The 115,343-nt window shown below is 65.6% G+C and carries 87 protein-coding genes, 1 tRNA gene and 2 pseudogenes (2 of these 90 cut by a window edge); 55 read left to right on the top strand and 35 right to left on the bottom strand.

Annotated features, from left to right (window positions below; genetic code table 11):
* Both A3OK_RS0100715 and A3OK_RS0100710 read right to left on the bottom strand, forming a co-directional pair.
* On the bottom strand, positions 1-124 hold the 5' portion of the coding sequence (locus A3OK_RS0100715) for a DUF1489 domain-containing protein (RefSeq protein ID WP_019903016.1). 317 nt of this gene lie to the left of the window's left edge; the window shows 124 of its 441 coding nt (coding positions 1-124); the start codon lies at positions 122-124; its stop codon lies off the left edge, out of view.
* A 53-nt stretch (positions 125-177) separates the two neighbouring features.
* The gene (locus A3OK_RS0100710; RefSeq protein ID WP_026596795.1) at positions 178-1,155 is read right to left on the bottom strand and encodes a hypothetical protein; all 978 of its coding nucleotides are present in this window, start codon (positions 1,153-1,155) and stop codon (positions 178-180) included.
* Between the two features lie 182 nt (positions 1,156-1,337).
* Here A3OK_RS0100710 and A3OK_RS0100705 point away from each other — a divergent pair, with 182 nt between their 5' ends.
* From A3OK_RS0100705 to A3OK_RS0100685, 5 genes are all read left to right on the top strand, one after another.
* Complete coding sequence (locus tag A3OK_RS0100705; protein WP_019903014.1) at positions 1,338-2,519, top strand: MFS transporter; 1,182 nt, start codon at positions 1,338-1,340, stop codon at positions 2,517-2,519.
* Between the two features lie 65 nt (positions 2,520-2,584).
* The gene (locus A3OK_RS0100700; RefSeq protein ID WP_019903013.1) at positions 2,585-3,754 is read left to right on the top strand and encodes an MlaE family lipid ABC transporter permease subunit; all 1,170 of its coding nucleotides are present in this window, start codon (positions 2,585-2,587) and stop codon (positions 3,752-3,754) included.
* Positions 3,755-3,768: 14 nt separating this feature from the next.
* Positions 3,769-4,584, top strand: a complete 816-nt coding sequence (locus tag A3OK_RS0100695) for an ABC transporter ATP-binding protein (RefSeq protein WP_019903012.1) — start codon at positions 3,769-3,771, stop codon at positions 4,582-4,584.
* A gap of 83 nt (positions 4,585-4,667) precedes the next feature.
* Complete coding sequence (locus A3OK_RS0100690; protein ID WP_026596792.1) at positions 4,668-5,750, top strand: MlaD family protein; 1,083 nt, start codon at positions 4,668-4,670, stop codon at positions 5,748-5,750.
* Between the two features lie 109 nt (positions 5,751-5,859).
* On the top strand, positions 5,860-6,438 hold the full coding sequence (locus tag A3OK_RS0100685) for an ABC-type transport auxiliary lipoprotein family protein (protein WP_026596791.1): 579 nt from the start codon (positions 5,860-5,862) through the stop codon (positions 6,436-6,438).
* Between the two features lie 57 nt (positions 6,439-6,495).
* Here A3OK_RS0100685 and A3OK_RS0100680 read toward each other — a convergent pair whose 3' ends face one another.
* From A3OK_RS0100680 to thiE, 4 genes are all read right to left on the bottom strand, one after another.
* Complete coding sequence (locus A3OK_RS0100680) at positions 6,496-8,433, bottom strand: calcium-binding protein (RefSeq protein WP_019903009.1); 1,938 nt, start codon at positions 8,431-8,433, stop codon at positions 6,496-6,498.
* A gap of 131 nt (positions 8,434-8,564) precedes the next feature.
* On the bottom strand, positions 8,565-9,194 hold the full coding sequence (locus A3OK_RS0100675; RefSeq protein WP_019903008.1) for an XRE family transcriptional regulator: 630 nt from the start codon (positions 9,192-9,194) through the stop codon (positions 8,565-8,567).
* A gap of 106 nt (positions 9,195-9,300) precedes the next feature.
* Positions 9,301-10,107: a bifunctional hydroxymethylpyrimidine kinase/phosphomethylpyrimidine kinase gene (gene thiD / locus A3OK_RS0100670; RefSeq protein WP_019903007.1), complete on the bottom strand. Its 807-nt coding sequence runs from the start codon at positions 10,105-10,107 to the stop codon at positions 9,301-9,303.
* Positions 10,108-10,235: 128 nt separating this feature from the next.
* The gene (thiE, locus tag A3OK_RS0100665; protein WP_019903006.1) at positions 10,236-10,946 is read right to left on the bottom strand and encodes a thiamine phosphate synthase; all 711 of its coding nucleotides are present in this window, start codon (positions 10,944-10,946) and stop codon (positions 10,236-10,238) included.
* 139 nt (positions 10,947-11,085) lie between these two features.
* Between thiE and A3OK_RS0100660 the strand changes: the two genes are divergently transcribed.
* The 6 genes from A3OK_RS0100660 to A3OK_RS0100635 all read left to right on the top strand — a co-directional run bounded on the left by A3OK_RS0100660 (position 11,086) and on the right by A3OK_RS0100635 (position 17,597).
* Positions 11,086-11,658 carry a sugar O-acetyltransferase gene (locus A3OK_RS0100660; RefSeq protein ID WP_019903005.1) on the top strand — a complete coding sequence of 191 codons (573 nt, stop codon included), beginning with the start codon at positions 11,086-11,088 and terminating at the stop codon, positions 11,656-11,658.
* Between the two features lie 83 nt (positions 11,659-11,741).
* Positions 11,742-12,743 carry a hypothetical protein gene (locus A3OK_RS0100655; protein ID WP_051092945.1) on the top strand — a complete coding sequence of 334 codons (1,002 nt, stop codon included), beginning with the start codon at positions 11,742-11,744 and terminating at the stop codon, positions 12,741-12,743.
* 291 nt (positions 12,744-13,034) lie between these two features.
* Positions 13,035-14,045, top strand: a complete 1,011-nt coding sequence (gene nadA / locus A3OK_RS0100650) for a quinolinate synthase NadA (protein ID WP_019903003.1) — start codon at positions 13,035-13,037, stop codon at positions 14,043-14,045.
* The gene (locus A3OK_RS0100645) at positions 14,042-15,583 is read left to right on the top strand and encodes an L-aspartate oxidase (RefSeq protein WP_019903002.1); all 1,542 of its coding nucleotides are present in this window, start codon (positions 14,042-14,044) and stop codon (positions 15,581-15,583) included. Before nadA ends, A3OK_RS0100645 begins: the two co-directional genes overlap by 4 nt.
* A 189-nt stretch (positions 15,584-15,772) precedes the next feature.
* The gene (nadC, locus tag A3OK_RS0100640; RefSeq protein ID WP_019903001.1) at positions 15,773-16,633 is read left to right on the top strand and encodes a carboxylating nicotinate-nucleotide diphosphorylase; all 861 of its coding nucleotides are present in this window, start codon (positions 15,773-15,775) and stop codon (positions 16,631-16,633) included.
* 289 nt (positions 16,634-16,922) lie between these two features.
* On the top strand, positions 16,923-17,597 hold the full coding sequence (locus A3OK_RS0100635; protein ID WP_019903000.1) for a L,D-transpeptidase: 675 nt from the start codon (positions 16,923-16,925) through the stop codon (positions 17,595-17,597).
* Positions 17,598-17,808: 211 nt separating this feature from the next.
* Here the strand turns inward: A3OK_RS0100635 and A3OK_RS0100630 are convergent, their stop codons facing one another.
* Positions 17,809-18,156, bottom strand: a complete 348-nt coding sequence (locus A3OK_RS0100630; RefSeq protein ID WP_019902999.1) for a DUF6460 domain-containing protein — start codon at positions 18,154-18,156, stop codon at positions 17,809-17,811.
* Positions 18,157-18,408: 252 nt separating this feature from the next.
* On the opposite strand from A3OK_RS0100630, the gene A3OK_RS0100625 reads away from it, so the two are divergent.
* The 4 genes from A3OK_RS0100625 to A3OK_RS0100610 all read left to right on the top strand — a co-directional run bounded on the left by A3OK_RS0100625 (position 18,409) and on the right by A3OK_RS0100610 (position 24,871).
* Complete coding sequence (locus A3OK_RS0100625) at positions 18,409-19,371, top strand: alpha/beta hydrolase (protein WP_019902998.1); 963 nt, start codon at positions 18,409-18,411, stop codon at positions 19,369-19,371.
* 6 nt (positions 19,372-19,377) lie between these two features.
* The gene (locus A3OK_RS0100620; RefSeq protein WP_019902997.1) at positions 19,378-21,978 is read left to right on the top strand and encodes a ligase-associated DNA damage response DEXH box helicase; all 2,601 of its coding nucleotides are present in this window, start codon (positions 19,378-19,380) and stop codon (positions 21,976-21,978) included.
* A gap of 142 nt (positions 21,979-22,120) precedes the next feature.
* Positions 22,121-22,834, top strand: a complete 714-nt coding sequence (pdeM, locus tag A3OK_RS0100615) for a ligase-associated DNA damage response endonuclease PdeM (RefSeq protein WP_026596790.1) — start codon at positions 22,121-22,123, stop codon at positions 22,832-22,834.
* Positions 22,835-23,401: 567 nt separating this feature from the next.
* The gene (locus A3OK_RS0100610) at positions 23,402-24,871 is read left to right on the top strand and encodes an FAD-dependent monooxygenase (protein ID WP_019902995.1); all 1,470 of its coding nucleotides are present in this window, start codon (positions 23,402-23,404) and stop codon (positions 24,869-24,871) included.
* A 4-nt stretch (positions 24,872-24,875) separates the two neighbouring features.
* On the opposite strand, the gene A3OK_RS0100605 is transcribed toward A3OK_RS0100610, so the two are convergent.
* Both A3OK_RS0100605 and A3OK_RS0100600 read right to left on the bottom strand, forming a co-directional pair.
* The gene (locus A3OK_RS0100605) at positions 24,876-25,313 is read right to left on the bottom strand and encodes a DUF3429 domain-containing protein (protein ID WP_019902994.1); all 438 of its coding nucleotides are present in this window, start codon (positions 25,311-25,313) and stop codon (positions 24,876-24,878) included.
* A 213-nt stretch (positions 25,314-25,526) separates the two neighbouring features.
* Positions 25,527-28,904, bottom strand: a complete 3,378-nt coding sequence (locus A3OK_RS0100600) for a tetratricopeptide repeat protein (protein ID WP_036302450.1) — start codon at positions 28,902-28,904, stop codon at positions 25,527-25,529.
* A gap of 285 nt (positions 28,905-29,189) precedes the next feature.
* Here A3OK_RS0100600 and A3OK_RS0100595 point away from each other — a divergent pair, with 285 nt between their 5' ends.
* From A3OK_RS0100595 to A3OK_RS0100585, 3 genes are all read left to right on the top strand, one after another.
* Entirely contained in the window at positions 29,190-30,977 is a 1,788-nt protein-coding gene (locus A3OK_RS0100595; RefSeq protein ID WP_019902992.1) for an acyl-CoA dehydrogenase C-terminal domain-containing protein, read from the top strand.
* 132 nt (positions 30,978-31,109) lie between these two features.
* The gene (locus tag A3OK_RS0100590) at positions 31,110-32,318 is read left to right on the top strand and encodes an acetyl-CoA C-acetyltransferase (RefSeq protein ID WP_019902991.1); all 1,209 of its coding nucleotides are present in this window, start codon (positions 31,110-31,112) and stop codon (positions 32,316-32,318) included.
* Positions 32,319-32,521: 203 nt separating this feature from the next.
* Positions 32,522-33,004 (top strand): hypothetical protein, encoded by a 483-nt coding sequence (locus A3OK_RS0100585; RefSeq protein WP_019902990.1) that lies wholly within the window; start codon positions 32,522-32,524, stop codon positions 33,002-33,004.
* A gap of 46 nt (positions 33,005-33,050) precedes the next feature.
* Here A3OK_RS0100585 and A3OK_RS0100580 read toward each other — a convergent pair whose 3' ends face one another.
* Complete coding sequence (locus tag A3OK_RS0100580) at positions 33,051-33,836, bottom strand: EAL domain-containing protein (RefSeq protein WP_019902989.1); 786 nt, start codon at positions 33,834-33,836, stop codon at positions 33,051-33,053.
* A 111-nt stretch (positions 33,837-33,947) separates the two neighbouring features.
* On the opposite strand from A3OK_RS0100580, the gene A3OK_RS0100575 reads away from it, so the two are divergent.
* Positions 33,948-36,152 carry a 3-hydroxyacyl-CoA dehydrogenase NAD-binding domain-containing protein gene (locus A3OK_RS0100575; RefSeq protein ID WP_019902988.1) on the top strand — a complete coding sequence of 735 codons (2,205 nt, stop codon included), beginning with the start codon at positions 33,948-33,950 and terminating at the stop codon, positions 36,150-36,152.
* Positions 36,153-36,210: 58 nt separating this feature from the next.
* Positions 36,211-36,627: a DUF779 domain-containing protein gene (locus A3OK_RS0100570; protein WP_019902987.1), complete on the top strand. Its 417-nt coding sequence runs from the start codon at positions 36,211-36,213 to the stop codon at positions 36,625-36,627.
* A gap of 52 nt (positions 36,628-36,679) precedes the next feature.
* Here A3OK_RS0100570 and A3OK_RS0100565 read toward each other — a convergent pair whose 3' ends face one another.
* Complete coding sequence (locus tag A3OK_RS0100565) at positions 36,680-39,160, bottom strand: glycogen/starch/alpha-glucan phosphorylase (RefSeq protein WP_019902986.1); 2,481 nt, start codon at positions 39,158-39,160, stop codon at positions 36,680-36,682.
* 383 nt (positions 39,161-39,543) lie between these two features.
* On the opposite strand from A3OK_RS0100565, the gene A3OK_RS0100560 reads away from it, so the two are divergent.
* Both A3OK_RS0100560 and glgA read left to right on the top strand, forming a co-directional pair.
* Complete coding sequence (locus A3OK_RS0100560; protein WP_019902985.1) at positions 39,544-41,169, top strand: alpha-amylase family glycosyl hydrolase; 1,626 nt, start codon at positions 39,544-39,546, stop codon at positions 41,167-41,169.
* Between the two features lie 144 nt (positions 41,170-41,313).
* The gene (gene glgA, locus A3OK_RS0100555; RefSeq protein WP_019902984.1) at positions 41,314-42,846 is read left to right on the top strand and encodes a glycogen synthase GlgA; all 1,533 of its coding nucleotides are present in this window, start codon (positions 41,314-41,316) and stop codon (positions 42,844-42,846) included.
* A 115-nt stretch (positions 42,847-42,961) separates the two neighbouring features.
* Here glgA and glgB read toward each other — a convergent pair whose 3' ends face one another.
* The 5 genes from glgB to treZ form a co-directional block, all read right to left on the bottom strand.
* The gene (gene glgB / locus A3OK_RS0100550; protein ID WP_019902983.1) at positions 42,962-45,274 is read right to left on the bottom strand and encodes a 1,4-alpha-glucan branching protein GlgB; all 2,313 of its coding nucleotides are present in this window, start codon (positions 45,272-45,274) and stop codon (positions 42,962-42,964) included.
* Positions 45,275-48,532, bottom strand: coding sequence for a maltose alpha-D-glucosyltransferase (gene treS / locus A3OK_RS0100545; protein WP_019902982.1), 3,258 nt, complete (start codon positions 48,530-48,532; stop codon positions 45,275-45,277).
* 169 nt (positions 48,533-48,701) lie between these two features.
* Positions 48,702-52,085 (bottom strand): maltotransferase domain-containing protein, encoded by a 3,384-nt coding sequence (locus tag A3OK_RS0100540; RefSeq protein ID WP_019902981.1) that lies wholly within the window; start codon positions 52,083-52,085, stop codon positions 48,702-48,704.
* Between the two features lie 160 nt (positions 52,086-52,245).
* The gene (locus A3OK_RS0100535; RefSeq protein WP_019902980.1) at positions 52,246-57,156 is read right to left on the bottom strand and encodes a malto-oligosyltrehalose synthase; all 4,911 of its coding nucleotides are present in this window, start codon (positions 57,154-57,156) and stop codon (positions 52,246-52,248) included.
* The gene (gene treZ / locus A3OK_RS0100530) at positions 57,153-58,958 is read right to left on the bottom strand and encodes a malto-oligosyltrehalose trehalohydrolase (RefSeq protein ID WP_019902979.1); all 1,806 of its coding nucleotides are present in this window, start codon (positions 58,956-58,958) and stop codon (positions 57,153-57,155) included. The genes A3OK_RS0100535 and treZ overlap by 4 nt, the downstream gene beginning before the upstream one ends.
* 316 nt (positions 58,959-59,274) lie before the next feature.
* Here treZ and A3OK_RS0100525 point away from each other — a divergent pair, with 316 nt between their 5' ends.
* Positions 59,275-59,745 (top strand): YidB family protein, encoded by a 471-nt coding sequence (locus tag A3OK_RS0100525; RefSeq protein ID WP_019902978.1) that lies wholly within the window; start codon positions 59,275-59,277, stop codon positions 59,743-59,745.
* A gap of 55 nt (positions 59,746-59,800) precedes the next feature.
* On the opposite strand, the gene mgtE is transcribed toward A3OK_RS0100525, so the two are convergent.
* Positions 59,801-61,171 carry a magnesium transporter gene (gene mgtE / locus A3OK_RS0100520; protein WP_019902977.1) on the bottom strand — a complete coding sequence of 457 codons (1,371 nt, stop codon included), beginning with the start codon at positions 61,169-61,171 and terminating at the stop codon, positions 59,801-59,803.
* A gap of 528 nt (positions 61,172-61,699) precedes the next feature.
* Between mgtE and pqqA (A3OK_RS22175) the strand changes: the two genes are divergently transcribed.
* Entirely contained in the window at positions 61,700-61,789 is a 90-nt protein-coding gene (gene pqqA, locus A3OK_RS22175; RefSeq protein ID WP_019902976.1) for a pyrroloquinoline quinone precursor peptide PqqA, read from the top strand.
* Positions 61,790-61,852: 63 nt separating this feature from the next.
* Positions 61,853-61,942 carry a pyrroloquinoline quinone precursor peptide PqqA gene (pqqA, locus tag A3OK_RS22170; protein ID WP_018042171.1) on the top strand — a complete coding sequence of 30 codons (90 nt, stop codon included), beginning with the start codon at positions 61,853-61,855 and terminating at the stop codon, positions 61,940-61,942.
* A gap of 156 nt (positions 61,943-62,098) precedes the next feature.
* Here the strand turns inward: pqqA (A3OK_RS22170) and A3OK_RS0100505 are convergent, their stop codons facing one another.
* The 3 genes from A3OK_RS0100505 to A3OK_RS0100495 form a co-directional block, all read right to left on the bottom strand.
* Positions 62,099-62,611: a winged helix DNA-binding protein gene (locus tag A3OK_RS0100505; protein ID WP_019902975.1), complete on the bottom strand. Its 513-nt coding sequence runs from the start codon at positions 62,609-62,611 to the stop codon at positions 62,099-62,101.
* Positions 62,612-62,774: 163 nt separating this feature from the next.
* A complete protein-coding gene (locus A3OK_RS0100500; protein ID WP_019902974.1) occupies positions 62,775-63,242 on the bottom strand; it encodes a DUF6163 family protein in 468 nt (155 codons plus the stop codon).
* Entirely contained in the window at positions 63,239-64,315 is a 1,077-nt protein-coding gene (locus A3OK_RS0100495; protein ID WP_019902973.1) for an enoyl-CoA hydratase/isomerase family protein, read from the bottom strand. The genes A3OK_RS0100500 and A3OK_RS0100495 overlap by 4 nt, the downstream gene beginning before the upstream one ends.
* A 236-nt stretch (positions 64,316-64,551) precedes the next feature.
* Here A3OK_RS0100495 and hemB point away from each other — a divergent pair, with 236 nt between their 5' ends.
* From hemB to A3OK_RS0100470, 5 genes are all read left to right on the top strand, one after another.
* Positions 64,552-65,607 carry a porphobilinogen synthase gene (gene hemB, locus A3OK_RS0100490; RefSeq protein WP_019902972.1) on the top strand — a complete coding sequence of 352 codons (1,056 nt, stop codon included), beginning with the start codon at positions 64,552-64,554 and terminating at the stop codon, positions 65,605-65,607.
* Position 65,608: 1 nt separating this feature from the next.
* Positions 65,609-65,965 (top strand): hypothetical protein, encoded by a 357-nt coding sequence (locus A3OK_RS0100485; RefSeq protein ID WP_019902971.1) that lies wholly within the window; start codon positions 65,609-65,611, stop codon positions 65,963-65,965.
* Positions 65,966-66,141: 176 nt separating this feature from the next.
* Entirely contained in the window at positions 66,142-67,200 is a 1,059-nt protein-coding gene (locus A3OK_RS24665) for a methyl-accepting chemotaxis protein (protein ID WP_019902970.1), read from the top strand.
* 100 nt (positions 67,201-67,300) lie between these two features.
* Positions 67,301-67,801 (top strand): RDD family protein, encoded by a 501-nt coding sequence (locus A3OK_RS0100475; protein WP_019902969.1) that lies wholly within the window; start codon positions 67,301-67,303, stop codon positions 67,799-67,801.
* A gap of 109 nt (positions 67,802-67,910) precedes the next feature.
* Positions 67,911-68,657: an arginyltransferase gene (locus A3OK_RS0100470; protein ID WP_019902968.1), complete on the top strand. Its 747-nt coding sequence runs from the start codon at positions 67,911-67,913 to the stop codon at positions 68,655-68,657.
* A gap of 28 nt (positions 68,658-68,685) precedes the next feature.
* Here A3OK_RS0100470 and A3OK_RS0100465 read toward each other — a convergent pair whose 3' ends face one another.
* Positions 68,686-70,788 carry a TonB-dependent siderophore receptor gene (locus A3OK_RS0100465; protein ID WP_245259286.1) on the bottom strand — a complete coding sequence of 701 codons (2,103 nt, stop codon included), beginning with the start codon at positions 70,786-70,788 and terminating at the stop codon, positions 68,686-68,688.
* A gap of 430 nt (positions 70,789-71,218) precedes the next feature.
* Between A3OK_RS0100465 and purB the strand changes: the two genes are divergently transcribed.
* The 5 genes from purB (at position 71,219) to A3OK_RS0100440 (ending at position 77,106) form a co-directional block, all read left to right on the top strand.
* A complete protein-coding gene (gene purB / locus A3OK_RS0100460; RefSeq protein ID WP_019902966.1) occupies positions 71,219-72,526 on the top strand; it encodes an adenylosuccinate lyase in 1,308 nt (435 codons plus the stop codon).
* 101 nt (positions 72,527-72,627) lie between these two features.
* Complete coding sequence (locus A3OK_RS0100455) at positions 72,628-73,473, top strand: D-amino-acid transaminase (RefSeq protein WP_019902965.1); 846 nt, start codon at positions 72,628-72,630, stop codon at positions 73,471-73,473.
* Between the two features lie 91 nt (positions 73,474-73,564).
* On the top strand, positions 73,565-73,903 hold the full coding sequence (locus A3OK_RS0100450; RefSeq protein ID WP_019902964.1) for a hypothetical protein: 339 nt from the start codon (positions 73,565-73,567) through the stop codon (positions 73,901-73,903).
* A gap of 136 nt (positions 73,904-74,039) precedes the next feature.
* The gene (locus A3OK_RS0100445) at positions 74,040-75,332 is read left to right on the top strand and encodes an adenylosuccinate synthase (RefSeq protein WP_019902963.1); all 1,293 of its coding nucleotides are present in this window, start codon (positions 74,040-74,042) and stop codon (positions 75,330-75,332) included.
* A 208-nt stretch (positions 75,333-75,540) separates the two neighbouring features.
* Positions 75,541-77,106: a hypothetical protein gene (locus A3OK_RS0100440; protein ID WP_019902962.1), complete on the top strand. Its 1,566-nt coding sequence runs from the start codon at positions 75,541-75,543 to the stop codon at positions 77,104-77,106.
* A 103-nt stretch (positions 77,107-77,209) separates the two neighbouring features.
* Here the strand turns inward: A3OK_RS0100440 and rpoH are convergent, their stop codons facing one another.
* The gene (rpoH, locus tag A3OK_RS0100435; RefSeq protein ID WP_026596786.1) at positions 77,210-78,100 is read right to left on the bottom strand and encodes an RNA polymerase sigma factor RpoH; all 891 of its coding nucleotides are present in this window, start codon (positions 78,098-78,100) and stop codon (positions 77,210-77,212) included.
* A gap of 311 nt (positions 78,101-78,411) precedes the next feature.
* Positions 78,412-79,413 carry an RluA family pseudouridine synthase gene (locus A3OK_RS0100430; RefSeq protein WP_026596785.1) on the bottom strand — a complete coding sequence of 334 codons (1,002 nt, stop codon included), beginning with the start codon at positions 79,411-79,413 and terminating at the stop codon, positions 78,412-78,414.
* Between the two features lie 95 nt (positions 79,414-79,508).
* On the opposite strand from A3OK_RS0100430, the gene A3OK_RS0100425 reads away from it, so the two are divergent.
* From A3OK_RS0100425 to A3OK_RS0100405, 5 genes and pseudogenes are all read left to right on the top strand, one after another.
* Positions 79,509-79,584 (top strand) — tRNA-Glu (locus tag A3OK_RS0100425).
* A 381-nt stretch (positions 79,585-79,965) separates the two neighbouring features.
* Positions 79,966-80,064 (top strand): annotated as a pseudogene (locus A3OK_RS24445) (IS481 family transposase); the annotation flags it as partial.
* Positions 80,065-80,301: 237 nt separating this feature from the next.
* The gene (locus A3OK_RS0100415; RefSeq protein ID WP_026596784.1) at positions 80,302-81,387 is read left to right on the top strand and encodes an efflux RND transporter periplasmic adaptor subunit; all 1,086 of its coding nucleotides are present in this window, start codon (positions 80,302-80,304) and stop codon (positions 81,385-81,387) included.
* The gene (locus A3OK_RS0100410; protein ID WP_019902957.1) at positions 81,384-84,491 is read left to right on the top strand and encodes an efflux RND transporter permease subunit; all 3,108 of its coding nucleotides are present in this window, start codon (positions 81,384-81,386) and stop codon (positions 84,489-84,491) included. Before A3OK_RS0100415 ends, A3OK_RS0100410 begins: the two co-directional genes overlap by 4 nt.
* A gap of 420 nt (positions 84,492-84,911) precedes the next feature.
* Positions 84,912-85,664 carry a GDSL-type esterase/lipase family protein gene (locus A3OK_RS0100405; RefSeq protein ID WP_196805413.1) on the top strand — a complete coding sequence of 251 codons (753 nt, stop codon included), beginning with the start codon at positions 84,912-84,914 and terminating at the stop codon, positions 85,662-85,664.
* 127 nt (positions 85,665-85,791) lie between these two features.
* On the opposite strand, the gene A3OK_RS0100400 is transcribed toward A3OK_RS0100405, so the two are convergent.
* Positions 85,792-86,958, bottom strand: a complete 1,167-nt coding sequence (locus A3OK_RS0100400) for an acyltransferase (protein WP_081631138.1) — start codon at positions 86,956-86,958, stop codon at positions 85,792-85,794.
* A gap of 772 nt (positions 86,959-87,730) precedes the next feature.
* Between A3OK_RS0100400 and A3OK_RS24240 the strand changes: the two genes are divergently transcribed.
* A complete protein-coding gene (locus A3OK_RS24240) occupies positions 87,731-87,892 on the top strand; it encodes a hypothetical protein (RefSeq protein ID WP_019902954.1) in 162 nt (53 codons plus the stop codon).
* Positions 87,893-87,921: 29 nt separating this feature from the next.
* Here the strand turns inward: A3OK_RS24240 and A3OK_RS0100390 are convergent, their stop codons facing one another.
* Both A3OK_RS0100390 and A3OK_RS0100385 read right to left on the bottom strand, forming a co-directional pair.
* Entirely contained in the window at positions 87,922-88,827 is a 906-nt protein-coding gene (locus tag A3OK_RS0100390; RefSeq protein ID WP_019902953.1) for a metallophosphoesterase, read from the bottom strand.
* Between the two features lie 79 nt (positions 88,828-88,906).
* Positions 88,907-89,386, bottom strand: a pseudogene (locus A3OK_RS0100385) (VIT family protein); the annotation flags it as partial.
* Positions 89,387-89,744: 358 nt separating this feature from the next.
* Between A3OK_RS0100385 and A3OK_RS0100380 the strand changes: the two are divergent.
* The 3 genes from A3OK_RS0100380 to lpxK are packed head-to-tail and all read left to right on the top strand — an operon-like array spanning position 89,745 to position 92,829.
* Positions 89,745-90,497 carry a lysophospholipid acyltransferase family protein gene (locus A3OK_RS0100380; RefSeq protein ID WP_019902951.1) on the top strand — a complete coding sequence of 251 codons (753 nt, stop codon included), beginning with the start codon at positions 89,745-89,747 and terminating at the stop codon, positions 90,495-90,497.
* A complete protein-coding gene (locus tag A3OK_RS0100375) occupies positions 90,494-91,798 on the top strand; it encodes a 3-deoxy-D-manno-octulosonic acid transferase (RefSeq protein WP_019902950.1) in 1,305 nt (434 codons plus the stop codon). The genes A3OK_RS0100380 and A3OK_RS0100375 overlap by 4 nt, the downstream gene beginning before the upstream one ends.
* The gene (gene lpxK, locus A3OK_RS0100370) at positions 91,798-92,829 is read left to right on the top strand and encodes a tetraacyldisaccharide 4'-kinase (RefSeq protein WP_019902949.1); all 1,032 of its coding nucleotides are present in this window, start codon (positions 91,798-91,800) and stop codon (positions 92,827-92,829) included. Before A3OK_RS0100375 ends, lpxK begins: the two co-directional genes overlap by 1 nt.
* Here the strand turns inward: lpxK and A3OK_RS0100365 are convergent.
* Positions 92,774-92,998, bottom strand: a complete 225-nt coding sequence (locus tag A3OK_RS0100365) for a DUF2093 domain-containing protein (protein ID WP_019902948.1) — start codon at positions 92,996-92,998, stop codon at positions 92,774-92,776. The two genes, lpxK and A3OK_RS0100365, sit on opposite strands and share 56 nt — an antisense overlap.
* A gap of 144 nt (positions 92,999-93,142) precedes the next feature.
* On the opposite strand from A3OK_RS0100365, the gene A3OK_RS0100360 reads away from it, so the two are divergent.
* The 6 genes from A3OK_RS0100360 to A3OK_RS23830 all read left to right on the top strand — a co-directional run bounded on the left by A3OK_RS0100360 (position 93,143) and on the right by A3OK_RS23830 (position 98,816).
* The gene (locus A3OK_RS0100360) at positions 93,143-93,580 is read left to right on the top strand and encodes a cytidine deaminase (protein ID WP_019902947.1); all 438 of its coding nucleotides are present in this window, start codon (positions 93,143-93,145) and stop codon (positions 93,578-93,580) included.
* Positions 93,573-94,382 carry a purine-nucleoside phosphorylase gene (locus tag A3OK_RS0100355; RefSeq protein ID WP_019902946.1) on the top strand — a complete coding sequence of 270 codons (810 nt, stop codon included), beginning with the start codon at positions 93,573-93,575 and terminating at the stop codon, positions 94,380-94,382. The genes A3OK_RS0100360 and A3OK_RS0100355 overlap by 8 nt, the downstream gene beginning before the upstream one ends.
* 9 nt (positions 94,383-94,391) lie before the next feature.
* The gene (gene deoC, locus A3OK_RS0100350) at positions 94,392-95,138 is read left to right on the top strand and encodes a deoxyribose-phosphate aldolase (protein WP_019902945.1); all 747 of its coding nucleotides are present in this window, start codon (positions 94,392-94,394) and stop codon (positions 95,136-95,138) included.
* Positions 95,135-96,436, top strand: a complete 1,302-nt coding sequence (deoA, locus tag A3OK_RS0100345; protein WP_036302062.1) for a thymidine phosphorylase — start codon at positions 95,135-95,137, stop codon at positions 96,434-96,436. Before deoC ends, deoA begins: the two co-directional genes overlap by 4 nt.
* 311 nt (positions 96,437-96,747) lie before the next feature.
* Positions 96,748-98,373, top strand: coding sequence for a calcium-binding protein (locus A3OK_RS22165; RefSeq protein ID WP_019902943.1), 1,626 nt, complete (start codon positions 96,748-96,750; stop codon positions 98,371-98,373).
* Between the two features lie 266 nt (positions 98,374-98,639).
* On the top strand, positions 98,640-98,816 hold the full coding sequence (locus tag A3OK_RS23830) for a hypothetical protein (RefSeq protein ID WP_155911914.1): 177 nt from the start codon (positions 98,640-98,642) through the stop codon (positions 98,814-98,816).
* Between the two features lie 243 nt (positions 98,817-99,059).
* Here the strand turns inward: A3OK_RS23830 and A3OK_RS0100325 are convergent, their stop codons facing one another.
* The 3 genes from A3OK_RS0100325 to dnaK form a co-directional block, all read right to left on the bottom strand.
* A complete protein-coding gene (locus A3OK_RS0100325; protein WP_019902941.1) occupies positions 99,060-99,695 on the bottom strand; it encodes an rRNA adenine N-6-methyltransferase family protein in 636 nt (211 codons plus the stop codon).
* A 185-nt stretch (positions 99,696-99,880) separates the two neighbouring features.
* Complete coding sequence (dnaJ, locus tag A3OK_RS0100320) at positions 99,881-101,047, bottom strand: molecular chaperone DnaJ (RefSeq protein WP_019902940.1); 1,167 nt, start codon at positions 101,045-101,047, stop codon at positions 99,881-99,883.
* A 118-nt stretch (positions 101,048-101,165) separates the two neighbouring features.
* Positions 101,166-103,082 carry a molecular chaperone DnaK gene (gene dnaK, locus A3OK_RS0100315; RefSeq protein ID WP_019902939.1) on the bottom strand — a complete coding sequence of 639 codons (1,917 nt, stop codon included), beginning with the start codon at positions 103,080-103,082 and terminating at the stop codon, positions 101,166-101,168.
* A gap of 506 nt (positions 103,083-103,588) precedes the next feature.
* Here dnaK and A3OK_RS0100310 point away from each other — a divergent pair.
* A complete protein-coding gene (locus tag A3OK_RS0100310; protein WP_019902938.1) occupies positions 103,589-104,575 on the top strand; it encodes a hypothetical protein in 987 nt (328 codons plus the stop codon).
* Between the two features lie 21 nt (positions 104,576-104,596).
* Here A3OK_RS0100310 and A3OK_RS0100305 read toward each other — a convergent pair whose 3' ends face one another.
* Complete coding sequence (locus tag A3OK_RS0100305) at positions 104,597-105,193, bottom strand: YqgE/AlgH family protein (protein WP_019902937.1); 597 nt, start codon at positions 105,191-105,193, stop codon at positions 104,597-104,599.
* A gap of 255 nt (positions 105,194-105,448) precedes the next feature.
* Between A3OK_RS0100305 and A3OK_RS0100300 the strand changes: the two genes are divergently transcribed.
* Positions 105,449-105,931, top strand: a complete 483-nt coding sequence (locus A3OK_RS0100300) for a peroxiredoxin (protein WP_019902936.1) — start codon at positions 105,449-105,451, stop codon at positions 105,929-105,931.
* On the opposite strand, the gene A3OK_RS0100295 is transcribed toward A3OK_RS0100300, so the two are convergent.
* Positions 105,918-106,787: a 3'-5' exonuclease gene (locus tag A3OK_RS0100295; RefSeq protein ID WP_019902935.1), complete on the bottom strand. Its 870-nt coding sequence runs from the start codon at positions 106,785-106,787 to the stop codon at positions 105,918-105,920. The two genes, A3OK_RS0100300 and A3OK_RS0100295, sit on opposite strands and share 14 nt — an antisense overlap.
* Positions 106,784-109,210, bottom strand: coding sequence for an NAD-dependent DNA ligase LigA (gene ligA, locus A3OK_RS0100290; RefSeq protein ID WP_019902934.1), 2,427 nt, complete (start codon positions 109,208-109,210; stop codon positions 106,784-106,786). Before ligA ends, A3OK_RS0100295 begins: the two co-directional genes overlap by 4 nt.
* 237 nt (positions 109,211-109,447) lie before the next feature.
* Between ligA and A3OK_RS0100285 the strand changes: the two genes are divergently transcribed.
* The 3 genes from A3OK_RS0100285 (at position 109,448) to A3OK_RS0100275 (ending at position 111,902) form a co-directional block, all read left to right on the top strand.
* Positions 109,448-110,341, top strand: coding sequence for a protein-methionine-sulfoxide reductase heme-binding subunit MsrQ (locus tag A3OK_RS0100285; protein WP_019902933.1), 894 nt, complete (start codon positions 109,448-109,450; stop codon positions 110,339-110,341).
* Positions 110,342-110,408: 67 nt separating this feature from the next.
* Positions 110,409-110,729 carry a hypothetical protein gene (locus A3OK_RS0100280; protein ID WP_019902932.1) on the top strand — a complete coding sequence of 107 codons (321 nt, stop codon included), beginning with the start codon at positions 110,409-110,411 and terminating at the stop codon, positions 110,727-110,729.
* A 159-nt stretch (positions 110,730-110,888) separates the two neighbouring features.
* Positions 110,889-111,902 carry an adenosine kinase gene (locus A3OK_RS0100275; RefSeq protein WP_019902931.1) on the top strand — a complete coding sequence of 338 codons (1,014 nt, stop codon included), beginning with the start codon at positions 110,889-110,891 and terminating at the stop codon, positions 111,900-111,902.
* A gap of 11 nt (positions 111,903-111,913) precedes the next feature.
* On the opposite strand, the gene A3OK_RS0100270 is transcribed toward A3OK_RS0100275, so the two are convergent.
* Positions 111,914-114,823: a bifunctional [glutamine synthetase] adenylyltransferase/[glutamine synthetase]-adenylyl-L-tyrosine phosphorylase gene (locus tag A3OK_RS0100270; RefSeq protein ID WP_026596781.1), complete on the bottom strand. Its 2,910-nt coding sequence runs from the start codon at positions 114,821-114,823 to the stop codon at positions 111,914-111,916.
* Positions 114,820-115,343 carry the final stretch of a HAMP domain-containing sensor histidine kinase gene (locus A3OK_RS0100265; protein WP_019902929.1) on the bottom strand. It continues 886 nt past the right edge of the window, so the window shows 524 of its 1,410 coding nt (coding positions 887-1,410); its start codon lies beyond the right edge, outside the window; the stop codon is at positions 114,820-114,822. The genes A3OK_RS0100270 and A3OK_RS0100265 overlap by 4 nt, the downstream gene beginning before the upstream one ends.

Here is a 115,343-nt window from a genome sequence, read left to right as displayed (position 1 = left end):
TCACATGGAATGTGGAAGGATCGCGCCCCGCCTCCGACGCGTCGGCCCGATTGCGGGCGATGCGCTGTTCTAGCTCCTCGATCGTCGCGGGACCGACGCAGAGCTTCAGGAGATGAAGGGCCATGGCGGCCCTTTTATCAGCGCCGGAGACGCTGCGCGCGGTTGAATTCTTCAGGTTCAGGAGAACAGGGCGAGTTTTTCTTCCTCGCTCAAGCCGTCGATATCGGCGAAGGCCGTGGCGATGTCGGTCTTCTCCGCTGCGATTGCCGTCGGCTCGGCCTCGTCGTCCTGAACCTCGACAGGGGCGGCCTCGTCGTCCGAAACCTCGGCATCGGGCACTTCGTGAATAGGCCCTTCAGACATGGCCCCTTCGTCGGGCGATGACGTGTCCACGAACAGCACTTCGTCGTGCATGCTCTCCGAGACAGGCAAAGGAGGCAGCACGGGCTTGGTCTCTACCCGGTCGACGTCCATGTCGATGAAGCGATCCACGTCACTCTGGTCGAGGTCCGCGGCGACGTTCGGCAGGGTGGAGCCCGGTGCCGGCGGAATCGAGTCGACCTCGCCACCCCAGATCGCGATCATCGCCGCGAGGCGCTCTTCGAGATAGCGCAGGGTATGGATGATGCGGGCAGTGCGCTGCGCCGTCAGGTCCTGGAACGAGCAGGCAGTGTAGATCTCCGTGGCCCGGCGATCGAGCACGTCGCAGATCGACGGATCGGTGCCGGATTCGCGCAAGGTCCAGGCGGTCTCCTGGACCTCCTCCGCGGCGCCGAGAATGTCGGACGTTGCGCGCTCGGTGGAGCGGATGATCGCGTCGAGGGCGACGGAGGCGATGCCGAGCCGGCTCTGATCCTGGTCCACCGTGCTGATCGCCGCGATCTCGGCCTTGGTGCGGGCAATGGCGTGAGCCATGTCCATCAGGTCGCCGCGCATGCGCCCGACCCGCTCGCTCTCCTGGTCGGAGGGGCGGTCGGCCGTCACCGCGTGCTCGAGGCGCGAGATGGCGCCGAGCAGCATGTCGGTGTCGGCGGTCCGGTTGCGGCGGCCATATTCGGCGAGGAACCAGCGGCCGCGCTCGCTCTCGCTCATGGCGGCTTCGATCCGGTCGTATTCCGACGCATCGACCGATGTGAGCGAACGCATAACCGACATGAAACTCGTGTCCTTGATGGTGCCTCGCGCCATTGCGCGAAGTCGCGGGGACCAGCGGCGGCAGATTGACATGACGGCTTTAACGCCGGCTTTACGGGTCGGGTCTTCGTCAGCGGCCAGCAGCGCTTCGCCCTTCTGTCGCTTCGCATCTCAACCGAGCGGTCTTCTCCGTGTCACAACCCATGCCGGCGGAGCCGAAGGCGGCGCGTCTGTCGCTGCTCTATGCTGTGGTCTTCGTCGAGATCGGCATCGCCATGCCGTTCATGCCGGTCTGGCTGAAGGCGCTCGGCCTCGATGCGCGGATCATCGGAGCCCTGCTGGCGCTTCCCATCGCGATGAAGATCATCGCGACGACGCCACTCGTCGGGCTGATCGACCGAGGCGTGGCCGCGCGGCGCCTCCTCCTCGTCGGCAGCCTCGTGGTTGCGGCCACCTACGCGTTGATGCCGGCCGGTGCCGCGGTCGGATGGCCGATCCTCGCGCTGCTCGTCGCCGTCAATGCCGCCGCCGGCGCACCGCTCGTACCGACGATCGATTACCTGACCCTTGCCGCCGTCCGACATAGCAAGAGGCTCGACTACGCCCGCATCCGCATGGCCGGGTCCGTCGGCTTTCTCATCGCGAGCTTGCTCGGCGGGGCCGCCTTGAGCGGCATGGGAGAGCGCCTTGCCGTGCCGGTTCTTCTCACCGGCCTCGCGCTCGTCGCAGCGACCACCATCTTCGCGAGCCCAGTGGAGGCGCAGGTGCCTCGATCGCCGATGAAGACGGGCGAGCGCCCGCGCCTGCCCCGCGTGCTCTGGCTCTGCATCGGCGCGCAGGCGACGATCCAGGCGAGTCATGCGGCGACCTATGCGTTCGGCAGCATCCATTGGCAGGCCAACGGCATCTCTTCCTCGTGGATCGGCCTTCTCTGGGCGACGGGCGTCGCAGCCGAGATCGTGTTCTTTGCGACGGTCAGCCGCTGGCCCACTCGTTGGCGGACACCGTTCCGGCTAATCGGCCTCGGAGCCGTCGCCTCGCTCGTGCGAGTGATTGGGCTGTCCCAGTTCGGCAGCGACCTCGTGCCGGCCCTGTTCCTGCAACTGCTTCACGCGTTCAGCTTCGGCGCGACGCAGCTCGGCGCGATGACGGCGATCTCGGCCTTCGCGCCGGACGGCGCACGGGGTCGCGCCCAGGGCATGTCGAGCGCCGTCAATGCCTTCGCTTCGGCGAGCGCCACGATTCTCTGCGGTGTCGCTTATCAGGCCGGTGGAGGTAGCCTCGCCTTCGCACTGATGGCGCCGCTGGCCCTGTCCGGCCTGTGCCTGGTGACACTTTCCGCGCGCGTCGCAGCGAGAGGGCCCTTCACACGGCCACGTTTGTGAGTCAGCACTCAGCCGCAGATCACCAACCTTGACCAATCCGTAACCTTGATCTGCGTTTTTCACGCATGAACCGGGAGTTGCGCTTCGTGCGCCACGCTGAAGCCAGACAGAATCCAGATGTCGCCGAAGCCGTGATCCTCGGCGAGGGTGGACGCGTCGCCTTGAGCGGCCGATGGACTGCGGATCAGGGCTCGTCCGTGGAGAAGGCCGCCGCCCATATCGCCGGCCATGCCGACGGTACTCCGATCCTCCTCGATCTCTCCGACGTCAAACGCCTCGATACACTCGGCGCCTGGGTGCTGGAACGGACCCGCGGCGAGATCGAAGCCGCCGGCGGCCGCCTCGCCTATGCCGGCACCACGCCCGAGCACCGCATTCTCCTCGGCGAGATGAAGCTGCCGGACGATGGCTACATCGGCAAGCCGCAGCGCGGGCGTTTCATCGGCTTCCTGCACGATCTCGGAATGCGCGTCGTCGGGGCGAAATCCGATCTGGTGAGCGGCCTGGCCTTCCTCGGAGAGGTGGTGACGGCGTGTATCCGAGTCGCCTCGCGCCCCAGCACCTTCCGCGGCACGGCACTGGTCAACCAGCTCGAACAGGTCGCCTTCCGCGGCGTGCCGATCATCATGCTGATCTCGTTCCTGGTGGGCGGCATCGTCGCGCAGCAAGGCATCTTCCAGCTTCAGCGCTTCGGCGCGCAGAGTTTCGTCGTCAACCTGATCGGCCTGCTCATCCTGCGCGAACTCGGCGTCCTACTCACCTCGATCATGGTGGCTGGACGTTCGGGCTCGGCCTTCACCGCCGAGATCGGGTCCATGCGCATGCGCGAGGAGGTCGATGCCCTGCGGGTGATGGGCCTCGACCCGATCGAGATCCTCATCGTGCCGCGCATTCTCGCGCTGGTGATCGGCCTGCCGATCCTCGCCTTCCTCGCCTCACTGGCGGCTCTGGCCGGCGGCGGCCTCACCGCATCGCTCTACGGCGGCATGACCGTCGACGCGTTCCTGGCCAGGCTCCAGGCCGCAGTCTCGTTCCACCACGTGGCGGTCGGTCTGATCAAAGCGCCGTTCATGGCACTCATCATCGGAATCATCGCCACGATCGAAGGTTTCGCGGTCGAAGGATCGGCTGAATCGCTCGGGCGCCACGTCACGGCCTCAGTCGTGAAGTCTATTTTCATGGTCATCGTGCTTGATGGACTTTTCGCCGTGTTCTTCGCGGCCATCGATTTCTGACCGCCGTGAATCACATGTCCTCGCCCCCCGCGCAGTTCGACAGCGCCCCACCTCGCGACGTCATCATCGGCGTCCGCGATCTCGTGGTCGGCTTTGGCGATAAGATCGTGATGAAGGGGCTCAACCTCGACATCTATCGGGGCGAAATCCTCGGCTTCGTCGGCCCTTCCGGGCAGGGCAAGTCGGTGTTGACTCGGACCATCCTCGGCCTCGTGCCGAAGCGTTCGGGCACGATCGAGGTGTTCGGCGAGGATGTCGACGGAATGACCATGGCCCGCCGCCGGCAGATCGAGCAGCGCTGGGGCGTCCTGTTCCAACAGGGCGCGCTGTTCTCGGCCCTGACCGTCAAGCAGAATATCCAGATGCCCATGCGCGAGCACCTGAACCTGTCCGAGCGCCTGCTCGACGAGTTCGCGCGCCTCAAGATCGAGATGGTGGGCCTGAAGCCCGATGCCGCCGACAAGCTGCCTTCCGAACTCTCGGGCGGCATGATCAAGCGCGCCGCGCTCGCCCGCTCCCTCGCCCTCGACCCGGAAATCCTCTTCCTCGACGAGCCGACCTCCGGTCTCGACCCGATCGGCGCCGGCGAGTTCGACGAATTGGTGGCCACGCTGAAACAGACGCTGGGTCTCACCGTCTTCATGGTGACGCACGATCTCGACAGCCTCTACACGGCCTGCGATCGCATCGCGGCCCTCGGCGACGGCCAGATCATCGCGCAGGGCCCGATCGACGCCATGCTGGCGAGCGACCATCCCTGGCTGCGCTCTTATTTCCACGGCAAGCGGGCCCGCGCCATCGTGACCGGCGGGGTGCACGCCCATGCTTGAACACAGGAACCTGCGGACGGTCCACGCCTTGCGTGCCGTGGCGCACCGCACGGGCGATGCCCATCCGGAGTATGGCTGATCCGATGGAGACCCGTGCGAACTACGCCCTTGTCGGCGCCTTCACCCTTGCGGTCCTCGTGGCCGCCTTCGGCTTCGTTTTCTGGCTGCAGGGCGGATCGCGGAGCCAGGTCCGCCAGGGCGTGCGCATCGTCTTTTCCGGCAGCGTCGGCGGGCTCGCCAAGGGTTCGACCGTCGCTTTCAACGGCATCAAGGTCGGCGAGGTGATGGATGTGCGCCTGCTGCCGCAGGACCCGCGCCGCGTCGTCGCCATGGTGGAAGTGGACCGGACCACGCCTCTGCGCGCCGACACCCGCGCCCGCCTCGATTCCGCGATGCTGACTGGCGTGTCGACGATCTCACTCTCGGGCGGCAACGCGGATTCGCCGCCGCTCACACCGGGTTCGGGCGACCAGACCCCGACGATCTTCGCCGACAGTTCCGACATTCAGGACATGATGGCGGCGGCCAAGCAGATCGCGCAGCGCGCCGACGACATGCTGCAGCGCCTCGACAAACTCGTCGCCGGCAACGAAGGCGCGATCACCAGGACGCTCGCCAACGTCGAAGCCTTTTCCAAGACCCTGAACGATGCCGGGCCGGCGGTGAGCTCGCTGGTGAAGGCCATCGACGGACAGAAGCTCAACCGGGTCATCGACAACGCCGAGCGCTTCTCCGCCGCACTCAACACCACGACGCCCGATATCGAGGGCGCGGTGAAGGATGCACGATCGCTCGCCGGCAAGCTCAACGCCTCGGCCGACCGGGTCGACAACGTGTTGAAGGGCGCTGAAGGCTTCCTCGGCTCGGCATCCGGTCAGGCCGGCAGCAGCACCTTCGCCGAGGTTCGCGACGCCGCCATCTCGGTGCGCGACGCCGGCAAGGCCTTCCGCACCCTGTCCGAGAATCTCGATAAGCGGACCTCCACCATCGCGTCGAGCTTCAGCCGGCTCAGCGGCACTGGACGGCGCGAGGTCGAGGCCCTGTCCTCGGATGGGCAGCGCACGCTGAATACGCTCAACCGCACGGTGAAAAGCCTCGAGCGGGACCCCTCCCAGGTGATCTTCGGTGGCAAGCCGTCGTTGCCGGAATACAACGGTGGTCGCTGAACCTCGGTGGATCAGGCCGCAGGTGTCCGACGACACGGCACGAAAACGGCTTTGCCGTAGTTTACGGTTGCGCTTCGTGTCGCACTGCAAAGGTTCCCAGGCCCGCCGGATGACGTTTCGCTCGAATGCTCTCGTGCTCGCCTGTCTTGCCACCGTCCTCGGCGGTTGCGGCGGCGGGGCGCCCCTCACCTTCGATCTCGCCGCCCTGCCGAGTTCCGGCCGGCCGAGCGTGGCGGCACGGTCGATCTCGGTGGCCGAGCCGGTCGGACTCCAGCCTTTTGAGCAGGACCGCATCATCGTTCGCCAGACTGGTGGGGAGCTTTCGTTCCTCGGCGGCGGCCAATGGGCCGATCGCCTGCCCCGCCTCGTCCAGACGCGGTTGATCCAGAGCCTGGAGAATTCAGGCCGCCTGAAATCCGTGAGCCGCCCCGGAGACAAGATCGTCGCCGATTATGCGCTGATCAGCGAAATCCGCGCCTTCGACATCGCGACAGGCTCCGGCGAGGCGGTGGTGGACATCTCGGCCAAGCTGATCACCGACGGCACCGGCAAGGTGGTCGCCGCGCGCATCTTCACTGCAAGGGTGCCGGTGGCGAAGGTGGAGGCCGGCAATGCCGCGGTAGGTCTCGATGCCGCGCTGAGCATCGTCCTCGCCGACGTCGTCCGCTGGGTGAATTCCGGACACTGACGCACGAAGGTTCGGTCCCAGGCTCCCGCGTTGCGATCTCTGGAGGCGGTCGTCGTGTCAGAACACGACGAAGTCGCTGGCCGTCAAAGCGGGATGGGCTTTGAGGACGGCGAAGAGAATGCCGGCATCGCCGCCAGACCCGTCATGGTCGTAATACAAGTTGCCCGTATCGGTCTCGTAGACGATCCGGTCATCGCTCTGGGTCGCGGTCCCGGTGGTGTTGGCGGCGAAGAGGGCCGTGGCCAGGGTTCCGGTCTTGATCAGCGCGGTGAAAATAGCGTTGTCGAGCCTGATCGTGTCGTTGTTGCCGGACACGTTGGCGAAGTCGTTGATCACGTCGACATTGGCTGACGAGAGCTTGGTGGAGAAGGCGAAGCTATCGTTGCCTGTTCCGCCGAACAGCGAGTCCTTGCCGAGGCCACCATTCAACGTGTCGGCGCCATCACCGCCCACCAGTTTGTTAGCTCCCGTATTGCCGTTGAGCACGTTGTTCAGACTGTTGCCGGTCGCGTTGATCGCTGCGGAGCCGGTGAGATACAGGCGCTCCGCGTATTGTCCGGCCAAGGAGTAGGTCACGCTGGAATAGACAGTGTCGGTTCCGGTCTCGTTGCGCTCGATGATCCGGTCATCGATCGTGTCGACGAAGTAGGTGTCGTTACCGGTTCCGCCGACCATCATGTCGGCACCGTGTCCGCCATCCAGACGGTCGTTATTGTCTCCGCCGTAGAGTGCGTCCGCTCCATCGAGGCCGTAGAGCTTGTCGTTGCCGTCGCCACCGTTCATCTCGTCGTTGACGAAGTCGTGGCCGTAAAGGACGTCGTCGCCACCGGCGCCGAAGATCAGTCCATCGCGCGGATCGACGATCTGCATCTTGATGGACGTGCCCGATGCATCCCCACCCGTTCCGCTGTAATCGGTCCAGGTCACCACGACGCGGTCGTCCATCAGCGCCGTCACCGACGGGTTGAGCTGCGAGTTCGTCGTCGTCGTGTTGACGATGGTCTCGCCCCCCATCTTCGCACCCGAACCGTCGAATGCCTGAAGGTGGATCGATGACCCGGACGTGTCCGGTCCGGTGCCGGCGCCAAAGAAATTGGATTCGGACCACGAGACCACGAAGCCGCCATTGTGCAGCGGCGTGATCGTGGAATCGCCGCCCTCCGTGGTCGCGTTGACGAAGATCTCGCTCGCGATCGGATGCGCGATCCCACCATAGACCCCGAACAGGCGTGCGTGGATGCCGCCGCCGCTGCCCTGATTGAACGATGTCCAGGTCACCACGAAGCGGCCGGCGCCGATATAGGCCACATCCGGTTCCATCGGGATATCGCCGGTGGGAACGTTGACCTGGAACTCGGACCCGATGATTCCATCAGGGCCCAGGAGCGAGCCCTTGATGCTGTTGCCGCTGCTCCAGACGGCGACGGGGAGGATGCTCAGAGGCCCCGCCGTGATCGCGGCGTGGGATTGCTCCCCCTCGACGACGCTGTTGACGACGAAAGACGGCTTCAGCGTTCCGTCGGCGGCATATGCAGCGGCACGGATATCGCCATTGTTCGACCCGAGATCTTCCCAGACCAGGATCGATTCCGCCCCGTTGCCGAGTTGAGCCACGTCGGGACTGAACTGGTGGGAGAACGATGTCGATACGATCCGGTTCTGATAGACGCCCGCCGCGTCGAAGACCGAGACGTAGAGGTCCTGATTCTCGGGCGAGGCATAATGTTGATAGGAGACGATGAAGCCGCCATTCGCCAGCGGCGCGATGGTCGGCAGCGTGTCGCCGATCGTGGTCTTGTCGACCAGAAACTCGCGCCCGATCGGCTGTCCGGTGGTGTCGAACATCTGTCCGCGCAGGACCGCGACCGAACCGCTGCCATCCTGCCAGACAGAGACGAAGTTACCGTTGTTCAGAACCGTGACCGCCGCCGAGGTCTGGTCTCCGGTGACCGTGGTGTTGACGCGCTGCTCCTCACCCCACTTGCGAACAGGCATGGCACCACCGTCAATCGATTACTGATAATGACCCATCGGTAATTTCGATTCGGCTTTTTCGCAAGGGACGCTGGACGACCGCGCACAGTCTGCGGAGCGAGCCCGACATCCGACCGGGCTAGTGCTCCGGCTCACTCCATGACGGCGGCCTTCATGATCACGACCATGATCGCCTTGGCCGGCTCCGTGCCGACGCAGCGGACCGTGTGCGGCCGGTCGCACCGGTAGCGCAGGGTCTCGCCGATCCGCGCCCGCTGGAACGTGCCGGCCACTTCGACTTCGAGCGTCCCCTCGGTGACCGTGAGGGATTCCACCGAGCCGCGCTGGTGCGGATCGGAATCGAGGACACCGCCCGGATCGGCCGTGACCTCGTACCATTGCAGCCATTCCACCGTCTTGATCCAACCGACGATGGCGAGGCGCACCTTGCCGTCGTCGGAGAGCAGGATCGGCGTATCGGCGCGGGACGTCTTCTCGATGAAGGGCTCCTCGTCGCTGGTGGCGAGAACCCGCTCGATCGAGACGTCGAGGGCCTGGCTCAGGCGCCAGATCGTCGCCAGCGTCGGGTTGGTCTCGTTGCGCTCGATCTGGCTGATGATCGACTTGGCGACGCCGGATTGCTCCGCGAGTTCGGAGAGCGAAAGATTATAGGCCTTGCGCAGGCGTTGAATGGTCTTGCCGAGCTGGCCCGACAGAACCTGTGCCCCGTTCAGGATATCCCGCTGCCGTCCCCGTTCGGGCGTCGTCGCCTGATCTTGCATTGTCCCAAAACCTATCGCGCCGTTCCGTACATCGAACGATCGTGCGGTACTTCAAACGCAATCGCGCATCGGATGCAAGGCGAGCGGGGCCAACTTCTCCCCCGCATCAATGCCAAAGGGCATGGAAATGATGGACGGGACCGTGCCCGTTTCCGACTGCAACAGCCCTGGCGGCGGCGATGGCGGCGGTGACGTAGCGCTTGGCCTGGGCCACCGCCTCCGTGAGGGACAAACCACGCGCGAGCCCCGCGGCCACGGCCGAGGACAGGGTACAGCCGGTACCATGGGTGTTTCGGGTATCGATGCGTGGCGATGCGAAGCGCCGCATCGTCCCGTCGGCGCTCATCAGGTGGTCGACGCTCTCGTTCCCCTCCGCATGGCCACCCTTGATGAGGACGGCGCGGGCTCCCATCGCCAAAAGCTTCCGTCCCTGGACCACGGCATCGTTCTCGCTCTTCGCGACGGCGGCATCGATCAGGGTCGCGGCCTCGGGGAGGTTCGGCGTCACCAGATCGGCGAGGGGAAGGAGATGTCGGCGCAGGGCCTCGACCGCATCGTCCGAAATGAGCCGGTCTCCGCTCGTCGCCACCATGACCGGGTCGAGCACGATCGGGATGCGGGAGGCATGGCGGGCGAGGCCGGCGGCCACCGCCTCGATCACGGCGGGCTGAGACAGCATCCCGATCTTCACCGCCTTCACCGTGAGGTCCGAGAAGACGCTGTCGATCTGCGCGGCGATGAAATCGGCCGGAACGTCGTGGATGGCCTGCACGCCGAGGGTGTTCTGCGCCGTGAGCGCCGTGATGACGCTGGCGCCATAGACCTTGAGTGCCGCGAAGGTCTTCAGGTCGGCCTGGATTCCGGCGCCCCCGCTGGAATCGGAGCCCGCTATGGTCACGGCGATGGGTATCATGGCGGTCCTCGTCCTTCTCGTTACGCCAACCCTAGACCATTGGCCGAAACGGGGAAATCCGGCTCCTTTGAAAATGATTTTAGAACAGAGACTTAGAGAATTTTGTCGGCGGAGAGCCGGTTCGCCCGCTAACGGGTGACGCCCCTTGCCGCGAGAGCCGAATCCACCCGGTGGCGAAGATCGCTCGCTCTCGCCTCCACGTCATGGTCGGAGAAGAGCGCGGAAATCACGGCGATTCCGTCGGCGCCCGCCACGATGACGGCAGCGGCATTACTGCCATCGATGCCGGCGATCGCGCCCACGGGGAAACCGGTCCCGCGGGCGAGACGCGCCCGGAAGGCGATGCGGGAGAACCCGTCGAGCCCGACCGGCGGATCGGGGTTATCCTTGCTCGTGGTCGCGAACACGCCACCGATGCAGGCATAATCCACGGGCAGGCGATAGAGTTCGTCCGCTTGAGGGCCCGACTTCAAGGTCAGCCCGATAATCGAGCGTGGCCCGAGGATGTGTCGCGCTTCCACCGGGTGCAGGTCGGATTGGCCGAGATGGACGCCCTCCGTCTCCGCCGCAAGCGCGAGGTCACAGCGATCGTTGACGAGAAGCGGCACTCCGGTGCCGGTGATCGCCTCCTTGATGGCGCGTATGCGCGCCAGCGACTCGCGCGCATTCCCGATCGCCTTCTCGCGGTACTGCAGGAGGGTGCAGCCGCCGGACACGGCCTCGGCTGCCATCTCGGCGAGGTCCGCCCCATCATCGCCGCAGACATCCACGTCGAGGATGCCGTAAAGCCTCAGATCGACCGGTACGGTCGAGCCCAGGGCGGTGTCGCGTCCAATCACGTTTGTCCTCCAATACGCCGCACAGGAAGCATCCTAGGCGGGAGCCGGTGCCGCGGGAAGCCGATCCTCTCTGCATACCTTGCCGCCATCCGCCGGTCGGCCTACTCCCCGCATCCACCGAGGAGGGAGGGAGACCGGCATGACGACGAAGGCGGAGCGGAGCCCGAAGCAGAAGATGATCGCGGGTGAACTCTATCACCCTGACGACGCCGAACTGGCCTCCGACCTGCGCGCCTGCCAAGTCTGGCTCGCGCGCTACAACGCCATGCTCGGGCGCCCGGCCGACGAGCGCCGCGTGCTCTTGCGCGAGATCTTCGCACAGGTCGGCGAGGCGGCGGTGATCCGGCCGCCCTTCCATTGCGATTACGGTTTCAACATCAGCATCGGCGCCAACGTCTTCCTGAACTTCAACTGCGTCATCCTCGATTGCACCACGGTGACGATCGGAGACAGGACGCAGATCGGGCCGGGCGTGCAGATCCTCACGGCAGATCATCCTCGCGATGCTGAGGCGCGTGAGGCCGGACTGGAATTCGCACGGCCCATCGCCATCGGCCGCAATGTCTGGATCGGCGGCGGCGCGATGATTCTGCCCGGCGTGACGGTCGGGGATCACGCGATCATCGGTGCCGGAGCCGTCGTCACCCGCGACGTGGCTCCCGGAGCGACAGTGGTCGGCAACCCGGCGCGGCCGGTACCCAGCAAGGCGTGAGGCGATGCGTGGCACCGGCCGCGCGTTGATTCCCACGCGCAATCTGCCATGACGACCAAAGCGCGGACCGGGGGGTGGCACAGGTGACGAGGAGGCAGGACGGGCTTGCGGCGGAAGCGGCGAATGCGCTTCCCAATCCGTCGGCGGTCGGCCTCGTCGCCGTCATCGTCGCGGCGACGGACGGCGAACCGCGTGCCCTCACTGTACAGGTCGCGGGTCAAGCGACCGGGCGCGAAACCGGTTTGCCCGCCGGCCCTCTGGTGCCCGAACATCCGACCCTGGAGCGCGGCCTGCGCGCCTGGGTCGAGCGCCAGACACAGCAGCGCCTTGGCTACGTCGAACAACTCTACACCTTCGGGGATCGCGACAGGCAGGGCGACGATTCGGGTGGTCTCCACTCCCTATCGGTCGCCTATCTCGCTCTGGTGCGCGAGATGCGCTCGACAGCTTCCGCCGAAGCGTCGTGGCGCAACTGGTACGCGTTTCTTCCTTGGGAAGATTGGCGTGCGGGCCGGCCGGCCGCGTTGGATGAGATCGAGGCCAAACTCCTGGCATGGGCCGCCGGGACCACCGATTCCAAGCTGAAGCGTCGCCGCGAGGACAGGCTCGGCTTGACCTTCGGTCTCGGTGGCGGGGGCTGGAACGAGGAACGCGTTCTCGAGCGCTACGAACTGCTGTTCGAGGCCGGGCTGATCCCTGAAGCTCAAGGACAGGCCGGCGAAGCCTGCTCCACCGATATTTCGACGACGGGCCGACCGATGGGCTTCGATCATCGGCGCGTTCTCGCGACGGCGATCGGGCGGCTGCGCGGCAAGATCAAGTATCGCCCGGTGGTATTCGAGCTGATGCCGCCGACCTTCACGCTGTTCCAGTTGCAGCGCACCGTCGAAGCCTTGTCCGGCGCGAACCTTCATAAGCAGAATTTCCGTCGCCTCGTCGCTCAACAGGGCTTGGTGGAAGAGACCGACGAGGTCACCAGCGGCGCCGCCGGCCGGCCGGCCCGTCTCGTCCGTTTTCGTCGCGAAGTGCTGCTGGAACGCCCCGCACCGGGTTTCCGGCTCGCGCCGTCGCGACGATTATCCTGAGGACTTCACACGTCGTTCGGCATCCCTTATTCTCGTCGATCGAGATGAATTCCAAATAATACAGCTCTGATCGGCGCAATACTATCAGCCAGCATTTGTCAGGGGACGTCCCTCGGTCCGATCGACCTCGCTTCGCACCCGAGAAACTCCCTGCGCGAACCTCCGAGACAAGCGATCGATATTGCATCGCAAAATGAATATGCTCAGCCTCAGCATATCTAGACAAGCGCATCTCGCGCGCCTACGTTAGTCGGCGCAATGCTCAGATTGAGCATAAATGAGGACGCGTCCATGGCGGCGACCAGTCTCCCGATCGACCGGGTTTCGACCCTGCCTCTGCCCCATATCTACGATCGCGTGAGCCGGCACATCCCGGCCATCGAGTGGCCCGCTCTGGCGGAGGACGTGGCGGCGATCCTGGAACTGAAGAAGACCCGCAACGCGGTGATCCTCGCCCACAATTATCAGGCACCGGAGATCTTTCACACGGTGTCCGACATCGTCGGTGACAGCTTGGCGCTGGCACGTGAGGCGATCACTGTGGATGCCGACGTGATCGTGCTGGCCGGCGTCCATTTCATGGCGGAGACGGCCAAGCTCCTCAATCCCGGCAAGACCGTACTGATTCCCGACATGCGCGCCGGTTGTTCGCTGGCCGACTCGATCACCGCCGCCGACGTGCGAGGCCTGCGCGAGAAGTATCCGGGCGTGCCGATCGTGACCTACGTCAACACGTCCGCCGCGGTGAAGGCGGAATCGGACGTGTGCTGCACCTCCGGCAACGCGGTCGACGTGGTGCGCTCGCTGAATGCGCCGCGCGTCCTGATGATCCCCGACGAGTTCCTGGCGCAGAACGTCCAGGTCTTGGTGCCGGAGGTCGAAATCCTGACCTGGGCCGGGCATTGCGAAGTGCACGAGCAGTTCACTCCCGCCGATATCAGCGAGGTCCGTGAGAGCTATCCCGGCGTCACCGTCATCGCCCATCCGGAATGCCCGCCCGACGTCGTGGCGGCCGCGGATTTCTCCGGCTCGACAGCGATGATGATGAACTTCGTCACGCAGAAGCGACCGCGTCAGGTCGTGCTCGTCACCGAGTGTTCGATGGGGGACAACATCGCTGCGGCCAACCCCGACATCGAGTTCATCAAGCCCTGCAACCTCTGCCCGCACATGAAGCGGATGTCGCTCAAGAACATCCGTCACGCGCTGGAGACTCTCACCCATGAAGTGACGGTGGAGCCGGAACTCGCCGAGCGTGCCCGCGCGGCGGTGGAGCGCATGCTCGCGGTACGCCCGCGATGAACGCGCATTCCCCCTTCTCCTTCGCGATTCCGGGCTCGGATCGCGTCATCGTGGTCGGAGCCGGCGTCGCCGGCCTCGCCACGGCGCTTCGGTTGAGCCCGCGTCCTGTCACCCTCGTTACCGCCTCTCCTCTGGGAAGCGGCACAGCGACCGGTTGGGCACAGGGCGGCATCGCCGCCGCCATGGCCGAGGATGACGACGCGGCACTCCACGCGGCCGACACCGAAGCCGCAGGCGCAGGGCTCACCGACCCTGCCGTCGCCGCGCGCGTCGCCCAAGCCGGCCCCGGCCTCATCGAATGGCTCGTCGGCCTCGGTGCGCCGTTCGACCGAGATGGCTCGGGCGCCCTCGCGCTCGGGCTCGAAGCGGCGCATTCTCGCCGCCGCATCGTCCGGGCCGGCGGTGATTCCACCGGCCGGATGGTGCTCGATACGCTGCTGAAAGCGGTGGCCCTGACTCCGTCCATCGAAATCCTGGTCGCGACCGTGCGCGGTCTCGTTCAGGACGAGTACGGCGCCGTCGCCGGCATCGTCTGTGAGCGCGACGGAACGACGGCACGGATCGCCGCACGCGCCGTGGTTCTCGCCACCGGCGGGATCGGCGCGCTCTACGCCTCGACCACCAACCCGCGCGGGGCTACCGGCGGCGGCTTGGCCCTCGCGGCGCGTGCGGGCGCGACGTTGCGGGACATGGAATTCGTGCAGTTCCACCCCACCGCCATCTCGGTGGGAATAGATCCGATGCCGCTCGCCACCGAGGCCCTGCGCGGCGAGGGTGCGCGGCTGATCGATGCCGACGGGCAACCGGTCATGGCAGGCATTGCCGGCGGCGATCTCGCTCCGCGCGACGTGGTCGCCCGTGCGATCTTCCAGGCCAGGTGCCGCGGGACGGAGGTCTTCCTCGATTGCCGTGGAGCGCTCGGTGCCCGCATGGCCGGGCGGTTTCCCACGGTGGCCGGCCTCTGCGCCTCATCCGGCATCGATCCGCAACGTCAGCCGATCCCTGTCAGGCCGGCTGCGCATTACCACATGGGCGGCGTCAAAGTGGATGGCTCCGGCGCCAGCACGGTGTCCGGCCTGTTCGCCTGCGGTGAGGTCGCCTCCACCGGTCTGCACGGCGCGAACCGCCTCGCCAGCAACTCTCTCCTCGAGGCGATGGCCTTCGCCCCGTGGATCGCGGAGGGCATCACCTCGATCCCCGCGCCCGGGCGCGGGGTTCCGGCCGAACCGCGTCGGCATGAAGAGGACGATATCGCTCCGATCCGTGAGATGATGGAGGCCCGGGTCGGCGTCGTGCGCGAGGCGGATGGCCTGACCGAGGCTATGCACCGGCTGGCACCGGCCGCCAGACGCGGCTCGGATGCGGCACTCACCGGGTTGGTGGTCGCGAGTTCGGCCCTGTCCCGCACCGAGAGCCGCGGCGCTCATTGGCGCAGCGACCATCCGGATCAGGCACCGGCCCGGCACAGCGAGGTGACGCTTGCCGACATCTGGCGGATGACGGACGCAATGACCACTGACGCCGCCGCCGACGCTTGAGACGGGAACCGTATCCCGTCCTCGAACTCCACCTCCGCGCTCATCCAGAGGGGCCTCATAGCGGCCTCTAAGCAGCGCTTCGGAGCGCGCCGAATATCCGGACGGCTCGGCGTCACTCCGCCGCCTGAAATCGAGGGCGTCGGTGGGACGGCCGGCTACCATTCCAACGATCTTTTCGCGAGCGACCCCATGAGCGCCGACTTCCTCGTCCCCCTCCCCCGCCTGCTCGTCGAGCCGATCGTACGCGCGGCATTGCTCGAAGATCTGGGCCGGGCCGGCGACATCACGACAGACGCGATCGTTCCGGCCGAAGCGCGCCTCTCGGGCGTGATCGCGGCACGGCAGGCCGGCGTGATCTCCGGTGTCGATGCGGCGGTGATCGCGTTCGCGCTGATCGATCCGTCCGTATCCGTGATCGTCGAGCGCGGCGACGGCGCACGGGTCTCGCCCGGCGACGTGGTCATCCGCCTCGACGGACCGGCGCGCGCGATCCTCACCGCCGAGCGCGTCGCGCTGAACCTGCTGTGCCGGATGTCGGGTGTGGCCACGGCCACCGCCGATCTGGTCGAGGCGGCCCGTCCGCACGGCAAGGCACGGATCGTCTGCACCCGTAAGACCACACCTGGACTTCGCTCGCTGGAGAAGCATGCCGTGCGGGCCGGGGGCGGCTCCAACCATCGTTACGGGCTCGATGACGCCGTGCTGATCAAGGACAACCATGTAGCCGTTGCACGCGGCATCGTACCGGCCATCGAGCGGGCGCGGGCCTATTCCGGCCATTTGGTGAAGATCGAGATCGAGGTCGATACCCTGGAGCAACTCGCGGAAGCCCTTTCGGTGAGGGCCGACGCCGTGCTCCTCGACAACATGAGCCCCGACCAGTTGCGCGAGGCCGTGCGGATGATCGACGGGCGCGCCATCGCCGAAGCGTCGGGTCGGATCAACCGCGACACGGTGGGCGCCATCGCTGCATCCGGCGTCGATCTGATCTCCAGTGGCTGGATCACCCACAGCGCGCCGATCATCGATCTCGGTCTCGACGCGGTCTGAACCCGACATTTGTTCCAAGCCGAATTGCGGCGAGCCAGACGATACACGTGCCCCGTATCGTGGATTGGTTCCCATCCCGCGATTCAGGCCGACTTCTAATCCCGTCGATAAGGCTAAGCCGCCACACTGTTGCCACGGAGTCACGACGCCGCTGCAACCGTTGCGTCGTCGCGAATTCAGCTTGGCTTTGAAGCGGTAGCGTTTACGTCTTGGGGATCGGGAAACGGTATCCTGCGTCGCGTTACCGACCGTGTTTCCTCATATTTTCGCCTGCCTTCGAGAGGCTTTGATGCGCCGTATCGCCCCCGCCCTGTCCGGGCTCGTCTGCATGGTTGGTGCCTGGGCATCGCCTGCCGCCGCCTACGAAATCGATCCTCTTACCCGCCAGCCCCTCGACAATGCGCTGGTGCTGCGCGTGCGTCCGCAGGCTGAGCCCGCTGCCGTCGCCGTGGTCGCGGTGCCTACAGCGAACGCCTCGCTCAACCCGGCCGACCCGATGGCCTCGGCCGTGCCGCAGATGTCGGCGATCCAGCGCGAGCAGGTCGCCTATACCGGCAATTTCGCCCCCGGCACCATCGTCGTCTCCACGGCCGAGCGCCGGCTGTACTACGTGCTCGGCGGCGGTCAGGCCCTCCGCTACGGCGTGGGCGTCGGTCGTCCCGGCTTCACCTGGGGTGGCACGCAGACCATCACGATGAAGCGCGAATGGCCCGATTGGCGTCCCCCGGCCGAGATGCTGCGCCGCCGCCCCGACCTGCCGCGATTCATGAAGGGCGGCATCGAGAACCCGCTCGGCGCCCGCGCCATGTATCTCGGCGGCTCGATCTATCGCATTCACGGCTCCAATGAGCCTGAGACGATCGGAACGGCCGTTTCCTCGGGCTGCATCCGCATGACCAACGACGACGTGGCCGACCTCTACACCCGGGCCAAGGTCGGCGCGAAGGTCATCGTCCAGCGCTGACGCGTCCTCACGGTCCAGAACTGCGAAAGGCCGGCAGAGATGCCGGCCTTTTTCCATTTGCGCGGAGAGTGCACGATCCGACGTCGGCACGGCCCATTCCGCTGCAGGTGAGGCTAAGATGAGGAGCGCGGCCTCTTTGGGATAAAGAGCCCGCCCCCCTGCCGTCTGGCGACCGACCTCGTCCGCCAGGCGTAGAGGGACGGAGGGAAGCCTATTTCGACACCGACAGAAATCGCGATAGCAGCCACAGCGGGACGACGACCACGGCGCCGGCGAGGATCCACCGGCCGAAATCGTGAAAGGTCTCGAATCCGAGGTCGATGAGCGCGCGACCCGCATCGTAGATCTGCCAGAACAGCAGGCCGGGCGTGATTCCAAGCATCGCCATGATGGCGCCGACCAGGATCGACAGGAATACCAGCTTCACCAGCACCGCCATGGGCGAGCCACCGAGGAAGCGGCGTAAGGGCGAACGCGGCTCCAGATCGGAATAGGCATTCCCGGCATGCTGGCGGCCCTGATAGGGTCCCTGTCGGCGCGGGTCGTTATCGACGATCATGGTGTCATCCTCTGGCCGTGGGCCGGTGGCCGCATCGTCTTCGACATATGGGGCCTCGTCGGCTCCTCTGAAGCCGGCGAACCCGGCGGAAGCGTGACCGATGCGACACACCCGAACGAAACCGTCCGCACGTTCGGGCGTTAGGCCGTTTCGTGCCGCCGACGCGGCTGGCATCGGTGGGAGCTTCGCCCACATTCGACCATCACGCTCGAACTCCGCTTCGGCCCCACACTGGATGAGACGAACCGATCCATGATCGACCACGCCCTCTTCGACCCGGCGACGATCGATCCGGAGACCCATCGGCTCAACGCCGAGATCATCGCCGCCCATGCCGCGCAGGCGGACCCGTGGTCGATTCCGATCGCCGAGGTTCGTGCGCGCCGTCGCCAGGGAACGCAGGCTTCCCCCGCCATGCCACGGAGCGCGCGCGCCGAGACAGTGACGATCGAGGGACCTAGCGGCCCCCTGCTGCTGAGGCTGATCCGTCCCGATGCCAGGAAATGGCCGAAGCTGCGTGGGGCCTACCTCCACATCCACCGTGGCGGATGGGTCTGGGGTGCCGCCGACGAGCAGGATCCTTGGCTGGAACGGATCGCCGATGCCTGCGGCTTCGTCTGCCTTTCCGTCGAGTACCGGCTTGCCCCCGAGAACCCCTACCCGGCGGCTCTCGAGGATTGTGAGGCGGCGGCGCTCTGGCTCGCCGGTCCCGGCAAGGCCGAATTCGGCATCTCTGCGCTGACCATCGGCGGTGAATCCGCCGGCGCCCATCTTGCGGTGATGACGCTGCTGCGCCTCCGCGACCGGCACAACCTCCCCCGCGCCTTTCGCGGCGCCAACCTCAATGCCGGTTTCTTCGATCTCGGCCTCACCCCTAGCGTGCGCAACTGGGGCGAAACACGCCTCGTGGTGAACACGAAGGATCTGACCACCTTCGCCAACGACTACGTCCGCGACGGCATCGACCGGCGCCGTCCCGACGTTTCGCCGCTCTATGCCGACCTCGCGGGCCTGCCGCCGGCCCTGTTCTCGGTGGGCACCCACGATCCGCTTCTGGACGATACGCTCTACATGTCGTCCCGCTGGGCTGCAGCCGGCAATGGCGGCCATACCGCGATCTATCCCGGCGGCTGCCATGTCTTCGTGCGCTATCCCGGCGCCATGACCGCACGTGCCCTGGAACTGATCGACCGGTTCCTGATGGCCCTCGCTTGATGACCCTTGCCTGAGGGCCGGCTTCCCGAGCGGTTCGAGGACTGGTTCGCGTCGCGCGGCTGGGCTCCCCGCCCGCATCAGATCGAACTTCTCGGAATCGTCCAGGCCGGTCGCTCATCCCTGCTCGTGGCGCCGACGGGAGCCGGCAAGACACTTGCCGGTTTCCTTCCGAGCCTCGTTGCCCTGTCCGAACGCGAACCATCGCGAAAGGCGCGCGGGCTCCATACGCTCTACATCTCGCCCCTGAAGGCGCTCGCGGTCGACATCGCCCGCAACCTCGAGGCACCCATTGCCGAGATGGGATTGCCGATCCGGGTCGAAACCCGCACCGGCGACACGCCCTCGCACAAGCGCACGCGGCAGGTCGAACGTCCGCCCGACATCCTTCTGACGACACCGGAGCAGCTTGCGCTTCTCATCGCGCATCGCGAGGCGACGGAGCTCTTCTCGAATTTGTCCTGCGTCGTCCTCGACGAGTTGCACGCACTGGTCACCTCGAAACGGGGTGACCTGCTGTCGCTCGGGCTGGCGCGACTGCATCGCCTGAGCCCCCGCCTTACCGCCATCGGTCTTTCGGCGACGGTACGCGAGCCCGACGATCTGCGGCGATATCTGGTGCCGCAGCCCCATCCTGAGATGTCTCAGAGCAGCCTGGGAGGCTGCATCCCAAGCCCATTACGCGACTTGGAGCCCCCCGCCGCTCCCCAACGCCTCAAGCCGAAGGTGGATGATGGAAGAGCGAAGGATCTCGCCGACCTCGTGGTGGTCAAGGGCGGCGCAGCGCCGGACCTGCACATGCTCGATACCGGCCTGACACTGCCGCTCGCCGGCCATACCGCGACGCAGGCGATGCCGGCGATCTACGCGTTGATCGAGGCTCACCGCACGGTGCTGGTCTTCGTCAATACGCGGCTCCAGGCCGAGTACACCTTTCAGGAACTCTGGCGGATCAACGAATCGTCGCTGCCGATCGCGCTCCACCACGGGTCCCTCGACGCGAGCCAGAGACGGCGGGTCGAAGCGGCGATGGCGGCGGGGCAGTTGCGGGCCATCGTCTGCACCGCGACTCTCGATCTCGGAATCGACTGGGGTGACGTCGACCTCGTCATCAATATCGGCGCGCCGAAAGGCGCGAGCCGGATCATGCAGCGGATCGGGCGCGCCAACCACCGCATGGACGAGCCGTCGAAAGCCTATCTCGTCCCCGGCAACCGGTTCGAGATTCTCGAATGCCAAGCCGCCCTCGATGCGGTGGAGGCGGCGGCTCAGGACACACCGGATGCCCGCCTGGGCGCGCCGGACGTGCTGGCCCAGCACATCCTCGGCATGGCCTGCGCCGACGCGTTCGATCCGGTCCGACTCTACGAGGAAATCGTCTCGGCGGCTCCTTACACGACCTTGTCGTGGGAGGATTTCGAGGCGGTGGTCGATTACGTGGCGACCGGCGGCTACGCTCTCCGTGCCTATGAGCGCTTCGCCAAGATCCTGCGCGGGCCTGACGGGCTGTGGCGCGTGCGCGATGCCAGGACGGCGCAGCAATACCGGATGAATGTCGGGACCATCGTCGAATCCGCCAAGGTGAAGGTTCGCCTCGCGCGCGGTGTGCGCGGCAAGCCTGGCGCCATCCTGCCCAAGGGCGGTCGCGTCCTCGGCGAAATCGAGGAGGATTTCGCCGACACTCTGACGCCGGGCGACACCTTCCTCTTCGCCGGCGAGGTGCTTCGGTTCGAAGGGCTGTCCGAGGATGAGGCACTGGCGACTCGGGCGGGCCCCGGCACCGACCCGGCAATCCCGTCCTATGCTGGGGCGAAGTTTCCGCTCTCGACTTTCCTCGCCGCCCGCGTCCGCGCCATCATCGCCGATCCCTTCGAGTGGGACCGGCTGCCGAAACAGGTTGCGGATTATCTCGTCCAGCAGCGCAAGCGCTCGATCCTGCCCGGTCCGGACAGCCTTCTCGTGGAGACGTTCCCGCGAGCCAAGCGCTATTACCTCACCGCCTTTCCCTTCGAGGGACGCCTCGCCCACCAGACCCTCGGCATGCTCCTCACCCGGCGCATGGAGCGAGCGAGGCTGCGCCCCCTTGGTTTTGCCGCCAATGATTACGGCATCGCCATCTGGATGACGCGGGACGTCAGCGAGGCCATCGCCCGCGAGCCCGGCTTCCTCGGGGAACTGTTCGCCGAGGACATGCTCGGCGACGATCTCGAGGCCTGGCTCGACGAATCCTCGTTGATGAAGCGCACCTTCCGCCAATGCGCCGTCATCGCCGGGCTGATCGAACGGCGCTATCCGGGCCAGAAGAAGACCGGGCGTCAGGTCACGATCTCCACCGATCTCGTCTACGATGTGCTGCGCAAACACCAGCCCGACCACATGCTCTTGCGCGCCGCGCGGCAGGATGCGGCAACCGGACTCCTCGACGTGGCCCGCCTCGGCATGATGTTGAGGCGTATCCAAGGGCGAATCACTCACAAGGCCCTCGACCGCGTGTCGCCGCTTTCCGTGTCCGTCATGCTCGAAATCGGACGTGAGAAGGTCTACGGCGAAGGCGCGGACGAGATCCTGGCCGAGGCCGAGGCGCAGCTTCTCGAGGAAGCGCTCGGGTGACGACGTGGTGAGGCGCGCCTATCCCGGACTGCCGCCCTGACCGGACTTCCGATCCGATCATCGCGACAAGTCTTTGTTTCAACATCGGCTTTTCTGAAGCGCGTCGTCCGCGTTTCAGGCCGATTCCGCAAAGGACGTGATCGTGGCGCTCGGCCAGAGACTCGAACGGACGATCAAGACCCCCGGCCTGATCCTGGCGGGGGAAGCCCTCACACTCGACCTCTGCGGCGGTTTGTGGCTCGCCGCGCACCGGACGCTGATCGTTTCCGACCTGCATCTGGAGAAGGGCTCGGCTTATGCCGCGCGCTCGGGCCAGTTCCTGCCGCCCTACGATACCCGCGAGACCCTTTCCTGCCTGCACGAGGCCGTGGCCCGGCTCGACCCCGCTCGCGTCGTCGCGCTCGGCGATTCCTTCCACGATTCACGAGGACCCGAGCGGATGGAGCCGGGCGATCGCGCCATGGTCGCGGCGCTTCAGGAGGGGCGGGACTGGGTCTGGATCGCCGGCAACCACGACCATGCCGTGACGGAGGGAGTCGGTGGGCGCTATGCGGAGACCCTGGTCCTGGGCGGCCTCACCCTGCGGCACGAGCCTTCGCCGGATGCCCGCGAGGGCGAGATCGCCGGTCATCTCCATCCTTGCGGCAAGGTCGCCATGCGCGGTCGCGCGGTGCGGCGGCGCTGCTTCGTCACCGACGGCAAGCGATTGGTGATGCCGGCCTTCGGCGCCTATGCCGGCGGTCTCAATGTGCGTGATCCGGTCTTCGATCCGCTGTTCCCGGGCGGCTTCACGGCGCATCTGCTTGGAGACGGTCGCGTCTTCGCCATCGGCAAGTCCATGCTGACGCGGGATTGATCCTCAGACCGTTGGCCGGATTGCCGTCCACTTGCTCCCGCTCGAAACGGTTGCCGCGAAATTTCTGAGAGGCTCGGACCTACCCTGTCAGAGCCGAGCAAAGTGTCGCGATCCGGCTCTCGTCCAAGCGAAAAAGGCCGACGAACGTCAGGCGAGCGAGCGTCCCAGCGCGACTGCAAAGAGCAGGGCCACGCTCAATGAGGCCAGTCCACAACCGATGGGAAGCCACAACTCGGTCGTCTTGGTATCCATGGCTGCCTCCCGGACGGGATGGTTGAATTCCGGTCCTTCTAGCGGACCAGATATGACCAAACCTCGAATGACTCCAACGTAATGGCCCTGAAATACGTAGTTCCCGCATCAAAACGCCCGCAATGGTTGTGGACGAGAGGCCTCCGAGATGGAAGCCAAGTCCGTTCCATCCACCTTGCTGCAGGTCGCGATGTGTCGGGAGAACAGGCGGCAGCGGCTCCGCTTCCATCCAGCCCGATAGCGCTCTCCCGATGGCGATCGAACTTTCCTATACAAGTGAGGCAGAGCCGAGCCGCCAGACGTGAGGAAACGATCATGCCCAAGGTGCTCATCGTCGGAGCCGGCCCCGTCGGCCTTACCCTCGCCGCCGAACTCGTCCGATACGGGATCGACGTTCGCCTGATCGACAAGAGTCCGCAGCCGACACAGACGTCGAAGGCGCTCGTCGTCTGGGCGCGCACCCTCGAACTCATGGATCGGATGGGCTGCAAGCAGGCCTTCCTCGATGCCGGCCTGCGAGCCCATGGGGCAACCATTCGCAGCGGCGGCAATGTCCTCGGGCATGCGCGTTTCGACGGCATCGTCAGCACTTACAACTTCGCGCTGATGATCCCGCAGCGGGATACCGAGCGCCTCCTGATCGAGCACCTCAGCACCTTCGGTGTCGTGGTGGAGCGGCAGGTGGAGCTTGTGAGCTTCACGACATCCGGCGATGACGTGGCGGCGACGCTTCGCCATGCGGATGGCCGCGAGGAGACGGTGACCCCGTCCTGGCTGCTCGGCTGTGACGGCGCTCACAGCATCGTGCGGCACGGGCTCGACCTTGCCTTCGAGGGCGAGGCGCAAGGCGACGATTGGTTGCTCGCCGATATCCGCGTGGAGGGCGACGGCGCTCCGACGAGCGACGAGATCGCCACCTATCTCCATCGTGACGGCCCGCTGGTGATCTTTCCCATCCCTGGTGGCCGCGCGCGACTGATCGCCGATATCGGCAAGACCGATTCGGCGCGTCCGCGACCCGACCCGACCCTCGCCGAAGTCCAGGCCCTGGCGGACCAGCGCGCGGGCGGTGGCTTCCGCGTCCTCGACCCGGTCTGGCTCACGTATTTTCGCATCAACGAGCGAAAGGTCGCCGAATATTCGCGGGGACGCGTCGTGCTCGCCGGCGACGCCGCGCATATCCATAGCCCGGCCGGCGGACAGGGCATGAATACCGGCATGCAGGACGCCATCAACCTTGCCTGGAAACTGGCGATGGTGGAGCGGGGGCAGGCCGCTCCGTCGCTCATCGACAGCTACAGCCCCGAGCGCAGTGCCGTCGGCGACATGGTCCTTCGCAACGCCGCCCGCCTGACCGACATGGCGACCCTGTCGAATCCCCTGGCACAGGGAGTTCGCAACCTCGCCATCCGCTTCATGCTCGGCTTCCATGCGGTGCAGGACAAGTTGGCTGCCACGATGAGCGAGGTGGAGATCGCCTATGCCGACAGTCCGCTCTCGCACGGCCAGGATGCCGGGATGCGCTGGGCGCCGGAGCATGATGACGGGCGACCGCCCGGCTCGGGATCGGTGCCGCTCTTCGTCGTCTACACCGACGATGCGGATCAGGGCGCCGCCCTCGCGGCACGGTTTCCCACCTTGCTGGAACCGGCACCGCGACGCCCGTTCGACCGCGACCGGCTGATCCTCGTCCGGCCCGACGGCTATGTCGGTTTCTCCGGCACGAGCGAGGCGTGGCACGAGGCGGAAGGCTATCTGTCGAAGTTGAGCGCAGACCAGTCCTGAAAGTTCACGCCGCGATCAGCAGGGCGCAGCCGGCAACGATCGACAAGACGAGCCGGAGGCGACCGAGCCAGGTCGGAACGAGGCACCGCCGAACCAGATCGAGATCGACGAAGCCCCAGGCCAGGACGAGCAGGCCGAGCACCCGCAGATCCCACGGAGCCGGAAAGGCGAGCGCCGCCCAGGCGATCAGGGACGGCAGGATGGCGATGACGTAATCGCGTCCTCCGGCATCGCGGGATGCGGCCGCTCCCCAGCGGATGCCACCGAGGAAGGAGGCGATGACCGCTCCGTAAGTCGAAAGGATCGTGCGCGGCGACAAACCGACATTGCCGAGACCACCGTCGCTGCCGCTGAGAGAGAGAACCGCAAACCCCAGAAAGGGAATGAGGCCGGCGACGCCGAGAACGAGGGCCGACGTCGGTATGGGCGTCACACGCGCCATAGAATCTCCGGTCTATCGTCGGCCATGCGCCGCCAAGATTGTATCCAGCGCGATTATACACGGTTCTCGCAGCTCGGAACCGCTACACGAGTGGTGCGCCGCCGCCAGCTGCCGCCTCCCGGAAATTGGGACAAAGTGTTGGCGCCGAAGCATGAATCGCCTCGCCGCCTTCTCCTGTGAAACGATGCGCGTCGCTATCACGCGCGTCCCTTGTCATGCCCCCGTGCTGCGCCGCGAAGCGACCGCCGGCGAGGCGGGGGGCGGTGCCCCGATCAGGCTCATCGAACCGTCCGCTCCGGCGCTTGTCGGTGCGGGCGGCTCGTTCACGGCGGGAACCGGTGACTTCGATCGAAACGAAGCGCTCAGGGCCTGTGCCGACGCGAGATCCTTTGGCGACAGCTTCGCGGCGACGTCATCGCGCTTCTTGCCGGCATCGTCGTCGCCCTGGGCGGCGGCGGCGGAGAACCAGAGGTAGGATTGGACGAGGTCCTGCTGCACGCCGAGCCCGCGAGCGTAGAGCACAGCGAGATTATACTGGCTGTCGCGCATGCCGTACTCGGCACCGCGCCGGAACCATTGTGAGGCCGTGGTGTAGTCCGGCTTGCCGTTCGCCGAAGGATTCTCGGCGTAGATCACCGCGATGTTGTGCATCGAGCGAGCATGGCCCTGCTCGGCGGCGCGTCCATACCAGAGCTTGGCTTGAGCGAGGTCGCGCACGACCCCCGAGCCCTTCTCGTAGAGCCCACCGAGCTTGTATTGGGCGGGAGCATAGCCGGCATCGGCAAGCGCCTCGAACAGCTTCGCGGCCACCGCGAAGTCGCGCGGCATGCCGCGGCCCTCGGCGGCGCGAGAGGCGAGATCGTAGACGGACGCGCCGTCGCCCTCGAGCGCCGTCTTGCGCAATTGCGCCAGACCGGTGGGCACGGCGCCGAGATCGCCAGCCAGATTGTTCAGCGTCGCGACCCTCGGCACGGACCGCCGGACCGGTTGAGCCACCTTCTCCGGGGGTGCCACCGCGATCGGAGCCGGGGGAGGTGAAGCTTCGCCGATCGACTGAGTGGTCTCCGGGTCCAGCCGGGCGGCGGATGCCGCAGGGGCGTTCGGCGCGCTCTCGGAGGGCTCGACGGGAACCGCCTTCGACTGGGCGACCTGGGCAGTGGATGTGTCCGGCTCGGTGCGGCGGGTATTGATGGCCTGCAGCGCACCGAGGGCAAGGACGATGGCGGCGAGGCCGAGCAGCAAGGGCTTCCGGCGCTTGTCGAGCTCGGCGCGCAGACGAGCGGCACGCCCGGCGGGAGCCGATCCCGGAGCGATGTCGGCCGAGGCCCGGCTGCGGAGATCGGGTGAGCGGGCGGCGGTAGCCGCCTCGTTCTGGGCGGCCTGCGCCGCACGACGGGCGGCAGCGATGAAGCTCGTCTTGATGTCGCTATCGGTCGGTACCGCCGCTTCGCTCGTCGTGTCGGCGGAACGCTCCGGGCCCGGACGCCGTGCGCCGGGTTCGAGCGGTTCATCGCTGACGCGCCCGAGCTCGAAAGCCTGAGCCGGCGGGCTGACCCGCAGGGCCTCCGGGCGCCGAACGACGGCACCGACCTGCATCGGTGCACGCTCGTCCACGCGGGCGGTTGCAGCCGACAGGCGTTCGACGAGATCCGACGGCGAGACGGGACGACCGATCGGAAGCGGAGCGTCACCCTCCAGCGAGCCCAACCGTCCGACGAGCTTGTCGAGGGCCGAGTGAACGCCGTCGAGGGTCGCCTGCATGCGATGCTCGGAGGCGGCCTGCTGCGCGCGAAGATCGGCGAGGCTGGCCCGGAGCAGGCCGAGTTCACCGGTATCGCCGGTGGTCTGGATGCTTTCGGCGACGGCATTGCGCGTCGCGCGTTCGACGGCGGCCTCGATTGGGGCCTCGTCGCGAAGGGCCGAGACCTGAGTCAGAAGATCGGACATCGTCCGCTCCAGGGCCGCCAGCGCGGGGTCCGCATCGCGCGTGTCGAGGCGGCTGGCGAGCGCCAGGACCTGCTTCTCCAGCACGTCCAAGCCTTCGGCGCGCGGTCCGGCGGAGCCGCCGACGCGATCAAGCTTCTCGGCGAGGTCATGGAGCATGCCGTGGATCGACGCGAGGTCGCCGCCGGGAATGACGGGCCGACGCAGGGTCTCGCCGAGATCCTCGAGCCGACCGATCAGATCGCCGACCGGATTGACGCTGGCCCGCTCGACCTTGTCGGCCAGAGCGTCGATGCGTCCGATGATCACGTCCGACTGGTTGCCGGCGCCTGCGGACGTGCCTTCGCGAAGGGCGTCGAGCTTGGCGCCCATCGCCTGGATCTGCTCCTCGATCCCCCCCGAAGCCGGGGTCCGCAATCCCGTGCGGATCTCCTCGAGCAGAGGCCGCAACTCGGCCATGTTGGTCCCGTCGCCGCCGACACCGCCCTGTAATTCGGTGATCTGGACGCTGATCGCCTGGAGGCCCTGCGCGAGACTCTGGATCCGCTCCGGCCCGGCCAGGGAGGCGATCAGGCGGCGGATTTCATCGAGTTCGCGGAACAGGTTACCGAGCTCGTCGCGGTCGGCGAAACCCGGCGCCGTGTTGCTGAGCGCACCGTCGACCTTGGCGGCGAGGCGCTCGACATCGGTGGCGACGCGGGCATGGACGTTCTCGGCCACGTCGTCGGCGAGACGCGCCACCTGCACCCGGATCAACTCGATGGGCGCGGCGATGGCGGCGAGATCGGCCGGCTCCTGTGCGCGCTGGACCCCGGTGACGAGGGAGCGCATGGCCTGTTCGAGCGCGCTGACGTCGCGACCGGTGGCGAGGCCCCCGATCGATTCGCGCAAGCGACTGGTCTCGGCCTGCAATTCGGAAATCGCGGGAGAGGGCATCCGCAGGCCGGCACCGGCACTCCGCTGGACTGCGCCCCCGGATGCGTTGCCATCGCCAGGCGTTCCGTCGGAGTCGAGTTCGCGCTGGCGCTGGCGGATCTCGGCCACGGCATCGCGCACTTCCGCATCGGCGGCGCGACCGCGCCGGCCGATCGGCCGTGGCGATGCCAGCTGTTCGCCGAGCTCCGTCATCCGGCGCTCGATCTGTACCAGGCGCTCGGACATCTGAGTGGCCGGAGACAGGCCGGCATCGAGAACGGTGCTGATCCGGGCCTCGATCCCCTCGATGGTCCTGGTCGCCGCCTGCTGCGAAATCTGGTGATCCTGGTCGATCTTGTGGTCGATCTGCTCGAGCCGGCGCATCATCTCGGCGATCGAGGTTGTGAAGGGCGCAATCGGATCCGGCACGGTGGCGGCTCCGGGAGCGCCAGCTGCCGCGGCCTTGACGGGTGGTGAACGTTCCGGCTCGGCGCTCGTCGAGGCTGGTGAGGAGGGCGCCGATCCAGCGACACCATCGTCCTCGATCGGCCGGTTCTGATGCTGCATGGACGAAGAGAGCCGCCGCCGCCGCGCCTTGGGCTTCTGCTCCGGCGACACGATGGACGCGATCCAGGCCTCCACCGGCACACCGGCGCGACGGGCAACGTCGCGAGCGGCCTCGAGGATCTCCGGGTCGAACCCTTCCAGGTTGAGCGTGGCGTTGCGTTTCATCGTCAAACCCGGGGCAGCGAGGTCCGTGACCCAATCCGGTCTTTCGTTGTGCAACGTGAAAATGATGCTGCGGCAACGAAACGGATCGATTGCCTTCGACATTTGGCGGTCTTGGTAAACAGCGGGTTAAGCTCTGTCCCAAATTGGGCATATCACCTCGACGATCGCCGAGGCGGGAGCGCCCCTTCCCCTCCACCATGCGATAGTTTATATGTGAACCATCAAGCGGGCGCCGGCCTTCAGGCCAGTTCGATCACGCGGCCGAGCAAGCGGAGGAGAGGCGAAATGCCGAGCTATCGGGCACCGGTCGAGAACGTTCAGTTCCTCCTCAACGACGTCTTCGCGTTCCATGGCCGCAACAACCTGCGCGGGTTTTCCGACGCCTCTCCCGATCTGATCCAGGCCGTCCTCGCCGAGGGGGCGAAGCTCGCGGAAGCCGTGCTCACCCCGTTGAACGCCGTTGGTGACAAGCAGGGCTGTACCCGCAATGCCGATGGCAGCGTCAGCACGCCGCGGGGCTTCAAGGCCGGCTACGACGCCTATGCCGAAGGCGGGTGGATGGGCATCTCCGTGCCGGAAGAATATGGCGGCCAGGGCCTGCCGCACACGATCAATACCGCGATCTCGGAATTCACTTCATCGGCCAATCTCGCGCTGGCCATGTATCCGGGACTGACGCAGGGCGCGATGGCCGCTCTCCTCGTCCACGGCTCGGAGGACCAGAAGGCGACGTACCTTCCTCGCATGGTGGAAGGCGCCTGGACCGGCACCATGAACCTCACCGAGCCGCATTGCGGCACGGATCTCGGGCTTCTCAAGACGAAGGCCGTGCCGAATGGCGACGGATCCTACAGCCTCACCGGCACCAAGATCTTCATCTCGGCGGGCGAGCACGACCTGTCGGAGAACATCATCCACCTCGTGATTGCCCGGATCGAGGGGGCGCCGGCCGGAACCAAGGGAATCTCCCTTTTCGTGGTGCCGAAATTTCTCGTCAACGATGACGGCTCCGTGGGCGACAGGAACGGTGTCTCGTGCGGTTCCCTCGAGCACAAGATGGGCATCCACGGCAATTCCACCTGCGTCATGAACTACGACGACGCGAAGGGCTGGCTCGTCGGCCAGGAGAATCGCGGCCTCGCCGCGATGTTCGTAATGATGAACGAGGCGCGCCTCGCCGTGGGCGTCCAGGGGCTCGCCCAATCGGAGGTCGCCTACCAGAACGCGGTGGCCTACGCGAAGGACCGGCTCCAGGGCCGCGCCCTCACCGGCGCCAAAGCGCCGGACAAGGCCGCCGACCCGATCATCGTCCATCCCGACGTGCGCCGCACGCTCATGGGCATCCGCGCCTTCAACGAGGCCGCCCGCGCCCTGGTGCTGTGGACTGCCCTGCAGGCGGATATCGGCCACCGCTCCGACGATGCGGCCGAGCGGCAGAAGGCCGACGACCACATGGGTCTGATGACCCCGGTGGTGAAGGGCGTGCTCACCGACAGAGGCTTCGCCAACGCGGTCGAGGCCCAGCAACTCTTCGGCGGCCACGGTTACATCGAGGAATGGGGCATGTCGCAATTCGTGCGCGATGCCCGCATCGCCATGATCTACGAGGGCGCCAACGGCATCCAGGCCATGGACCTGATCGGCCGAAAGCTGCCGAAGGATGGCGGCCGGGCGATGATGGGCCTCCTCGCCGAAATACAGACCTTCATCAAGGACCATGACGAGGAGCCCGCGATGAAGCCGTTCACCGGCCCGCTCCAGGCCGGCCTGAACGATCTCCAGGGCGCCACCATGTGGTTCATGCAGAACGCCTTCGCCAAGCCCGACAATGCGGGCGCCAGCGCCACCGATTACATGCACCTCCTCGGCCTCGTCGCCATGGGCTACATGTGGGGCCGGATCGCCAAGGCGGCGCTGGCACGGATCGCCGACGGTCCGGCACAGGACATGGACGACAAGCTCGTCACCGGCCGCTTCTACATGGAGCGGATCCTCCCCGAGACCGCGATGCGTCTCGTGCGGATCAAGGCCGGTGCCGAGACGACCATGGCGTTGAGCGCCGAGGCGTTTTAGACCGGGCCGCACGCGATCCGCGTCGCCACGTCATTCCGGGATGCGCGTCGAGCGAGCCCGGTATGACCGGCCTGGACCGGAACCGACTTTGAAAGCCGTCGCCCCGAACGGGCGGACAACAGGGAAGCGCACATGCCCGAGGCCTTCATCTACGATCACGTCCGCACGCCGCGCGGCCGGGGCAAGCCGGACGGCTCACTGCACGAGGTGACGGCCCTGCGCCTTGCCGAGACGGCTTTGCGCGCTCTCAAGGAGCGCAACGATCTCGACACGCGGCAGGTGGACGACGTCATCCTCGGCTGCGTCGATCCCGTCGGCGAGGCCGGTGGCGACATCGCTCGCGCGGCCGCTCTTGTGGCCGATTACGGTACCCATGTACCGGGCGTGCAGATCAACCGGTTCTGCGCCTCGGGCCTCGACGCGGTGAACTTCGCGGCGGCGCAGGTGATGGCCGGCCAGCATGACATGACGGTGGGTGGCGGCGTCGAATCCATGAGCCGCGTCGGCCTCGGCGCCTCCGGTGGCGCCTGGCCGGTGGACCCGGCCATCGCGATCAAGTCCTGGTTCATGCCGCAGGGCGTCTCGGCCGATCTCATCGCCACGAAATACGGCTTCTCCCGAGACGAGTGCGACGCCTACGCGGTCGAGTCGCAGAAGCGCTCGGCAAAATCCTGGGCCGATGGGATGTTCCGGAACGCGGTGGTCCCCGTGCGTGACATCAACGGCATCACCCTGCTCGATACCGACGAGCACATGCGGCCTTCCACCGACATGCAGTCGCTGGCCGGACTGAAGGCGTCCTTCGTTCAGATGGGCCAGATGGGCGGCTTCGATGCCGTGGCGGTCGATGCGCATCCCGATGTGGAGGCGGTCAACCACGTCCACCATGCCGGCAATTCCTCGGGCATCGTCGACGGCGCGGCCGCCGTGCTCGTCGGCTCGAAGGAGGCCGGCGAGCGGGCCGGGCTCAAAGCCCGCGCGCGCATTCGCGCCTTCGCCAATATCGGCTCCGATCCGGCTCTCATGCTCACCGGCCCGGTGGACGTGACGAAGAAGGTGCTGGCCCGCGCCGGCATGACCATCGCCGATATCGACCTGTTCGAGGTCAACGAGGCCTTCGCGGCCGTCGTCCTGCGCTTCTGCCAGGCCTTCGGGCTCGATTCCTCCAGGGTCAACGTCAATGGCGGCGCCATTGCCATGGGCCATCCGCTCGGAGCCACGGGCGCGATGATCCTCGGCACGGTGCTCGACGAACTGGAGCGGACCGGCAAGGAGCGCGCCCTCGTCACCCTCTGCATCGGCGCCGGCATGGGCACCGCCACGATCATCGAGCGGGTTTAGCAGGACGCTGACCTGCGCACGCTCCGATGCGGCGCGTTATCTTTCCCCCGCAGTCGGAGGGAGGAGAATGCCGCACCGGACGAGCGGTCTCATCCAGCGTTGGGGACGCGAACCGCCTCCCAAACCCTTCAAAACGCTGTTAGACGGCGCGCTCCCGCCGCCGAATCCGGCGGCGCAATGACAACAACGGGAGACACGCCAAGATGACACGCATTCTCGCCAGCTTGATGCTCACCACGGCCCTGATGGCCCCGCTTTCCGCCCGTGCGGACGACATGTCCGATCGTGTCACGATCGCCAAGGATCTGGTTCAGAAGACCCTGATCAAGAACCTCGAAACCGGCTTTACCGGCGCCCTCGAGAAGACCGTGCAGCCAATGCCGGAAGAGAAGGCGGACGCCGTGCGCAAGGAGGTCCGCGCCGAGTTCGACAAGCAGCGGGAGGTCATGATCGATGGTCTGTCGAAGGCCTATGCCGAGAAGTTCAGCCTCGACGAGCTCAAGCATCTGAGCGGCATCTACGACGACAAGATCTACCAGAAGTTCCAGGCGATCAATTCCGACCCGGCCTCGACGGTCACCGTGATCTCGCAGGGCGCCGTTACCAAGATCCTGAACATGCTGGCGATCGCCTCGGCCGGCGACAAGCCGGCCGCGCCGATGCCGCCCATGCCCGGCGCCAAGTAAGATCGCCGCGAAAAAGAACGAGGGTGCAGGGCTCGAGAAGCCCCGCCTAACATGCGAGGTCGAGGCGCGGCTCCCGCGCCTCGAAGCCGGAAACGCTGGGAAGGGCTTCGAGTTGAGGACGGGCGAAGTAGTAGCCTTGGAACAGCGTCACACCGAGATCGCGCAGGATCGCGAACTCGGCTGGCGTCTCGATTCCTTCGGCGATGACTTCGATGCCGAGTTTTCGGGCGATCGAGACGATGCCCGCAGTGATGATCTGGCGCGCTCGATCCCCGTCGATGCCGCGCAGGAGATCCATGTCGATCTTGATGAGATCGGGCTGGAAATTGGCGAGCAGGCTGAGGCCGGCGAAACCGGCGCCGAAATCGTCGAGAGCGGTGAGGAAGCCCTGCCTGCGATACTCGTCGACGATGCGCTGCAAATGCCGGATGTCACGGAACTTCTCGTTCTCGGTGAATTCGAACATGATACGGTGATGCGCGAAACCGAAGCGCCGGGCCGCCTCCAGCGACGAGCGAATGCAGGCGGCGGGCTCGTAGACCGCGTTGGGCATGAAGTTGATCGAGAGCTTTGTGTCGTCGTCGGCGGAAAACAGCCGACCGGCAAGTTCAATGGCGCGCACACGGGCAGCCTGATCGAAACGGTAGACCGTCGCCTCGGTCACGCGATCGAGGATCGATGCCGCGGACTGACCTTCGGTTCCGCGTACGAGCGCCTCGTACCCCCAGATCCGCTGGTGGTGGAGATCGACGATCGGCTGAAACGCCATGGTAAAATTGAAATCAAGGTCGGTGCCATCGCGACATCCCTGGCAGACCTTCCTTGCCGTCATCCCACTTATCCTTTGTTATAATACAGAGTCCCACTTGGACGACCATCCATTCGAAGGTTTGAGAAGGCCTTAATGGATGATCTTCCGCAGCCGAACCTCCGAGGATCAGCAATGAATCTCACGAACTTCCGCTTCGAGATCGATTCCGACGGCATCGCGCTCGCGACCTGGGACATGCCCGGCCGCTCGATGAACGTCTTCACCGAGGCGGTGATGGGCGATCTGCATCAGGTCATCGATGCCGTCGTGGCCAATCCCGAGGTAAAGGGCTGCGTCATCACGTCGGGCAAGGACAATTTTTCGGGGGGAGCCGATCTCACCATGCTCCAGGGCCTGGGCCAAGCTTACGAAAAGCTGAAGGCTGAGAAAGGCGAAGAGGAGGCGATGCGCCACTTCTTCGAGGAGTCGCGCAAGCTGACCCTGGTGTTCCGCAAGCTCGAGACCTGCGGCAAGCCCTTTGCGGCCGCGGTGAACGGCATCTGCCTCGGCGGCGCCTTCGAGCTCTCGCTTTCGTGCCACCACCGGGTGCTGTCTGACGATCCGAAGACCCGCGTCGGCCTCCCCGAGATCAAGGTCGGGCTCTTCCCCGGCGCGGGCGGCACCCAGCGCGTGCCGCGCCTCATGCAGACCGGTGATGCCCTGCAGATGCTGTTCAAGGGCGAGCAGATCCGCCCGCTCATGGCCAAGAACATGGGCCTCGTGCACGACGTCGCGCCCAAGGATGAGATCGTCGAGAAGGCCAAGGCCTGGATCAGGGCCGGCGGCTCTCCGGTGGCGCCCTGGGACCAGCCCAAATTCAAAGCTCCTTCGGGGAAGGTCTACTCGCCGGCCGGCATGATGATCTGGCCGCCGGCCAATGCGATCTATCGCCGCGAGACCCACGACAACTATCCCGCCGCCAAGGCCATTCTCGCCTCGGTCTACGAGGGCCTGCAATTGCCGATGGATCTCGCCTTGAGGGTCGAGAGCCGATACTTCGCCAAGATCCTGCGCTCGAAGGAAGCGGCGGCGATGATCCGCACGCTGTTCATCTCCATGGGCGAGCTGAACAAGGGTGCACGCCGTCCGAAAGACATCGCCAAGACCAGTGTGAAGCGCGTCGGCGTGGTCGGCGCCGGCTTCATGGGCGCTGGCGTCGCCTACGTTACCGCCAATGCCGGCATGGAGGTGGTCCTCGTCGACCAGTCCACGGAGGCGGCCGAGAAGGGCAAGGCCTACGCCCACAAGCTCGTCACCGACCAGATCAACAAGGGCCGGGCCAAGACCGCCGACCGTGACGCCCTGCTCGCGCGCATCACCACCAGTGCGGATTACGCCGACCTCTCGTCCTGCGATCTCGTGATCGAGGCGGTGTTCGAGGACCCGAAGGTGAAGGCCGATGTCATCGCTAAGGTCGAGGCGGTGATCGGCGAGACCGTGGTCTTCGCCTCCAACACGTCCACCCTGCCGATCTCGGGCCTGGCCAAGGCGTCGAAGCGACCCGGTGGTTTCGTCGGCATCCACTTCTTCTCGCCGGTCGAGAAGATGATGCTCGTCGAGATCATCAAGGGCGAGCAGACCGGGGACGCGGCGCTCGCCACGGCCCTCGACTATGTCCGCGCGATCAAGAAGACGCCGATCGTCGTCAACGACAGCCGCGGCTTCTTCGCCAACCGCTGCGTCGGGGCCTATCTCTACGAGGGTCACAGGATGCTCAACGAGGGCATACCGGCCGCCATGATCGAGAATGCCGGTCGGCAGGCCGGCATGCCGGTGGGCCCTCTCTCGCTCACCGACGAGGTCGCCGTCGACCTCGCCTTGAAGATCGTCAAGGCCACCGAAGCGCAGCTCGGCGCTGCAGCGATCGACCCCGCTCAGAAGGCGTTGCTCTCCACCCTTGTCGAGGGCGAAGGCAGGCTCGGCCGCAAGAACAGGAAGGGCTTCTACGATTATCCGGAGGGTGCACCAAAGCGCCTCTGGCCGGGCTTGGCGGAGCTTCAGCGGACCCGTATCGATCCCGACGAGGTCGATTTCAACGAACTGAAGCAGCGCCTCCTCGTGGTCCAGGCCCTGGAAGCCGCCCGCACCGTGGGCGAGGGCGTGATCACCGATCCCCGCGAAGCGGATGTCGGCTCGATCCTCGGCTTCGGCTTTGCCCCTTTCACAGGCGGCGCGCTGTCCTACATCGACTTCATGGGAACGAAGGCTTTCGTTGCCCTGGCGCGAAGCCTGGAAGCCAAGCATGGCGAGCGTTTCGCGGTGCCCGACAACCTGTCGCGCTTAGCCGAGGCGGGCGGGACTTTCTACGGCGAGGCCTTGGCCAAAAAGGCAGCTTGATCACGCCTCGGCCCGGGTCATGCTCGGGCCCAAAGGCGAAAATCGGAGGGGATGTCCAATGACCGCAACCGAAGTGACCACGGCCGATCAGGTCGGAGCCGACGGGACGCCCCTTCGTGTCACGGCGACTCCGTCCGCCATCGAGCTGATCGAGGAACTGCGCACCGAGCATGGCCCGGTGATGTTCCACCAGTCGGGCGGCTGTTGCGACGGCTCATCGCCGATGTGCTACCCGGTGGGTGACTTCCTCACCGGCGACAGTGACGTGCATCTCGGCCAGGTCGCCGGCGCCGATTTCTGGATCAGCCGGCCGCAATTCGCGGTCTGGAAGCACACCCACTTGATCCTCGACGTGGTGCGGGGACGAGGTGGCATGTTCTCGTTGGAGAACGGCCGCGACAAACGTTTCCTCATCCGCTCGCGGATTTTCACGGAAGCCGAGAACACGGCGCTGGAAGGGGCGTGCCGGATCTAGTCCGGGCACCGCGCCGTTCCGTCCCGAACGGGAGGGACGCGAGCCTCTCGGCTCACCCCACCTTCACCCGCCAGATGTCGTCGGCATATTCCCGCATCGAGCGGTCCGACGAGAACCACGCCATCCGAGCGGTATTGAGGATAGCCTTCTTCCACCAGCTCGATTTGTCGACCCAGGCGGCATCGATCTCGCGCTGGGCGCGCCAGTAATCATCGAAATCGACGGTCAGCAGGTAACGGTCGTTGTGGCGCAGATCGTCCACGATCGGCTGGAAGCGGCTGCGATCGTTCGGCGAGAACCCACCCTGGGCGATGAAATCCAGCGCCGCCGAGAGACGCGGCGAGGCGGCGATGGCTTTTGCCTGATAATCCGGCTCGGCCGCGCGCGCCTGGATCCCAGCCGCGTCGAGCCCGAAGATGAAGATATTGTCCGGCCCGACATGGTCGCGGATCTCGATATTGGCGCCGTCGAGCGTGCCGATGGTCAGGGCGCCGTTCAATGCCAGCTTCATGTTGCCGGTGCCGGATGCTTCCATGCCGGCCGTCGAGATCTGCTCCGACAGGTCGGAGCCCGGGATGATCACTTCGGCGAGGCTGACACGGTAGTTCGGCAGGAACACCACCTTGAGGCGGCCGGCCACATCGGGGTCGTTGTTGACGAGCTTGGCGACATCGCAGGCGAGCTTGATGATGAGCTTGGCCTGCACGTAGCTCGGTGCCGCCTTTCCGCCGAAGATCTTGACGCGCGGCGTCCAGTCCTTGTGGGGCTCGGCCTTGATCGCCTGATAGAGCGCCACGGTCTCGATGACGTTGAGGAGCTGGCGCTTATACTCGTGGATGCGCTTGATCTGCGTGTCGAACAGGGCGGAAGGATCGATGATGATTCCGGTATTCTCGGCCACCACCTTGGCCAAAGCCTCCTTGCGTAATTTGCGCATGGCGGCGTACCGCGCCTGGAAGGCCGGATCCTCGGAATAGTCGGCGAGGCCAAGCAGTGCCTCGGGATCGTCGAGCACGCGCGCGCCGACCACCTCCACCGCGAGCTTGGTGAGCTCCGGGTTACAATTATGGAGCCAGCGCCGGAAGGTGATGCCGTTGGTCTTGTTGACGATCTTGTCGGTGTCCAGGGCGTGGAGGTCTTGGAACACCGTGGAGCGCATCAGGTCGGTATGGAGCGCAGAGACGCCGTTCACCCGGCGCGCACCGAGGAAGGCGAGATGGCCCATCCGCACGCGCTTGCCGTGGGTTTCGTCGATCAGCGAGACCGAGGCGAGTTGCGCGGCATCGGCCCTGCCGTGGCGCCCCTGTTCCTCGAGATGCATCCAGTTGATGAGGTAGATGATCTGCATGTGGCGCGGCAGCAGCCGCTCCATCAGTTCCACCGGCCAGGTCTCCAGCGCTTCGGGCAGGAGGGTATGGTTGGTGTAGCTCAGCGTGTTGGTGGTGATGTGCCAGGCATCCTCCCAGGCGAAGCCGTGATCCTCGAGGAGGATGCGCATCAACTCGGGAACGGCGATCGCCGGGTGGGTGTCGTTGAGCTGGATCGCGGCATGATCCGGCAATGAGCGCAGGTCGCCGCGCTCGGCGACGTGCCGGCTCACGAGATCCTGCAGCGAGGCGGAGGTGAAGAAGTATTCCTGACGCAGGCGCAGTTCCTGGCCCGACTGGGACGAGTCGCTGGGATACAGCACCCGCGAGATCGCCTCGACCTTGGAGCGGGCGGCTACCGCGCCGACATGGTCACCGCCGTTGAAACTCGCCAGTTCGATCGGCGATTGCGCCTCCGCCTTCCAGAGGCGCAGGGTGTTGACGTGCTTGCCGCGCCAGCCGACCACCGGCACGTCATGCGCCACGGCCAGAACGGTCTCGGCCGGGTGCCAGTGCCGGCGGATCACCCCGTCCGAGATCGCGGACATGGTGACGTGACCGCCGAAACCGATCGCGTAAGTCGCCTCGGGCCGGACGAACTCCCACGGATTACCCTCGGAAAGCCAAGTCTCCGGCGCCTCCTTCTGCCAGCCATCCTCCAGGGATTGCTTGAACAGGCCGTGATCGTAGCGGATGCCGTAGCCGATGGCCGGGATCGACAGGCTCGCCATGCTTTCCATGAAACAGGCGGCCAGACGTCCGAGACCGCCATTACCGAGCGCGGCATCGGGTTCGGCCGCTTCGACATCGCCGAGGTCGATGCCGAGGTCATGCAATGCCCGGCGGGTCGTCTCGACGAGGCCGAGATTGTTCATGGCATCCGAGAGGAGCCGTCCGATGAGGAATTCGAGGGAGAGGTAGTAGACGCGCTTGTTGGGAATGCTCGTGGACTTGCCGTCCATACAGGCGTCGACGATCCGGTCTCGCAGGGCCAGGGCGGTCGCAGCGAACCAATCCCGCTCGCGGGCCGTCTTGGGCGTCTTGCCGATGGCATAGGCGAGCTTGGCACGGATCGCTTCGCGCAGATCGGCGACGGGATCGCCGGAGGCCGCCTTCGCGGGAGCGGCCCAGCCCGGGACGGCCGACGCTTCCACGGCACCACCCATCCGAGTTCCCATCTCTTCGCTCCGAGCGGGTGCGGCCAGGATTTCGTTCAGCATGGTGTCATTCCCCCTCTTGGTCGCTGCCGCAGAGCGTTTTTCGCTATCCGCTTCTTGTGGCGGAGACCGTGCGGCCACGTCGTTACCGAAAGCCCGGCGTCCTAGGGACGGAACTGAATGCCGGTCGCTCTCAGCCCTTTCGATTCGCCAACTTCGCATTGAAACCGTTCGGGAATGAGACCATTTCGCGCTGAAGTTTTCATGAATGCGGCAAATCCGCGCTTGCGATGCAGCGGACAACCCGATGCAGCACAGGGTCGCCTAGCACGTCGGCAAAGGCTAAGCTGCGAGCGACACCAGGGCGCGAAGCCACAGAACCCGGGGGATGGATGACGGGGGACGAGACGACCTTTACCAACCAGGCGGGAGCCGTCTGGTGGAAGCGCGGAACCGTCTACCAAGTCTATCCGCGCTCGTTTCAGGATTCGAACGGCGACGGCGTCGGTGACCTGCCGGGGATCACGCGCCGGCTCGACTATCTCGCGTGGCTCGGCGTCGACGCGGTCTGGATCTCACCGATCTATCCCTCGCCGATGGCGGATTTCGGCTACGACGTCGCCGATTACTGCGGCGTCGATCCGCTCTTCGGCAACTTGTCCGATCTCGACGAGCTGATCGAGCAGGCCCATGCCCGTCGGCTCAAGGTCATCCTCGACTTCGTCCCGAACCACTCGTCGATCGACCACCCGTGGTTCGGCGAGAGCCGCGCATCGCGGGAAAATCAGCGGCGGGACTGGTACATCTGGCGCGACCCTGCCCCGGGCGGTGGGCCACCCAACAACTGGCTGAGCAATTTCGGAGGTCCCGCCTGGACCTTCGACGAAACCAGCGGCCAATATTACTACCACGCCTTTCTCGCCGAACAGCCCGACCTGAACTGGCGCAACCCGGCCTTGCGCGAGGCGATGCACGAGGTGCTCCGCTTCTGGCTCGATCGCGGCATCGACGGGTTTCGCGTCGACGTGATCTGGCACCTGATGAAGGACGAAGGTTTTCGAGACAATCCGACGAATCCCGACTTCCACCCCGAACAGCCGGAGATCAACCGGTTCGAGCAGGTCTTCTCCGCGGACCGGCCAGAGGTGTTCGATATCATCGCGGGCATGCGCCGCGTGCTTGATGGCTACGACGATCGTGTGCTGATCGGCGAGATCTACCTGCCGATCGAACGACTGGTGGCCTATTACGGCTCCGACCTCTCGGGCGTCGACCTGCCCTTCAATTTCCAGCTCATCCAGACCCCCTGGCAAGCCGATGCGGTCGGCGCCTTGGTGGACGAGTACGAGGACGCGCTACCGCCCGGAGGCTGGCCGAACTGGGTGCTGGGCAATCACGACCAGCCGCGCATCGCGGCGCGGGTCGGCGAAGCACAGGCGCGGATCGCCGCGATCCTTCTCCTCACCCTGCGCGGCACGCCGACCGTTTATTACGGTGACGAGATCGGCCTCGCCCATGTCGACATTCCCATCGAGCGGATGCGCGATCCCTGGGGGTTCAACGAACCCGGCCATGGCCGGGACCCCGAACGCACGCCGATGCAATGGGACGACACGGATCATGCCGGCTTCACCGATGCCGAGCCCTGGCTGCCGCTCAGTGCCGACAAGAACACACGCCATGTGGAGGCACTTCGGGACGAATCGACCTCGATCCTGACCCTCTACCGACGTCTCCTGCATCTGCGGCGCGCGCACCCGGCCCTGGCTGTTGGGAGCTACAGCAGGTTGGATGTACAGGGGCTCGAACACGTCCTGGCCTATGACCGGGCCGAGGCCGGCGAGACGCTGAGGGTCGTGCTGAACTTCTCGCCCTCCCCCATCGTGTTCCCCCTGGGCCGCGAATCGGGCTGGATCATCCTGCTCTCGACCCATTCAGGACGCAGCGATATCGCGGTCTCCGAGACGCTGGACATCGCTGGCGACGAGGGTGTCGTGCTCGTCAGACACCCGGCTTGAAACGCTCGTCTCCGATCCGGATAAAAAATCTTTCGCGGCGCCGAATTTTTACCGCGCCGCAGCAACCTGAACGTTGTATTAACCAGCCCAGTGGCTTGAGTTGTGCATCGCAATGAGCACGATCTGCCCTCGGGGTCCTCCACAATGTCGGCGACGACCACTTCTCATGCCGCCCAAGCTTCGTCGATCGGCGCCTATAGCGAGACCGGTGCGGACGTCACCCGGCGCCTCTCGCTTCAGCCGCGCATCCTCTACGCGACCCCGGAAATGTCGGATTTCGTCAAGACCGGCGGTCTCGGAGAGGTCGCGGGTGCCCTGCCCCGCTCACTCCGGCGCCACTACGACGTCCGCGTCCTCATTCCCGGCTATCGTCAAGTCGTGGGCCGGTTCGACCACATCCCCGTCGTCGCCCACCTGAGAGGGCATGCCGGCATCCCGCCCTGCGATCTCGGCCTCATCGAGACGGGGGACGGCCTCAAGGTCTATATTCTCCTCAGCCCTGACCTGTACCAGCGCGACGGCACACCCTACGGCGACGCGCAGGGGGATTTCCGCGACAACGACCTGCGCTTCGCTCGCCTGAGCCTCGCTGCGGCCGAACTTACCGGCGGCGCGGATCCATCCTGGGCTGCCGATCTTCTCCATCTCAACGACTGGCAGACGGCGCTCGCCCCCGCCTACCTCGCCTGGACCGGAAAACGGGTCCCCAGCGTCCTGACGATCCACAATCTCGCCTATCAGGGCCTGTTCCAGAGCGATTCCCTCGGCCGCCTCGGCGTCCCGGACGATGCTTTCCAGATGGATGGCTGCGAATTCTATGGCCATCTCTCCTTTCTCAAGGCGGGCATCTACTACGCCTCGCACGTGACGACGGTGAGCGAGACCTATGCCCGCGAGATCATGACGCCGGAATCCGGCTGCGGTCTCGACGGCCTGCTGCGCACCCGCGCCTCCCAGGGGCGCCTCGCCGGCATCCTCAACGGGATCGACGAGAGCTGGGACCCCCGGACCGATCCTCACCTCGCCGCACGGTTCGAGGCTGACGACTGGAAGGGCAAGCGCGCCAATGCCGAAACCGTCCGCCGCCAGTTCGGTCTCGCCGTTTCGCGTGGACCGCTCTTCGCCATCGTCTCTCGCCTCGTCCACCAGAAGGGCATCGACCTCAGCCTCAGCGCGGCCGAGTCCATCGTCGCCGAGGGTGGCCAGATCGTCGCGATCGGTCAGGGAGAGAGCCGATTCGAGGGGGCGTTGCGCGATCTCGCCCGTCGCCACCCGGATTCCGTCGGCGTCCATGTCGGCTTCGACGAGAAGGAGGCCCGGCGGATGTTCGCCGGGAGCGACTTCCTGCTGATGCCGTCGCGATTCGAACCCTGCGGACTCGCGCAGATGTATGCCCAGCGCTTCGGCTCGCTGCCGATCGTTCGTCGAACCGGCGGCCTCGCCGATACGGTGGAGGATGGCGTCACCGGCTTCACCTTCGGCGAAGCCTCTCAGAAGGGCTTCCTCGGCGCGGTCCGCCGCGCCCTCGATACGTTCGGTCAGAAGAAGCGCCTCAACGCCATGCGCCGCCGGGCCATGTCCCGTTCCTTCACCTGGGACGGCGCAGCGATGGATTACTCGGCTCTGTATGCCCGCGCCTTGGGCAATGGCGGAGGTCTTCGGACCCGATCAGCCTGATCGGCCGCTCAAAACAAACGTAGAAAGGGCGCCGGTTTCGATGAACCGACGCCCTTTGTCTATCTGGTGAACATTCGCGGATGGATCCGCCGAACTCGTGACGGCACAAGCGCCATCAGCCCTCACGCACGAAGATCATGGTCCCTAGAGGCGGCGCCGTGAGAACCAGCGAATAGGGCTGGCCGTGGCTCTCGATCGCTTCGGCCTGGACACCGCCCATGTTGCCGACGTTCGAACCGCCGTAGCGCTCCGCATCCGAATTGATCGCCTCGCGATAGAACCCCGCCTCCGGCACACCGATGCGGTATCCCTCCCGCGGCACGGGCGTGAAGTTGGAGACGACGATGGCGACTTCGCCCGCGCTCAGACCCTTGCGCGCCCAGGCGATGACACTGTTGTCCTGATCGTCGGATACCAGCCACTGGAAACCGGCGGCCTCGCAATCCCTGGCGTAGAGCGCAGGTGTCGACGTGTAGAGGTGGTTCAAGTCGCGAACGAGATCCTTCATGCCGCGATGCAGATGATCATCGAGCAGGTGCCAATCGAGGCTCTGATTGTGGTTCCATTCTTTCTGCTGCCCGAACTCACCGCCCATGAAGAGCAGCTTCTTGCCGGGATGGCCCCACATGTAGCCGAAATAGGCACGCAAATTGGCGAATTTCTGCCAGCGATCGCCCGGCATCTTGTCGAGGAGCGAACCTTTCCCGTGAACGACCTCATCGTGCGAGAGCGGCAGGATGAAGTTTTCGGAAAAGGCGTAGAGCAGTCCGAAGGTCAGGTCGTGGTGGTGATAACGGCGATGGATCGTCTGCTTCGACATGAATTCGAGGGTGTCGTGCATCCACCCCATGTTCCACTTGAAGCCGAAGCCGAGACCGCCGGTATAGGTCGGGTGCGACACGCCCGGCCATGACGTCGACTCTTCGGCGATCGTCATCGTGCCGGGAGCGTGGCTGTACGTGGCCTCGTTAGTTTTGCGCAGGAAGTTGATCGCGTCGAGATTCTCGTTGCCGCCGTATTGGTTCGGGATCCACTCGCCCTGACGACGCGAGTAATCGAGGTAGAGCATCGACGCGACGGCATCCACGCGCAGTCCGTCGAGATGGTAGTGTTCGAGCCAGAAGCGGGCATTGGCGGCGAGGAAGCTCGACACTTCCGTCCGGCCAAAATTGTAGATGTACGTCCCCCAATCCTGGTGGAAGCCCTGACGCGGATCGGCGTGCTCGTAGAGGTGGGTGCCATCGAACTGGCCGAGACCGTGAGCGTCGAGGGGGAAGTGCCCCGGCACCCAGTCCAGCATCACGCCGATGCCAGCTTCGTGAGCGGTGTCGACGAACGCCGCGAAGTCATCGGGCGTGCCAAAGCGGCTCGTCGGCGCGAACAGAGACACCGGCTGGTAACCCCACGAGCCGTCGAACGGATACTCGGTGATCGGCAGCATCTCGATATGCGTGAAGCCCATCTCCTTGACGTAGGGGATCAGGCGTTCGCCGAGTTCCTTGTAGGTCAGGTAGCGGTTGCCCTCCTCGGCGACACGCGCCCAGGAACCGAGATGGACCTCGTAGATCGAGATCGCAGTGTGACGTGGGTCCTTCTCGCCCCGCGTCGCCATCCATTGGGCGTCGCTCCAGACCGGCTCGTTCGTGCCCTGGAGCACGGAGGCTGTCTCAGGCGGCTTCTGTGCGGCGAAGGCGACGGGATCGGCCTTCAACGGCAGCAATGCCCCGTCAGGTCCTCTGATTTCGAACTTGTAATGTGCACCCGCGCGTAGGCCTGGAACGAACAGCTCCCAGATGCCGCCGTTCTGCCAGAGCCGCATCGGGTGGCGCCGGCCATCCCACTCGTTGAAATCTCCGACGATGCTGACGCGACGGGCATTCGGCGCCCAGACCGCGAAGCGAAATCCGTCGATGCCGTCGAGGACCATGGCCTGGGCCCCGAGTACCCTATAGGTGACGTCGCTGCCGATCTCGCGAAGGTTGTCGATGTCGCCCTGATGGAGCGAAGACCCGAAGCTGTAGGGGTCGTGGCGTGGACGCTCGGTGCCGTCCCAGCCCTCGACCGCGAGCTCATAGAGCGGCCGCCCCTCGCTTTGAACCCGTGCGACGTAGAACCCGTCCTGATGACGGCGCTCGAACGGGATGCGCTTGCCGCCGGTGACCAGATGGGCCGACTTCGCCTCGGGCAGGATGACCCGCACTTCCCAAAGACCAGGGCCGATCTGATGGGGACCGAGCACGGAGAAAGGATCTCCATGGTCGGCCCTCATGACGGCAGTGACCGCGTCGGGATGCACGCCTTGAACGGTCGACGGATCGGCATCGGTCTGACGGGGCTGTCCCGAAGCATGCGAGGACCCCGCCGTCCTGTCGGACGGGCTCCTCTCGCGCTCAGTCTTCTTCGCCGACCTGTCGTCGATATCCGTCATTCAAACGCCTCTCTTGGTATCGTCCAGAATTGTGAGAACCCCACGGGCTGGGATTTCGATCCAATCCGGCCGGTTATTGGCCTCGTAATCGACCTCGTAGAGCGCCTTCGCCAGGAGCGAGAGCGACAGCAGCCGCGTCTCGGTCTCCGGGTCGGTCACCGCGGCGCGGCTCGCCGAGGCGACGACGCGGTAGGCATCGAGGAACGCAGCATCGATCATGCCGCGCCAGGCGATCGATGCATTGCGAGCCCGCTCTTCCGAATCCGCGAACCGCGCCGCGATCTCGCGCGTCACGGTCTCGGCTCCGTAAGCGAAGGAGCGCAGCATGCCGGCGACGTCGCGCAGAGGCGTCGACTTGGCGCGACGCTCGTCGGCGGGACGAGCCGGTTCACCCTCGAAATCGATGATGATGAGATCGCTTTCCGAAGCGAGCACCTGACCGAGATGGAAGTCGCCGTGAATACGGGTCTTGGTCGCGCCCAGCGGCGGACGCATCGTCAACTCGTCGATCAGGGCTTCGACCTCGCGGCGGCGACCGGCAAGCTCGGTGCTGGCCGCATTGGAGACACGACCGGCCATGGAATCGAGAGCGCGGAAGGCGCGCTCGCCGAGGCGGCGGGCGTCGTCGCCAAGATCGCGCAGATCCTCATGCGTGAACGGCTCGGACGAGAAGGCCGGGTCGCTGGTCTCGATGGCGAAGGCATTGTGCAGCTCGGCAGTGCGGCGACCGAGTAGCTCGGCCCAGCGCAGATGCGGAGCGAAGGCCTCCGTCGGCGACGGAGCCTCGCTCTCGGGTGCCAGAACGACAGTGTCGAAGTCGCGGCGCAGGCCTTCGAGCATAAGAGTCCAGGCATCGCCCTGATTGGGGACGAAGGCCTGGAGCACGGCGAGCGCAGTGCGCGTGCCATTCTCGGCCACCTGCTCGACCACACCCAGCAAGGCCGGCGTATTGGCGAATCCCGCCTGCTCGGTGAGGAAGCGACCGACCTCGATTTCGGGATGGACCCCCGTCTGCATGCGGCGCAGCAGCTTGAGCATCATCTTCGAGCCGATGGCGATCGAGGTGTTGCTCTGCTCCGCGTTGAGACTGCGGACTTCGCCGACATCGACGACGAGGTCCTGCTGGAAGGCCGAGGTATGCGAGAAGACGAGCTTGCCCGTCTCCGTCGGCAGTTCGAGACTGTTGCGCATGCCGTCGATCAGCGCGACCGCGAACGGTGCCGAAGCGGAGGCTCCGAACAGCAGGCCGGTCCGCGGGCCGCGCCGGACGCGGGCGACCGCATGCGGCATCAGGGTCTCGTCCTCGCGCCCCTCGTCCACCGCGAGCGGGACGAAGTAATCCTGTCGTTCACCGTTGGCGAGATGGACGGCGACGCGCGGCAGCAGGAAGCGGGTCTCGCCGCCGGCATCCTTCAGCGTCGCGCTGTCGATCACCGAGACCGACTTGATGCGAGACCCCTTGGCGCCGAACCAGCGCCGCGTGCCGATGAAGCGCGGGGCGACGGTACGCTCGAAGGCGGTCCGCTCGCGTCCGGCCATCAGGGTCTCGATACCGCCGGTGAGAACCAGGGTGAAGAGTTCGGGGGTCTCCGGCTGCGGGCCGACGAGGCCGGCATTCGCCGCGTTGAGGGAGAACCAATAGAATCCGTAGGACGGCAGGGTCAGCAGATAGGGCAACTCGCCGATGGCCGGGAATTCCGAACCGCCGGTGAGTTCCACCGGCACGGCGCTGCGGAACTCGGACAGGTCGAGCTGAACGGCCTGCGGCGCCCGCGACAGGTTGGCGACGCAAAGCACGCGCTCACCTTCGAATTCGCGGATCCAGGCCAGCACCTTGCGGTTCGTCGGATACAGGAACTGCATCCCGCCACGCCCGAGGGCGACCGAGTTGTTGCGGATGGCGATCATGCGCCGCGTCCAGTTCAGCAGGCTGGTCTGCGACTGGGTCTGCGCCTCGACGTTGATCGCGTCGAAACCGTAGATCGGGTCCTGAACCGAGGGCAGGAACAGCTTCTGCGGGTTGGCCCGCGAGAAGCCGCCGTTGCGGTCCGGCGACCATTGCATCGGGGTCCGCACGCCGTCGCGATCACCGAGATAGATGTTGTCGCCCATGCCGATCTCGTCGCCGTAATACAGCACCGGCGTGCCGGGCATCGACAGGACGAGGGACTTCATGAGTTCGATCTTGCGCCGGTCGTTTTCCAGCAGCGGCGCGAGACGGCGACGAATGCCGAGATTGATGCGGGCGCGGCGCTCGGCGGCGTAGAACGACCAGAGGTAGTCACGCTCTTCCGCGGTCACCATTTCGAGGGTCAGCTCGTCGTGGTTGCGCAGGAAGATCGCCCATTGGCAGCCCTCCGGGATCTCCGGGGTCTGGCGCATGATGTCGGTGATCGGGTGCCGGTCCTCGCGGGCGATCGCCATGTACATGCGCGGCATCAGCGGGAAGTGGAATGCCATGTGGCACTCGTCGCCGTCGCCAAAATACTGGGCGGTCTCTTCCGGCCACTGATTGGCTTCCGCCAGCAGCATCCGGTCGGGGTAGCTCGCGTCAAGAGCGGCACGGATCGCCTTAATGACCGTGTGGGTCTCCGGCAGGTTCTCGCAATTGGTGCCGTCGCGTTCGATCAGATAGGGGATCGCGTCGAGGCGCAGACCATCGACGCCCATGTCGAGCCAGTAGCGCATGACCTCGATCACGCCCTCGAGCACGGCCGGGTTGTCGAAGTTGAGATCGGGCTGGTGGCTGTAGAACCGGTGCCAGAAATACTGCTTGGCGACCGGGTCCCAGGTCCAGTTCGAGGTCTCGGTGTCGAGGAAGATGATGCGCGTGTCCGAATACGGCGTGTCGGTATCCGACCAGACGTAGAAGTCGCGCTCGGGCGAGCCGGCCGGCGCCTCGCGGGCGCGCTGAAACCAGGGATGCTGGTCCGAGGTGTGGTTGATGACGAGCTCGGTGATGACGCGCAGACCGCGATCATGCGCGGCGTCCACGAACTTCCGGAACTCCTCCATCGTGCCATAGGAGGGGTTCACGTCCCGGTAGTCGCCGATATCGTAGCCGTCGTCGCGCAGGGGAGACGGATAGAACGGCATCAGCCAGATGGCGGTGACCCCGAGGTCCCGCACATAGTCCAGCTTCTGCGTCAGGCCCTCGAAATCGCCGATCCCGTCATTATTCGAGTCGAAGAACGACTTGACGTGGATCTGATAGATGATGGCGTCACGGTACCATTGCGGATCGCTACGATCGATCATCGCGTCGTTGCCTCATGCGTCGGGTTCAAGGGCGTGTTCGGCTTAGCGGCGAGCACCGTTCGCAGAAACGAGCGGTGCCGCTGCGTCGGCCGCAGCTTTGGCGCCAGCTTCTGGGCGACAACGCGACGGACGGCTGAAAACTCGGGTTTTTCTGCTGACACGCGGGCGCCTACTCCGCAACCCGCCGGGGCGCGCGAAGGCGCCAAATCACCACGGAGCGATCCGTGGGATCGAGGGCGATGCGGTGCGATCTGCCACGCAACTCGAACGTATAACCGAGCAACAGATCCTCGACCTCGACCGCGCCGTCATCGGGCTGGCCGAGCAGCCAGAGCGGCACCTCGTAAGTGCATTCCTGGCGGTTTTTCGGATCGAGGTTGACCATCACGAAGATGCAGTTGTCGCCCTCCGGCGTCGCCTTGGCATAAGCGACGATCTGGTCGTTATAGGCGCCCGTGAAGGTGATGTTGCGGAAGTCCCAAAGCGCCGGGTTCTCCTGCCGGATGCGGTTGAGCTTGATGATGTGCGCGCGGATGTTGCCCGGAGCGTGGTAATCCCAAGCCTTCAGCTCGTACTTCTCGGAATTGAGGTATTCCTCCTTGCCGGGATACGGCGCCGCCTCGCACATCTCGAAGCCGTTATAGATGCCGTAGACGGATGACAGGGTCGCCGCCAGCGTCGCGCGGACGATAAAGCCGGCGCGGCCGCTGTTCTGAAGATAGACCGGATTGATATCGGGCGTGTTGGCGAAGAAGTTCGGCCGATAATACTCCCCCATCTCACCAGCGAGCTCGGTCGAGTAATCGATCAGTTCCTGCTTCGTGTTGCGCCAGGTGAAGTAGGTGTAGCTCTGCTGGTAGCCGGCTTTCGCCAGCTTCTTCATCATCTTCGGCCGTGTGAAGGCTTCGGCAAGGAAGATCACGTCCGGGTAGCGCGCATTGACCTCGGCAATCATCCACTCCCAGAACGGGATCGGCTTTGTATGCGGGTTGTCGACGCGGAAGATGCGGGCGCCGAGTTCGGCCCAGCCCATGACGATGTCGCGCAACTCGATCCAGAGGGAGGGTAGTGCGCCGCCGTAGAAATGGACGTTCGAGATGTCCTCGTACTTCTTCGGCGGGTTCTCGGCGAATTTCAGGGTGCCGTCGGGGCGCCACTCGAACCATTCCGGATGGTTCTTGATCCAGGGATGGTCGGGCGAGCACTGGATCGCGAAATCGAGGGCGACCTCCATCCCGTAGGCATGGCTCGCCGCGACCAGACGGCGGAAATCGTCGAGGGTGCCGAGTTCGGGATGGACCGCCTCGTGCCCGCCCTCCTCGGAGCCGACCGCGTAGACGGAGCCGACGTCTCCCTCCAGGGCCTTGAGGGTATTGTTCTTGCCCTTGCGGTTGGTCTTCCCGATCGGGTGGATCGGCGTGAAGTAGAGCACGTCGAAGCCGAGTTCGCGGATCTCGGGAAGTCGGCGGATCACGTCGTCGAAAGTGCCGTGACGGCTGACATTCATCGATTGCGAGCGCGGGAAGATCTCGTACCAGGCGGAGAACCGGGCCGCGAGACGGTCTGCAATCACCGGCACGTTCACTGCATAGCGCGAGAGGTTGACCCGCTCGGCATGCTTGCGGATCAACGACGCGGTTTCGGGATCGAGGATGAGATCGAGCTGCGCGCCGGAACCGGTCTCCTGCGCCGCCAGGTCGGAAACGACAGCCTGCAGGCGCGTCTGATCCCGTCCGGTGGCGAGGTCGGCGGCACCCTGCACGAGGGTGACGCCCTCGATGGTCTCCAGCCGAACATCAACGCCTGCATTGCGCTTCTTCAGCGTGTCGCGAATCCAGGACGAGAACGCATCGCGCCACGCTTCGATGGTGAACTCGTAGCGGGCATTGTGTTCGAGCGGGAATGAGCCGCTCCAGCGGTCGTTGTCGACGAACACCATCCGGTCGGAGCGCCACTCCTCTTCGCCGACAACGCGCGACAGAATGGCGGCGTCGATGATCTCATGACCATCGCTGAAGATGTCGGCGGAGACTGCCACCTGCTCGCCGACGACACGCTTGATCGGCGATCGGCCACCGTCGATTTCGGGAGCCACCGCTTCGATGACGACACGGCCCTCACCGGATGGATTCGTGAGCTTCGGGGCCTTCGCGGTAGCCCTTCGTGCAGCCGCGAGAATGCGAACCTCACCGGGCGCAAGATCGAAACTCGTTCCGGGGAGGAAGTCGATCGCTTCCGCCTCCGGAGTGAGATCTTGAAAACGGCCGAGCATGCCGCCGGTCCGCGCCACCAGCGGGCCGGCATCCACCGCCACTGCCGTTGGGCCGGGATTGAACAGGACGAGCGTCGCATGCCGGGCCGAGGCGCCGTGACCGGTGTCGAACTTGAGGAGGGCGACATAGCCCGCATCCGGCGCCGAAATCCTGGCCTGGGCGCCCTCGACATTGGCCGAGGCGAGGCTGGCCTTCAACGCGTTGACCGCCGCGACATAGCCTGAAATGTCGATTCCTGTGGCGGATTCACGCGAATCCGGCGTCGTCTCGACCACGTGCAGGGCGCGGCGATATCCCCATTCGTAGCCGATGGGCAGGAGCACACCGGCGGAGAAGAACGCGGCCAGGGCGTAACGCGCCTTCAGATGACGCGCGATCGCGTCCGCGCCGCCAGCGAGCCCGGCCGCGAGGCGCGGCATGTCGTGGTTTTCCGGGAAGGCGATGGAGGGCGCGATGACACGAAGACGGTCGTATTGTTCGAGCGCCCAGGGCGCCTTCAAATCCCACCAGGCGAAGGAGTTGAACAGGTAGTCGAAGCCGGCGCCCGCCGTGGCCTGCGCTTCCTCGAACGTACAGCCCAGGGTCTCGGCCGCGAACAGGCAGTCGGATTCGAGCGCCTTGGCGGCGCCGATCAGTGAACGCCAGACATCCGGCGGCACCTTGTAGGCGGCATCGCAACGGAAGCCGCGTACGCCAAGGTCCTGCATGCGGTTGATGTAGCCGGCCCAGAGCCGGGTCAGCTCTTCCCTGGCATCGGCCGAATGGTAGTTCAGTTCGGCGAGGTCGCCCCAGACCGTGCGGATCGACGGATCGTCCGGATCGATAGCAGCGGGACTTTCGATGTTGCCCGCTTCGTCACGAAGGAACAAGTCGGGCCTCGTCCGTGCGAGCGGTCCGTCTTTCGCGGTGTGGTTGATGACGAGGTCGGTCATCACCCCGATGCCGTGTGCCTGGGCAGCGGCGCAGAACCGGCGGATCTGCTCGTCATCCGAAGTACCGTCATGGTCGCGGAAGCGCTCGTCGAGACGGTTCGGATCCGACACCGCGTAGAGGCTGCGCGATCCGCCGGTTTCGTGGAATGGGTTGAGGTAGACCCAGTCGAAGCCCATTCCGGCGATGCGCGGCAGCTCCGCCGTCCATGCGGAAACCCGACCGACGAGAAGCGGGAACAGGTTGTAGATGCGCGGCCCCTCGGCGCGGGGGGCGAGGCCCGCAGGCAGCGCAACCTGTCCGGCTTCGGTCCGCTCGGCGGAGATCTTGGCAGGGTTCGGCGCGTTCATGCGTACTCCATTATCGTTCGACGTTGCCCCCTTCCCGGAGGAAGTCCGCCCGCGCAACAGCGGGGCGGGCAAGGGGACGGGCGATCCTCGATGAGAATGACCCTGGTTCGATGCCTGTCTCGGGTCCGCTCCGGCACGGCGGGGCGGCCGTCGCCGAAGCTCAAGCGATCCGCTTGAGGACCGCGTAGGGTAAACGAGCGAACAACCGGCCGAGATCGATCGACGTTCCGTCCGGCTGAATGTCCGCGCCCGTCATCAGATCGACCCATCGACTTTCCGCCGCCACCGATAGAACGGTGCCGCCGAACGCCTCGCCCGACCACGGCGTGTCGTCGATGAGGCCCGATACGAGCCGCGGGACGGCGACGAGGAGGTCGCCTTCCCCGCTGGTGGCATCCGAACGTGTGAATGCGATGACATGGGCGCCCAGGCGACCCTCCGCATTCACCGCGAGATGATCGGCATCGGCATAGAAACTGGGTCTCTCGGCGCGGTCGGCAAGCAGGCGAGCCAGTGTCGCCTGCTTCACCCGTCCGTCCTGCCAATGGCCGAGAAGCCCGGCGATGTCGGCGCCGTCATTCAGAGCTTCGGCACGTGCCGCGTAATCGACGGGGCGCCGATTGTCGGGATCGACGAAGGAGAAATCCCAGAATTCGGTACCCTGATAGACATCGGGGAGCCCTGGAAGGGTCGCTTTCAGGACGGTGCGGCCTAGTCCGGCGATCATGCCGAGATGCGCGAGCCGCCTTGCGATCGGCCGCATCAGCGTCATGAATTTCGAGCCCGGCGCAATCAGGCCGGCGAACAGACGCTTGACCGCCGCCTCGTATGGCTCGTCGACATTGACCCAGCTCGACCGGCGCTTACCCTCGCGCAAAGCCTTCTCCGAATAGGCATCGAGCCGCTCGCGAAACTCCTCGATCTCGGCCGGATCGTCCTCGTCCAGCAATTCGAGCGGCCATGCACCGAGGATGGCCTGCAGGAACATCCACTGGTCGTTGGCATCGGGGGCCGGGCCGTCCTCGGTGGCGGTGAGGTGGGTGCGGGCCGACTGGCCGAGGATGGTCCAGGCCTCGGCCCAGATTTCGGGGATCTCGGACAGGGCGAGGAGACGCGAGCGGGCATCCTCGCCGCGCTTCGTGTCGTGGGTCGCCGTGGTGATCATGGCGTTGGGCCAATCGCGAGCCCGCGCCGCCTGGAGGGCATGGAAATGCTCCAGATCGAGACCGTACTCGCCCGGATCGCCGCCGACCTCGTTGAGGGCGAGCAATTCGGAGAATCGGTAGAACAGCGTGTCCTCGAGGCTTTTCGCCATGACCGGGCCGGTCAATTGCTGGAACCGGCGCCGGAAGCGGAGAATCACGGCGGGATCGGGACGGCCCGGCCCGACGGTATCGATCCGGCCGAGCAGTGCCTGCGACGCGAAATCGTGGACCGACCTGTCCGGCAGGGCACTCCAGCGCTTGGCCTTGGCGACCGCCCCCTGGATGAGGCGGATATCCTCGTCCTCGACATCGCTCTCGTCGAGGTCCCCCGGCAGGTAGGAGCGATAGGTCGGGAAGCGCGCGATGATCTCGATCAATGCCCGGCGAATGGCGTTCACCGAAAAATCGCGCGTGCGCCGGTCGGCATCGGCAATCCGCTTGAGGTCGGCGGTCAGCACTTCGAGCTCGCTGGCAAAGCTGATCTCGAGGATCTCGGCCTTGGCCGCCCGGAGCTGCGCCTTGTAGGGCTCGTCCATGCCGGTCGCCCAGCGATAGAACCGGGTGATCCGGGTGTGCTTCTCCTGATCGACCAAGACGCCGTCGAGCTGGTTGAGCACGTCGTAGCCGGTCGTGCCGGCGACGGGCCACGGCCGTAGCTTCTCGCCGGGCTCGAGGATCTTCTCGACGACCACGTAGAAGCCCGGCCCCACGGCGCTTTGCAGGGCACGCGCATAGCCCTGCGGATCGGCGAGACCGTCGATATGGTCGATGCGAAGTCCGTCGATCCGCCCTTCGGAGATGAGGCGGAACACCGTCTCGTGCGAGCGATGGAAGATATCGGATTTCTCCACGCGCAGGCCGGCGAGGCCGTTCACGTCGAAGAACCGGCGGTAATTGATGTCACTCGCCGCCACGCGCCAATGGGCGAGACGGTAGGATTGCTGTTCCAGAAGCCGATGCAGCGGGCCGAAACTATCCGGCCTGCCTTCGAAACCGTTGAGCAGGGTCAAGGTCCGGTCGATCGCCTTCGCGATCGCGGGTGAGGCCACTACCGCATCGGAGAGCCTCCGCTTGAGTTCGTCCGCTTCCTCCGGGAAGGCACGGCGACGCTCCGGATTGGTTTCCTCGTTCATGAGGCGCAGCCGTTCCGACACGGCGAGCATCTCGGCCGCCGCATCGTCGCCGATCTCGCCATGGGCCGCGAGCGCCCGGTTGAGGATCGACGGATATTGGAGCGGACAGATCGGGAATTGGTGCTCGTAATGCCAGACGCTGAAGGCACCGGCCGTCACGTCGAACTTCAGGTCGAGAGTGCCATGTTCGAGGGCTTCGCCGTAGCGATCGCCGAGGAACGGAATGACGAGATTGTTGCGCGCGCCCTGACGCTGCCAATCGATGTCGAAGGCGTGCGAGAGCGGTGAGAGATCGCCCCATTCGAGGACTGAAAGCCACCACGGATTGTCGGCACCGCCGACACCCATATGGTTCGGCACGATGTCGAGCAGCAGTTTCAGCCCATGCCGATGCATGACGTCGGAGAAACGGACGAAGCCCTCCTCGCCACCGAGCTCCGGGTTGATCGTCGAATGATCGACGATGTCGTAGCCATGGGTCGAGCCGGGGCGCGCCTTCTGGATCGGCGAAGCATAGACGTGGCTGATGCCGAGTTTTGCCAGATACGGCACGATCCGCTCGGCATCCGCGAAGGTGAAGTCCTTGTGGAATTGCAGTCGGTAGGTCGCACGCGGCGGCGGCGACGACAGTCTCGCCGCTCCGGAGCGGGGTCCGCGCTCTTCGGCCGAGAGTGCTGCGGCGAGCTTCGCCAGCGGACCACCCGGCGCGGCGATGGCCTCCAGGCTCCGGTCGAGCTTGCGGCGCCAGTTCGGATAGCCTTCGGTCGAGCCCGGAACGTTGGCCTGGCTCAACTCGGAAACGACATCCTCATACTGGACGGCCGTCAGCATCGATGGCGCACGCGCGAGATAGCGGGCTGCCGCCTCGAACGGCGCCACCTCCGGTACATCGTAGCTCGGCAGCAACTGCTCGGAGGCCAAAGCCTCGGTGAGGCGGGCACGCTCGGTCACGCGCTCCCGGCGCTCGGCTTCCGCGCGCTCGGCATCGTAGAGGCCAAGTGCTTGACGGGTGTCGGTATCGACGCCGCGCCACCAGCCGACGAAGGTCGGCAGGTCGTGGGTGGTGATCGCCGTCAAAGCGTCACGAGGATAGGCGCCAGGGCTCTTAAAACGGCCGCCATGCTCGCGCTCGAAAGCGAGGATGCGATAGCTCAGGATGCCGGCCTGCATCAGTGCATCGGAGAAGCCTTCCGGCGCCGTGCCGAGATCCTCGGCGATGACGAGACATCTGGCGCGGTGGCTCTCCAGCCGGAGCACCGCCAGCATCGGCTCGAACGGCATGGCGACATAGGCCCCATCCTTCGCCGAGCCGGTGGTCGGGATGAGGAAGAGGCGCGCGAGTTGGAAAGCGTGATCGATACGGATCGCACCGGCATGGCGCATGTTCGCCTGGACGAGCGCGCGGAACGCGGCGAGTCCGTCGCGCTCCATCTCGAGCGGGTGGAAGGCGGGCAAGCCCCAATCCTGCCCCTTGGGCGCGAGGAGATCCGGCGGCGCACCGATGGAGACGCCGTTCGCGAACCGCTCGGGGTGAGACCAGACCTCGGAGCCGCCACGGTCGGCACCGACCGCCAGATCACGATAGAGGCCGAGCCTCATACCGCTCTCGAGGGCGGCGTTCGACGCATCGGACAACTGGCAGTCGGCCAAGTATTGTAGCCAGATATGGTAGGTGACGGCCTCGGCGTGGGAACGGGCGAATTCGTTCACCGGCGCCGTTCCGGCCCGGCGCATCTCCTCCGGCCAATCGCCGGACCAGTACGCGCCGAGAGCCTTGTAATAGGCTGAGAGCGCCTCGAACGTCCCGTGGGCTTCGAGAGCCGACCCACCCGCCTCGCGGAAAGCGGAAAACGCGGCGTCCTTGCCATTTCGTGCCGAGGAATCGAGCCAGAACGCCTCCAGGACCGGAGACAGCACCTCCCAGATACCCTGATGATCGACGAGGGTCGCAGCCCGCAGGGCGTCCACCTGCGACGCCTTATCCGCCAGAAGAGCGGCAGCGGCGGAGCCGGCAAATCCTGGCAGCGCGCCCGGCTCGATGAACAAGGTTTCGAGGAAGAGGCGCGACGACGGCGAATAGGGTGAAATCTTGCTGCGATCGGCCTCGAACAGCGCATGGACCGGGCTGAGACCCAGGAAGGAAGCACCACGGAGTCCAGCATCCCGTGCGGCGCGCCCGGCATCGGCATAGCTGCCGATCCCGAGATTGTCCGGTGAGCGCAAGCCGTAGAGCTGTGCGGCGAGACCCCAATCCCGCGCACCCTCGTCGGCATAGGCCGCAGGACGCCAGCAACGCTGCGGCGCCGCGATGACCCAGGATTCCGATTTCCGGTCACCGAGAGTGACGGTGAGGTGGTGATAGCCCGGCGTCAGCGGAGGCAGCTCGATATGGGGCCGATCCGCGCTCGCGATCGACGCGCGTCCCTCCCGCGTGTGGCCGCGCTCGTCGATGAGGCGCCATGATACGGCGCCTTGAGCGTCCAAGGCCTGAACAGGGATCGTGGACGCGCGACGCGCCTCGACGGGAACGAGAGCGGGGACCAGCCCGCTTCGGACGATGTCGACCTCGGCCAGACTGGCCGCGATGTCATCGTCGCTTCCTGCCTGAAAACCCAAAGCCGCAATCATCCCGCGGCGGGTCTCGAGGCTGGTCTCGACGGGCTGGCCGAAGGCGTCGGTATAGCCGGAAGCGATGCCGAGGAGGTCGGCGAGACGTTCGAGATCGCGGCTCATCGAGCGACGCCCGTCAGCACGATGCCTGTCCAAGTGGGAAGCTCGATCTCGCTCCCCGTATGTCCGTTCGACCAGATCACCTGTCCTCCATTGGCATCGACTGCGAGGGAATCCGCACCGAAATTAGCGACGAAACGCAAGGTGCCGCCCTCGTATCGCCACGTCACATCCAGCGCATCGGGAGATGGCCGGTTCACATCGGCCCCGAGGTAGCGGGTCTTCGTCAGCGGCACGACGGATTGATGCCGGATCTGCAACAGGTTGCGGGTATCGGCCAGCACGCCGCGATGGGGATGCCGTTCCCGCTCCGCCCAGTCGACCTTGGAATCGAGGAAGGTCTTTTCCCCGGTCGGATCGGGAATGACCGATGTATCGTCGGCGAAGGCGGCAAAGCTCTTGAATTCCCGGCGGCGCCCCTCGCGGACCGCCTTGTTCAGCTCCTCATCCGGGGCGAAATCGACGAAGAACAGGAATGGCGCCGAGGCCGACCATTCCTCGCCCATCCACAGCATCGGGATCTGCGGAGCGAGGAGCAGGCCGGCTCTCGCCAGCGCGAGCTTGTCCGGGTCGCAGAGCGCGCTCAGCCTCTCCCCCAAGGCCCTGTTGCCGACCTGATCGTGGTTCTGGAGGAAGGTGACGAAGGCCGAGGGCGGCAGATGGGCCGAGGGCTCTCCGCGCGGGTGGTTGTCGAGGCTCGGGAACGGCTCCCCCTGATAGGCGAAACCTTCCGACAGACAGCGGGCGAGATGCTCCACCGGCTTATCGGCGAAACTGACATAATAGCCGGCATCCTCCCCCGTCAGCAGCACGTGCCAGCAATGGTGGAGGTCGTCGGCCCATTGTGCCGTGTGCTGGATCGGCTGGGCATTGCCGTCACGCTCCAGCCACCGCGCCTGATTGGCCTCGTTCTCGAGGACGAGATGGATGTGACGGCCCGGCAAACGGGCGCGGACGGTCTCGGCAAGCTCGCCGATGAAATGCCTCTCGGAGTCGTCGAGGATGGCGTGCACGGCGTCGAAGCGGATACCGTCGAAATGGTACTCCTCCAGCCAGTACAGGGCGTTCTCGATGAAATAGTCGCGCACGACCTTGCCACTGGTCTCGCCGTCGAAATTGATGCCGGCGCCCCATGGTGTCTGGTGCCGCTCGGTGAAGAAGGTCTTGGCATAGGCGTGAAGGTAGTTCCCGGCCGGGCCGAAATGGTTGTAGACCGCATCGAGGAATACCATCAGCCCGAGCGAATGCGCCTTGTCGATCAGATGCTTGAGGTCTTCCGGGCGGCCATAGGCGGCATCCGGCGCGTAGGGCAGCACGCCGTCATAGCCCCAATTGCGCGTGCCTTTGAAATCGGCCAGCGGCAGCAATTCGATCGCGGTGACGCCAAGGTTGGAGAAGTCTTCGAGCTTGGCCTCCAGGGCGGCATAGGTGCCCTCCTCGGTGGCCGTGCCGACATGAAGCTCGTAGAGGACCGCCTCCTCCCAGGGGCGTCCCTTCCACTCGCCATCACTCCAATCGAAGGCCTTCGGGTCGATGAGTTCACTCAAGCCCGACACGTCGTCGGGCTGAAAGCGTGAGGCCGGGTCCGGTACGACGAGATCGCCGTCGATGCGGAAACCGTAGCGCGCGCCAGGGCGGATATCCGGCACCGTGGCGCGGCGCCAACCTTCACCGGCGTCAGGGATCGGATGCTCTGCCCCATCGACCACGAGAGCGACGTCCTTGGCCGTGGGAGCCCAGATGGCGAAGCGCACGCCATCCTCGGTGATGGTGGCGCCGAAATTCATGTCATGGGTGCGCCGCATCAGACCGCCATCTCGTTCATCGGGAATGCTCTCGGCGGAGTCGCCCCGGCCACAGGTGAGAAGGCTGTCCGGAATGGTCTGGTTCCCTCACCGAACAGCTTCGCTTGCGACGTAAGGCGCGGGTCGTGACGGACAACCAGTCGGCATCCAAGTTTCTTGTGCAGTGCGCCATCGATCCACGATCTGGCCTGATCCGACAGCCCTATGCATCCGGCGCCGGCCTGCGGGCGTTACCGGACCGTCGCTCCGTAATCGGTGTGACGATGGCCGAACCCCACTCATGGGTGATGACGGCGAACTTCAAGGGAGACAGCGCATGAGCCGCGGTTATCCGTCGATGACGGCATTGCTGGGCCTGCTCGCCGTGGCGGGCTACCAGAATAGAGACAAGATCGCCGAATTCCTGGGGGGCGCCACGAACAAGACCGCCGCTCCCGGAGCGCCCAATGAGCCATCAGCCAGCCAGGGCGGCCTCGGCGGAATACTCGGCCAACTCGGCAGCGCTCTCGGCGGAGCGGGTGCCGGCGGCCTCCTCGGAGGAGGATTGAACGAACTCGTCGACCGTTTCACGCAAAATGGCCACGGTGAGGCGGCGTCGTCATGGGTCAATCAAGGTCCGAATAAGGAAATCGCTCCTCAGCATCTGGAGCAAGCTATCGGCCCCGACATTCTCGCGACCCTCGCCCAACAAACGGGTCTGTCGCGCGAGGAGTTGCTCTCTCGCCTGTCACGCGACCTGCCGCAGGCGATCGATCGCTACACGCCGGATGGCCGCGTCCCGGCGTGACATCCGTCGCACGAACCTTCCTCCCGAGCGGGCATCCGCCCGGGAGGCTTACCGCTCAGAGCAGCGTCCCTTTCAGGATCAGCATCGCCACCGAGAAGTAAATGACGAGACCGGTGACGTCGACGAGGGTCGCCACGAATGGTGCCGAGGCCGTCGCCGGATCGAAGCCGAGGCGTTGAAGCACGAAGGGCAGCATCGATCCCGTCAAAGAGCCGAAGGTGACGATGCCCACCAGCGCGGCCCCCACCGTGGCCGCGACCAGCATCCAGTGCTCGCCGTAATCGTAGAGTCCCGCCTTCTGCCAGACCACGATGCGGATGATTCCGATCGTTCCGAGGATCGCCCCGAGCAGCAATCCCGTCGGCAACTCGCGAAGGGCGACCCGCCACCAATCGCGCAGGCGAACCTCGTTGAGCGCCAGCGCGCGAATGAGAAGGGAGGTCGCTTGGCTGCCGGAATTGCCGCCCGAACTCATGATGAGCGGGATGAATAGGGTCAGGACGATCGCCTTCTCCAATTCGCCCTCGAAACCCTGCATGGCGGTGGCGGTCATCATCTCGCCGAGGAACAGGGCGCAGAGCCAGCCGGCCCGCTTCCGGATCATCGTGCCGAACCCGATATCCATGTAGGGCTCGGGCAAAGCCTCCATGCCGCCGAAGCGCTGCACGTCCTGCGTCTGCTTCTCGACCATGGCATCGATCATGTCGTCGACGGTGACGATGCCGATGACGTGGCCGACCGCATCGACCACCGGCAGGGCCAGCAGGTCGTATTTCGAGATCAGCCGTGCGGCTTCTTCTCGGCTGGCGGTGGGCGAGACGGCGAGCGGCCGCCGACCCGGCGCGACGCTGAGAACGTTGTCGTCGGGATTGCCGGAGATGAGCCGCCGCAACGGCACGGCTTTCGTCAGCGCTCGGGTGCGCGGGTCGAGGACGAAGATCGAGTAGATCGTCTCGCGGGTCTTCTCCACCGTGCGGACGTGGTCGAGAGTCTGCTGGACGGTCCAGTTTCCCGGCACCGCCACGAATTCGGTGGTCATCAGCGAGCCGACGCTCTCCTCGCCATAGGCGCTAAGCCGGTCGATCGTGCCGCGCGTCTCCGCATCGAGCCGCGCCCTGAGGTCGGAGCGCCCCGGCTCCTCGATCTCGCGGAACACATCCGTCACCCGGTCCGCCGACATGCCCGATAGATAAGAGGCGACCCGGTCGCGCGGCAGCATCTCGATGATGTCGGCGGCATGGTCGAGTTCGGGCTGGTCGAGCACCTCGACCGCCCGGTCGTGGGGCAGCCCGAGCAGGATCGCGGCGGCGACCTCGGGGGCTTCCTCGTTCAGCGCCTCGACGATATCGGGCGCGCGTTCATCCGACAGCCGTGCGGCCAGCACGGAGGGATCGACTTTACTGGGGAAGGTGGCGATCTCGTTCATGGGCTCACCTCACGGGAGGGTCGCGATCGAGCCATGTTCGGCCGGATCGCGGTGAGCCGCGATAAACCCGTCAGGGCGTCAGGCGGTCAGGGCGATATCGGCCGTGCATCTTGGATCGGCGGGACTGTCGCTGGGCATGGATTGTGAATTCGGGCTCCAAGGCTTCGTCTTGCGATCTGCACATGCACATCGCCAAGGCGAAGTCGTCGGCGGCGCTCGCATGCGCTTCACGACGCGAAGCGTCAAGCCGGATTTCGCGACGCCTCGCGCCGTATTCCGACGGAGTCACGGTCCCAGTCGGCAAAGCGTTTCGGACGACCCGTCAGACCCGGACAAATGCTCTCGGATCGTCGGCTAAAGCTGAACGATCTAGCATTATATGTCTGAAACGGCAGAGATTTCTCCCACAAGAACCCCAAAACGCGGTTCGATCGCCCTTTCATATGAAAAATATAAGTCTCGTGCCCGCTTGTATTGTGCCCAATATATCGCCTATATCTTGGGTGTCGAACACGAAGGAGTTTTGCCATGAAGTGGTCTGCCCCCGTCGTTCAGGAAGTTTGCGTCGGCATGGAAGTCACGAGCTACGAGTCGGCGGAAATCGATCCCTTCAACTAAGGGATCGGCGCCCTCACGGGCCCGTGTCACCAAGCTAAATCAACCTCAACCAGGAGAAACGTCATGACGTGGTCTGCCCCCATCGTTCAGGAAGTATGCGTCGGCATGGAAGTCACCAGCTACGAGTCGGCTGAGATCGACACCTTCAACTAAGCCGGTCGCTCCTAGGAGCCTTGATTCGAGGCGGCACCCTGGAAGGGGCGCCGCCTTTTTTTCGTTCTCGACCTGCGTCGGAAAGACGTGCGAACGGCAAGGAGCCGGATGGCGCTGCCATCCGGCTCCTTGCCGTTTCTCGTCTAAGTCACAGCCTTAGAGGCGGTAGCGGATCTGATCGGTCCAGAAGCGCTCGAGGCGGCCGAGAGCGAGGTTGAGGCGGCCGAAATCGTCGTCGGAGATCCCGCCGATCGGCTGGATGGTGCGGGCGTGCTTGTCGTAGAGGCCCTGGATGATGTCGTGGATGGTGCGGCCCTTGTCGGTGAGGCTGATCCGGACCGAACGGCGGTCGGTCTTCGACCGCGCGTGGTGGAGGTAGCCGGCCTCGACGAGCTTCTTCACGTTGTAGGAGACGTTGGAGCCGAGATAATAACCCTTGGTCCGCAGCTCGCTGGCCGTCAGTTCCTTGTCGCCGATATTGTAGAGCAGCAGCGCCTGGACGCTGTTGACGTCCTCGCGGCCCCGACGCTCGAACTCGTCCTTGATCACGTCGAGCAGGCGGCGATGAAGGCGTTCCACGAGATGCAGCGCTTCCAGATAGGAACCGTGAGCGGGGTTGGTCTCGGTGGAAGTATTGGTGTCGATCACCTTGGCGGACTGGGACTTCATCGGAATGCCTCGTCAGGGTTTTGTGTCGGGCGCCGTTGTGTTCGGCACCGCTTATGAAGCCAATCTACGAGTCACGGATGAAAGACGGTTTAAGCGATAGGATGAATTTGCGATTTACCTCTGTCGGTAAATGCAAAGTGAAAGTAATTCAGTAAGGTGTTGTTTACCTGACCTCGCGAGCGGCAGCCCAAGATAAAGCAAAATAGATCACAATAATACTTCCGTGAACTGCGATGGAGGACAACGACATCGGCAGCAGATGCGGCGTCAGGATCGCCAGGGTGACGGCACTGGTGGCGGCCAACAACCAGACTACACCGCCCCAGGCGCTGGTCAGCCACAGCCCGATCGCCGCCATGAAGTCGATAACGGCAAAGAAGACGATCACGGTCTGACGGCCCAGCGGTTCGGATTCGAACGGGCGCGCGCCTGGAAAGACGTCGAGGATCGTCGCCCAGGTCGAGATGCCCTTCACGACCCAGAACAGCGCCGTGATACGCATGAACCAGACCAGCACCACGTCCCAACCGGTCTGCGGGACGCGCGGAGAGCGTTCGATGCGGTCACCGGCCATTTCACTGGCACGCCCGCGTCCGTCGCGCGTCGCGCCGACCTTGGTCAGTCCCCTCATGCCGTGATCCCTTCCGATCCATCGAAACGCGGCTCATCGCCGTCAGGCAGCGCGGTGAAGGCCTCTGCGATCCCCACCGGGTCCACGCCCACCAAGTCGGCAGGGTGCCAATCCGGCCGGTTGTCCTTGTCCACGAGCACGGCGCGGACGCCTTCGTGGAAGTCGTGCCAGCCCATGGCGCGCATCGCCAGACGATATTCCGCCAGCATCGCCTCGCCGAACTCCATGGAGATGCCACGCCGCATCTGCTCATGGGCGATAGACAGGGAATGCGGAGAGCGGGTGCGCATCAGCGCGGCGGTCTCGATGGCGAAGGAAGACCCATTCTCGTCGAGCCTGGCGAGGATCTCGGTCACGCTGGCTGCCGAAAAGCAGGCAGCGATCGTCTCCGCCTGGGCGATGACGGGACCGATCTCCGGGCGCGGAGTGGCATGGCGGTCGAGTGCCGCTTCGATGGAGCCGCCCTTCGCGAGGTCGTCGACGATGCCATCGAAATCGGCGGCCTCGGAGTGATGCGTGGCAAGCCCGAGGGCGAGGGCATCGCCCGCACCGACCCTGGCACCGGTGAGGGCCAGGTAGGTTCCGGAGCGGTTGGCGAGGCGCGGCAGCGAATAGGTCATGCCGACATCGGGAAAGAAGCCGATCCCGACCTCGGGCATCGCCAAGGCATATCGCTCCGAGGAGACGCGGTGGCTGCCGTGCAGGGAGAGCCCGACCCCGCCGCCCATGACGATCCCCTCGATCAGGGAAACGTAAGGCTTGGTGTAGCGCTTCACATACGCGTTGAGATGGTACTCCGCGAGCCAGAACTTCTTCACGTCCTCCTGGCGTCCCAAGCGGGCGAGATCGTAGATCTGGCGGATGTCGCCGCCCGCGCAGAAGGCCCGGCCGCCGCGGCCACGGACAATGACGCGGGTCACGGTCCGGTCGCTCTCCCATTCCGCCAAGGCGCCGTACATCGCCGTCGACATGGCGAATGTCAGCGCGTTGAGGGATCGAGGCCGGTTCAGGGTGATGAGCCCGGCCTCACCGCGCCGCTCGAAAAGGATCTCCGGCTCGTCCGCGCCCGTCATCCATTGTCTCCGATAAGCCTCCCATCGGAAGGCTGCCTGGCCCTGGCAGAGCGGAGGGGTTCCACCGGCTACGCGTCGAGCCGGCGTGAGAAAAAATCGCGCCCAGGGCGTCGCTTAGACGAAGTCCGGGATGCCGCGTCAATCGGACAGCGGCGATCGGCCCGGGTTTCGAAGAGTTTTGGGGATGTGATACGCCGACCTCGACGCGCCCGTGACGAGCATCCGAGACCGATCCCATGACCGAAGCGACCCCGACCCCGCGTCCCCTCGCCATCGAGACGGCCAAGGCGAGTTCCTGCGCGTCGCTCAGCATCACGCAACGCCCCCGTCGCAACCGCAAGGCGGAATGGTCGCGCCGTCTCGTACGCGAGAACACCCTGACAGTGGACGACCTGATCTGGCCGCTCTTCGTCGTTGAGGGGACCGGCCGGCGCGAGCCCATCGCCTCGATGCCGGGGGTCGAGCGCCTCAGCGTGGACGAGATCGTCCGCGATGCCGAGCGCGCGGCCCGGCTCGGAATTCCCGCCATCTCGTTCTTTCCCTATACCGATGCGGCCTTGCGTGACCCGACCGGCTCGGAATCGCTCAACCCGAACAACCTCGTCTGCCGCGCCGTGCGGGCGGTGAAGAAGGCGGTGCCCGAGATCGGCGTGATGACCGACGTCGCCCTCGACCCCTATACCAGCCACGGCCATGACGGCCTGCTCGAGGACGGCGCGATCCTCAACGACGAGACCGTGGCGCTCCTCGTGGAGCAGAGCCTGATCCAGGCCGAGGCGGGCACGGATATCATCGCGCCCTCCGACATGATGGACGGCCGCGTCGGCGCGATCCGCACCGGCCTCGACAAGGCGGGCTTCCGCGACGTTCAGATCATGGCCTACGCAGCCAAGTATGCCAGCGCGTTCTACGGCCCGTTCCGCGATGCCATCGGCACGTCGGCCGCCCTGGTCGGCGACAAGCGGACCTATCAGATGGACCCGGGCAATTCGGCGGAAGCGTTGCGCGAGGTCGCCCTCGACATCGAGGAGGGTGCGGATTCGGTCATGGTGAAGCCGGGCCTGCCCTATCTCGACATCATCCGCCGGGTGAAGGACGAATTCGGCGTGCCGACCTTCGCCTATCAGGTCTCGGGGGAGTACGCGATGATCGAGGCCGCCGCCCTCAACGGCTGGCTCGACGGTGACCGCGCCATGACCGAGAGCCTCCTCGCGTTCAAGCGTGCCGGCGCCGATGGCATTCTGACCTATTACGCCCTCCGCGTCGCCAAGCGGCTGCGCGACGGCATCTGAGATGCGCCTGCGGGCCGTCGCGGCCCTTTGCACGATCCTGTTTCTGGCAGGCTGCGACAGCTCCATCGATCGGCAGCGGATCACGACCTGTCGGCGGACGCTCCCGGCGCTGGTCGCCTCCGATCTCAACCCGCGTCTGCTGCATGTCGGCCGTGGGTCGGCGCCCGAAAGCGTGCGCGTCGATTACGCCTTGGGCAACCGTCAGCACCGCATCGACTGCCTGTTCGAGAGCGGTGCAGGGCTGTCGGCCATCCGCCTTGATCACAAAGCGATCACAGGCGGCGCGCTTTTCATGCTGAAACGATACTATCTCGATACGCCGGACGCCGAGGCCAGCGATCCCGCATCACCACGCTAGGCATCGCCATAGACGTGGCATCGTTATTGCGACGATTTTCTCGGTCTGAACAACGAGAATATCTCCGATCGAACTCGGTCAAATCGTTTCGACGCCGCTGACTACCAAGCTTCCACTCTATCTTAAGACTAAAAATACCAGGCTCGAAACGTGGCCTACGCATCTCGAGAGTTGCCATGTCACCGAAATGCACCGAAGCCGCGCAGCCGGCCGACAATCTGTCGATGCTCGTCGAGACATCGACGCGACAGCTGAAATCTCTCACCGATCACAGCATAGGATCGATCAAGTCGATCACGCGACGCATGAACCTGCTCGCCATGAACGCGCTCATCGAAGCGGCCCATGCCGGCGAACGCGGCGCCGGTTTCTCGGTCGTCGCCAACGAGGTCCGCAGCGTGGCCGGCGAGATCGAAGGGCTCGTCTCGAGCCTCGGCAATGCCTTGGGTGACGGTGTCGATACACTGACGAAGGCCGTGGAGCACCTCACGAGCGAAGGGCGGGCAGCCCGTTGCATCGATCTCGCCCTCAATGCCGTCGAAATCATCGATCGGAACCTCTACGAGCGCACCTGCGATGTGAGGTGGTGGGCAACCGACGCCGCAGTGGTCGAATGCGCCCTTGACCCTACGGACGCCGCCACGGCCCACGCCTCGCAGAGGCTCGGGGTCATCCTGTCCGCCTACACGGTCTATCTCGATCTCTGGCTATGCAGCCTCGACGGCAAGGTGATTGCCAACGGCCGGCCCGACCGGTTCGATATCCTTGGTCATGACGTGAGCCGCGAACCCTGGTTCGCCCAGGCCAAGCCGCTCGCATCGGGCGACGATTTCGCCGTCGCCAACGTGGCGCGGCTCGCCGCGTTGAACGGATCTCAGAGCGCGACTTACGTCGCCTCCGTGCGAGAGGGCGGCGAGACCAATGGCCAACCGATCGGCTTTCTCGCGATCCATTTCGACTGGGAGCCGCAGGCACGCACCATCGTCGAGGGCGTCCGCCTCGCGCCTGCGGAACGGGACCATAGCCGCGTCATGCTGCTCGATGCGGAGAACCGCGTCATCGCCTGTTCGAAGGGCAAGGGCATCCTCTCCGAGCGCTATCCCCTCCGTGCCGGCGGGCAGGTTCAGGGAAGCTACATCGACACGGCGGGCCGTCTCGTCGCCTTCCACGAGACGCCGGGCTACGAGACCTATCGTGGTCTCGGCTGGCGTGGCGTGATCGAGCAATCCGCCTGAACGGTAAACTGGGGAACGGGGCCGGCCTTGAGCGGAGGCGTGCCCCCTCCCATGTCTTCTCTCAAAGGGGAATCGTCTCCGCTCGAAAAGGCTACCGGCCATGCTCAACACGCCTCTTGGCTACGAACCCGCCGGTTATGCCGAGCGCTATGGGACGGGCTTACCTCCCAACCTTCCGATACCTTTCGTGCGGGCGAGCCTCGGCGCGCGCTTCGTCGCCTATCTCCTCGACATCCTGTTCATCCTCGGTTTCACCGCGCTCCTCACCCTCGCGATCACGGTGGTCGGGGTCCTGACGTTCGGACTCGGCTGGACGCTGTTCGCGATCCTGCCGGCGAGCGGCATCCTCTATAGCGCGGTGACGGTGGGCGGCGCGTCCCAGAGCACGTGGGGGATGAGGATGATGGGCTTGCGCGTCGTGACACCGGCGAGCGGCCTGCGGGTGGATTTCATCACCGCCGCCATCCACGCCCTGCTCTTCTACGTCGCCATCTCGACGTTCCTGCTCTGGTTCGTCGATATCCTGTTCGGACTGGTGAGGCCGGACCGCCGACTCGGGCACGATGTCCTCGTCGGTCTCGCGGTTGTCCGCGCAGGGTGAGATTTTCTTTCCGCCGCGCCGCCTCGGATATTGAGCCGGGAGCAGTTGCGGATACACTCAAGAATGCGAGGCGCGTGGCGCGCCCCGCATCCCGCGAGCTACTGACAGCGTGACAAGCCATCCCCGCGACACCCCGCAATTCTACCTGACGGCGCCTTCGCCCTGCCCCTACCTGCCGGGTCAGGAGGAGCGGAAGGTGTTCACGCATCTCGTGGGACGCCGCGCCCGCGACCTCAACGAAATCCTGACCCAGGGCGGTTTCCGCCGCTCACAGACCATCGCCTATCGCCCGGCCTGCGAGACGTGCCGGGCCTGTATCTCGGTGCGGGTCGTGGTGGCGGATTTCGTCGCCTCGGCGAGCCAGCGCCGCATCCTTCAGCGCAACGCGGACCTCATCGGCAATCCCGAGCCCAATCGCCCGGCCTCCGAACAATACGCCCTCTTCCGCCGCTATCTCGACGCGCGCCACGGTGACGGCGGCATGGTCGACATGACCGTGCTCGACTACGCCATGATGATCGAGGACAGCCACGTCGACACGCATCTCGTGGCCTACCGCAGGCGCGGCCCGGATACGGCGATCAACGGACGGGGTATCGGCCCGACGGTCGCCCTCTGCCTCACGGACGTCCTCTCCGACGGGCTGTCGATGGTCTATTCTTTCTACGATCCGACGGAGGCCCAGCGCTCGCTCGGGACCTACATGATCCTCGACCATATCCGCCGGGCCGTCTCGCTCGGCCTGCCGTATCTCTATCTCGGATACTGGGTCGATGGCTCGCGAAAGATGGACTACAAGGCCCGTTTCCGCCCTCAGGAACGGTTGATGGGGGCCGGCTGGCAGCGGGTGGAATAGCAGGCCGCCGCCAGCCGTGATCCCGCATTCAGAACCGCGCGATGATCTGCGCACGGATCAGCCGTGGCGCACCGGGGCTGATGTTGTTGTTGCCGTCCGCGGTGGCGATGTATTTCCGGTCGAAGACGTTCTCGACATTCACCTGGGCGCGGATCGTATCGGTGATCCGGTAGAAGAGCCCCAGGTCGAAGCGGGTATAGCTCGGCAACCGCACGGCATCGTCGGATGCGGCAAAGGTGTGGGTCTGGTTGATGAAGCCGACGCCGAAGGAGAATTCCGGCGTCACCTCGAACTTGTTCCACAAGGTGAAAGCGTTGAACGGCACGAGCCCGACGCGGTTACCCGGCTGGATGACCGTTGCGCCCATGCTGAAACCGTTCGTGATCCGGGCGTCGGTGAAAGCGTAGCCGCCGGCGATCTGCCACCAATCCGTGACGTAGCCGTTGGCGCCGATCTCGGCACCTTGCGTCTTCGTCTGGCCGGAGGCGAGGAAGAAGCCGGCATTGTTCGGGTCGGGAAGCCGCTGGTTGAAGCGGTCGAGATTGTACAGGGCACCCGTGAGCTGAAGCACGGGAGAGACGTCGACCTTCACGCCGATCTCGGCATTCTCGAACCGTTCCGGCTCCGAGATCGCGAGCCCCGGAGACAAGGTGCTGAACTGGTCGCCCGCCGAAGGCAGGTAGGAGATGCTGTAGCTGCCGTAGAACGCGACGTTCTCGAGCGGCTTGATCACGATGCCGGCGCGCGGTGAGATCAGGTCGTCGATGCGGCCGACGGTGACCTGGTTGCGCCGGTCGGTGGCCGAGAAATCGAAATGGTCGTAGCGCAATCCGCCGATGAGCTGCAGGTGCGGGCCGATCTCGATCTGGTCCTGGGCATAGAGGGCGGCGAGCCCGAGATCGTAGCGGCTGTTGCTGCCGCTCGCGATATTGCGGAACGTGACAGGCACCCGGCTGACCGGGGCGAGCGCATTCACCACGAGGTTCTGCGTTCCGTTGGAATCGAAGAAACCATCCTTTCGAAACGCCAAGCCTTCCTGATAGCCGATCTCGAACCCGGCAAGTAGCGTATGCAACAGCGGGCCGGTGGCGAACTTATAGGTGAAGTCGTTCTGGCTGAAATAATTCGTCCGGTTCGACTCGTTGTTATAAGCCGACAACGTTGCCGTATCTCCGGTCGGCCCCGAGACGACGGGCGAGCGGATGTTCGGGTAAACGTTCTGGTAGAACTTCTGATAATCTGCGAACCGCAACTGGCTGTGCATCTGCACGCCGGTCTCGAAGCGATGATCGAGCGTCGCGGTGGCGATATTGGCGTCCACCCTCGCGTAGCTGAGATCGGGATTTCCGAAATAGGTGGCCGTGTTCTGGCGATATCGGTAGGGCCGCCCGTATTGTGAGGGGATGCCACGATCGGTGGTGCGGTCGTCGTGGAAATACTCGTAGGACAGCTTGAGCGTCGTATCCGGGCCGAGCAGGAAGGTCATCGTCGGGTTGACGCCATAGCGGCGCAGATCGACGTAATCTCGAAATGTCCCGCTCTCCTCGACGACACCGTTGAGCCGGAAATACGCGCTGTCGCTGACCCGGTCGCCGACATCGACGGACAGTCGCTTGTTATTGTACTCGCCGCCCTGAAGCACGACTTCGCGAAGCGGGACGCCGTCCGCATCCTTGAGCACGCGGTTGATGATTCCGCCGCCGCCGCCGCGGCCGAAGATCATCGCGTTCGGCCCTTTCAGGACCTCGATGCGCTGGACGTTGTAGAGATCGCGGTAATATTGGACATCGTCTCGAATGCCGTTGACGAAGAAATCGGCATTCGAACGCTGACCGCGGATGACGACGTCATCGCGATTGCCCTCGCCCTGGTGCGGAATGACGCCCGGCACGTAACGGATCGCCTCCGAGACGCTCTGAATTCCCTGGTCGAGGATCTGTTGCCGGGTCACGACGCTGACCGATTGGGGCGTATCGATGAGTGGCGTATCCGTTTTCGTGGCACTTCGCGTGCGCGTCGTCAGATAACCGATCGTGGCGCCCTGCAAGCCGTCCACACTCAGCTGATCGAGAGTCACGGCAACAGGCGTGGCAGGGTTCTCGGTGGAGTTCTGCGCACTCGCTGCGCTCATACCGGCCAACAATGTCGTCGTGAACGCAAGCGTGATCGGGTGCCTGTTTGCAGGGCGGGACATCAACAAGCCTCGTCTTTGATTAGGTATTATTTTGCATCATTCGGCAGCAATCGGCTTTTCACCGCATTGATTTTTGGGCTGTACTCAGACGGATTTGATTATGAAATACCTTCGACTGACTTATTCGGCGGATAAATTTCATAGTGATTCTAATATTCGTTCCAGAAAGAACGCCAAACGCCGACGCGACCATCGAAAATTTGTGGGCGCCCTGTCCGGCAATGTTTCTGAATTGTGACGCGCGCCGCGCTTGCGATGCATAATTGCCACAGCCCTTGGAGCGCTCCGCGACCCTCCGCGTTGAGCGCACGCCTCGCTCATGCTAGGCGCCAGCTTCATCCCCAGACGCATTGACCCGAGGCGCCGCATGATCTCCCGTTACAGCCGCCCCGAGATGACGGCGATCTGGTCGCCCGAAAGCCGCTTCCGGATCTGGTTCGAGATCGAGGCGCATGCCACCACGGCGCTCGCCGAGATCGGCGTGGTGCCCAAGGAAGCCGCCGATACGATCTGGGAGAAGGGCCGCGACGCGGTGTTCGACGTCGCGCGGATCGACGCCATCGAAGCCGTGACCAAGCACGACGTCATCGCCTTCCTGACGCATCTCGCCGAGATCGTCGGTCCCGATGCGCGCTTCGTGCACCAGGGCATGACCTCGTCGGACGTGCTCGACACCTGCTTCAACGTCCAGCTCGTCCGCGCCGCCGATATCCTGATCAAGGACGTCGATGCGCTGCTTGCGGCAATCAAGCGCCGGGCCTTCGAGCACAAGCTGACACCGACCATCGGCCGCTCGCACGGCATCCATGCCGAGCCGGTCACCTTCGGTCTCAAGCTCGCCCAGGCCTATGCGGAGTTCGAGCGCGCGCGGGCCCGTCTCGTCGCCGCCCGTGAGGAAGTCGCCACCTGCGCGATCTCGGGCGCCGTCGGCACCTTCGCCAATATCGACCCGCGCGTTGAGGAATACGTCGCCAAGGCGATGGGTCTGACCCCCGAGCCGGTCTCGACCCAGGTCATCCCGCGCGACCGCCACGCCATGTTCTTCGCCGTGCTCGGCGTCGTCGCAAGCTCGGTGGAGCGGCTCTCCATCGAGGTGCGCCACCTTCAGCGGACCGAAGTCCTCGAGGCGGAAGAGTTCTTCTCGGAGGGCCAGAAGGGCTCGTCCGCCATGCCGCACAAGCGCAACCCCGTGCTGACCGAGAACCTGACCGGCCTCGCCCGCATGGTGCGCAGCTTCGCCCTGCCCGCCATGGAGAACGTGGCGCTCTGGCACGAGCGCGACATCTCGCATTCCTCTGTCGAGCGCATGATCGGACCCGACGCGACGGTGACCCTCGACTTCGCCCTGGCGCGGCTCACCGGCGTGATCGACAAGCTGCTGATCTATCCCGAGCAGATGCAGCGCAACCTCGACAAGCTCGGCGGCCTCGTCCACTCGCAGCGTGTGCTGCTGGCCCTGACCCAGGCCGGCGTCTCGCGTGAGGATGCCTATCGGCTGGTTCAGCGCAACGCCATGCCGGTCTGGCGCGGGGAAGGTGATTTCCTCACGCTGCTGAAGGCCGACGCGGACGTCACCGCATCGCTAAGCCCGGAGCAGATCGAGGATTGCTTCGATCTCGGCTACCACTTCAAGCACGTGGATACGATTTTCACGCGCGTCTTCGGAACGGCCTGACCGAAGGCTCACCCCGGCGTCGTGACGCGCGGAGCACAATTCGTGCTTTGGCGGACGCATCACGCCGAAACACCCGAACCGTCCGGCCAGGAGCAAGGTCCATGTCCCGCATCGTCTACGTCAATGGCGAGTTCGTGCCCTTCGAGGCGGCGACCGTGTCGATCATGGACCGGGGCTTCCTGTTCGCGGACGGAATCTACGAGGTCTCCGCAGTGCTCGCCGGGCGCCTCGTCGACAACGCGGCGCATCTCGCGCGGCTCGACCGGTCGCTCGGCGAGATCGGCATCCGTAACCCCTACTCCACGGAAGAATGGGTGCGGCTCGAGACCGAACTCGTCCACCGCAATGCCCTCGCCGAGGGGCTCGTGTACATGCAGGTGACGCGGGGCACCTACGAGCGGGATTTCGCCTTCCCGCCGGCCGAGACACCGCCGACCGTGGTAATATTCACGCAGGCCAAGTCTGTCGCGAAGAACCCCGTCGCCGAGCGCGGCGCCAAGGTGATCACCGTTCCCGACATCCGCTGGAAGCGGCGCGACATCAAGTCGGTGGCGCTCCTCGCCCAGGTGCTCGCGAAGCAGGAAGCGGCCAAGGCCGGCGTGTCGGAAGCCTGGATGGTCGAGGACGGTTTCGTCACCGAGGGCTCGTCGTCGACCGCCTTCATCATCACCGGCGGAAAGGTCGTCACTCGCCCGCTCTCCACCGCCCTGCTGCCCGGCATCACCCGCCTCGCCGTCATGCGGCTCGCGGAGGAGACCGGGCTGGCGATCGAGGAGCGGTTGTTCTCCGTGGAAGAAGCAGTCACGGCCGAGGAGGCCTTCTTCACCAGCGCCTCGGCCTTCGTGATGCCGGTTGTCGAGATCGACGGGCGCAAACTCGGCGACGGCGTTCCGGGACCGCAGACGAAACGATTGCGCGCGCTGTATCTGGAGATGGCCGGAGCATAGCGCCGAGGCGATCTCCTCAGTCGGACGAAGTGACGATAGGAACTGCATCGTCTTCGGATCGGTTTGTCCTCCAACTTCCTGGGGGACATCGATGTCGAAATCGCTTCGTCACGCCGCATTGCTCGCTTTCGCCCTGACGGCATCCGCTGCCTATGCCCAATCGCCCGACGCGCCGCTGAAGGGCCGCGATACATCACCGAACATCCCGCCCTCGACGGAGACGGTGCCGGAGAAGGTGCGCCCCTCCGAGGATGGGGCCGGCGGTTCGACGCTCAGCGACAAGCTCGAAAAGAACGACGGTGTGATCAAGCCGCCCGGCAATTCCGCGCCGGGCATGGTCGTCAAGCCGCCCGAGACCGAGAATAGCGGAATGCCGGTGATCAAGCCCGGCCAATTGCCCGGCCGCGAACCGGGTACGGAGGCGCGCTAGCACCGGGCATTCCAAAGCGTTCGAGCCCGGTTTGCTTGATTTCCTGCGAGGGATCGCGGAAAGACCCCGTGGATGCGTGTCGGCCTGCCCATGCGGCGGGACGTATTCACGCGGGTACCGAACAGGTTTGAAGTGAATGGCGAACGTCGTCGTCGTGGGCGCCCAATGGGGCGACGAAGGCAAGGGTAAGATCGTCGACTGGCTCTCAGAGCAGGCCGACGTGGTGGTCCGCTTCCAAGGCGGCCACAATGCCGGGCATACGCTGGTCATCGACGGCGTGACCTACAAGCTCGCATTGCTGCCGTCCGGCGTCGTTCGGGGCGGAAAGCTGTCGGTGATCGGCAACGGCGTCGTCGTCGATCCCTGGCACCTCGTCGACGAGATCGCACGGCTGCAGGCACAAGGTGTCGAGATCTCGCCGGCGACGCTCCGCATCGCCGACAACGCGACGCTGATCCTGCCGCTTCACCGCGAACTGGACCATTTCCGCGAGACCTCGAATGCCGGTCTCAAGATCGGTACGACGAAGCGTGGCATCGGCCCGGCCTATGAGGACAAGGTCGGCCGCCGTGCCATTCGCGTGGTCGACCTCGCCGACGAGAGCACGCTGGAATCGAAGATCGAGCGGGTGCTCACCCATCACAATGCCCTGCGCCGCGGCCTCGGCATCGAGGAAGTTGATGCCGAGGCGCTCCTTGCCGATCTGAAGGCCATCGCACCGACGATCCTTCCCTATGCTACGACCGTCTGGAAACTCCTCGACGACGAGCGTCGGGCCGGCAAGCGCATCCTGTTCGAAGGCGCTCAGGGTGCCCTCCTCGACGTCGATCACGGCACCTACCCGTTCGTGACCTCGTCGAACATCGTCGCCGCGCAGGCCGCCACCGGGTCCGGGATGGGGCCATCGGCCATCGGCTACGTGCTCGGCATCGCCAAGGCCTATACGACGCGCGTCGGGGAAGGCCCCTTCCCCACCGAGCTCTTCGATGAGATCGGCGAGACGATCGGATCCAAGGGCCGGGAATTCGGCGTCAATACCGGTCGCAAGCGTCGCTGCGGCTGGTTCGATGCCGTGCTGGTGCGCCAGACCGTGCGGACCTCCGGCATCGACGGCATCGCCTTGACCAAGCTCGACATTCTCGACGGCTTCGACGAGATCAAGGTGTGTACCGGCTACCACCTCGACGGCCAAGTGCTCGACCACCTTCCCGCCAATCAGGCTGCACAGGCTAAGGTGGAGCCGATCTACGAGACGATCGAAGGCTGGTCCGGCACCACGGCCGGCGCGCGCTCGTGGGCCGATCTTCCCGCTCAGGCGATCAAGTACGTTCGGCGGATCGAAGAGTTGATCGGGGCACCTGTGGCGCTGCTCTCGACCTCGCCGGAGCGCAACGACACGATCCTCATGCACAACCCCTTCGAGGATTAGGGGTTCGGCTGACTTTGCGAACCCGGTTCATCCGAAGGAACCGATGGGCAAATGAGAAGGGGATGAGGCGCCTTGCGAGCGGATGGTGCCTATTCCGAGGGACGGGCATCGCGGATGATGCGGTCGCGCCTCGCCCGAGCGCTAGTCATCCGCACGGTGAGAACAGGGCGGCCTGCCGGCCGATCCTTATAGGGCGGACCGAGGTTCGATGGCCGACTACTACCCCCTGCTGGCAAGAGCGCTCGACGCGATGCCGGATCGTTCTCCCACTTTGCGCAAGGCGGTCTATGACCGGGCGCGCGGCGCCTTGATCGGGCAGCTCCGCTCGCTCGAACCGCCCCTGTCCGATGCCGATATCGACCTCGAGAGCGCAGCTCTCGAAACGGCAATCAGCCGGGTCGAGAGTGAGCACGGTGGACCTCCCCTCGCTGTCGCCAACGACGTCACGCCTGCGGTCTTCGCCGGTGCGCCCGTGCGCGAGGCTTTGCCCGAAGCAGCCGCACCGATCCCATCGGCTGACGATTCGAACGGCCGTGTCGCCGAGCCGGGCCTGCCGCCGGCGCCCGAACCGGATCTCGGGCTTCGCTCCTCGCGAACAGATCGCCAGCGCGACGCTCAACCCGACGCCTCGATCTCGGACACGCCGTCCCCTACCACGGAGACAGCTGCGCCGCTCCTGCCGATCAAGCCTCGGAAGGCCAAATCGGCGGACAAGGTTGCCGACAGGTTGGCCGCGAGGGCGGCCCGCGAAGCGGCAAGGGACGCATCGAGAGGCGAGACCGCCGATGCACGGAAAGAGCAGCCCGATCTAGAACCTACCCCTGCTCCGGCAAGCGAGACTTCAGCCGAGTTACAGGCCACCGAACGCGAGTCCGTCGCCGTGCCGTCGGATGCCGCGAATGCGCGGCATCGTCCCCGGATCGACGTCGTCGCCCCTCGCCGGGGCCGCCCTCTCCTGCTGCGCAACATCTTCGTCGGGAGCGTTCTGCTCATCGTCGTCGGCCTGATCGCGGTGGCCGCCTTCATGCTGCGCGACAAGCCTTCGGATCTGCAGCCCGGCAATACCGAGGCGCAGGGGGAAGCGACCGATCCCAGCTCGTCGAAATATGCAGACCGGGTCGGCGGCGAAAGTGCTGCTCCGCCCGAGCGGCGTGACCAGCCTTCGCGTCAGGCGCCGGCCGCGCAATCCGAAGCGGCGAAGCCACCGACACAACCTGACGTCGCGGTCGCTCAGCGCGCCGTTCTCTTCGAGGAGAATACGGCAGGCGGAAACGCTCAGCCGATCACCTTCCAGGGCATAGTGGTATGGCGGCTGGAAGCGGTGAACGGTGAGCAGGGCCAGCCCCTGGAGACCGTCATCCGAGGGCGGGTGACCTTCGCCGATGCGGGCTTGGCACTGGTCATGACGATTCGACGAAATCTCGACACCACGTTCCCGGCCTCTCACACGATCGAGCTTGCGTTTACGACGACCAGTCCGGCCGGCGACACGCACTCGGTTCAGGATGTCGGCCTGTTGAGCGCGAAGGACGAGGAAAGCGGCAGGGGATCGCCGGTTTCCGGTCTGCCTGTGCGAGTGAAGGAGAACCTGTTCCTGATTGGCCTGTCGTCGTTGCAAGCCGATGTCGACCGCAACACCGATCTCTTGGAGCATCGCAACTGGTTCGACCTGCCGATGAAGTTCGCCTCAGGTCCTCGCGGCGTGCTGACCTTCGAGAAGGGAACGTCGGGCAGTCAGGTCATCCGCTCCGCCTTCGAGCAGTGGCGTCGATAAGCGCAAGCGGAGCTCGATAAACAAGCGGAGCTCGATAAAAAGGCCGGTTCCGCAATTGGCGGAACCGGCCTTTTTTGATTCTGGAATCTGGGAGAACCCTCTCTCAGGCGTGTGCGGCAGCGCGAGGCGCCTCACGGCTGGCGAGGTTACGCTTCACCGCCTCCTGGATCTTCTCGAAGGCCCTCACCTCGATCTGACGGACGCGCTCGCGCGACACGCCGAACTCACCCGACAGGTCTTCGAGCGTGATCGGGTCGTCGGCGAGGCGGCGGGCCTCGAAGATGCGGCGCTCACGCGGATTGAGCACCGACAGCGCGTCGCGCAAGGCCGTGAGCCGATTCTGGCCCTCCTCCTCGCGGGCGAGCACCGTCTCCTGGCTCGGGCTGTTGTCGACGAGCCAATCCTGCCACTCGCCCTCGCCTTCCTCACGCAGGGGAGCGTTGAGGGACGTGTCGCCGGAGAGGCGGCGGTTCATGTCGATCACGTCCTGCTCGGGCACGCCGAGCTTGACCGCGATCTGCGCGACTTGGTCGGGCTTCAGGTCGCCCTCGTCCAGGGCCGAAATCTTGCCCTTGGCCTTGCGCAGGTTGAAGAACAGCTTCTTCTGATTGGCGGTGGTGCCCATCTTCACGAGCGACCACGAGCGCAGGATGTACTCCTGAATCGCGGCCTTGATCCACCACATGGCGTAGGTGGCGAGGCGGAAGCCCTTGTCCGGCTCGAACCGCTTGACCGCCTGCATCAGGCCGACATTGCCCTCCGACACGACCTCGCCGATCGGCAGACCATAGCCGCGGTAGCCCATGGCGATCTTGGCCACGAGACGCAGATGCGAGGTGACGAGGCGGTGCGCTGCATCGCGGTCGCCCTTTTCGCGCCAGCTCTTAGCCAGCGTGAACTCCTCGTTCGGCTCGAGCATCGGGAACTTGCGGATCTCATCGAGGTAGCGCGAGAGGCCACCCTCGGTGGCGAGCACGGGTAGTGCGCCTGCCATAGTCATCTCTCCTTGCAAGGCCCCCCATTCGGGCAGACCAGAATCGAACCGCCGCTCTTGAAGCCGACCGTTCACCACCCGAGCCTACTCGGAAAGGAAACGGTGCGGTAGCGGTCCGTGACTCGAACGTCGCGATCAACGCGTCAGTGAGCCGATGGGTCGAAGGTGGCACGAAAGGCCGCCGCTCGGGGTGCGCCGGCACACCTGTTTGCCGGCGATCCTTGACAGCGGCAACCCGGCAACAGGCTCGGCCACCATCGGTTCCACGCGGGCGTTCCCAAGCCCGTGTGGAACCGCCCTTTGTCGATCCGTCAGGCCGGCGGTTTCGTCCTCAGCGCGGCGATCAGTGCGGCCATGTCAGGCGGGATCGGGCTTTCGAAGCGCAACGCCTCGCCGGTGCGAGGATGCTCGAACCCGAGGAGTGCGGCGTGGAGAGCCTGCCGTCCCAGCGCCTCGAGCTTCCCCCGTGCCGCCTCGCCCAGGCGTGCGGCCTTGGTCTTGAACGCGCTGCCATAGACCGCGTCACCGAGAAGCGGGTGGCCGCGATGGCTGAGATGGACGCGGATCTGATGGGTCCGCCCGGTTTCCAGCCGGCACCGCACCAGCGCGACCTCAGTGCCGGCATCCAGGATTTCCTCGACCACGTAATGCGTGATCGCCGTGCGCCCCTCGCCCTCGCGGACGACGGCGATCTTCTCGCGGTTGCGCTGGCTGCGCGCGAGATTGACGTCGATCGTGCCCAGTCGGGGCTCGGGCGCCCCCCAGGTCAGGGCGAGATAGGCGCGCTCCAGCGGGCCGCTGCGGCCATGGTCGGCGAATTGCGCCGTGAGTCCCTTATGCGCGAGGTCGTTCTTGGCGACGACGAGGAGGCCGCTCGTATCCTTGTCGAGCCGATGCACGATCCCCGGCCTGCGCACGCCCCCGATGCCGGACAGGCTCTCGCCGCAATGGGCGATGAGGCCGTTCACCAGGGTTCCGGCATCGTGGCCCGGCGCGGGATGAACGACGAGCCCTGCCGGCTTGTCGATGACGATCAGATCGTCATCCTCATGAACGATGACGAGGTCGATCTGCTCGGCAACCGGGGTCGCATCGACCGCCGCTGGAATCGTCACGTCGAGGACGGTGCCTGCGCCGACCTTCAGGGACAGGTCGGACATGACGATCCCGTCACGGGTCACCTGGCCGGTGCGGATCAGGTCCTGTAGCCGCGAACGCGACATGTCCGGCAATGCGCGGGCGAGCGCCCTGTCGATGCGCTCCGCCTGCACGTCCGGTCCTAGGACGACACGGCGGTCCTGCGGTTCTTGCACGATGTGTTCTCTTTCGATGCCGATGGAATTTAAGCGGCAGAGAGGTCTTGCCCCCCCGCCCGACCGTCGCTATACGATCGCCCACCGGCCGGAAAGCTCCCATCGTCTAGCGGTCTAGGACGTCGCCCTCTCACGGCGAAAACAGGGGTTCGATTCCCCTTGGGAGCACCAGCGGGCTTTACGGCCTTCTGACGCCGGGACATTCGGAAATTATTGCCATCTCGGTTCCGCACTCGTGTGAACAGCCGCCGATCGCGCTTTTTGCCTCGCGGATCGAGGATAGTCTGTCCTTTCCGTCAGACGGTACTTCGGGTGCAGCAACCTTGATATCGACGCCCCCGACTTCGGATTTATTTCTGCCGTAGGGCGAGAGCCGCCATTTTCCGTCAGCGCCGCCACGGTCAAGGCGGCCGGTCGCACGGTGCATGACCGGAGCCAAGCGTCGGCGCGCTGGCTTGGCGCCATGACGAGGCCAATTAGGCGCAAGCGGACGAACCCGGCGAATGCTCGGTGCCGGTCCGGGAGCCGCGCTCGTCTTCTCGTGGCGGAGTCGAGGCGACCATTGTCGCGTTCCGGCGACAGATGCTGCTGCCGCTCACTACCTGTCTCCACAGCGTGTGGCCCAGCATCTGGCATCTGACACGATCGTCACCCGGTCACCGCCTGAAGGATGCCGACCGGTTGCGAGTGGCCGCAGAGCCGTGCCTCGATGGTCGCATGCATTCCGGCAACTTCGTGAGTTCGGAGATTGTCGGGAACGACGATGCCGAGCTGCGACGGGACGATTTTGAAACGACGCCGCACGAGCCATTGACGATGGAACGAGGCCATAATAAATGATGATCGTAATGTTTTGATGTGAAGATGACGGTGACTGGGGTGCTGACCATGGATGCGAGATGGGTGCTGGCACTGACCGGGTTCGCCTTGACGGCCTGCTCGCCGGCCGAGACGGCCGTGCCGCCGCAGCCTCCTCTGGTTCAGACCATCGAGGTGGCTCCGGGCACGGGTGCAGTCTCGCGTTACACCGGTGTCATCCGGGCCCGAACCGAGAGCAATCTCGGCTTCCGCGTCGGCGGCAAGATCTTCGAGCGCCTCGTCGATCCGGGCGACCGGGTGACGCGCGGCCAGCCGCTTATGCGCCTCGACCGGACCGACTTCACCCTCGCGCTCACCGCAGCTCGGGCCTCCGTGGAGGCGGCACGGGCCCAGATGATCAAGGCCAGGGCCGATGAGGAGCGCAGCCGCAAGCTCGTCGGCGACGGCTGGACCTCGAAACAGACCTACGACCAGAACAAGGGCGCGGCCGATGCGGCCATGGCCCAGTTCGCCAGTGCCGAGGCACAGGCGAGCCAGGTCTTCAACCAGGCCGGTTATTCCGAATTGCAGGCCGATGCCGATGGCGTGGTGATGGAGGTGCCGTCCGAGCCCGGACAGGTCGTCGCCGCCGGGCAGACGGTGGTGAAACTCGCCCGGAATGGCTCCCGCGAGGCGGAGGTGTTTCTGCCCGAAGCGAGCCGCCGTCTGGCGCAGGGGACCGCCTCTGCGACGCTCTATGCCGAGGGCGAGGCGACCTATCCGGCACGGCTGCGCGAGTTGTCCGCCACCGCCGATCCCGCCACGCGCACCTACCGGGCGCGCTACATCCTGGCGGGCGGCGGCGAGGATGCCCTGCTCGGAGCGACGGTGACGCTTCACCTCAAATCCACGGATCCCCGGCATGCCGCCGTCGTCGAGGTCCCTCTGGGTGCCTTGTTCGATCGTGGCCAGGGATTGTCCGTCTGGCGCTTCGACGCCACCACCGGAATCGTCACGGCCCGGACGGTCACCATCGCCCGCATGACGGAGGAGCGCGCCGAGGTCACCTCGGACCTGAGCCCGGGCGACCGGATCGTCTCGCTCGGCGCTCATTTGCTGAAGGCGGGCCAGACGGTTCGTCAGGCGCCCGCCAGCATGACGGGCGTGACCCGATGAGCGGCTTCAACCTTTCGGCCCTGGCGGTCCGGGAACGTGCGGTCACGCTCTTCCTTCTCATCGCTCTCACGGGCGCCGGCTTCTTCGCCTTCGAGAGATTGGGCCGTGGAGAGGACCCGGCCTTCACCGTGAAGGTGATGACGGTCTCGGCCGCCTGGCCCGGAGCGACCACCGACGAGATGCAGCGCCAGGTGGCAGACCCTCTGGAAAAGCGCCTTCAGGAACTCGTCTATTACGACCGCGCCGAGACCACCGTACGGCCCGGCCTGATGGTGACGAAGATCATCTTCAAGGATTCGATGCCGCCGGCCAAGCTGCAATCCGAGTTCTACCAGACTCGTAAAAAGCTCTCGGACCAGACCTCCAGCCTGCCGCGCGGCGTGCTCGGGCCGCTGTTCAACGATGAGTTCTCGGACATCTATTTCGCCCTCTACGCGATCCAGGCCAAGGGGCTGCCGCACCGGCAACTCGTGACGCGGGCCGAGGACATGCGTCAGCGCCTGCTGCGGGTGCCAGGAGTCGAGAAGATCAACATTCTCGGCGAGCAGGCGCAGAAGATCTTCGTCGAGATCTCCTACCAGCGCCTCGCCACCCTCGGCATCACCGGCCAGCAATTGCTGGCGGCACTCGCCAATCAGAACGACGTCACCCCGGCCGGCTTCGTCGAGGCCGCGGGACCGCGCGTCTACCTCCGGCTCGACGGTGCCATCGACGGCCTCGACGCGATCCGCGACCTGCCCGTGGCAGCGGGCGACCGCAGCTTCAAGCTCGGCGACATCGCCGAAGTGAAGCGCGGCTACGAGGATCCGAAGACCTTCGCGATCCGCAACGACGGCGAGCCGGCGCTGATGCTCGGTCTAGTGATGAAGCCCGGTTTCAACGGCCTGACCCTCGGCGCTGCCCTCAATGCCGAGGAAGTCGCGATCCATCACGAGTTACCCACCGGGATCGCCTTCACCAAGATCACCGACCAGGCCAAGGTCATCGACGATGCCATCCACGAGTTCATGGTGAAGTTCTTCACCGCCCTGTCGGTGGTGATCTTCGTCAGCCTCGTCGCTCTCGGTTTCCGGGTCGGCATCGTCGTGGCGCTCGCCGTGCCGCTCACCCTCTCGGCGGTGTTCGTGGTGATGATGGTCACGGGCCGCGACTTCGACCGCATCACGCTGGGCGCCCTGATCATTTCCCTCGGGCTTCTCGTCGACGACGCGATCATCGCCATCGAGATGATGGTGGTGCGCATGGAAGAGGGCGCCGACCGGGTCGAGGCGGCGACCTATGCCTGGAGTGCCACCGCCGCGCCGATGCTCACAGGCACTCTCGTCACCATCGCGGGCTTCCTGCCCGTGGGGTTCGCCGCCTCCACGGCCGGCGAGTATGCCGGCAACATCTTCTGGGTCGTGGCCTTCTCGCTGATCATATCCTGGATCGTGGCCGTGACCTTCACGCCCTATCTCGGCGTCAAGCTCCTGCCGAACATCAAGAAAGTCGAGGGGGGCCACGAGGCGATCTACGCCACGAAGAACTACCGGCGCCTGCGCCGCGTCGTACGGATGTCGGTCGATCACAAGTGGATGGCGGCCGGCATCACCGTGGCGTTATTCGCGGGCGCCGTCGTCGCCATGGGGAAGGTCGAGCAGCAATTCTTCCCGAATTCCGAGCGCCCCGAACTCATCGTCGAGGTGACGCTGCCGGCGGGCTCCGCCTTCGCCACCACTGAGGCCAGCGTGAAGACGATCGAAGCGGCGGTGCGGGCCCTGCCCGAGGCGCAGGAGATCACCAGCTACATCGGCCAGGGCATGCCCCGCTTCGTGCTCTCCTTCGATCCCGAACTGCCCGATCCGGCCTTCGCGCAGATCGTGGTGCAGACGGAGGATGCAACGGCCCGTGATGCGCTGCGGGCGAAGCTGCGCAGGCTCGTGGATGACGGACGCTTTCCCGAGGCGCGCGTCCGCGTGATGCAGATCGTGTTCGGGCCGCCGATCCGCTTTCCCGTGGCCTTCCGAGTGGTCGGACCTGATCTCGACGTGATCCGCGGCATCGCGGCCGAGGTCTCCGACGTCATGGCGGCCAACCGCAGCATGCGGATGGTCCATCTCGACTGGGGCGACAAGACGCCGAGCCTGCACCTCGCCCTCGACCAGGAGCGCCTGCGCCTGATCGGCCTGACTCCGAAGGAGGCCGGCCAGCAATTGCAGAACTACCTCAGCGGCACGCCGGCGACCCAGGTCCGCGAGAACCTGCGCTCCGTCGACGTTCTGCTTCGCAGCCCCGGCACGGAACGGCGCTCGCTCGGTGAGATCGGCGACCTGACGCTTGCGACGAAAGACGGGCGCCAGGTGCCGGTCTCCCAAGTCGCCCGCCTGGAGAGCCGAAGCGAGAATGCCGTGCTCAAGCGCTACAACCGCGAGACCTACATCCGCGTCCAGGGCGACGTGCTGGACGGCAAGCAGCCGCCGGATATCCACGCGCAGATCTTCCCACTGCTGGAGCCGATCAAGGCCAAGCTTCTGCCGGGCTACAGAATCGATACGGCCGGCGCCGTGGAGGAGAGCGAGAAGGCGATGATGTCGCTCGTGGCGATCTTCCCACTGATGTTGATCGTGACCCTGACGGTGATCATGATCCAGGTGCGCTCGTTCGCCACCATGTTCATGGTGTTCGCCACCGCACCGCTCGGTCTCGTCGGAGCCGCGCCGACTCTGCTGATCTTCCACCAGCCCTTCGGCTTCAACGCGATCCTCGGACTGATCGCTCTGTCCGGCATCCTGATGCGCAACACCCTGATCCTCGTGGACCAGATCCATCACGACCGCGTCTCGGGGCTGTCGGATTATGAGGCCATCGTCGAATCGACGGTGCGGCGCGCACGACCCGTGATCCTCACAGCGGCAGCGGCCATGCTCGCCTTCATCCCGCTCACCCATTCGGTCTTCTGGGGGGCGCTCGCCTACGTCCTCATCGGTGGCGTCGGCGTCGGAACACTCCTGACGCTGCTCTTCCTCCCGGCGCTCTACGCGCTCTGGTTCAGGGTCGCGCGTGAGCCGCAGCGGGGGAACACCGCATCCGGCCTCGGTGCGATACCGCTGGAAGCGAAAGCCTGACCCGCGGAGGACGAGATCATGCCCCGGTTCGAGGGCATACCGAGATCGCGCGTTCACTCCCTGAATGCGCGGTGCGTCGACCGGCCTGCGCCTCCGCCCCCCTCGCGCAGGCCGGTCGACAGCTGTCCTCTTCGGTCCCGGCTCGGTCCAAGTCGTGAGATCGACGTTTTCTTAGAACGTCCAAACGCTATCGCCAGCGCCGTATCCGGGACGATGCCGTAGCCTCTGGAAGGTGCATCATCCGGTCCGAAAAGCGGTACTCACTTTTCTAGATGTCGCATTCTCGTCCCGCGGACCGTTGACGAAGCCATGAGACATCAGTGGGGAGGCTGGACGTTCATACGAAGCAGCTATGGTCGACCGGCCCATGCCGTCACGCGGCATCGCGGCATGCTTCCTCAGATCGGACCAAGGCAGGCCATGCGCCGTCTCCTCATCCAGGCTCTTTTGGGCGCGACCATTGCCTGCGTTGCATCAGCGGGTCTCGCAGCGCCCGCTTGCCCGGCCCTCCCACCTCGGCAGCCGATGCCCCTGGAAGCGATGCCGCAGTCGGTGGCTTTGTCCGAGCTGCGCGAGCGAAGCGCACAGCTCGCCGCTCAGCTGGACGGCAAGGATCTCAGCGCATCACGGATCGTCTTCATAGGAGATTCCATCACGCAGGGCTGGGATCCTGGCCTGTGGAACATGTTCTTTGGAGGTTGGTCGCCGCTCAATCTGGGTCTCTGGGGCGACCTCACGCAGGACGTGCTCTGGCGGCTCAATAACGGCCAATGGAACGCGACCCTGAAACCCGATCTCGTCGTCCTGATGATCGGCACCAACAACATCGGCATCAAAAGCCGGCCGGACGACACGGCTCTGGGCATCGCGGAGATCATCCGTTTCATTCAGGGGCGCTCGCCGAAAACCAAGATCCTTCTCCTCGGGATCCTGCCGCGCGGCGTCGAAGCGTCCGCCCCCGAGCGGCTGGTGAATGCGCGGGTGAACGACCTCATCCGCCGCTGCGCCGACGACAAGAGGGTGATCTATCTCGACCCCGGCAGGACCATGCTCGATGCGACAGGCCGGATCACCACGCAGGTGATGGCCGATTCTCTTCACCCGACGACCTTGGGCTACGCCATTCTCGGAGGTGCCATCAGCGCCCGCGTGCATCAGTTGATGACGCGTTGACCGGATCTCCACCTGAATTCCGGCGTCGGCTTATGCCGGCAGGCAGCGTATCTCCCTGCATCGGACGATGACCCCACCCGGATTTCGGGCGACGGATAGGCGTTCGCAGAACGATCTGGTCGCGGTGTCAGGCCGATGGAACCGGTAGGGCACGTCGCCGGTCGCGATAGGCTGCATACCAGCGGCGAATGACGCGTTGCGACGGCCGCTCGACACCGTAGCAGACGGCGCTTGCCAGGGCGGTTAGGAGGCAAAAGGCAGTCAGGATCGCCAGGTTTGCGTTCACGCCGCGCTGGAGAAGGCCGCCGATCAGGAAATAGCCGATCACCTGATGCAGAAGATAGAGCGAGTAGGAGATCGCTCCGAAGAAGACCAGCACGCGCGATTGCAGTATTTTCAGAAGGCCTCCGGCTGCGGCGACGACAACGCCGACGAAGAGTGCGGCTTTCAGCGAGGCCGAGGGCTGAAATCCGTGCTCGGGCCAGAACGAGACGCTCCCTGCAAGGATAGCGGCCAGCAATGTCACCAAGACGAGAGGCGTACGTTCGCCGCGATAGAGCTTGTATCCGAGGGCTCCGGCCGCGAAGAGATGGGCGAAAGTAGCATTCAGCGCGATCGCGCCGCAGCTCGCTGCCGTCCGGCAGGCATAGAAGTTCGTGTCGGAGACAAAGACATTGTAGAATGACGTGCCGATGATCCAGGCCAGAAGCACAGCGGTTGTATGACGGGGGCCGACCCCAAAGTAAGCGGTGGCGAAGAAGGCGTAGAAGAGAATTTCGCGCGTGAGTGTCCAATAGGCCGGATCGATGAAGGGAATGTCGGTCAAGCCGTTCGCCATGGTCAACGAGGCCAGGAAACCCTGGAGCGTCAGATGGAACGGGTTGAAGCCGGTGGCGACGATCAGGCTGGTGGTGAGCAGGGCACTGAACCAGAAGGTTGGATAGAGCCGGGCGAAGCGGCTCACGACAAAGTCCAGAGCCGACTCCGAGCGCTCGAGCGTCATCGCGATCACGAAGCCGCTGATCACGAAGAACAGCGCAACCCCGGCTTGGCCTGAGGTGAGGCGCACGAGAGGTTGAGTGTCGCCCCACCCGAACTCGTAACCGTATGCCGCCGTGAAGTGGAAGAAGACGACCAGAATCGCGGCAATACCCCGCAAGGCATCGAGTTCCAGAAGTCTTCCATCTCGCTTCGGCGATCGGTCCTGGCCCGCAACCATCGTCTGCCCTGATCGTTTCGAACTATCGAAGCCTTCGACCTTGTCGTTCAGGGAAGGCCTTGGACCCAGCGCCATCAACGGCTTTCCATCAAACGCCGCTAATTTTAGCAGAATTGCTCCAACCTACGCCTCTCCTTCGCCAAGGTAGTTAATACGCCTGGCGGCGCCGGTCCTTCTCGGTGGAGCGATATTTCTCTCACCTTCGTCGATGACGTCGCGCACATCTGACCGGTCGCGCGCGCGACCACGACGATCACTTGGCTCCATCGCCTCGATACGAGGATGGCCCATGGAGAGCGGCGTTTAGACAGTCTGAAGTGCAATGACGCGATAAAAACGCCGACCACATCGTCGGGAACGGGTCGGCCTCGATCTTCGGCATGCCCGCACTCCGAAAGGGTCCAGCCAAGTTACAAAGCTCCTGGGCCTCGACTGGAGACAGCGCGCCTACGATGAAACAGCTCGATGGCTTGGCCGAGAGCCTCGGCATGTGGACTCCGGCGGCCCGATCCCAGGCGTCGTTCAGCTCGACGGAACGAGCGGGGATCTGATTTTCCCAGGACGGCAGATACCCCGATCGGCCTGCCCCAGAAGACTGAAAGGATGGCCGGTCCGATTGGCTATCGCAGGCAATCGTTGTGCACTGCGCCAATCAGTGGTTCGTCATTGTCCGAGCAAGAGTTCTCGGTCTGATCACAGCATGGCGACCGCGATTCTCCGGGTGCAGCGCAGCGACGAAAGTCGGCGGGACAAGCGTACATCGCTCTTGCGGCCGATGAACGGCCGATTAACACTACTTACTCCCGAAGCATTAGACGACCGATTCCCTCAGGCCGGGAGACATTCCATGTCCCAGACGATCCACGTCAAACCGACCCATGACGGCACCTATACGGTCTACCGGGGGCCGACGGCTCTCGTGAGCGGCCTCACTCGCCTCCAGGCCGAGCTTTATCAGGCCAGCATCTCTCGTCAGGCCCAGCGCCCGCAGGCACAGATGGCGCTCTGACCGGGCAGAACCTGAGGAAACTGAGCGGATCACCTCCGCGCCAGCTTCAGCACCCGGAGGTCGGCGATGGTGCCGGCCTCCGTCAATCCGCGCTCCTTGGCGTCGATCACGTAGCGACCGTCCGCCCTCGTGATCGTATAGACGTGATAGCTCGCTCGGCGGTGCAGTTTGCCGCCGTGCGACACCGCCGATGCCGAGGGAGCGCCGACCACGGGGACGCCGACACCGTTCGGCCCCTCGACGAAGGCGACGCTGCCGACATGGTTGTGGCCGTGCAGGATCAGATCCGCACCCGCCCGACCGATCATGGCAGTAAAGGCGTCGGCGTCCTTCAATTCGCGTCCCGCTGATGCGCCACCCGGCTGCGGCGGATGATGAATCATCGCCACGCGAAACGGCGGCTCGGCTTCGTTGCCCAAGCGCTTCAGCAAGGCCTCGGCCGCCTCGAGTTGAGGAGTGCCGACGCGGCCGGCGGCCACGAAGGGCTTCGTCGGAATGGCCGACGATATTCCGATCAGTGCCAGCCGACCACGTCGTCTGAGATAGGGGAAGACGCAGGCGGTGCCGTCATCGCCCGAGGTCCAGGCGCCGCACGCTTTCAGCAAGCCCTCGAGCGAACCGCGCACGTAAGCGTCGTGATTGCCCGGAACGAAGCTCACGGTGTCGGGCGTACCGAGTGCTTCGAGGAAGACCCGTGCCGTCGCCCACTCGCTCGGCAAGCCGATGTTGCACAGGTCTCCCGTGCAGGCGATGTGATCGTGGGGCTGCGTCTGCAGATCAGCCACCAGCGCCGCGAGGATCTCCATGTCATGATGGCGGCTGCGCCCGCGCCGCCAGTTCACGTAGCCGGTGGCACGTTTACCGAGAAGTTGGCGCAGGCGCGGACGGGCGATCGGGCCGACATGCGGATCGGTGAGGTGAGCGAGGCGGAACATCGGTCTCCGTTTCGGATCAGGCGCTCGCCTTCGCCACTCGCAGCTATCGCGTCAAGTCTTCGACCGCGTCCACGACGCTTCAGGCATTGCCGATCACGATGCCCGTGGCGAGAACTAGAGCGCCTCCGAGAACGATCTGCAGCGTCGCACGCCAGAACGGCGTCGCCATGTAACGCGTGCGGATCGCCGCGATTGCCAGCAACTCGACGATCACCACCAGCATGGCGAGGCTGGTAGCCAGCACGAACGCATTCGGGATGCTTTCCGGGATCGCATAGGGCAGCGTGTGACCCAGCCCACCCAGAGCGGTCATGGCGCCGCAGACCACGCCCCGCATCCAGGGCGAGCCGCGTCCCGTTACCCGGCCATCGTCGGAGAGGGCTTCGGTGAATCCCATGCTGATCCCTGCTCCGAGGGAGGCGGCCAGCCCGACGAGGAAGGTCGCTCCGTTGCTGTGCGTGGCGAAGGCGGCCGCGAAGATCGGCGCAAGCGTCGAGACCGATCCGTCGATGAGTCCGGCCAAACCCGGCTGGACATATTGCAGGACGAACGCGCGCCGCTCGTCCTGCACTTGAGGTTCCTGTCTCGCCGCCGGGCTCGACCCGACGCCCCCGATCGCGCTGATGTCCATCCCAATCTCCATAGCCTAGAATTATTCCAATATATAGATTGGAATGATTCCATAAACCAGGATCGGGTGAATCACATATGATTGTGAACCGGCTTCCGGTGTGGTGGTGCGGCAGCGGCCATCGGTACGGTTGCGCGAGCAATTCGAACGGCGTTAGACCACGCGGGACCGGCACCGCTTCCGAGCGAGCGACGTCCGGCCGATGCGTCGACGACGCAACCGGCCACCGACGTCTCGGATGCCAGCCGGACGGATGGCCGACCTTGCGGCCCGCGGAACCGAGTGTATGAGCCTTCTCAAACGCGTCGGCCGGTCGCCACCGGTGCAGCAAAGCCTCGGCTTCCTGGCCTTCCACTATCTGCGCCTGGTGCGCGCGACGAACCGCTTCACGGTCGAGCCGGCCGAGCCCCATCGGTGGCTCGACGGCCTATCGCCCTTCATCGCCGGGATGTGGCACGGCCAGCACACGATGATCTCGTTCATGCGCCGTCCGCAGGACCGGATCGCGACGATCATCTCACGGTCGGCCGACGGCAACATCAACACCATCGCCCTCACCCGCATGGGAGTCCGCGTGATCCGAGCCTCCGGCGCGCGCGGACGCGCCGTGCGCGATGCAAAGGCCAAGGGCGGAGCCGAGGGCTTGCGCGCCATGATTCGCGCCCTGAAGGATGGTGAAAGCGTCGCCTTCAGCGCCGATGTGCCCAAGGTCTCGCGCCGCTGCGACGTCGGTATCCTCACCCTGGCGCGGTTCTCGGGCCGGCCGATCATTCCCGTCGCCGTGGTCACAAGCCGACATCTGCGCTTCAACAGCTGGGACAAGGCCTGTTTCGGGCTGCCCTTCGGCAAGGGCGCCATGGTCTTCGGCGAGCCGGTCCTCGTCCCGCGCGACGTCGAGCCCGAGGAGTTGGAAACGTTGCGGCGCCGTCTGGAGAACGAGATGAACCGCGTCCACGACCGCGCCTACACCCTCGTCGGCCGCACCGACCGGGTCGTCGATCCGGTTGCCGGCTCCCTCGCCGTCGGACCGTTTGCGTGAAGGCTCCCCCGCTCACCATCGCCCTCCAGGCCTATCGTTACGGCCTCTATGTCGGCGAGCCCGCGGTGGCCGGCCTGCTGGCTTGGCGCTCGCGCAAGGGCAAGGAAGATCCCGGCCGCCTGCCCGAGCGTCGGGGCCTTCCCGGACGGGCCCGCCCGGCCGGTCCCCTCGTCTGGATGCATGGCGCCAGCGTCGGCGAGGCACTCTCCCTCGTCGGATTGATCGACGGCATGATCGCCCGGGGCTTCAGCGTGCTCGTCACCACGGGGACACGCAGCGCCGCCGAGCTGATCGGCCGGCGCCTCCCTGCCGGCGCCGTACACCAGTACATGCCGCTCGACGCGCCGCGCTGGATCGAGCGTTTCATCGACCACTGGCAGCCGGACCTGTCACTGGTGGCGGAATCCGAGATCTGGCCCAACACGGTCATCGCCTTGCACCAGCGCGGCATCCCGCTGCTCCTCGTCAACGGACGGATGTCCGAAAGGTCGTTCAAGGGCTGGGCGCGCTCGCCGCGTACCGCCGAGGCGCTGCTTTCGCGCATCGCCATCTGTCTGGCTCAGACCAAGGACGATGCCGAGCGCTTCGCACGGCTCGGCGCTCCCCGCGTGAGCATCGCCGGAAACCTGAAATACGATTCGGCCGTCCCCCCTGTGGACGGCCAGCAGCTCGCCTACCTTCGCGACGTGATCGGCGACCGGCCGGTCTGGGTCGCGGCCAGCACGCATCCGGGTGAGGATGCGATGGTGGCGGAAGCTCACGCGGCGCTGAAGGCGCAGCTGCCGAACCTGCTGACCATCGTGGTGCCGCGCCATCCCCAGCGCGGCGAAGAGGTCGCCGCCTGCGCTTCGGCCGTGGGCCTGCGGAGTACCTTGCGCTCACGCGGCGGCCGCCCCCATGGCGGCGTCGACCTCTATGTCGCCGATACGCTCGGGGAGCTGGGTCTGTTCTACCGCCTCGCTCCGCTGGTGTTCCTCGGCGGATCGATGACGACGCGCGGCGGTCAAAACCCGATCGAGCCGACCCGCCTCGACGCGGCGATTCTGCACGGGCCGAACGTTCAGAACTTCGCCCAGGTCTACCACGCCCTCGACGAGGCAGGCGGGGCACTGATGGTGGCCGATGCGAAGGAGCTCGCCGCCGCCGTCGGCGACCTTCTCCTCGATCGTCCGCGATCCGGTGCCATGGCCAAGGCCGGAAATGCGGCGCTGCAGCCGTTCGAAGGCGCGGTGGAGCGGACCCTCGCGGTCCTCGATCCGTTCATTGCGCAGATGAAGCTCACGGCCATGGCCGTTTCCTGATGCGGCCTCCGGCCTTCTGGGATTCGCCCACTCATCCGCTGAGCCGGATTCTGGCACCCCTCGGGCAGCTCTACGGGAAGCGGGTCGCCGCTCGCATGGATCGCCCCGGAGAACGGGCAGCCTGCCCGATCATCTGCATCGGGAATTTCACTCTGGGAGGGGCGGGCAAGACCCCGACCGCCCTCGCCGTTGCCACGATGCTGCGCGGCCTCGATGCCGAGCCCGCTTTCCTGACCCGCGGCTATGGCGGCCGTCTCGCGGGACCGATCGCGGTGGACCCGTCGCGCCATATATCCTCGGATGTCGGCGACGAGCCGCTCCTCCTTGCACGATGCGCCCGCACGATTCTGGCCAGGAAGCGGCCGGACGGGGCGAAGCTCTGCCGGGAACTCGGCGCCGATGTCGTGGTGATGGATGACGGGCTGCAGAACCCCAGCCTCGCGAAGGACCTCTCCCTCGCGGTGGTCGATGCCGGCAGCGGAATCGGCAACGGTCTGGCCTTCCCGGCCGGGCCGTTGAGAGCCCCGCTCTCGCGGCAATGGCGCCATGTCAGTGGCCTTGTGATCATCGGCGGGGACGGACCGGGAGAGGCGGTTGCCGCGGAAGCCGCGTTGCGCGGGCTGCCCGTCCATCGAGCGAGGCTGGTCCCGACAGCGCCGAATTCCGTCGAGGGAAAACCCGTCCTCGCCTTTGCCGGGATCGGAAGGCCCCGAAAATTCTTCGATACGCTGGTTCAGGCCGGAGCAAACGTGGTCGAGACCAGACCCTTCCCGGATCATCACCCCTACCGTGCCAGCGATCTCGCCGGATTGGTGGCGCGAGCCGATGCGTTGGGCGCGGTTCTGGTGACCACGGAGAAGGACATGGTCCGCCTGCCTGCGGAATTCGCCGCCGGCGTTACGGCCTTTGGCGTCACCCTTCGGATCGAGGATGAGACGAGGCTCCTCGCTCAGTTAAGGCGCGTCGTCGAGATGCTCAGCCCTTCGCGCGACCGAGATCGGCCAACCGTTTCATCACCGCCTCCGGCGTGATGTAGGCTTCCTGGAGCTCAGCGCTCCAGTAGCGCAGGTTGTCGAGGGCGATCGGCTCGCCGGTGACCGCGCAACGCACGAAGCTCCCAGGCTTGACGATGCGCATGGTGCCATCGCCATATTCCACCGTCGCCTCGCCGGAGGCCTTGCGTTCGATCCGACCCAGCATGTCCCGCCCGCCTCTCACCTGAGACCATCGAGTGAGCGTTCTAAGATCGCGCCCGCGTCGTGTCGATCACGTTTCCTGGCTCTCGACAGGCCGATGGCCCACCTGCTCTAAGATCGACCGGCCCCCTATACCGGATCCGAAGCGATGACGGACACGATCGACGCCGACCTCTCGGCCCTGTTCGAAGCCGCCAGCGCTGCCAAGGCGCAGGCTTACGCGCCCTATTCGAATTTTCCCGTCGGCGCTGCCCTGCGGGACGAGCACGGCCGCATCCATGCCGGCTGCAACGTCGAGAACGCGGCCTATCCGGTCGGGACCTGCGCCGAGGCTGGCGCGATCGCCGCAATGATCGCCGGCGGCGGACGGGCGATCGGCACCATCCTCATCATCGGCGATGGGCCGGCTTTGGTGACGCCCTGCGGTGCCTGCCGCCAGCGGATCAGGGAGTTCGCCAAGCCTGGAACGCCGATCCACATCGCCGGCCCCGAGGGCATTCGCCGCCGCTTCACCCTCGGAGCGTTGCTCCCCGATTCCTTCGGACCCGAGAACCTCCTCAGCGAGAACCCGAGCACCGATGTCTGACGGATCCATCGCCATCGCGACGGAATCCCTGCAAAGCCGTGGCTTTGCCGGCCCCTACGATGCCGCGATCGTCACCGGTACGGGCCTCGGCCTCATCGCCGGCAGATTGGAGCGAGGCGTCGCCGTTCCCTATGCCGACATTCCAGGGTTCCCCTCGCCGGGGGTCACCGGCCATGGCGGCAGGCTCCATAGTGGCTTACTGGGCGGGCGGCGCGTGCTGGTTTTCGAGGGGCGTGCCCATGCCTATGAGAGCGGCAATGCCAGCGTCATGAAAGTCCCGCTGGGTGTCGCCAGGGCGCTCGGGACCACGGTCCTCCTTCTCTCCAATGCGGCCGGATCGCTGATGCCGCAGGCTGGGCCGGGCAGCCTCGTCGCGCTCAGCGATCACATCAACCTCTCGGGCCTGAACCCGCTGATCGGCGAGACGGGCGATGCCCGCTTCGTCCCCATGGTCGGCGCCTACGATGCGGCGGCGCGCGAGACGCTCCACGAGGCGGCGCGCAGCTGCGGGATTTCGCTTCACGAGGGCGTCTACGCCTGGTTCTCCGGCCCGAGCTTCGAGACCCCGGCGGAGATTCGCATGGCCGGCCGTCTCGGCGCCGACCTCGTCGGCATGTCGACGGTGCCGGAGGTGATTCTCGCCCGGTTCTTCGGTCTAAGGGTGGCGGCCATCTCGGTGGTCACCAACCTCGCCGCCGGAATCGGCGACGGTGACCCTCATCACGACGAGACCAAGCGCGCGGCCGCCGCCGCCGCATCCGACCTCGCCCGCCTGATCGACGCATTCGTCGCCCGGCTGTAGGATTCCCACATGATCCTCGATCCGCATGCCGCCGATGCCGCCATAGCCCGGCGCGCCCTGCCCCTGCTCGACCTGACCGACCTCAGCGATTCCTGTTCGGATCAGGCCGTCGACTTGCTCTGCGCCAAGGCTCGCGCGAGCCGGGTCGCCGCCGTTTGCGTCTGGCCCCAGCATATCGCGCGGTGTGCGGAATTGCTGACAGGAACCCCTGTCCGCATCGCCACGGTGATCAATTTCCCCGCCGGCGGCACCGATATCGAGCGCGCTGCGGAGGACACCGCCGAGGCGCTGGACGACGGCGCGCACGAGATCGACCTCGTCCTGCCCTACCGGACATTCCTGGCGGGCGATGCGGATGCGGCCAGTGAGATGATCGAGGCCGTGCGCGAGATGTCCGGCCGCGCGATCCTCAAGGTGATCCTCGAATCCGGCGCCATGCCGGATTCGGCGCGGATTGCCGAGGCGAGCCGTCTCGCCATCGGCGCCGGCGCGGACTTCCTGAAAACCTCGACCGGCAAGAGCCCCGTCTCGGCGACGCCCGAGGCAGCGGAGGCGATGCTCGCCGCCATCCGCGACAGCGGTCGCACGGTCGGGTTCAAGGTGTCGGGCGGGTTGCGCACCGTGGCCGATGCCGCCCTTTATCTCGACATCGCCGATCGGATCATGGGACCGGGTTGGGTGGAAGCGAAGACATTCCGCATCGGAGCGAGCAGCCTGCACGATGCGCTGACCGCCAGCCTCGGAGCGCGCACGTGATGATGCCGCAGGAGTTGATCCGGGCCAAGCGCGACGGGCGCGTGCTCACCGACGCCGAGATCGCCGCATTCGTCTCCGGCATCACCGATGGGCGGGTGACAGAGGGGCAGGCCGCCGCCTTCGCCATGGCCGTGTTCTTTCGCGGCCTGTCGCTCGCCGAGCGCGTCGCGCTGACCCGTGCGATGACGTGGTCGGGCACGGTGCTGACCTGGGATCTTCCCGGACCCGTTCTCGACAAGCATTCGACCGGCGGCGTCGGGGACACGGTCAGCCTCGCCCTCGCACCGATGGTCGCCGCCTGCGGCGGCTACGTTCCGATGATCTCCGGTCGCGGCCTCGGCCATACCGGCGGCACTCTCGACAAACTCGCGAGCATCCCCGGCTACGACGCCAGGCCCGGCCTCGACCGCTTCCGCAGCGTGACCCGCTCCATCGGCTGCGCCATCATCGGGCAGACATCCGACCTCGCCCCGGCCGACCGGCGCCTCTACGCCATACGCGACGTCACCGGGACGGTGGAATCCCTCGACCTGATCACGGCGTCGATCCTGTCGAAGAAACTCGCCGCCGGCCTCGGCGGCCTCGTGATGGACGTGAAGTGCGGCTCCGGCGCTTTCATGGCGGGGATCGACGAGGCACGGGCCCTCGCCGACAGCATCGTCTCCGTCGCCAATGGTGCGGGCCTGAAGACGGTCGCACTCATCACCGACATGGACGCGCCCCTCGCCTCCTCCGCCGGCAACGCGTTGGAAGTGACTTACGCCGTGGATTACCTCACAGGTCGCGCCTGCGAGCCCGCGTTCCACGCCGTGACCGTGGCGCTCTGCGCCGAGATGCTGGTGCTCGGCGGACTCGCCGCCGACATCGCCGAGGCGTCACGACGCGTCGAGGAGGCCCGCACTTCCGGCCGCGCGGCCGAAATCTTCGGCCGGATGGTCGCCGCTTTGGGCGGGCCCATCGATCTCGTGGAGAGAGCGACGGATCACTGCCAGTCCGCACCGGTCATACGTCAGGTGAAAGCCGGCAAAGTCGGAATCGTCGAGCGGGTGGAGACCCGCGATCTCGGTCTTGCGGTCATCGCGCTGGGAGGCGGACGCACACGCCCTCAGGACGAGATCGACCCGGCCGTGGGCCTTTCGGCTCTGGCGCGCCCCGGCGACACGGCCGACATCCTCGGCATCGTCCATGCTCGCAGCGAAGCACAGGCGGATGCCGCCGAGATTGCCCTTCGCGCAGCCTACCGGATTGGGCCCGACGCGCCGATCCGACGCCCGCACGCCCTCCAGCGCATCACCTGAAACACCCCCGGTCGGGCAGAGGGCGGGCCCTCGCCCGTGACGGGACGGCCGCCCCGTCGACGCTAGGACGCGTCACCGGCGCCACAGATCCGTTTCCTTCCGCACCGCGATCCTCGCGATGCGGTGGCCGTCGACGCGCAGAAATTGCGCGCGCATGCGGCAATTCGTAATCTGCCCGATTACTTCAAGCATATAATTTTAACATATATCATATTATTGATACTTCCAAAATAAAACCTGCGCCCGATGCCGGCGATATGATTTTTCAATATTAAATATGCAGCATCAGACGATCGATAAGGACACTATAAATGGGTCATATCCCTCAGATCTCGGTACTATTCACCTACAAGGGAGACTATGACTCGAATGACGTTGTTCGGTTCAGCCGTAATGTAATCGATGATTTTTCAGACATCGGCGGCACCTATACCCTTGGACCCTACACTGCCGGCTCCTTCGTGATTACCAGTGGTTGGGGCACCGGTAGCGGCGGGACTTTCTTCGAAGATGCAGACCGTATCGTCGACATCGATGCGCAGACCTACGGCGTGTTCGCGGATTTCGCCAACAATTCAGGTCCCGTGAACCTGACCGGCGGCGTCTACGGCGACGTGCTCTTCGGCGGCAGCGGCAACGATCTGCTCAGTGGCGGCGGCGGCAACGATGTTTTCAGCGGCGGCAGCGGCGAGGATACGATCGACGGCGGCACTGGCTCAGATACCGTCAGCTACGATTCCATGGACAATGGCGTGAGCGTCGACCTGTCCGCCGCAACCGGAACGGATCGTCAGACCTCGGAAGTCGATACGCTCTCGCGCATCGAAAACATTCGCGGCACTGCCTATGCCGACATCCTGGCCGGCGATTCCGGCAACAACGTCATCGAAGGCGGGGATGGAGACGATACGCTTATCGGTGGGAACGGTATCGACACCGTAAGCTACGAACACTCGACGGGAGGAACCTTCGTCAATCTGCCCCAAAATTTCGCAAGCACGGCCAATGGGTTGGGCCACGATTCCCTCGACGGGTTCGAGAACATCCGCGGTACGGCTTACACCGACACCCTGGTCGGCGATTCCGGCAACAACGTCATCGAAGGCGGTGCCGGTGCCGACGTCATCTTTGGTTCAGGGGGCGCCGACACAGCGAGCTACATCCATTCCGCTGCTGGCGTGACGGTCGAGCTCGGCCTCGGAACGCAGATCGGCAATGGCGATGCGAGCGGCGATGAGATCCACGGTATCGCCAACCTCATGGGCAGCACCTTCGCCGACACCTTGATCGGCAATGCCGACGCCAACACGCTCACCGGCATGGGCGGCGCCGATACGCTGCGGGGTCTCGCCGGCAATGACCGTCTCGTGATCACCGAGAGCCCGACACGCGTCGACGGCGGCGACAACATCGACATGCTGTTCGTCCAGGGCGGCGGCACCATCGTGCTGACCGACAGCAATTTCATCGACATCGAGAAGACTTACGTTCGCAACGGAACGACACTCGACATGAGCGGCGTCGGAGCGGATGGAGACACAATCGGGTCGACCATCATCTCGCAAAGCACGGCTGGATCCTCCGTCTCGATCACGGGCAGCGCCGACCGAGACTACATCGTCGCCGGCAAGGGCGGGGACACACTCGACGGCGGCGCCGGCGCGGACAAGCTCTTCGGCGGAGCCGGCGCGGACACCTTCCATTTCGAGGTGGATTCCGGTCGGGACAATCTGTACCGCTTCACGGTCGGCATCGACATCATCGACCTGTCCGCCTTCGCCGACAGCTATGATGACTTCAAGGTCACGGCCATCAATAACGGTCAGAACGCGCTCATCACCTTCATCGGCGACTCGGACCCCAGTCACAAGATCATCGTCCATGACGTGCAGAAGGCCGCCCTGACGGACGCGAGTTTCCTCATCGCCCCGGTCTGACCGACCGGGATGGAGTGCCCGTCACGGTGATCGAAGCCCGGCTTCGATCACCGTGGAGGCAAGAGGAGCCCGCGAATGACATCGGACCGGACATGACGTCCGGTCCGATGTCATGAACTCTGGGATCGGCATCGTATTTTCAGATCGCCGATCCCTACTCTCCGGGGTTTCTAGAACCGGTAGTACCCACCGTGGCGATGCCCGTGGCCACGATGGTGGCCATGGCCCCAACCGCGGTGGTGGCCATGACCCCATCCGTGATGGCGATGCCCACCCCAACCGTGGTGACGGGGACGCCAGCCATGATGCCCGCCGAAGCCATAGCCGCGGTGTCCGCCCCAGCCATGGTGGCGGTGGTGATGATGGTGGTGATGGCCCCAGCCATACTGGACCGGAACGATGGCGGCCTGAGCCGGTTCGCCGACGAACGTGGATGCGGATAGCGGCGCTGCCTGCGCGATACCGGGCGCGGCACCGACCACACCAAGCGACAGCGCGGCGGCGATCAGCCAACCTCTCGATCGGCCGGCGAATTCACGAAAGCCCATGTCGGTCTCCGTCAGATGACTGCACCGAGACTGTCTCGGCGCTCTGAAACGACCCTATCGGCGCATCGCTGAATGGCAGGTGAGCCGCGCCTTCAGCTGAGGTTGGCTGAAGGACTATGGCGGTAGGAGCTCTCGCCTCTACGGCCGACGATAGACCCAAACCCGCGCCGGCGGCAGGTTGAGCCAGACCCGGCTGGAACGGCTGGCGGTGTAGCTGCCGGCATCGCAGCGCGCCGGGATCGGCGGCACCACGGCGTAGGTGAACTGAACGAACGGAGCGCTCGGATGCATGAGCGCATGCGCGGCGTTCAAGAGGTCGAGGCGCTGTTCCAGCGGCTTCGTGAAGAGCGGAAGGCTGGAGACGGTCGCCGCCGCCTTCTCGGTGAGGAGGCTGCCGATGGTCTGCTGGATATTATAGGCATCGCCGCGCAGGATGGTGGCGCGGGGAAAGCGCTTCTGAAGCAGCTTGCAGAAATCGGGATTGTACTCGACGAGGACGAGACGCTCCTGCTCGATACCGCGGCGGATCAGAGCCTCGGTCACCGGCCCCGTACCGGGCCCGAGCTCGATCACGGGACCGGGCGTACGGGGGTCGACATAGGAAGCCATCATCCGAGCGAGCATCTTGCCCGACGGTGTCACCGAACCGGTGACGAGCGGCCTCTCGAACCAGGAGCGAAGGAAGCGCGCTTCGTCTTCCAGCGGCTCCCGCCGTTCACGGACAGAACCGGTAGCGGCGAAGGCTTTGGCACTGGGACGGCGTAGAGGCAGCAAGATCCACTATCCTCAGATCACGCGTGGGAAGCTAAGGCTAGACGACAAAAGAGCGATCCCCGTCAAGGCGAAAGCCTCGCATCGTCCGTTGGAGGCGGAGCGAGCTTGCCGCGACGATGCAACGCCGCCACAGCCACAACGGCGGCGAGGCCGTTTCGATCCGCCTTGACGCACGACGCGCACCATCATGAACGGGCAGCACCGCTGAGGCCGTCGAAGAAGTCGCGCACCTTCGAGAAGAAGCCGGCGCTCTCGGGATGGTTTTCCTCCGAGGCCGTGCTGTTGAACTCTTGGAGAAGTTCGCGCTGGCGCTTCGACAGGTTCTGCGGGGTCTCGACGAAGACCTGGATATAGAGGTCGCCGACGTCGCGGGACCGGAGGACCGGCATGCCCCGGCCCTTGATCCGAAATTGCTTGGCGGTCTGCGTACCCGCCGGGATACGCACCTGGGTCTGAGATCCGTCGATGACGGGCACGGTGATCTCTCCCGACAGAGCGGCGGTCACCATGGAGATCGGAACGCGGCAGAACAGATCGGCCCCGTCCCGTTGGAAGAACGTGTGCGGCTTGATCGAGAGGAAGACGTAGAGGTCGCCCGCCGGACCGCCGCGCAAGCCGGTCTCGCCCTCGCCGGCCAGCCGGATCCGCAATCCGTCATCGACACCGGCCGGGACGTTGATCGAGAGCGTACGCTCCCGCGTGACACGGCCGGCGCCGGCACAACCACTGCACGGATTGTCGATGATCTCACCGCGCCCGTGGCATGCCGGGCACGTCCGCTCGATGGCGAAAAAGCCTTGCGCCGCCCGAACGCGGCCATAGCCGCCGCAGGTCTGGCAGGGCTTCGGCTTGGATCCTGCCTTGGCGCCCGTGCCCGAGCAGACATCGCAGGTGACGGCGGTGGCCATCGTGATGGTTTCGGTCTTGCCGCCGAACGCATCCTCCAGAGAGATCTCGAGGTTGTAGCGCAGATCCGCGCCGCGCTCGCGCGTCGCGCCGCCCCGACCGCCGCGCGCCGCGCCAGCAGCGGCGCCGGCGCCTCTGCCATCGCCGAAGAAATTGTCGAAGATGTCCGACATGAAGTCGCCGAACTCGTTGCCGAATCCGGGCCCACCCGCACCGCCCTGTTGGAAGGCGGCATGGCCGAACCGATCGTAGGCCGCGCGCTTCTGCCCGTCGGTGAGCGTCTGGTAGGCCTCGTTGATTTCCTTGAACTGGAGCTCGGCTTCGGCATTCCCCGGATTACGATCCGGGTGATAGGTCATGGCCAGCTTGCGGAAGGCGACCTTCATCTCGCCGTCGGTCGCGGTCTTTGAGACCCCAAGAATCTCGTAGTAGTCCCGCTTCGACATACCTCGTCCTCAAAAGTCCTAGGCGGATCGCACCGATCTGGTCGGGATCACGCCGTCGTCGCCGTTACCAGACATGCTACGGGGCCGGATCGCTCCGGCCCCGCATGCAGCGCGCGTCTTATGCCCGCTTCTTCTGGTCCTTGTCATCGACTTCCTGGAAGTCGGCGTCGATGACATCGTCTTTCTTGGGCTCGTGCCCATCGGTACCGTCCGCCCCGCCTTCGGGCGTCTGGCTCGCGGCATACATCGCCTCGCCGAGCTTCATCGAAGCCTGCATCAGGTCCGTGGTGCGGGACTTGATGACCTCGGCATCGTCACCTTCGAGCGCCGTGCGAAGGGCTGTCATGGCGGTCTCGATCGCGGCCTTGTCGTCGGCCGAAACCTTGTCGCCATACTCCTTCACCGACTTCTCGGTGGCATGGACCAAGCTCTCGCCCTGGTTCTTCACCTCGACGACCTCGCGGCGCTTCTTGTCCGCCTCGGCATTGGCCTCGGCGTCCTTCACCATCCGGTCGATATCGGCATCCGAGAGGCCGCCCGAGGCCTGGATGCGGATCTGGTGCTCCTTGTTCGTCGCCTTGTCCTTTGCCGTCACGTTGACGATGCCGTTGGCGTCGATGTCGAAGGTCACCTCGATCTGCGGCATGCCGCGCGGGGCCGGCGGGATGCCCATCAGGTCGAACTGGCCGAGCATCTTGTTGTCGGCCGCCATCTCGCGCTCACCCTGGAAGACCCGGATGGTGACCGCGTTCTGGTTGTCCTCGGCCGTCGAGAAGGTCTGCGACTTCTTCGTCGGGATCGTGGTGTTGCGGTCGATCAGGCGGGTGAAGACTCCGCCCAGGGTCTCGATGCCGAGCGACAGGGGGGTCACGTCGAGGAGCAGCACGTCCTTGACGTCGCCCTGAAGAACGCCGGCCTGGACCGCCGCACCGATGGCCACGACCTCGTCCGGGTTGACCCCCTTATGGGGCTCCTTGCCGAAGAACGACTTCACGACTTCCTGGATCTTCGGCATGCGGATCATGCCGCCGACGAGCACGACCTCATCGATCTCGGAGGCCGAGACGCCGGCATCCTTGAGCGCCTTGCGGCAGGGCTCGATCGTCCGCTGGACGAGATCGTCCACCAGGCTCTCGAACTTGGCGCGGCTGAGCTTCAGCGCGAGGTGCTTCGGGCCGGTGGCGTCGGCCGTGATGTAGGGCAGGTTGATCTCGGTCTGCGTCGCCGAGGACAACTCGATCTTCGCCTTCTCGGCGGCCTCCTTGAGGCGCTGGAGGGCGAGCTTGTCCTTGGTCAGATCGATGCCCTGCTCCTTCTTGAACTCGGAGGTCAGGTACTCGACGACGCGGTTGTCGAAATCCTCACCGCCGAGGAAGGTGTCGCCGTTGGTCGACTTCACCTCGAACACGCCGTCGCCGATCTCGAGGATCGACACGTCGAAGGTGCCGCCGCCGAGGTCGTAGACCGCGATGGTGCCGGCCTTCTTCTTGTCGAGGCCGTAGGCGAGCGCAGCCGCGGTCGGCTCGTTGATGATGCGCAGCACTTCGAGACCGGCGATCTTACCGGCATCCTTGGTGGCCTGGCGCTGAGCGTCGTTGAAATAGGCGGGCACGGTGATGACGGCCTGCGTCACCGGCTGGCCGAGATGCGCCTCAGCGGTCTCCTTCATCTTCTGGAGCGTGAAGGCGGAAATCTGCGAGGGCGAGTACTTCTTGCCGTCGGCCTCGACCCAGGCGTCGCCGTTGTCGCCGCGCACGATGTTGTAGGGGACGAGGCCCTTGTCCTTCTGCGTCATCGGGTCGTCGTAGGTGCGGCCCACGAGACGCTTGATGGCGAAGAACGTGTGTTCCGGGTTGGTGACCGCCTGGCGCTTGGCCGGCTGGCCGACGAGACGCTCGCCGTCGTCGAGGAAAGCGACGATGGACGGCGTGGTGCGCGCGCCTTCCGCGTTTTCGATGACCTTGGGCTGCGTGCCTTCCATGACGGCCACGCAGGAATTGGTGGTGCCCAGATCGATGCCGATTACTTTACCCATGGTGGGATCCCTCTCATGTCATTTGGTCAAGCAGACCGCCGAGCCCCGAAGCGGCCCGGCCCATGGCGGTGAAGAACGAAAGATTGTGAGAGCGGAATTCGAACCAGCCAGAGCGCGTGAAACGCGCCAATCCAGGTCTTAATCCCGCGTCCCGCCGGATATAAGAAGGGTGATGCGGAGCCGCAAGGCAAAGCGCCCCGAACCGGCGCGCCGGACCTATCTCCTTTGCCGATCAGGACGTTTGCACCTGAAACTATCGGCCTGAGGCGGCATGGACCTCAAATTTGTTGCAGGGACGCCACGTCCGCGCCATCGATCACATGCTAGGTTTCACGATGGAAGACCGGTTTCCGGGCCCGGTCCGGGACTGGAAGGGGTCGAGCCCTTCGCGTATCGGCCAAGAAATGGAACTCGGTTTCGACAAAGCTGATGCAGACAACGAGAGCCCGCCGCACCAAGGTCCGTCACGGCCGGATGATGCAGGTTCCAGAGGCATGAAAGACTTGATGCGTCCGTTCCGAGCCGTCCGCCTGCTCCCCGCCCTCCTCCTGCTGCCGCTCGTCGCCGTCCCGGTGACCGAAGCCGTCGCACAGAACTTCTTCGAGGAGTTGTTCGGCATCGGCAAGGCCGCCAAGCCGCCGGCACCGCCACGCGGCGTGCCCCCGGCCGGCGCACCTCAGCCGGGCACGCTCCTTCCGCCCGGCGCGCCGGGAGATCCGGCGGCCGAGGTTCCGAAACCCGCACCCGCCCCGCTGCGTCCCGTCGTGCTCAAGACACCGGCCGAAGACAACATCCTCGGTCAGGAACTGATGCTGAACGGGCTGACCGGCAGCCTCAAGATCGACAAGGCCGGCACCGCCGCGACGGCGCGGATCACGCTGCCGGGCACGAAGATTTCTCAGCCGAGCGAGACCTGCAAGGTTCCGCTCTCCGGCGGCAGCCCGATCTCCTTGTCGTCCGAGGGGCGCCCCGAGGGCGTGACGCGCTACGACGTCAAGGGCGGCGAATGCCCGCTTCGGTTCGAGGTGTTGGAGGGGAGCGTCCTGGTCACACCGCTGAGCGGCAGCCGCGTCTGCAGCTTCGCAGCGGCCGATTGCGCCACCAACCCGAGCGGACTGTGGGGACCTGCGGCGGCGACGCTGATCCCCCGCTCGGCTGAGTTCGACACCGGGCGAGGCGTGGCCGACAAGGCGGTGCGCGACAATTACAAGGTGATGACCCAGCGCGCCCGCGGACAGGATGTGCGTACCATCGTCACCGAACAGGCGGCCTTCTCCTCCGACCGCGAGCAGACCTGCCGCACCTACGCCCGCGAGGGCGCCCACGGCTTCTGCAACGCGCGTTTCACCGAAGCTCGCGCCCTCGCCTTGGCGACGCGGCTCGGCGCCAACACGACGACGCCGACCGCGAGCACGACGCCCCGGCCGCGCAAGCCGAAACCATCGGTTGACGGAATGAACCCGGACGGCGATGGGTCACCGCTCGCCGAATGAGGCTTTCCGAATTGGCGCTTTTCAGGCTCGCCCGGCGCTGAAGGACAGCATCGCCGGATCGATGCCGTTGCTGCGAAGGGTACGCTCGTACTTCGTGTCGAGCGCATTGTTGAAGATCACTTCCGGATCGGCCGGGCAGTTGAGCCAGCCATTGGCGAGGATCTCGTTCTCGAGCTGTCCCGCTTGCCAGCCGGCATAGCCGAGGGCGAGTACGGCACTCGCCGGCCCTGCCCCGCTCGCGATGGCGCGCAGGATCTCCACGGTGGCGGTGAGGCAGATCCCGTCGTCGATGATGAGCGTCGACTGGTCGATGTGAAAATCGTCGGTGTGGAGCACGAAGCCGCGCTTGGCATCGACCGGGCCGCCCATCAGCACGGGGATGTGCCCGACCTGCTCGCGCAGGCGGATGGCGTCTTCCTCGCTGGCGATGTCGAGCTGGACCAGGAGGTCCGGCATGTTCAGGTCGCTGGCGGGTTTGTTGAGGATGATCCCCATCGCTCCATCCGCCGAATGGGCACAGAGATAGATCACCGACTTCGCGAAACGCTCGTCCGTGAGGCCGGGCATCGCCACCAGAAACTGGCCGTCGAGATAGGCGGAAGCCGGATTTTGTCGCATCGCATCATGCTAGCCGCGCCACTTCGCTTGTCCAGCCGGGAATGCGCGAATGAGGGAATGGCGGAAGGACGCGTCGTCTTTGCCGGTGGGCACGACCTCTGCGCTCCTCGACAGGCTATGACCCTCGGGTTAGACGGTTTTCCGGTGCCGGGCGCGCCCTGTCGAACCCGGCTGCGCGAGATCCACATCAGGCGATCGCGGAGCCTCGACCGTCCCGATGGGCGAGGGCCGCGGCGATCGAGGAGACGACGACGGATGACGATCCAGGTTGGCGACCACCTTCCCCAGGTGACTTTTCGCGTGAACGGCGCCGGGGGACCCGAGGCGAAGACCACCGACGACATCTTCAAGGGACGCCGCATCGTGCTGGTGGGCGTGCCCGGCGCGTTCACGCCGAGCTGCCATCGCAATCATCTTCCGGGCTTCGTCGAGAAGCAGGAAGAGATCAAGGCGCGCGGCGTCGATGCCGTGGCCGTGACCGCGGTCAACGACGTGTTCGTCCTCGAAGCGTGGCAGAAGGCCAGCGGCGCCGAGACGATCGAGTTCCTCGCCGACGGCAATGCCGAATTCGCCAAGGCCATCGGCCTCGACATGGACGGCGCCGGCTTCGGCCTGGGCCCGCGTTCGAAGCGCTATTCCATGCTGGTGGATGACGGCGTCGTGCGCGTCCTCAATGTCGAGGAATCCCCGGCCAAGACCGAGATCTCCGGTGTCGACGCCCTGCTCAAGGTGATCTGAACGGTTCGGTCTCTCGAAGACGGGGCTTTGCCGCCTCGTCGAAGAGCCGGCTGAGGGCGACCACGTCCGCGTGGTCGCCCGCGACCAGGTCGGTGATGTCACCGACGAGAAGCGCCTTGGCGTGGCGGCAAGGGACGCCGTAGCGCCCCGCCATGCAGGTGCAGCACAGGCGCAGACCACCCGCACGGTCCTCCAGGGTCACCGCATAGAGATTGCCGCGGCTTCCCCTCACCGAGAAACGCATCGCCGTCGCCTTGGCCCAGGGCGCTTCGAAGGGTCTCGATTCCCGCTCCACGTATCCGGCCGGCACCCGCGTGACCGGCAGGTGGATCGCCCTGGCCAGGGCGGCGATGTCGTGGGTGCCATGCTGCCTTGCGGCGGCCAGCGCGATCTCGGCGCAGGCATAGGCGTCCTCACCCGCATCGTGGTGCTCGAAGCGGATACCCAGCCGGGCCGCGACCTTGCCGAGGCCGCATCCTTCGGGAGCGGGAAACACCTTCCGGGCGATCTGCAGGGTACAGAGCGAGGAGAAGGCCGGCACCGTCATTCCGTAGGCATGGAGCGAGGCCCGCAGCACGCCCATGTCGAAGCCGGCATTGTGGGCGAGGACGAGCCCGGACGAGAGATCGGGCAGGAACTCCGCAATCACCTCGGGAAATTCCGGCTGGTTCCGGACGTCCGCCGGCAGGATGCCGTGGACCCGGATATTGCCGGGCGAGAACCGCAACTCGCGCGGCCGGATCAACCGGGCTTCGCGCCGGACCACCGCCCCGTTCTCGATCCAGGCCAACCCCACCGCGCAGGCACTGTCGCGCCGCTCGTTGGCCGTCTCGAAATCGATGGCGAGGGTCGTCACGCCGTCTCCACCAGGGTGAGCCATTCCTCCTCGCTCACCACCTTCACCCGATGCTTCTCGGCATCCTTCAGCTTGGAGCCCGCGCCGGGCCCGGCGACGACGAGGTCGGTCTTGGCCGAGACCGAGCCGGAGACCTTGGCTCCGAGACGCTCAGCCGTAGCCTTGGCCTCGCTCCGGGTCATGCGCTCCAGCGAGCCCGTGAAGACCACGGTCTTGCCGGCGAAGGCCGTCGCGGTGGCGGCCGCCGCCATCGGTTCGGTCTTCACCTCCGCGAGCAGCGCACGAACCGCATCCGCGTTATGCGGCTCGGCGAAGAAGGCGATGAGCGAATCCGTCGCCACCGGGCCGATCTCGCCATCGTCGGCGAAGTGGCGGTAGGCGTCGCCGGGGCGCTGCTCGCGGGCACGGGCGATGGCCGCTTCGACCGCTGCCTCGTCGCCGTAATGGGCGATCAGGTTCGCCTTCTGCGCCGTCGTCGGGCGACGACCGGTCGCGACTTCCCCCTCGTCCACCTCGCCGGAGACGCCGGATTCGAGCAGCCTGTCCCGCGTCGTCGGGCCGACCCGGGGCACGGCCGAGAGTTCGAGCCAATCGGGCCCGGCCTGAGCCGTAGCGGCAGCATCGAGCGCCTGCATCAGGCTCGGCATGTCCGGGAAGCGCTTGGACAGGGCCTTGGCGGTGGATTCGCCGATATGGCGGATGCCGAGCGCGAACAGGAAACGGTTGAGCGGCAGGGTGCGGCGCTCCTCAATGGAGGCCAGCAGGTTCTTGATCGCCTTGTCCTCGTCGTCGCCCTTCTTCTTCGCCTTCTTCGGCGGCGGCTCGCCTTCGGCGCGGCGCTCGGCCGAGAGTGCCTCCCGACGCGCGACGATGGCCGCCTTCAGCGGCTCGAAATCGAGGCGGAACAGATCGGCGGGCTGTTGGATGAGGCGAGCCTCGAACAGCACCTCGATATAGGTCTGGCCGAAGCCTTCGAGATCGAAGGCGTTGCGCGAGACGAAATGCTTCAGGCGCTCCAGTCCCTGCGCCGGGCAGATCAGCCCGCCGGTGCAGCGACGCACTGCGTCGCGCTGCCCGGTGCGCGGGTTGACCTCGCGGACGGCGCGGCTGCCGCAGGCGGGACAGACATCCGGGAAGACATAGGGCCTCGAATCCGCCGGTCGTCTTGCGAGATCGACATCCATCACCTTCGGGATGACGTCGCCGGCGCGCTGGACGATGACCGTGTCGCCGACGCGGATATCGCGACCCTCTCGGATCGGCTCACCGTCGCCGCCGACGCCCTGGACGTAGCCTTCGTTGTGGAGGGTCGCGTTCGAGACGACGACACCGCCCACCGTCACCGGCTTCAGCCGCGCCAGTGGGTTGAGCGACCCGGTCCGGCCGACATTGATCTCGATGGCTTCGAGGATCGTGAAGGCCTTCTGCGCGGCGAATTTGTGCGCCATGGCCCAACGCGGGCTGCGCGAGACGAACCCGAGGCGGCGCTGCAGGCCGAGATCGTCGACCTTGTAGACGATGCCGTCGATATCGTAGCCGAGGCCGGACCGAGCCTCTTCGATGGCGCGATACTGCGCCAGCATCGCCTCCGCATCCCGGCACAGGACCGTGCGGTCGTTCACGGCGAAGCCCCAACCGGCGAAGGCCGCGATCATCCCGTGCTGGGTCGTCTCCGGCATTTCCGCCATTTCGCCCCAGGCATAGGCGAAGAATTTGAGCGGGCGCGAGGCGGTGATCTTGGAATCGAGCTGGCGCAGCGACCCGGCCGCCGCGTTGCGCGGGTTGGCGAACAACGCCTTGCCCGCCGCCTCCTGACGCGCGTTGATGGCGGCGAAATCCGCATGCGAGAGATAGACCTCGCCGCGCACCTCACAGATGGGAGGGACTTCTGTGCCGGATAGAATCTGCGGAATGCCCGAGACGGTGCGGGCATTGGCGGTGACGTCTTCGCCGACTTCGCCATCACCGCGCGTGGCCGCCGTGTGAAGCTTGCCGCCGACATAGCGCAGGGAGAGCGACAGCCCGTCGATCTTCGGTTCGGCGGTGAAGGCGAGCGGCTGGTCATCGGGCCAGTTGAGGAAGCGGCGGACCCGCGCCACGAAGTCGTGCACCTCCTCGTCCGCGAAGGCATTGCCGAGCGACAACATCGGGACGGCGTGACGGACCTTGGCGAACTTTTCCGATGGCTTGGCACCGACCGAAGCGCTCGCCTGACCGGTGCCGGCGAGGTCCGGAAAGCGGGTCTCGATCGTCTCCAGGCGGCGACGCAGGGCATCGTATTCCGCGTCCGAGATCTCGGGCGCATCCTCGCCATGATAGAGCCGGTCGGCCTCCGCGATCTGTTCGGAGAGCGCGGCGTGCTCGGCCCGGGCCTCTTCGGCGCTCAGGGCATCGATCGAGTCGGTCGGGGCGGCTGATGGCATGGAGACGCTTTGCGGCGGAGGGTCGGGCGTCGCGGGCTTTATCACATCCGGGCATGGCGGCGGGAGGCCCCGGCGATGCGCCGCTGCGGCACGGGGGATGCGTAACCTGCGCCACCGGGGCGACGAATGGAGCATCGTCGTCTCGCGCGATCGTGTGGGCGCATACCCTGCATCCCTCGCTCGTCTACCTATCTGTTGCCGATAGGCTTCCTCCCTAAAATTCCTTCCCGGACAATCATGCCCGCCACACCCGCACTCTCCGCTCCCTGGCGCGACCGCGCCGGCCGCGTCTCGGCCCTGAAGCTCGCGACGTTCCTGTTCGCGCTGGCGCCCGGTATCTGGCTGGCCGTGGCTTACGGTTTCGATGCGCTCGGGCCGAAGCCGATCACCGCCCTCACCCACAGCACGGGCGAATGGGCCGTGCGCTTCCTGCTGCTGTCGCTGGCGGTGACGCCGCTGCGGCGGATCGCGAATTATCCGAAGCTGATCCTGGTGCGGCGCATGCTCGGCCTCACCGTGCTCGCCTACGGCCTCATCCACCTCGGTCTCTACATCGTCGACCAGAACTTCATCCTGTCGAAGGTGGTGTCCGAGATCGTCTCGCGGTTCTACCTCACCATCGGCTTCGTCGCCCTCGTCGGCCTCGCCGTGCTCGGCGTCACCTCGACGGATGGGATGATCCGTCGCCTCGGCAAGGCGTGGCCACGCCTGCACAAGACCGTCTACGTCATCGCCGCGCTCGGCCTGTTCCACTACTTCCTTCAGGCCAAGATCGACGTGTCGGCGCCGGTCTACTGGACCGGCCTGTTCCTCGTCCTGATGGGATGGCGAGCCATGCAGCGCTACCGCCTTCCGATGAACCCCGTCACCTTGTTCGGCCTCGCCATCGCCGCGGCCCTCGTGACCGCCCTGGTGGAAGCCGCCTGGTACGGGCTGAAGAGCGGCGTGCCGGCCAGTGCCGTGCTCGGAGCCAATCTCGAATTCTACGATGGCCTGCGCCCGGCCTGGTGGGTGCTGATCACCGGCATCGCCCTGCCTCTGATCAACGCTGCGCGCCTCGCGATGGACCGGGGCGCGAAGACCAAGCCGGCGCCCCTCCGGCCGGACCGGGAGGCCGTGCCGGCGGGCTGAGAGCTTGCGGCTCCGTCCCACCTCGCGCACAAGCTCGACGCTCCGGCAGGTGCGAGGAGTGGGATCGATGCGCGGCAGGCTTCTCGGAGCGGTTCTCGGTCTCGCGGCCCTCCTGCCGTCGTCCGGATGGGCGGAATGCGCGAAGGCCGTGCCCCCCGATCCGGCGACGCGACCGACCAAGCCTCCGCCTCCCGTCAAGCCGGCTTGCCTCGATGCCAAAGGTGGCTGCCCCGGCTGGGAGGCCTACACGTTCAACGATGCGGTCAAGGCCTACAACGCCCAGATCGCCCACTACCGCCCCCTGGCGGAGGCCTACGTGAAGGCCCTGAACGCCTACGTGAAGGCGAGCGGCGACTACGCGCAATGCGAGGTCAAGGCGCTGCAGTAGGAGGGCGACCGACCTCGTCGATCGACATCGACCTCGGGAGCTTTCCTGCCCCTCACGGTTGCGGATGCCTTCGCGGACCCGTGACACCCTCGCTCGCTTGACCCTATCCGGGTGCGATGCCACAGCCTGAAACATCGCCAGCGCCAGACAGGATGCCCGATGACCGCACCCCTCGACCTTCTCGTCCTCGGCAACGCCATCGTCGATCTGATCGCGCGGACGGATGAGGGGTTCCTCACCGAACAGGGCGTCACCAAGGGTGCCATGCAGCTGATCGACGAGGAGCGGGCCGAGAGCCTGTTCTCGGTGATGGGGCCGGCGACCATCGTCTCGGGCGGCTCGGGCGCCAACACGGCGGTCGGCGCGGCACTGCTCGGTGCGAAGACCGGCTTCATCGGCAAGGTCCGCGACGACGAACTCGGCGGCCTCTTCGCCCACGATCTCAAGGCGACAGGCGTCTCCTTCACCGTCCCGGCCGCATCGGATGGTCCGGCCACCGCGCGCTGCTTCATCCTGGTGACGCCGGACGGCGAGCGCACCATGAACACCTATCTCGGTGCCTGCCAGGGCCTGTCACCGGCCGACCTCGACGAGGCCACGGTGGCGAGCGCCCGCACGGTCTATCTGGAAGGCTACCTCTGGGATCCGCCGGCGGCCAAGGACGCCTTCCGCAAGGCGGCCAAGATCGCTCACAACGCCGGCAACGCGGTCGCGCTCACCCTTTCGGACGCGTTCTGCGTCGGCCGCTACCGCGAGGAGTTTCTCGGCCTGATCCGCGACGGCAGCATCGACATCCTGTTCGCCAATATCGGCGAGCTCAAGAGTCTCTACGAGACGGAGGACGACGAGGCCGCGATCAAGGCCCTGCGCGACGAGCGCAACCTGCGCGGCATGCACCTCCTCGGCCTCGTCACTCGCTCGGCCGATGGCGCCCTGGTGGTGAAGGGCGGCGAGATCCGTTCCGTCGAAGCGGCTCCGGTGAGCGAGGTGCTGGACACGACCGGTGCCGGTGACCTGTTCGCGGCAGGTTTCCTCGCCGGCCATGCCCGCGGCCTCGACAACGTGACGAGCGCCCGCCTCGGTGCGCTGGCGGCCGCCGAGGTCATCCAGCATATCGGCGCCCGCCCGCAACACGACCTCGTGGCTTTGGCCAAGGCACGCGGGCTTCTGTGATCCTGTAGGGTTCAGCCGAGCAGGCGCTCGAACAGCGCGCGGACTTCCTCGCGCCGCTCATCGAGCTCCGCCGCCAGGGTCGCCGCATTCGGTAAACCCATGGCGATGGCGAGGCGCGTGAGCGCCACCGACGCGCCTTCTCTCGATTCCGCCTCTCCCATCAGGCGCTGCCAGTGCAAGGCATCGTCGAAGATACGGTAGGCTTCCCCGAGCCGACGCGCCTCGTCGACAGGCAGCACGGCATGATCGGCGGCCTCGCTGAAGACGGACACGGCATCGAGGCCGATGAGGCTGGGATGACGGTCGGCATGGGCCAAGGTCAGCGCCTGAGCCAGGAAATCGAGATCGAGCAGGCCGCCCGGCGCCAGCTTGAGATCGAGCGGCCCCGAGAACCCCTTCTCGCCGGCGACGACCTCGCGCATCTCGCGGACCGCGCGATACACCACGCCACTCTCGCGCTTCAGCCCGACGATGGTGCGAACCTGCTCCATCACCGCGTCACCGAGGCCCCGGTCCCCGGCGACCACACGGGCGCGGGTGAGCGCCATATGCTCCCACAGATCGGCCTCGTCCTGCTGATAGGGCAGGAAACTGCGGAGCTGCACTGCCACCGGGCCCTGCCCGCCGCCCGGCCGAAGGCGCAGGTCGACCTCGTAGAGTCCTCCGCGCCGGGTGAGCGCCGTCAATGCCGCGACCAGTCGCTGGGTGAGCCGGTTATAGGCCCTCACCGCATCGATGGGCTTCGGCCCGAGACTCATCCGGTTCTCCGCATCGAAATCGTAGAGGACGACGAGGTCGATGTCGGATTCCGCGGTCATCTGGCAGGTACCGAGCCGACCGAGCCCGAGCACCACCCAGCGCCCGCCGGGCACGGCGCCATGTTCCTCGAAGAACTGGCGCGCCACCGCTTCGAGGCTCGCCTCGATCACGGCATCGGCGATGCCGGCATAGGCCTGTCCGGCGGCCTGCGGCGACAGGATGCCGGTGAGAAGTCTCGCCCCAGTGACGAAGCGCAATTGCCGCGCCGCGTCCCGGCTGCGGTCGAGGAAGTCCTCATAGGCCGCCGGTTTTCCGACCAGCCCACGATACTGAGCGGCCAGGTCTTCCGCATCGACGGTCGGCACGACGAAGGCCGGGTCGATCACCGTGTCGAGGACGTGGGGGCTGAAGGCGACGGTTTCGGCAAGGCGCGGCGCGCTCCCCAACAGGTCTGCGAAGAGCAGGCGCAGCCGGTCGTTCGAGCGCAGGATGGTGAGGAGTTCCACTGCCGCCGGCATTCGCGCGAAGGCCCGGTCGAGGGTATCGAGCGCCACATCCGGGTTCGGCGTTCCGCCGAGGGCCTGCAGCAATGCCGGCACGAGTTCGGTGAGGACTTCGCGGGCTCGCGCCGTACGGACGGCCGGACGCCGACCGAAGTGCCACCCGCGCACCGTCTCGGCCACGCGTTCTGGATCGGCAAAACCGAGCTTGCGCAGGGTGGCGAGCGTTGCCGGATCGTCGTCCGAGCCACTGAAGACCAGATCTCCAACCGAGGAGGACAGATCCGGCTCGGCCTCGAACAGCAATGCGTAATGCGCCTGCACCCGGCGGGCATGGTGCAGGAGTTCCGTCTCGAAAGCCTTGGCGTCGGCAAACCCGGCGAAACGGGCGAAGCCCTCGATGTCTTCCGCCTCCGTCGGCAGGCGCTGAGTCTGCTCGTCGTTCACCATCTGCAGGCGATGCTCGATGGTGCGCAGGAAATCGTAAGCACGCCCGAGTTCGTCGCGTGCGGTGTCGTCGATCCAGCCCTCCTCGGTGAGGGCGCTCAGCATCGCGATGGTGCGCCGGCCGCGCAGGTCCGGTCGTCGTCCGCCGAAAACCAGCTGCTGGGTCTGGACGAAGAACTCGATCTCACGGATGCCGCCGCGCCCGAGCTTGATGTCGTGACCGGCCACGGCGATCGTGTCGTGCCCGCGTACCGCATGGATCTGTCGCTTCATCGCATGGACATCGGCGATGGACGCGAAGTCGAAATATTTGCGCCAGATGAATGGTCGCAATCCCGCGAGGAATTGCTCGCCGACGGGGATGTCTCCCGCGATGGCCCGTGCTTTGATGTAGGCGGCGCGCTCCCAGTTCTGACCGAGATTCTCGTAATAGACATAGGCCGAATTCAGAGAGATCGCCGTCGGCGTCGATCCAGGATCGGGGCGGAGACGATAATCGACCCGATGAACGTATCCGTCGGCGGTGCGCTCCTGCAGCAGCTTGGCGATGCCCTGCGCGAGCTTGGAAAAGAACGGTGTCGCGGCGACACCATCTTTCAACTGCGCGATGTCGGGATCGAAAAACACGACGAGGTCGATGTCGCTGGAATAATTGAGTTCCCCGGCTCCGAGTTTACCGAGTCCGAGGATGACGAGGCCCGAACCGACCTGAGGGTCTGCGGCATCGCGCGGTTGAAGCCGCCCGGCTTGGACTGCCTGCAGCAGGAGTGCATCGGCCGCCGCATGAACCGATGCATCCGCGAAATCGGAGAGCGCACGGGTCACCGTCGCCAGAGGCCAGGCTCCGCCAATATCGGCCAACGCCACCAGAAGTGCATGGTCCGCGCGGTTGCGACGGAGTTCCGCAGCGACGGCATCGAGGTCGCGCACCTCACCCGTCTCGGACCGGGCGGCCGATCTCTGCCGGGCGATGAGATCGGCGCTCACGGCCTCGGGTGCGCGATCGAGCATCGCCGCGAGGCGTTCGGGCTCGCGCGCCGCGCGTTGCCACAGGAAGGGAGAATGGTCGGCAAGCCCGAGGAGAAGCGCCCGCGTCGCGTCGTCGATGCGACCGAGCCGCATCGCGACATCCTTCAGCCGAACCGCCGCACGTTCGGGATCGGTCAGGACGGGCGCCCTCGTCAGGCGCTGGGTCAAGGGCGCTTCACTGGTCACACGCTGTCCCTCTCCGGCTCGGCCGGGAGGGTCATGACGACACGCAGCCCCGGTCGATTGTCTTCCAGCGCGAGTGTGCCCTGATGAAGGCGCACCACGGCGTTGACGAGGCTGAGGCCGAGCCCGAAACCGGGCCTGGACCGTGCCTCCTCGAGCCGGACGAAGCGCCCGAGCACCCGCCCGCGCGCCTCCTCGGGAATGCCCGGACCATTGTCCGACACGATGACCGCGACGCTCGATCCGCGCGGCTCGGCTTTCACGTGAACCATCCCCGCCGATCCGCCGTATTTCACCGCGTTGTCGATGAGGTTAGCAAGGGCCTGGCCCACGAGTTCGCGATTGCCGCAGAGCGGGAGGCCTTCCGGAGCCTCCATGACCAGGCCCATCCCCCGCTCGGAGGCCAGGGCCTCGTAGAGTTCGCCGACCTCCTGAGCGACGAGGCCGAGATCGAACCGGCCCATGATCTCGCTGGCACTCCCCGCCTCCAGACGCGCGATCATGAGGAGGGCATTGAAAACCC

The organism is Methylobacterium sp. 77 (assembly GCF_000372825.1).
GTDB lineage: Bacteria > Pseudomonadota > Alphaproteobacteria > Rhizobiales > Beijerinckiaceae > Methylobacterium.
This window is presented reverse-complemented; position numbering and strand designations above follow the sequence as displayed.

Excerpts from the sequence above, each read along its gene's own strand:
- A3OK_RS0100710 (WP_026596795.1), bottom strand. The coding sequence starts at position 1,155 with ATGTCGGTTATGCGTTCGCTCACATCGGTCGATGCGTCGGAATACGAC.
- A3OK_RS0100705 (WP_019903014.1), top strand. The coding sequence starts at position 1,338 with ATGCCGGCGGAGCCGAAGGCGGCGCGTCTGTCGCTGCTCTATGCTGTG.
- A3OK_RS0100700 (WP_019903013.1), top strand. The coding sequence starts at position 2,585 with ATGAACCGGGAGTTGCGCTTCGTGCGCCACGCTGAAGCCAGACAGAAT.
- A3OK_RS0100695 (WP_019903012.1), top strand. The coding sequence starts at position 3,769 with ATGTCCTCGCCCCCCGCGCAGTTCGACAGCGCCCCACCTCGCGACGTC.
- A3OK_RS0100690 (WP_026596792.1), top strand. The coding sequence starts at position 4,668 with ATGGAGACCCGTGCGAACTACGCCCTTGTCGGCGCCTTCACCCTTGCG.
- A3OK_RS0100685 (WP_026596791.1), top strand. The coding sequence starts at position 5,860 with ATGACGTTTCGCTCGAATGCTCTCGTGCTCGCCTGTCTTGCCACCGTC.
- A3OK_RS0100680 (WP_019903009.1), bottom strand. The coding sequence starts at position 8,433 with ATGCCTGTTCGCAAGTGGGGTGAGGAGCAGCGCGTCAACACCACGGTC.
- A3OK_RS0100675 (WP_019903008.1), bottom strand. The coding sequence starts at position 9,194 with ATGCAAGATCAGGCGACGACGCCCGAACGGGGACGGCAGCGGGATATC.
- thiD (WP_019903007.1), bottom strand. The coding sequence starts at position 10,107 with ATGATACCCATCGCCGTGACCATAGCGGGCTCCGATTCCAGCGGGGGC.
- A3OK_RS0100660 (WP_019903005.1), top strand. The coding sequence starts at position 11,086 with ATGACGACGAAGGCGGAGCGGAGCCCGAAGCAGAAGATGATCGCGGGT.
- nadA (WP_019903003.1), top strand. The coding sequence starts at position 13,035 with ATGGCGGCGACCAGTCTCCCGATCGACCGGGTTTCGACCCTGCCTCTG.
- A3OK_RS0100645 (WP_019903002.1), top strand. The coding sequence starts at position 14,042 with ATGAACGCGCATTCCCCCTTCTCCTTCGCGATTCCGGGCTCGGATCGC.
- nadC (WP_019903001.1), top strand. The coding sequence starts at position 15,773 with ATGAGCGCCGACTTCCTCGTCCCCCTCCCCCGCCTGCTCGTCGAGCCG.
- A3OK_RS0100635 (WP_019903000.1), top strand. The coding sequence starts at position 16,923 with ATGCGCCGTATCGCCCCCGCCCTGTCCGGGCTCGTCTGCATGGTTGGT.
- A3OK_RS0100630 (WP_019902999.1), bottom strand. The coding sequence starts at position 18,156 with ATGATCGTCGATAACGACCCGCGCCGACAGGGACCCTATCAGGGCCGC.
- A3OK_RS0100625 (WP_019902998.1), top strand. The coding sequence starts at position 18,409 with ATGATCGACCACGCCCTCTTCGACCCGGCGACGATCGATCCGGAGACC.
- A3OK_RS0100610 (WP_019902995.1), top strand. The coding sequence starts at position 23,402 with ATGCCCAAGGTGCTCATCGTCGGAGCCGGCCCCGTCGGCCTTACCCTC.
- A3OK_RS0100605 (WP_019902994.1), bottom strand. The coding sequence starts at position 25,313 with ATGGCGCGTGTGACGCCCATACCGACGTCGGCCCTCGTTCTCGGCGTC.
- A3OK_RS0100600 (WP_036302450.1), bottom strand. The coding sequence starts at position 28,904 with ATGAAACGCAACGCCACGCTCAACCTGGAAGGGTTCGACCCGGAGATC.
- A3OK_RS0100595 (WP_019902992.1), top strand. The coding sequence starts at position 29,190 with ATGCCGAGCTATCGGGCACCGGTCGAGAACGTTCAGTTCCTCCTCAAC.
- A3OK_RS0100590 (WP_019902991.1), top strand. The coding sequence starts at position 31,110 with ATGCCCGAGGCCTTCATCTACGATCACGTCCGCACGCCGCGCGGCCGG.
- A3OK_RS0100585 (WP_019902990.1), top strand. The coding sequence starts at position 32,522 with ATGACACGCATTCTCGCCAGCTTGATGCTCACCACGGCCCTGATGGCC.
- A3OK_RS0100580 (WP_019902989.1), bottom strand. The coding sequence starts at position 33,836 with ATGACGGCAAGGAAGGTCTGCCAGGGATGTCGCGATGGCACCGACCTT.
- A3OK_RS0100575 (WP_019902988.1), top strand. The coding sequence starts at position 33,948 with ATGAATCTCACGAACTTCCGCTTCGAGATCGATTCCGACGGCATCGCG.
- A3OK_RS0100570 (WP_019902987.1), top strand. The coding sequence starts at position 36,211 with ATGACCGCAACCGAAGTGACCACGGCCGATCAGGTCGGAGCCGACGGG.
- A3OK_RS0100565 (WP_019902986.1), bottom strand. The coding sequence starts at position 39,160 with ATGGGTGGTGCCGTGGAAGCGTCGGCCGTCCCGGGCTGGGCCGCTCCC.
- A3OK_RS0100560 (WP_019902985.1), top strand. The coding sequence starts at position 39,544 with ATGACGGGGGACGAGACGACCTTTACCAACCAGGCGGGAGCCGTCTGG.
- glgA (WP_019902984.1), top strand. The coding sequence starts at position 41,314 with ATGTCGGCGACGACCACTTCTCATGCCGCCCAAGCTTCGTCGATCGGC.
- glgB (WP_019902983.1), bottom strand. The coding sequence starts at position 45,274 with ATGACGGATATCGACGACAGGTCGGCGAAGAAGACTGAGCGCGAGAGG.
- treS (WP_019902982.1), bottom strand. The coding sequence starts at position 48,532 with ATGATCGATCGTAGCGATCCGCAATGGTACCGTGACGCCATCATCTAT.
- A3OK_RS0100540 (WP_019902981.1), bottom strand. The coding sequence starts at position 52,085 with ATGAACGCGCCGAACCCTGCCAAGATCTCCGCCGAGCGGACCGAAGCC.
- A3OK_RS0100535 (WP_019902980.1), bottom strand. The coding sequence starts at position 57,156 with ATGAGCCGCGATCTCGAACGTCTCGCCGACCTCCTCGGCATCGCTTCC.
- treZ (WP_019902979.1), bottom strand. The coding sequence starts at position 58,958 with ATGCGGCGCACCCATGACATGAATTTCGGCGCCACCATCACCGAGGAT.
- A3OK_RS0100525 (WP_019902978.1), top strand. The coding sequence starts at position 59,275 with ATGAGCCGCGGTTATCCGTCGATGACGGCATTGCTGGGCCTGCTCGCC.
- mgtE (WP_019902977.1), bottom strand. The coding sequence starts at position 61,171 with ATGAACGAGATCGCCACCTTCCCCAGTAAAGTCGATCCCTCCGTGCTG.
- pqqA (WP_019902976.1), top strand. The coding sequence starts at position 61,700 with ATGAAGTGGTCTGCCCCCGTCGTTCAGGAAGTTTGCGTCGGCATGGAA.
- pqqA (WP_018042171.1), top strand. The coding sequence starts at position 61,853 with ATGACGTGGTCTGCCCCCATCGTTCAGGAAGTATGCGTCGGCATGGAA.
- A3OK_RS0100505 (WP_019902975.1), bottom strand. The coding sequence starts at position 62,611 with ATGAAGTCCCAGTCCGCCAAGGTGATCGACACCAATACTTCCACCGAG.
- A3OK_RS0100500 (WP_019902974.1), bottom strand. The coding sequence starts at position 63,242 with ATGAGGGGACTGACCAAGGTCGGCGCGACGCGCGACGGACGCGGGCGT.
- A3OK_RS0100495 (WP_019902973.1), bottom strand. The coding sequence starts at position 64,315 with ATGACGGGCGCGGACGAGCCGGAGATCCTTTTCGAGCGGCGCGGTGAG.
- hemB (WP_019902972.1), top strand. The coding sequence starts at position 64,552 with ATGACCGAAGCGACCCCGACCCCGCGTCCCCTCGCCATCGAGACGGCC.
- A3OK_RS0100485 (WP_019902971.1), top strand. The coding sequence starts at position 65,609 with ATGCGCCTGCGGGCCGTCGCGGCCCTTTGCACGATCCTGTTTCTGGCA.
- A3OK_RS24665 (WP_019902970.1), top strand. The coding sequence starts at position 66,142 with ATGTCACCGAAATGCACCGAAGCCGCGCAGCCGGCCGACAATCTGTCG.
- A3OK_RS0100475 (WP_019902969.1), top strand. The coding sequence starts at position 67,301 with ATGCTCAACACGCCTCTTGGCTACGAACCCGCCGGTTATGCCGAGCGC.
- A3OK_RS0100465 (WP_245259286.1), bottom strand. The coding sequence starts at position 70,788 with ATGAGCGCAGCGAGTGCGCAGAACTCCACCGAGAACCCTGCCACGCCT.
- purB (WP_019902966.1), top strand. The coding sequence starts at position 71,219 with ATGATCTCCCGTTACAGCCGCCCCGAGATGACGGCGATCTGGTCGCCC.
- A3OK_RS0100455 (WP_019902965.1), top strand. The coding sequence starts at position 72,628 with ATGTCCCGCATCGTCTACGTCAATGGCGAGTTCGTGCCCTTCGAGGCG.
- A3OK_RS0100450 (WP_019902964.1), top strand. The coding sequence starts at position 73,565 with ATGTCGAAATCGCTTCGTCACGCCGCATTGCTCGCTTTCGCCCTGACG.
- A3OK_RS0100445 (WP_019902963.1), top strand. The coding sequence starts at position 74,040 with ATGGCGAACGTCGTCGTCGTGGGCGCCCAATGGGGCGACGAAGGCAAG.
- A3OK_RS0100440 (WP_019902962.1), top strand. The coding sequence starts at position 75,541 with ATGGCCGACTACTACCCCCTGCTGGCAAGAGCGCTCGACGCGATGCCG.
- rpoH (WP_026596786.1), bottom strand. The coding sequence starts at position 78,100 with ATGGCAGGCGCACTACCCGTGCTCGCCACCGAGGGTGGCCTCTCGCGC.
- A3OK_RS0100415 (WP_026596784.1), top strand. The coding sequence starts at position 80,302 with ATGGATGCGAGATGGGTGCTGGCACTGACCGGGTTCGCCTTGACGGCC.
- A3OK_RS0100410 (WP_019902957.1), top strand. The coding sequence starts at position 81,384 with ATGAGCGGCTTCAACCTTTCGGCCCTGGCGGTCCGGGAACGTGCGGTC.
- A3OK_RS0100405 (WP_196805413.1), top strand. The coding sequence starts at position 84,912 with ATGCGCCGTCTCCTCATCCAGGCTCTTTTGGGCGCGACCATTGCCTGC.
- A3OK_RS0100400 (WP_081631138.1), bottom strand. The coding sequence starts at position 86,958 with ATGGCGCTGGGTCCAAGGCCTTCCCTGAACGACAAGGTCGAAGGCTTC.
- A3OK_RS24240 (WP_019902954.1), top strand. The coding sequence starts at position 87,731 with ATGTCCCAGACGATCCACGTCAAACCGACCCATGACGGCACCTATACG.
- A3OK_RS0100390 (WP_019902953.1), bottom strand. The coding sequence starts at position 88,827 with ATGTTCCGCCTCGCTCACCTCACCGATCCGCATGTCGGCCCGATCGCC.
- A3OK_RS0100380 (WP_019902951.1), top strand. The coding sequence starts at position 89,745 with ATGAGCCTTCTCAAACGCGTCGGCCGGTCGCCACCGGTGCAGCAAAGC.
- lpxK (WP_019902949.1), top strand. The coding sequence starts at position 91,798 with ATGCGGCCTCCGGCCTTCTGGGATTCGCCCACTCATCCGCTGAGCCGG.
- A3OK_RS0100365 (WP_019902948.1), bottom strand. The coding sequence starts at position 92,998 with ATGCTGGGTCGGATCGAACGCAAGGCCTCCGGCGAGGCGACGGTGGAA.
- A3OK_RS0100360 (WP_019902947.1), top strand. The coding sequence starts at position 93,143 with ATGACGGACACGATCGACGCCGACCTCTCGGCCCTGTTCGAAGCCGCC.
- A3OK_RS0100355 (WP_019902946.1), top strand. The coding sequence starts at position 93,573 with ATGTCTGACGGATCCATCGCCATCGCGACGGAATCCCTGCAAAGCCGT.
- deoC (WP_019902945.1), top strand. The coding sequence starts at position 94,392 with ATGATCCTCGATCCGCATGCCGCCGATGCCGCCATAGCCCGGCGCGCC.
- A3OK_RS22165 (WP_019902943.1), top strand. The coding sequence starts at position 96,748 with ATGGGTCATATCCCTCAGATCTCGGTACTATTCACCTACAAGGGAGAC.
- A3OK_RS23830 (WP_155911914.1), top strand. The coding sequence starts at position 98,640 with ATGCCCACCCCAACCGTGGTGACGGGGACGCCAGCCATGATGCCCGCC.
- dnaJ (WP_019902940.1), bottom strand. The coding sequence starts at position 101,047 with ATGTCGAAGCGGGACTACTACGAGATTCTTGGGGTCTCAAAGACCGCG.
- dnaK (WP_019902939.1), bottom strand. The coding sequence starts at position 103,082 with ATGGGTAAAGTAATCGGCATCGATCTGGGCACCACCAATTCCTGCGTG.
- A3OK_RS0100310 (WP_019902938.1), top strand. The coding sequence starts at position 103,589 with ATGCGTCCGTTCCGAGCCGTCCGCCTGCTCCCCGCCCTCCTCCTGCTG.
- A3OK_RS0100305 (WP_019902937.1), bottom strand. The coding sequence starts at position 105,193 with ATGCGACAAAATCCGGCTTCCGCCTATCTCGACGGCCAGTTTCTGGTG.
- A3OK_RS0100300 (WP_019902936.1), top strand. The coding sequence starts at position 105,449 with ATGACGATCCAGGTTGGCGACCACCTTCCCCAGGTGACTTTTCGCGTG.
- ligA (WP_019902934.1), bottom strand. The coding sequence starts at position 109,210 with ATGCCATCAGCCGCCCCGACCGACTCGATCGATGCCCTGAGCGCCGAA.
- A3OK_RS0100285 (WP_019902933.1), top strand. The coding sequence starts at position 109,448 with ATGCCCGCCACACCCGCACTCTCCGCTCCCTGGCGCGACCGCGCCGGC.
- A3OK_RS0100280 (WP_019902932.1), top strand. The coding sequence starts at position 110,409 with ATGCGCGGCAGGCTTCTCGGAGCGGTTCTCGGTCTCGCGGCCCTCCTG.
- A3OK_RS0100275 (WP_019902931.1), top strand. The coding sequence starts at position 110,889 with ATGACCGCACCCCTCGACCTTCTCGTCCTCGGCAACGCCATCGTCGAT.